The sequence below is a fragment of the Mesorhizobium sp. M0500 genome (assembly GCF_040321165.1).
In the GTDB taxonomy this organism is placed as follows: Bacteria; Pseudomonadota; Alphaproteobacteria; order Rhizobiales; family Rhizobiaceae; genus Mesorhizobium.
Genome location: NZ_JAMYRB010000004.1, coordinates 1 through 115343, shown reverse-complemented (window position 1 = coordinate 115343; position 115343 = coordinate 1). Strand labels below are relative to the sequence as shown.

Genomic DNA, 115343 nt, shown 5'->3' with positions numbered 1-115343 from the left:
CCGGCTCGACCGAGATCGGCAGGTTGATCGCCGCGCAAAGTGCGCCGACGATGAAGCGTCTGGTGATGGAGCTTGGCGGTCATGCGCCTCTGATCGTCTTCGCCGACGCCGATCTCGACAAGGCTGTGACCATCGCCGTCGACGCTAAATTCGCCACCTCCGGCCAGGACTGCCTCGCCGCCAACCGCATCTATGTCCAGCGTCCGATATACGATCGGTTCTGCGCTGCTTTCGCTAAACGCGTCGAGGCATTGCGGGCCGGCAATGGCCTCGCTGACGACACCGAAATCGGACCCTTGATGCACGAACGCGCGGTCAAGAAGGTCGAGGAGCAGGTGGCCGATGCGCTCGCCAAAGGCGCGCGTTGCCTGACCGGCGGCAAGCGCCATCCTGCCGGGCCGCTGTTCTACCAGCCGACCCTGCTGGCCGACGTTGGAGACGACGCTTTGATCATGCGCGAGGAGACCTTCGGTCCGGTTGCGGCAGTGACGCCTTTCGACAGCGAAGACGAAGTCGTCGCCCGCGCCAATGCGACAGAGTACGGCCTGGTCGCCTATGTCGTGACTGAAAACGGCGGTAGGCAATTGCGCATCGGCCGCGCGCTCGACTATGGCATGGTCGCCATCAACCGCGTCAAGATCACCGGCGCGCCGGTCCCGTTCGGCGGCGTCAAGCAGTCCGGCATCGGCCGCGAGGGCTCGCGTCACGGGCTCGAAGCCTTTACCGACTTCAAATATCTCTGCCTCGACGTGGCGTAACGCCCCGTCAGGCTTTTGCTTTCAAGGAGTAAAAAATGCTCGACCAGTCCAACGAACTCGCCGCCTGGGATCGCGATCATTTCTTCCATCCCTCGACCCATATGGGCACGCATGCGCGTGGCGAGAGCCCGACGCGTGTGATCGCCGGTGGCGAAGGCGTCACCATCTGGGACAATAACGGTCGCAAGAGCATCGATGCCTTCGCCGGGCTCTACTGCGTCAATGTCGGCTATGGCCGCCAGAAGATAGCCGACGCCATCGCCGCGCAGGCCAAGAACCTCGCCTATTACCACGCCTATGTCGGCCACGGCACCGAGGCATCGATCACGCTTTCCAAGATGATCATCGACCGCGCGCCGCAGGGCATGTCGAGGGTCTATTTCGGCCTCTCCGGTTCCGATGCCAACGAAACCAACATCAAGCTGATCTGGTACTACAACAACGTGCTCGGCCGGCCGGAGAAGAAAAAAATCATCTCGCGCTGGCGCGGCTATCACGGCTCCGGCATCATGACCGGATCGCTGACCGGCCTCGACCTGTTCCACAACGCCTTCGACCTGCCCCGCGCGCCGGTCCTGCACACCGAGGCGCCCTACTATTTCCGCCGCGCCGACCGCTCGCTGAGCGAGGAGCAGTTTTCGCAATACTGTGCCGACAAGCTCGAGGAGATGATCCTCGCCGAAGGGCCGGAAACAGTCGCTGCTTTCATCGGCGAGCCGATCCTCGGCACCGGCGGCATCGTGCCGCCGCCGGCCGGCTACTGGGTAAAGATCCAGGCGGTACTGAAGAAGTACGACGTGCTGCTGGTTGCTGACGAGGTCGTCACCGGCTTTGGCCGGCTGGGCACCATGTTCGGCTCCGACCATTACGGCATCAAGCCTGACCTGATCACCATCGCCAAGGGCCTGACCTCGGCCTATGCGCCGCTCTCCGGCGTCATAGTCTCAGACAAGGTCTGGCAGGTGCTCGTCCAAGGCTCCGACAAGCTCGGCTCGCTCGGCCATGGCTGGACCTATTCGGCGCACCCGATCTGCGTCGCCGCCGGCGTCGCCAACTTGGAACTGATCGACGAGATGGACCTAGTGCGGAACGCCGGCGAGACCGGCGCCTATCTCCGCGCCGAGCTGACGAAAGCCGTCGGCGGCCACAAAAACGTCGGCGAGGTGCGCGGCGACGGCATGCTGGCGGCGATCGAGTTCGTCGCCGACAAGAACGATCGCGTGTTCTTCGACGCCACGCAAAAAATCGGGCCGCAGGTCGCGACCACCCTTGCGGCAAGCGGCGTCATCGGCCGGGCCATGCCGCAGGGCGACATTCTCGGTTTCGCGCCGCCGCTCTGCCTCACCCGCGAAGAGGCCGACATCGTCGTGTCGAAAACAGCCGATGCGGTGAAAAGCGTGTTTGCCGACATCTGAAGAACCGACATGAATGCCATGACCAAGACCCTCCCCGCCACCATGGCCGCCGTGCAGCTGATCGGTCACGGCGGACCGGAAAAGCTCGTCTACCGCACCGATGTGAAAGTGCCCTCGCCCGCCCGGGGCGAAGTGCTGATCAAGGTCACCGCTTGCGGCATGAACAACACCGACGTCTGGGTGCGCCAGGGCGCCTATGGAACGGAGGAGGATGCCGCCGCTGTGTCGACCTGGCGTCGTCAGGGCAATACGCTGAGCTTCCCGCGCATCCAGGGCACCGACACGGTCGGCAACATCGTTGCCGTCGGCGACGGCGTGTCGCCGGCCCGCATCGGCGAGCGGGTGATGGTCGATTTCTCCATCTACAATCGCGACGACGATTCACTCGCCGACATCGACTATATGGGCCACGGTCGAGACGGCGGCTATGCCGAATACCAGGCGGTGCCTGCAGAGAATGCCCATGTCGTCGATACCGATCTGAGCGACGTCGAGCTTGCCACTTTCTGCTGCGCCTATCTCACCGGCGAGCAGATGCTGGAACGCGCCGCATTGAAGGCCGGCGAGCGTGTGCTGGTCACCGGCGCCTCGGGCGGCGTCGGCTCGGGCATCGTGCAGCTGGCGCGGGCGCGCGGCGCCATTCCCTATGCGGTTGCCGGCAAGGGCAAGGAACAGGCCGTGCGTGACATCGGCGCCGAGGCGGTGATCACCCGTGGCGTTGCCGATCTGCCGGCCGCCGTCAGCGCGGCGACCGGGGGCCAGCCGATCGACGTGGTGGCCGATCTGGTCGGCGGCGCGATCTTCAACGACCTCCTGCGCATCTTGAGGCCGGAAGGCCGCTATACCACGGCTGGTGCAATTGCCGGCCCGGTCGTGCAGCTGGATCTGCGCACCATGTATCTGAAACAGCTGCAACTGCATGGCTCGAGCCAGGGCACACGGGCGGATTTCCGCCGCATCGTGCGCTACATCGAGGAGAAGAAGATCCGGCCGCTGGTCGGCGGCGTCTACAAGCTGTCCGATTTCCATCGCGCCCAGGCGGATTTCATCGCCAAGGATTTCGTTGGCAAGCTGGTCGTCGTGCCGGATGCGATCGCCAAAATAGCGCGTCGACCAAAAACGCCTATGACAGGCTCGGGCCGTTCGCGGACGCGGTGAGGTCGAGCGCCACATCCAAGCAGCGTTTTCGTGATGGCTTTGTTTATCTGAATGAGCAAAACCCATTCTGATTTGGCTGCACGCCGGCAACAAGGATTCCTGACCCTCTCCTGCGGCGTTATAAGGTTTTCGCGATTTTCTTATAACTCCCGCTTGCGTCCCTTGAGGTCATGCCGCTATAAGAGAACCGCATTTTTCTTATAACCGGAGCCGCCTGACATGAAGACGGTCGACCTCGTTTACCGCACGATGTATGCGGAACTCGTCCAGCGATCCTTGGACGCAGCCTTCGAAACGGATTTCCCTACGACGGGCAATCTCGTCAAGGTGCCCGTCAAGGGCAAGGTATACTGGTATTTCGAGGAAACGCAGCCGACGAAGACGCGACGGTATGTCGGGCCTGACAGCGATCCCGAGATTGCAAAACGCGTCGAATCCTTCCGTCAGATCAAGGACGACCTCCGCGCCCGCAGGAAGCTGGTATCCACGCTCGTGCGCGAGGCAGGGCTGACAGAACCCGAAAGGTTCACCGGGGATGTCGTCGAGGCGCTGGGGAAGGCTGGCATCTTCCGCTTGCGCGGCGTCCTGGTCGGCACAGTCGCCTTTCAGTCCTACGCGGGCTATCTGGGCGTGAAGCTGCCCGGTGCAGCGTTGCAGACGGGCGATGCAGACTTCGCCCTATTCCATTCCGTGTCGGCCGCGGTCGAGGACAGCCTGCCGCCCATCCTCGAAATCTTGAGGGAGATCGACCCAACCTTCAGGGAAATCCCTTACAGATCAGATCCCGGACACGCGACGCAATTCGAGAACGCAGTCCGATACAAGGTCGAGTTCCTTACACCGAACACGGGCAGCGATGACTACGCCGATCATGCAACCTCGATGCCGTCTTTGGGCGGTGCATCCGCGCAGCCTCTTCGGTTTCTCGATTTCCTGATCCACGAACCAATCAGAACTGTGCTGCTGCATCGATCGGGAGTGCCTGTCGTGGTACCGTCGCCCGGACGATATGCGGTTCACAAGCTGATCGTTGCCTCGCGCCGACAGAACAACGCAAACGGCGTGGGCAAGCGGGAAAAGGATGTCCACCAGGCAGCACTTCTGGTCGAGGCACTGGAAGCTACCCGTCGCCAGGACGATCTCGCCATCGCGTTTTCGGAAGCGTGGGACAGGGGGAAACATTGGCGTGAAGCGATACAAAAAGGACTTGGCTTGATTCCCCAGAAACAGCGTGGCGACGTCGAGGCGACGATCGTCAACGCACTTTCAGGAATCGGCGAGGAACTGGAAGGATTCAGCGGCTCATCTGCGAAAACAAAGCACGGAGACTAAACGGCAGCAACGGGTGTGGAGGGTAACCTTCTGCCAGCCGTCGCCGAGGCGTTTTTGTTTTCAGGTTTCAAAATCGACTTTGCCTATTCAGCTCTGCGATCGGACCTGCTTGACGGCAGCCTCGAGCGACCGTTCAAACGCGTCGATCACCTGGTCGACCTGCGGCTCGGTGATGATCAGCGGCGGGCAGAAGGCCAGCGCGTCGCCCATATTGCGCGAGATGACGCCGTTCTGCTGCATGAAGCCGTTGACGAGCCCGCCCAGTTCACCGGTCTTCCCCCACGGCGTCTTGTTTGCCTTGTCGCCGACCAGCTCGACCGCCGCGACCAGGCCGATGCCGCGCACCTCGCCGACAAGCGGGTGCGAAGCGAGCGTGCGCAGCCGCTTCTGCAAATGCGCGCCGACCGCACGCGCATTGCCGACAAGGTCGCGCTCCTCGATCAGCTTCAGGTTCTCGAGCGCGACCGCTGCCGCAACAGGATGGCCGCCGCCGGTGAAACCGTGGCCGAAGGTGCCGATACGGTTGCTCTCGTCGGCGATCGGCTCGAATACCTTGTCATTGATCAGCAGGGCTGAGATCGGCAGGTAGGACGAAGAGATCTGTTTCGACAACACCATGATGTCGGGCCTGATGCCGAAGGTCTGCGAGCCGAACATCTCACCTGTTCGGCCAAAGCCGCAGATCACCTCGTCGGCGATGAGCAGGATGTCGTATCTCGATAGCACCGCCTGTATCTTCTCCCAGTAGCCGGCCGGCGGAACGATGACGCCGCCGGCGCCCATGATCGGTTCGCCGAAAAAGGCGGCGATGGTTTCCGGTCCTTCGGCGAGGATCAGCTTTTCCAGCTCGTCGGCGAGCCGCGTCGAAAACAGCTCTTCGCTTTCACCCGGCAGCGCCTCGCGCCAATGGTGCGGCGTCGAGGTGTGCAGCACATTGGCGATCGGCAGATCGAACGAAGTGTGGTTGTTGGGCAGTCCGGTCAGGCTTGCCGAGGCGATGGTGACGCCGTGATAGCCCTTCTTGCGGCTGATGATCTTCTTGCGCGCCGGCTGGCCGAGCGCATTCGACCGGTACCAGATCATCTTCATGGCCGTATCGTTGGCCTCGGAGCCGGAATTGGTGAAATACGCCTTGCTCATCGGCACCGGCGCCATCTGCACCAGTCTCTCGGCGAGATCGATCAGCGGCGAATGCGATTTGGAGCCGAAATCGTGATAGTAAGGCAGCTTCGACATTTGCCGTACTGCCGCATCGACCAGCCGCTTCTCCGAAAAACCGACCGCGACGCTCCAGAGCCCCGCCATCGCCTCGATATAGCGGTTGCCGGCAAGGTCCTCGACATAGATGCCGTCGCCCTTCTCGATGACGAGCGGCCCCGACTCCTGATGCTTGCGCGCATTCGTATAGCCATGCATGTGAAAGCTTATGTCGCGGGCTTCGGGTGAATTCGGTCTTGCGTCCATGACGGCTCCTGTGCTGCACGCGGAACAGTCCTGCCGCCGGTCCGGCTCAGCAGGTCCCCGTGCGTTATGCCGTTTGATGCATCTTTCTCGAACGGTATAGTGTCAAGCGCTTTCGACAGGGCCAGCGGATGGATGGACGCATGCAGAACTTCGGCTTGACCTGACCGTGGACCATGTCGACTGCATTGTCGCCGGCGCCGGCGTTGTTGGCCTGGCGATCGCGCGAGAGATGGCGCAGCGCGGCATCGATACGCTGGTCCTGGAAGCCGAGAGCGCTATCGGCACCGGAACAAGTTCGCGCAATTCCGAGGTCATCCATGCCGGCCTCCACTATCCGGTTGGATCGCTGAAAGCCCGGTTCTGCGTGGCCGGCCGGGAAAGACTCTATCGCTATTGCGAGGAGCGGGCGATCCCGCACGCGCGCTGCGGGAAGCTCATCGTTGCCACAAATGCCGAACAGGAGCCGGTGCTCGCCTCAATCCGGGCCAATGCACGCGCTTGCGGCGCCGGCGACCTGGTGCCGTTGCGCGAAGCCGAGGCGCATGCGCTGGAGCCCAGCCTTAAGTGCACGGCGGCGCTGCTGTCGCCCGCCACCGGCATCATCGACAGCCATGCCCTGATGCTCGCCCTGTTGGGCGACGCCGAGGAGCACGGGGCGGCACTTAGTCTCAACACGCGCATCGCCTCCGGCCGCATCGAAGCAGGCCGCGTCGTGCTCGAGACGGTGGACGCTGCCGGCGGCGAGCGCTTCGAGATCGCCACTCCGCGTTTCGTCAATGCCGCCGGGCTTGGCGCCGCAGCACTTGCCGGTTCGCTTGAAGGGCTCAATCAGCAATTCGTGCCAAAGCTCCATTATGCCAAGGGCAATTATTTTTCGGTGGCCGGCCGGGCGCCGTTCTCGCGATTGGTCTATCCGGTGCCCGAACCCGGCGGGCTCGGTGTTCATCTGACGCTCGACCTCAATGGCGTCGCCCGCTTCGGGCCGGACGTCGAATGGACCGATCAACTCGACTACCGCGTCGACCCGGCTCGTGGCGAGCGCTTCTACAGCGAGATCCGCAAATACTGGCCGGACCTGGCCGATGGCAGCCTGCAACCCGCTTACAGCGGCATCCGGCCAAAACTGTCCGGTCCCGGTGAGGCCAATGCCGACTTCGTCGTCCAGGACGTGGCGGTGCACGGCGTGGATAGCCTGGTCAACCTGTTCGGCATCGAAAGCCCCGGCCTGACCTCCTGCCTGACGATTGCCGACCATGTCGCGCAGTGCCTCGCGCCGAAGTTGTAGCGTGCGGCGCCCCGCGCCGCGATCTGCACTGTATCAAGGCGCATTGCGTGAACTTTCAGACGCAAGTCCCCTATGAGGCACATCGCGCACTTGCAGCCCGCTCCGCGCTCTGATTCCCTGCATTCTGGGGCTGTCCTGATTCGCACTGCCCGGTTCAGAGTTTTCGCAGTGCGCCCGGGACAAGCTTCCAGCGACCACTCGGCGTATCCAGGGAGAACGGCAATGAACACCGCGACGAGGCCGGTAATCTCGGAGATGAGGCCCAAGATCACCGTCGTCGGGGTCGGCGGCGGCGGCGGCAACGCCGTCAACAACATGATCGCCGAAGGCCTGCAGGGCGCGGAATTCATCGTCGCCAACACCGATGCCCAGGCCCTTGCCATGTCGAAGGCAACGAGGCTGATCCAGTTGGGCGCTCATATCACCGAAGGTCTCGGCGCCGGGTCCCTGCCCGAGGTCGGCCGTGCTGCGGCCGTGGAATCCATCGACGAGATCATGGATCACCTTGCTGGAACGCACATGTGCTTCGTGACCGCCGGCATGGGAGGCGGAACCGGCACTGGTGCCGCGCCTGTGATAGCGCAGGCAGCGCGGGCAGCCGGAATACTGACCGTTGCCGTCGTCACCAAGCCATTCGTCTTCGAAGGCAGGCGCCGCATGTACGCTGCCGATGAGGGCATCGAGCGCCTGCGCGAAAGCGCCGATACCGTCATCGTCATTCCCAACCAGAACCTGTTCAGGATCGCCGACGCCAGAACCACGTTCGCCGACGCCTTCGCCATGGCCGACCGGGTCCTCTATGCGGGTGTCGGCTGCATCACCGATCTGATCGTCAAGGAAGGCCTGATCAATCTCGACTTCGCCGATGTGAAGTCGGTGATGCGCGACATGGGCCGCGCCATGATGGGAACCGGCGAAGCCGCCGGAGAAGGCCGCGCCAAGAAGGCAGCGGAAGCGGCAATCGCCAACCCGCTGCTCGACGAAGCTTCGATGATGGGCGCCAAGGGCGTCCTTGTCTCGATATCGGGCGGCATGGACATGACGCTGTTCGAGGTCGACGAAGCCGCTACCCGCATCCGCGAGGAGGTCGACAACGATGCCGACATCATCGTCGGCGCCATCTTCGACAAGGCACTCGCCGGAAAATTCAGGGTGTCGGTCGTGGCGACCGGCTTGCGGCGTGGCCTGGAGATTCCACTGCTTGCCGAACCGGAAGTTCGCATGAACTGAACAGCGTTATCGCGTGCGGTTCGCTCAGCTGATTGCCAGCCTCGCGTCACCACGGCCGCGCGCCGTCGATGACTTCCATAGCGCGTGCAGCAAAACGGCCGGCCAGCGGTGCCACGTCGGCCGCATCGGCCGCAACCGCGCTGCCGGCCAGCACGCGGTCGGCGATGCCGACGAAGATCACGGCAAAGCGGAACATGGCAAACACCAGATGGAACCGCTGGAGCGGCGCCGTCGGCACGGCGTGGGCGAAGTAATGATCGAGGAATTCGCGCTGTGTCGGAATCCCGAGGGCTGCCTGATCAAGGCCGAGGATGCCGCCATATTCGTCCGATGAGGAATGCCAGGGCATCGAGCAGAAGCCGAGATCAGCAAGCGGATGGCCGAGGGTCGATAACTCCCAGTCGAGTATGCCGATCACCTCGGGCCGCTCGGGATGGAAGATGAGATTGCCGAGACGGAAATCGCCATGCGCGATCGAAACGTGGCCGTCATCTGGCGGAAGATGTCGCGGCAGCCATTCGGCGACGGCTTCGAGCGCGGCAATGCGCTCACTCGGCGATTCCCGCAACTGTCTGGTCCAGCGCGCGATCTGTCGCTCAAAATAGTTCCCGGGACGGCCATAGTCGCCGAGCCCAACCTCTTCCGGCCGGACGGCGTGCAGCTTTGCCAGCGCCTCGGCCATGCCGAAATAGATGCCGCGCCGCTCGTCCGGCGTCAGTCCCGGCAACGCGCCATCGTGGAACACCCGGCCGTCGAGCCGCTGCATCAGATAGAACGGCGTGCCGAGCGGCTCGTCGCCGTCGTGATAGAGCACCGGCCGCGGCACCGGCACCTTTGTCGATGCTAGCGCCTCGATCACACGGTACTCGCGATCGACCGCATGAGCGCCGCGCAGGATCGGTCCCGGAGGTTTCTTGCGCAGAACCATGCGGCGGCCGCCATAGTCGACGAAATAGGTCGGGTTGGATTGGCCGCCGACGATCCGCTCAAGCGACATCTGGCCATCGCCAAAATGCGCTCTCAGAAAATCCTCCAGGCGTACTGGATCGAAATCCATCCTCATTGCCGGCTCAGCGGTTCCCGCCGCGACCTGTTTCGTCTTGTCTGCCGGCTTCGACATGCCAGCGCCAGAAGCCCGCACCTTCCTCGTTGAGAAAGCGGTTGAGCACCATCTTGTGGACCTCGTCGGCGCCGTCCACCAGGCGAGCCTGGCGGGCGTAGCGGTAGATCCATTCGAGTACAGTGTCTTTCGAATAGCCGCGGGCGCCGTTGATCTGGATCGCCACGTCGGCGGCGTCATGCAGCATGTTGGCGACCTGGATCTTGGCCATGGAGATCTCCTTGCGGGCAAAGCCGCCGCGATCGAGCTCCCAAGCCGCCTTCATCACCAGCAGCCGCCCGATCTCGATGCGCATGGCAAGATCGCCGAGCATCAGCTGGATACTCTCACGGTCGGCCAAAAGCTGCCCGAAACCGCTACGCTCGGCGGCATAGGCGCGCGCGATCTCGATGCAGCGCTTGGCAAGCCCGAGCCAACGCATGCAATGGGTGAGCCGCGCCGGACCGAGCCGGACCTGGGTAACCCGGAGGCCGCTGCCTTCGCCGGCAAGCACGTCCTCGACCGGGACTTCCAGGCCGTCGAATTCCAACTCGCAATGGCCGCCATGTTCTTCCGGTCCCATGATCTCGATGCGCCGCACGATCCGCCAGCCCGGCTGGTCCTTGTGGAACAGCAAGGCCGAAAGGCCGTGACGCGGATCGTCCGAAGTGCGCGCAATGAGAATGAAGTGGCTCGCCTCTTGCGCGCCGGTGATGAACCATTTGCGGCCTTTGACGACATATCTGTCGCCACGCCGTTCGGCTCTGGTCATGATCATCGACGGGTCGGAGCCGCCGCCCGGATGCGGTTCCGTCATTGCGAAAGCCGAACGCACCTTGCCCTCGACGATCGGCTTCAGCCATCTTTGCTTCTGCTCCGGCGTTCCCAGTCGCTCCAGCACCATCATGTTGCCATCCTCGGGGGCCGCGGAATTGAACACGACCGGACCGAAGATCGAGCGGTTCATCTCTTCATAGCAGACGGCCATATCCACCTTGGAAAGGCCGGCCCCGCCGGTCTCGGGTTTGAGCTGCAGGCACCACAGGCCGGCTGCTTTCGCCTTGCCCCGCAGCGTTTCGAGCAGCGGCAGCGCGACATTGCCATGGCCGTCGTAGGAAGCCTTATCTGCCTCGAGCGGCAGGATTTCGCGCTCGACGAAATCGGCGATCCGGCTGCGGAAGGCCTCGGTTCGGACGGAAATGTCGAAATTCATGGCGCTCACAAGGATGAAACGAGATGCCGCCATCGGCTCCGATGGTCGCGCCGCTAGTGTAACTGCCGTCGTTGAATGCGAGCAACAGCAGTTCGCCGGCCGTTCCTTGCGCACGTTCAAAGCGCCGGTTCGATATGGATCGATGCCGGCGTGCTGCCGATGGCGGTCGAATTCCAGGAGTACTCAGGTTTCGTATGGCTAACGTCCGCGACAATGCTCAGATCAATTCGAGGACAGCGCAGCCATAGCCGTCCAGCGTCAACACTCCGGAGACAGGTCCTTCGCTATCGAGCAGGTTGCTGCCGAAGGGAACGCCGGTTACCGCAACGGGCGTGTCTTTGATGTTTTGCACGAACAACAGCCGGCGTTCGTCATTCTCGCGCATCGTGACCTCGACGCCGTCCGGCAGATCCGGAACCAGAGGCTCCACATTCGCATCCACGAAAGTGCGCGTAGCGAGTTGAGCTGTCAGCTCCGGGGTTAGATAAGTGCCGACATAGAGCACACGGCCCTTGCCGACGGCGCGGGAGGTAATTGCAGGCGTTCCTGCCGCGTAGCGGTTCGACCAAACCCCTACAATTTCGACTTCCGGTTCGACTGCGAGGTTCTCATAGAAATAACCGGCATCGAACTCGTGGTTTCCGACGGTGAAACGACGGATACGGCGGCTGGATTCGGCCGGTCTGTCGGGAGGAATGACGAGCCCGCCGGAGCGCGACATCGTATTGAACAGGCCATTGGCCCCAGGTGCCGCCAGCCGCCCGAAATCCTCGACGCGAACGCCGGTCAACTTCGACAGCGACCGGCCCGGCGCTGTCTCGCGGATGACGTGGTTGTTTTCGTCGCGGGTTCCCGTGCGCGCGCCGATGATGACGGTACCGCCATTTTCGGCAAAGACTTGCAGCCGCTCGGTCCAGCTGTCCTTCCAGATCACCCAATGCGGCACGTAGAACACCTTGAGCTTCGACAGATCGTCTTCCGGGTGGATGAAGCCGCAGGCGATGCCGCGGTCATAGCAATACTGATGCAGCAAGATTGCATCATCCTGCGGACTTGGCAGGCCGATGGGGAAGGTCTTGTGGGCTTCCTGATTGTCGAAGTCCGAGCCGGCGATGCCGACATCCATCCGCACATGGGTGCCCAGGATCTTGTCTTTAAGCGCCGTCATCTCGGTGGCGAACTGCCTGGCTTCGTCATAGCGGCGGCGAGCGACATCATCATGGTCTATGATGCCCATCCAGTATATCTCGGCGCCGAAATGTGCGGGACGCCAGCGGAAGAACATGATCCCATCGGCGCCACGCGCAACCGACGACATCGCCATGCGTCGCATTTCGCCCGGCTCCGGCGTCAGCGTGCAGAAGCCCGGCTGGGCGCCAAAACCCGACTGTTGTTCCGGCACTATGTAGTTGCCGGAAAATCCCCTGCAGATGTCGAGATGCAGCGCCTGGATCTTGGCGTGATTGCCGAGGCGAAAGAACTCGTCATAGAGGAACGGATAGATGTCGTAGCCGACGAAGTCGAGATCGGTGGAGAATTGGCCGCGAAAGTCGATGTCACGCAATCCGCCGAGATTGTGGAAGATGAACCAACTGGCATTCGCTTTTCTCAGGATCTCGACCTGGTCGTGCTGGAACCGTGCTGTCGAAAAGGCGAGAAAACGGTGGTAGTCCTGGAGGTGACCGGGACCGGGAAAGGACGGGGAAAAATCCAGCGGGAAGACAATTTCGCGGAAATCGCCGTAAGCCGTCGCCCAGAAATCGCCACCCCAGGCGAAGTTCAGCCTGTCTATCGTCTTGTAGGTTTCCTGGAGATAAGCCTGGAATTCCTTCAATGCCGACGGCGAATAGGATTCCGGCATGCTGGTGTTGAGTTCGTTGTCGGTCTGCCAGCCTATGACATTTGCATTGTCGCGGTAGTGGTCCGCCATCGCGTCGGTGATCTTGCGGCTATAGTCGCGAAACACCGGGCTGCTGGTGTCGGCATACTGGCGTGAGCCGTGGCTCATCGACCGGCCATTTCCATCAAGCCGCAGGATTTCCGGATGCTTTGCCGTCAGCCAGCGCGGCGGAGTGGCGGTCGGCGTGCACAAGATCGTGTTGACGCCGTGACGCGCCAGCCCCTCGATTGCCCGGTCGAACAGGCTGAAATCGAAGATGCCTTCACGCGGTTCGAAAATGTGCCAGGCGAATTCGCCGAGGCGGGCGACGTTGAAGCCGGCCTCGGCCATGCGCCTGGCGTCATTGTCCCAGTAACTCTCGTCCACATGCTCGGGGTAATGCGGCGCGCCGACCAGAAAGCGGTCGGTCTGGATCGTGCGCCAGACCGACAGGGCGCGGCCGTTTGAAGTCTTGTTCACGAAGGATACTCCTGCAGGTCAGTCGGTGATGGTGGATTTGCGGGCACTGATTGTCCGCTCATCGACAGAGGAAAAGAGATAGACGTCACGCGGCTCGACCTTGAAGCCGACGGTCGCATCGGCAGCGACGGCACTCGCATGGCCGATCTGGACGGTGACGTTGCCGCTGCCGCTTTCGGAACTGACGCATTGCAGCGGGCCGGCGTCGGCATAGAGGATGGTCTCGCGGCCGAGATGCTCGACCAGCCGTACCCGTCCGGCAAAACTCGCCGTCTCTTCCGCGGCCAAGCTGATGCTCTCCGGCCGAATCCCCATCGTCACCCTATCGCCGACCTGTACGGATGCCGCTTCCGTCAGTTCGACAGTCAAAGGAGAAAGGCCGGCGGTCGACAGCGTGGCGGCGCCGCCGGAGACAGCGGCGACGGTCACTTCGAAAAAATTCATTCGGGGTGCGCCGAGGAAGCCCGCGACGAAGAGATTGGCCGGATTGCGGTAGAGTTCGAGCGGAGCGCCCACCTGCTCGACCGAGCCGCGATTGAGCACGACGATACGGCTCGCCATTGTCATCGCCTCGGTCTGGTCGTGCGTGACATAGACCATGGTGGCGCCGAGCCTGGCGTGCAGATCGGAAAGCTCGACGCGCATCTGCGTGCGCAGCGCTGCGTCAAGGTTGGATAGCGGTTCGTCGAACAGGAACACGTCGGGCGAGCGGGTTATGGCACGGCCGATGGCCACACGCTGACGCTGGCCGCCGGAAAGCTGTTTCGGCCGCTTGTCGAGCTGGTCGGTAATGCGAAGGATCTTGGCGGCTCGCAGCACGGCGGCATCGATCTCGGCCTTGGGGCGATGCGCCATGCGCAGGCCGAAACCCATGTTCTCGGCGACCGTCATGTGCGGGTAAAGCGCATAGGACTGGAAGACCATGGCAATGCCGCGCTCACCCGGCTCGGTGGTGGTGACATCACGGCCGTTGATGAGAATTTCACCGGTCGAGACGGTTTCAAGCCCGGCGATGATCTTCAACAGCGTTGACTTGCCACAGCCGGACGGCCCGACGGTGACAATGAACTCGCCCTGTTCGACGCTGAGATCGATGCCGCGCAGCGCGTGGTAGCTGCCATAATTCTTTTGTATCTGCCGGAGTTCAAGACTGGTCATGGAGCCCTGCTTGCGAAATCAGTTTCGGATCGGGTGGGCGACGCCTTGAAGCCATGGCGCTCATCCCTTGACCGCTCCCATGGTGAGGCCGGTGATGAAGTGCTTCTGCATTAGGAAGAACATGGCAACCGGCGGCAAAGCCACGACGATGGTGCCAGCCGAGATCAGGTTCCAGGCCGAGACCCATTCGCCGCGCAGATTGGCGAGGCCGGCGGTGACCGGTTTGACGGTATCGCTGATGGTGAGCACGACCGCCCAAAAATAATCGTTCCAGATAAAGGTGAAGAGCAGGATGGCCAGCGCCGCGAGAGCCGGCCGCACCAATGGGACCACGACATGTACCAATGTCTGAAACGGCGTCGCGCCCTCGGCCCTGGCGGCCTGAAACAGTTCTCCCGGCAAGGCGGCGATGAAGTTGCGCATGAACAGTGTCGCAAACCCGGTCTGGAAGGCGATGTGGAAGATGATCAGGGCCGCCATCGTGTCGTAGAGGTTGAGCCGCACCATGAGATCGCGCACCGGGATCATCATGATCTGGTGCGGCAGGAAGTTTCCGCCGACGAACAGGGCGAAGACGAGCATGTTGCCGCGAAACCGGTAACGGGCGAGCACGAACCCAGCGAGCGTGCTCAAGATGAGAACGCCCATCACCGAGGGGATGGTGATCGTCAGGCTGTTGAGGAAGTAGCGGGCCATCGGCGTCTGGGTGAAGACCGCCGTGTAGTTGTCGACCAGGCCGAATTGGGTCGGCCAGCCCCACAGATTGCCGCCCATGACATCCTGCGTAGAGCGGAACGAGGTAAGAATGATGGCAAAGAGCGGCGCCAGCCAGACAATCAGGATGCCGACCACCAGCACGACATAGAGGCCACGCTGCCAAATAGCAGTCTCGGGAATCGGGCGGGGAAACATCAGCCGCCTCTTTCATCGGCGCGGATCATCCGCGTCAGGTACCAGGCGATGAAGACCGCCATGATCACGAACAGCACCGAGGCAATGGCCGCGCCATAGCCGAAGCGGTAGGAAAATATGGACTGCTCGAACATCTGATAGGCAAGCACCTCGGACGAACCGAAGGGGCCGCCGCTGGTCATCACCGAGACCATGTCGAAGGAACGCAGTGCGCCGACGACAGTGACGGCGATGGCGATAAAGGTGACCTGCGTCAGCTGCGGCAACACGATGTGGCGCAGCATGTTCCAGCCCCTGGCGCCGTCGACCCGCCCGGCGCCGATCAGGTCCTCGCTGAGATTGTTGAGGCCGGCGAGATAGAGCACCATGCAGAAGGCGATCTGCGGCCACAACGCTGCGATCACGACGGCGAAGGTGACGAAATTTTCATCCGACAGCACTGCCGGGGCGGTCGCGCCGAAGGTGCGGAAGATCAGGGCGAGAAGTCCGAATTCCGGCGTATAGACCCAGGTGAAGACCACGCCGACGGCAACCGAAGCCAGCACCAGCGGAATGAAGAACAGCGATTTGAGCAGGCGCATGCCGCGGATTTTCTGGTTGACGAGCAGCGCGATGGCGAGGCCGAGCGGCGGCGCCAGCATGAACATCACCAACCAGATCAGATTGTTCTTCAGCGAAACATAGAACTGCGGGTCGGCGAACAGTTCGCGGTAGTTGCCGAGGCCGATCCAGACCATCGGGCTGAAGCCGTCCCATTCGTGCAGGCTGATCCATAGGCTCTCGACCGCAGATGCCAGAATGACGACGGAAAACAGCACAGCGGCGGGCAGAATCAGAAGTGTCGGTGTCAGCCACCAGCGATGGCGGCGCCAAAGCTTCGTCATTTTGGGAGACCTCATTCACGGAAAGCATCGGGGAGCAGAGCACGAACCCCGCTCCCCTCCGCTGGGAGGCGCTAGATCTTGAAGATCCGGCGACGGGTTCCCTCGAGACGCTGAAGAATGGCGTCCCGGCGCTCCGGCTTGGCCATGAATTCCTGGAAGCCGACCAGGCCGGCCTGGGCCATGTCGGGATCGGTATCGCGGTCGTAATATTGCGATGTGCCGGCCACCGTCTTCAGGCTTTCCACGGCTGCGTTGACCAGCGGATCCTTGCTGGCCGGAAGGTCGTTGCGCGGCGGAACGTTGCCGCCAGGTTCCAGATAAGGGCCGAAATTTTCCGGCTGGTAGAAGAAGGCGAGGAACTCGCGGGCACCCGCCTTGTTCTTGGCGTTGGCCGGGATGTGGACCGAATTGACCGAGAATTCTTCGTAGCGGTCGAGGGCGCCGTCAATCTTCGGGAAAGGAGCGAATGTCAGCTGCTCGAGATCCTGCTCAGGGAAAGTAGCCTTCACGAAGGCACCGAGGTTCATCATGCCGGCCTTCTTCTGGGCGAGGAAGGCGCCGGCCTCCTGCCAGCCGAACGACGTCTGATCCGGTGTGAAGAAACCCTGCTTGATCAGCTCTTCCCAGTGGTCGAAAACAGGCGTCAGCGCCGGGTCGGTGTAAGCCATCTTGCCGTTCATCAAGGCAAAGTGCTTGTCGAGACCGTTGATCCGCAGGTTCATCTGGTCGAACCATCCGGCCGCCGGCCAGAGTTCCTTGGTGCCGATGCTGACGGGAATAAGGCCGGCAGCCTTGGACTTCTGGCCGTAAGCCAGGAATTCGTCCCAGGTCGCCGGCACCGTCAGTCCGTGCTCGGCAAAGACGTCCTTGCGATAGAACATGCCCCACATCGTGCCGCCAGTCGGCAGGCCATACTGCTTGCCGTCGACAGTGACGGCACCGGTCATGGCACCCAGCACGTCCTTGTACTTTTCCTTCTCGAACAGATCCGAAATGTCGTCGAACAGGCCGCGGGTGACGAAGGCGCGCATGCGGTTTCCGGAGAACCAGAAGCAGACATCCGGCGCCCCGGCGACAAGGTAGTTGCGGATCGCGGTCTTGTGGGCCTCGTGATCCATATTGTTGATCACAACCTTGGTGCCGGACTGCTTCTCGAAGTCGGCCGCAATGCGCCGCAAGATCCGCAGGGCATCGGCATTGTTTTCGTCTGAAATGATGGTGACTTCGCTCGACTGGCTGAGTGCCGGCATCGGGAAGCCCGCGAGGGCTCCAGCGGAAATGCCCCCAGCTCCCTTCAGGAAATTGCGCCGCGTCGACGGCTTTTCAATCCACTTGAACGTCATTGTTACTCCTCCCGTGTTGTCAATTTCTCTACTGGCACACCGGCCGGCGCGGTTGTTCTTCTCACCGGCACCGCTCACCTCCCGGGCAAGGGAATATGCTTGCCCGCTCCTTCAGAGCGCGGTGATATTGCTAACCGGATTAATTTCGCTGACCCCCGGTTCGGGTGTTGAACAGTCGGGCAAACTTATGCATACGTTTTCTCGAGAGGCAATAATTAATTTACAAAATTAAGAAAGCGGATCCGTGAAGCTCAAGGGTGACCCGAGCACGACTCGGGCGATGAACCGCAGACTGATCCTCAATCTCTTGCGGCAGGAAGGAGCGCGCAGCCGGGCCGACATAGCGTCAGTTACCGGCCTTAGTCCGGCAGCGGTCACCTTCGTCGTGGCCGACCTCATCGAGGATGGCCTGCTGATCGAAGGCAAGACAGTCGTGGGCTCGGCTGGGCGCCGCCCTATCCCGGTGGATATCAACTATGCCAACGGCCTTGCCATAGGTTTCAAGCTGATGGTCGGATCGGTCGAATGCGTGGTCACCGATCTTGCGACCAATCCGCTGGGCTCTCTGCGCGTCAAGCTCTCGGACAGCGATCCCGACCATATCATAGCGACCTTGGCCAAGGCGGTACCGGAGCTGATTTCCATTGTCGATCGGCCCGCTGCCAAGCTTGCCGGGATCGGCGTTTCAATGCCTGGCGTCATAGACAACCAGAAGGCTGTGTGTATCCGCAGCAATCGCTACAACTGGGACAACGTTCCCCTTGGCCCGATGCTGGCCGAACTGGTAGACGTCCCCGTGTGGCTTGAGGACGACACCAATGCCTATGCCATTGCCCAGCAACTCTTCGGCCTGGGACGCCAGCACCGCAATATGGCTGTGCTGGCGATCGGCGTCGGAATCGGCTGCGCGCTCGTCTTCGATGGCAAACTCTATCGCGGCGCGAACGGTGCCGCCGGCAAGTTCGGCCACAGCTCTTATGAGGAGAACGGCCGCCTTTGCGAGTGCGGAAAACGCGGCTGCCTGATGGCCTATTACGCCGAGCCGGCGATCCTGCGCACCTGGCGCGAAGCCACAGGCCACGACGAAGCGCATTGCAAAGCCACCCTTATGGCAGCTTTGGCAGACCGCGAACCGCGAGCCGTCGCCATTCTCGAAGAAGCCGGACATGGCATCGGCCGGCATCTCGCCAACCTTGTCAACATCACCGACCCGGAGGTCATTGTCGTCGGCGGTGAAGCCGTGTCGTTTGGCGATGCGCTGTTTGGCCCAATGCGGCTGACGCTTGGGAAAAATACCTTTCGCGCGGCACCACCAATGCTGCTGGACTGGGAGGACAATTCCTGGGCAAGGGGAGCGGCTGCTCTCGTAACGCAGAAGCTCTTTGATTTCGAAACATCTGCCGGCAACGCCGCTCCGCTTTCAAAGCCGGCCCTATGGTCGGCATAGGTGAGTGAAATAGACAGCCCTGCGCCTCAGGCCGCCCGAACGCTGCGCGCTCCACGCGCCCAGGCCGGCAGCCAATCGCCATGCGCAACCAGCAAATCATCGACCAGCGACCATATCTGGTCGAGGTCGAGCTCGGCCGCCGTGTGCGGGTCCATCATCGCCGCGTGATAGATGTGCTCGCGGTTCTCGGTCATCAGCGCCTGGACCGTCAGCTCCTGGACGTTGATATTGGTGCGGATCAGCGCGGTGAGCTGCACCGGCAGGTCGCCGATGAACGTGGGTTGAATGCCGGAGGCGTCGACGAGGCACGGCACCTCGGCCGCGCAATTATATGGCAATGACGTGATGCAGCCATTGTTGCGGACGTTGCCGTAGATCACCGACGGCTCGCCGGTCCAGACCGAGTTCATGATCGAGGACGCATATTCCTTCGACTGCTCCACTTCGATCTTGTCAGCCGAGCGATAGGCTTCCGCTTGCCCCTTCCAGCGTTCGATCTGCTCGATGCAGCGCTTCGGGTATTCGTCGAGCGGGATACCGAATTTCTCGATCAGATCCTCGCGCCCGTCCTTGATGAAATAGGGCGTGTATTCCGCGAAATGTTCGGAGCTCTCGGTGACGAAGTAACCGAGGCGCTTCAGCATCTCGTAGCGCACCTTGTTCGGGCAGCGCGGATTCCATCCAGGCTTCGGCGCCCGCCCTTCGCTGTAGGCGCGCAGCAGATCCGGATAGAGATTGCGGTAGGAGCCGTCCGGCTGGCGATGCTCGAACTTCAGGTAGAAGGCCATGTGATTGATGCCGGCCGAGCGGTAGCGAATCTCCTCGTAGGGAATGTCGAGATCATGCGCCAGTTCCATCGCCGTGCCTTGCACCGAATGGCAGAGGCCGACCTGCTTGATGTCGGGGTATTTCTCCGCGATCGCCCAGGTGTTGATCGCCATCGGGTTGACATATTGCAGCATGATCGCCTGCGGGCAGACCGCGAGCATATCCTCGCAGATCTTCCAGAGATGCGGCACGGTTCTCAACCCTCGCATGATGCCGCCGACACCGAGCGTATCGGCGATGGTCTGGCGCAGCCCGTATTTCTTCGGAACTTCGAAATCAGTTACCGTGCAGGGCTCGTAGCCGCCGATCTGGAAGGCGACGACGACGAAATCGGCGCCCGCCAGCGCCTTGCGCTGGTCCGAATAGGTTTCGGCTTTGGCCTTTACGCCAAGCGTCGAGATCAGCTTGCCGACGACGATTGCGCTTTCCTCGAGCCGTTGCGGATTGATGTCCATCAGCGCGATCGTCGCGCCGGATAAAGCCGGACGCTGCAATATGTCGCCGACGATGTTCCTCATGAACACCGTCGAGCCAGCTCCGATGAAAGCGACCTTGGGATTTCTTGCCACAACAACCTCCGGCATAAGCAATTAGGCTACCTCGAAGGCGGCTTTGACCAGCCGTTCGGTGTAAGCGGTCTTGGGATGGGACAGGACTTCGTCGACCGGCCCCTCTTCGACGATCTTGCCGTGCTGCATGACGATGACGCGGTGGCACAGCGCCCGCACGACCTTGAGGTCGTGCGAGATGAAGATGTAGCTCAGGCCCCGTTCGCGCTGCAGCTTGCGCAGCAATTCGATGATCTGCGCCTGGACCGAGAGATCCAGCGCCGATGTTGGCTCGTCGAGTACGATGAATTCCGGTTCGAGCGCGACGGCGCGGGCAATCGCAATACGCTGGCGCTGGCCGCCGGAAAACTCGTGCGGGAAGCGCGAGAGGATATCGCCGGGCATGCCGGCGCTGATCAGCGCCTCGCGCACCCGCTCGATCCGATCGTTCCTGGTGGCGCCCATGCGGTTGACGACCAGCCCTTCCTCGATGATCTGGCCGATCGTCATGCGCGGGTTGAGCGACGAGAACGGATCCTGGAAGACGACCTGCATGCGCGACCGCAACGGCCGCATCTGCGCGCGCGAACAGCCATGGATCGGCTGGCCATCGAAATAGATCTCGCCGCTGTCCGTGGTGTTGAGCCTGAGCAACGCCTCGCCGAAGGTGGTCTTGCCCGATCCGGATTCGCCAACGAGACCCAGCGTCTCGTGCCGCCGAAGGGTCAGGCTGAGGCTGTCGACGGCGACGAGTTCGCGCAGGTCCGGCCTCATGAACGTGCCATGCCGCAGCATGAAGGAGACGCGCACATTCCTAGCTTCAAGAATAACGTCGGCGCCTTCCGGCAACGGATTTGCCTGGCCGCGCGGCTCGGAGGCAAGCAGGTGACAGGTGTAGGGATGCTGCGGATTGGCGAACAGCTTCTCCGTCACATTGTGCTCGCGCATCTCCCCATGCTGCATGACGTAGACATAGTCGGAGAACTGCCGCACCACGGTCAGGTCGTGCGTGATCAGGATCACCGCCATGCGCAGTTTCTTCTGCAGGTTTCGGATGAGATTGAGGATCTGCGCCTGAACCGTGACGTCGAGCGCCGTCGTCGGCTCATCGGCGATCAGCACATCGGGATCGTTGGCCAGCGCCATGGCGATCATTACACGCTGGCGCTGACCGCCGGAAAGCTGGTGCGGGTATTGTTTCAGCCGCGCTTGGGGTTCAGGGATTTGCACCTGCTGCAGCAGCTCGAGCGCCCTTGCTTCGGCCTGCCTGCGGCTCATCTTGCGATGCACCCGTATCGCCTCGACGATCTGGCTGCCGATCGTGTAGATCGGGTTGAGCGAACTCATCGGCTCCTGAAAGATCATCGAGATGCCGTCGCCGCGCAGTTTGCGCCGCGCACGCTCGGAAAATTTCAGGATGTTCGCCCCGTTGTATTCGACAGTCGATTTCGGCGACACGACTGCGCGCTTCGACAACAGTCCCATGACGGTGCGCGCCGTCACCGACTTGCCCGATCCCGACTCGCCGACAATGGCGATCGTCTCGCCGCGATAGAGCTGGAACGAGATGTCCTTGACGGCTACGATCATGCCGTGTTCGACCTTGAAATCGACGGCGATGTTGCGGGCATCAATGACCGGGTTTTCCGAACGGCCGTCATGGTCGAGCCGGACAGGCGGTGCGAAGGATTTGACGAGCGCGTGTTGCATCATGTCATGCTCAATAAGGATCGACCGCATCGCGCAGTCCATCCCCAAGCGCGTTGAACGCGAAGACGGTGACAAGCACGAAGCCGACCGGCGAAAGGATCCAGGGATAAGTGCCGATGACCGAATAGGTCGCGGTGTCTTGCAGCATCAGGCCCCAGGAGATCAGCGGCGGCTTCACCGCGAAGCCGAGAAAACCGAGGAAGGATTCGAGCAGGACCACGCTGGGGATTGCCAACGTGACCGCAACGATCACGTGGCTCATCACGTTTGGAAAAATGTGTTGCATGATGATGCGGCCATCTGTGGCGCCGACCGCCATCGCCGCACGAACGTAGTCAATCCGCGCCAGTGCCAGGGTCTTGCCGCGCACTTCGCGCGACATCTGCGCCCAGCCGAGTGCCGACATGACAACGATCACGAAGGCCAGGAAGACATTCGTCGGCGCCGTCACCGGAACCAGCGAGGTCAGCGCCAGATAAAGCGGCAATTGCGGAAACGCGAGCACCAGTTCGACGAAGCGCTGGACCCAGACGTCGAATGTGCCGCCGAAATAGCCCGACACCATGCCGACCGTCGTGCCGATCACGGTGACGATGAAGACCACGGTCAATGCGATCATCAACGAGATGCGCGAACCATAGATCGCACGAGCCAGCACATCGCGACCGAATTTGTCGGTGCCAAGGAAGTGCACCGGCTGGCCGTCGGTCGAGCCGAAGAAGTGCCGGTTCGCGGGAAGCAGGCCGAGCAGTCTGTACTCCGCTCCCTTGACGAAGAAGCCGAGCAGCCGCGGATGGTCGTAGTCCGGCCCGACGACGGGTTGGAAGGTGACCGGGTCGAGGTCTTCCGAATCCGCCAGGGCATAGACGCGTGGCTGGAAGACGAAGTTGCCGTCCTTGTCATGGAAGCTCATCATCTGCGGCGGGGCGAAGCCGACATCGGTCACCTTGGGATCCATCGGTGCGAAGAAGTCGGCAAACACCGCCAGCAGCACCAGAAACGAGACCAGGATGAGCCCGGCCATGCCGGTCCAGGACCGTTTCAGGCGGCGCCAGACGAGTGCGATGTAACTCTCATTGCCGCGCGGCTTGATCTTGGCCGGCTCCTCGGCAAGTGGCGGCAGCGAGGGCTCGAAAGCAAGCATCTCAGGACCCTGCATATTGGCGCACACGCGGATCGAGCATGACGAGCAGCATGTCGGCGATGATGTTGCCGACGATCAGCGTCGCCGACAGCACCATCATGAATGTCGCCGTGACATAGACGTCGCCGACCGCCATCGAGCCAACGATCGCCGGGCCGACGGTCGGCAGGGCAAAGATGATCGCGGTCTCGATCTCGCCGGTCAGCATATAGGGCAGCACCACGCCCTGATACATGACCAGCGGATGCAGCGCATTGGGCACCGCATGGCGCATCACGACCGCACCGCCGCTAAGGCCCTTGGCGCGAGCGGTTTCGACATATTGCGCATTCAGCGTGTCGAGCAGATTGCCGCGCATCACCCGCATGTTGTAGGCGAGCCCGCCGAAGGTGGCGATGGCGACAACCGGCCAGACATGCCGGACGAGATCGACGAACTTCGCCCAGGACCACGGCGCCCCGCCAAATTGCGGCGAGAAGAAGCTGCCGATCTCGGAGACGTTGAATTGGAAGACCAGCAAATAAACGATGATCAGCGCCATCAGGAAGCGCGGCACCGTCATGCCGAGGAAGGAAATCGCTGACAGCGTACTGTCGATCCAGCTGTACTGCCTGGTCGCCGCCCAGATGCCGAAGGTGATACCGAGGACCGATGCCAGCAGATGGCACACCAGCGCCAGGAGCAGCGTGCGCGGCAGGCGCTCGCCCACCACATCGGCCACCGGCTTATTGTAATAGAGGCTGTAGCCGAAATCGCCGCGGGTGATGATGCCGCCGATCCAGTTGAGATACTGGACGGGCAGCGGCTTATCGAGACCGTGTTCTATCCGATAGGCCTTGGCCTGCGCGTCGGCCTCGGCGAATGAGGCCCCGCCCTGATTGATCAACTGCGAGCGGATGTAGTCGGCATAGTCGCCCGGCGGCGCCTGGATGATGGCGAAGGTGACCAGGCTCAGAATGGCGAGGACCGGGATCGCCGACGCTATGCGCGTGAGCAGGAATCGCAACATCGGTCGGTCCGCTTCCTTGTCTAGCCGGTCGCTCTCTTTGAGCGTACGGAGGTTTGCTTTGTCCGGCCGCGCCGACTGGCGCGGCCGGAGTTCTCAGTCAGGGGAGGTAAACCTAGTTCATCGGGCCCTTGTCTCCGGGCTTGCCGGGAAGCTCTTCGGGGAACAGCTCGTATTTGGCCTGCTTGTCGGCAGCGACAAAGACCCGCTCGCGGACAATCGAATCCTCGGCCCAGTTGAACATGAAGATCGGCGTGCCCTGCGGGATGTTGGAGAAGCGTTTGTTGATGATCAGCGCGCCGGGATATTCCGTCAGGCCGACATTGTAGACGTGCTCGGTCGAGATCTTCTGGAACTCTCTCATCAGGCTGGCGCGCTCGTCATTGTCCGCGGACGAGACAAATTTGTTGACGATGTCGACGAGGTCCTTCTCGAAAGGCATCATATCGACCTCGCCGTTTTCCGGCGCACGATGGTCCCAACTGGTTCGTGGACCGACCGGGGCCAGTTGATCGGTATTCTGGACGACGGAAGTCAGCTCCTGATCGTTGCGCCGTACCAGCCAGTCGAAGCGGCCGGAGTATTGCGAGGCATCGCGCTGGGTGCCGTTGAGTCCGTTGAGCACGATCCGAAGCCCTAGCTTTTCCATCTGGGCGACTACACCTTCGGCAAGGCTCTTGTCGGTAGTGTAGTCGTTGTTGACGAGCATCACGATCTCGACATTCTTGCCGCCGGCGGTACCTGCAGGAAAATTGACGAAGCCGTCGCCGTCCGTGTCTTTCAGGCCTGCCTTGGCGAGTTCCGCCTTGGCGCCTTCGAGATCGAAGGGGTAGTAGACCGTCGACTTCCGGTCGTAGAAGCTCGTGCCCGAGGATAAGCCGCCCGGATAGATGGCAGTGAACGGACCCTTGACCAGCGAGTCGCCGAGCGCCTTGCGGTTCAGCGCCATGGTGACGCCCTTGCGGAAATCCTCGTTGCGGTTCAGCTCGCGTATCGCCTGTCCGCGCTCGTCGGGGTTGCCCCAGCCATTGGCTGAGAAATTCATGCGCAGATTATAGCCGATCAGCCGCGCGCCGAACGCAAGCCGTGCCGGTGCGTCCTTTTGCGCCGCGCGCTTCAGCGAGGCAACGAAGTTCTCCGGCTGCTCCAGATTGGAGAAGTCGCCGGCTCCCGCGACGGCCTGAACGTCGCGGTCGGCCCAGGTCGACAATTTGTAGTGCAGTTCATTGAGATACGGCAGTTGGTTGCCCTTCTCGTCGACCTTCCAATAGTACGGATTGCGACGCATGACGATGATGTCGTCGGGGCGGTATGCCACCGGCACCCAGGCACCCATCACCGGCATGTTCATATATTCCGGCGGGAACGCGTTCTTGAACTGCTCGTAGGTGTTCTTCGAATATTTCGGATGCTGCGGCTTGAGGATATGCGACGGGCCCGGACAGAAGGTGCCGTAAGCCATGGCGTAAAGGTATTGTTTCGGAAAGGCGTCCTTGAACGTCCACTCGACGGTGTAGTCGTCGATTTTCTTCAACGTCGTGCCGACGCCGAAGGTCTCCTGCGTCGCGCCGTTCAGCGGCGACACATTGGGGTCGATCACCTCGTCGTCCCAATAGAACATCACATCGTCGGCGTTGAATGGAACGCCGTCCGACCATTTCGCGCCCTCGACCAGACGCATCGTCAGCGTGTGGCCGTCCTTGGACCAGTCCCAACTCCTGGCGAGGTTCGGCAGCGGCTCCGTGTCCTTGGCCTCGACCTGGAAAAGCGGCGCGGTGCGCGTCAGGCATTCGGAAAGGCCGATGTCGATGCCGCCCCAGCCTTGCGTCTGGCCGGCGCCATAATTCCAGCCTTCCGGCCGGCCGCCGATGACATGGCGCATCGTATCGCCGTAAACGCCGATGCCATCCGGCATGTTGCCGGTCTTGAAGACCAGCGGCTCCTTAGGCAAACGGTCCTTGACCGGCGGCAGCTTGCCCGCCTTGACGTATTTCTCGGTGACCCAATCCGGTTCGTGATATTCCGGCAGTGCCTTGAATTCCAGGATGGAGTCGCGCGCGACGTATTTGATCTTTCCCTCGGCGGGGAATTGCGCGGGCACCGGCGGCACGGTCGGCTCGGATGCATACGCGTTCAGCGCCGAGGCCGAGACGCTAAGCGCCAGCCCGGCGAGAATGCCAATGTTTCGAAAATTCCTCATCGTCTCTCCTCCCTGTTTGTTCAGGAGCGCGTTGACGCGCTCCATTTCTCCTCGAACGAATGTACAGACGGGTGCGGAAAATTCTCCCGAAAGCTCGCCGCGATCCACCCGGTGAAATTCACACGGCCTGCTTGAGAGCCGTTTTTTCCGCACGCAATTCCTCGATCGAACGGACGTCGCGCCTTGCCGCACCGGCCCATTCGCGGGTCTTGATCCTGGATTTCGAAAGCCGTTCCTTCGCGGCCGGCACCGCATCGGCATATTGCGGCAGCCAGCGAGCCTGGGCGACGACCATTTCGTCCACCATTTGCCAAACCTCTTCCGGCGTCGAAACCGCGCCGACCAGCGGGTCGTGCAGGACCGCGAGCTTCAGCAGGTCGATATCGCCGGAGATCGCCGCATGAACCGACATGCGCTGGACGTTGATGGAGGAAATGCAAGTGGCGGCGCAGGCCTCCGGCAGCGTGATGCCGGAGGCCATGTTGATACCGAAGCGGTCGACGAAGCCGGGCGACTCGACGATCGCGTCCTGCGGCAGGTTGGTGATGATGCCGTTGTTCTTGACGTTGAAATGGCCGCGATAAACGCGGTTCGTCTCCAGCGCCTCGAGAATGTGGCTGGCATGCTCGTTGGAGCGCTTGGCGGGGTCTATCGGCCTGGCGGCGGATTCCAGAAATTGCGGGAACTCCGTTTCGAACCAGTTGCGTGTTTCGGTCGAATAACGAAGGTAGCCGCCGGTCTCGCCGTGGATCCAGTCGGACATGTCGATCCAGCGGGTGATTTCGTCCGGCCGCTTGCGATACCAGGGCAGGTATTCGGAAAGATGGCCGTTGCTTTCGGTCGAATAGACGCCGAAGCGCTTCAGGACATCGATGCGCAGCTTTTCCTGCTGCGAATAGACCGGATGCGCCTCGAAGGCGGCAACCAGCTCGTCCTTACCGATCTTGCGGCCGTTGAGACGCAGGTCGATGAACCAGGTCTGGTGATTGATGCCGGAGCAGACGTAGTCGAGCTCGGTGCGCGACTTGGCGCCGAGCACTTCGGCGATCTGGTCGGCGCCATGCTGGACGCCGTGGCAGAGGCCGACGGTATCGACCCTGCCATATTCGATCGCCGCCCAGGTGTTCATAGCCATCGGATTGGCGTAGTTCAGGAATTTCGCCCCAGGCTCGGCGACTTCGAGGATATCCTTGCAGAAATCGAGGATTACCGGAATGTTGCGCTGGCCATAGAGGATGCCGCCGGCGCAGATCGTGTCGCCGACGCACTGGTCGATGCCATACTTCAAGGGAATGCGGATATCGTCCGCATAGGCTTCGAGACCGCCGACGCGAACGCAGCTGATAATGTAGCGGGCGCCCTCGAGGGCAGCACGGCGGTCTGTCGTTGCCGTAACCTTGGTCGGCAGCCTGTTGAATTCGACGACCCTGTCGAGGATCGACTTGATCATCTGGAGGTTGCGCTCGCTGAGATCGGTCAATGCGAATTCGACATCCCTGAATTCAGGAACGCACAAAATGTCGGTGAAGAGCTTCTTGGTGAACCCGACGCTTCCCGCACCGATGATAGCGATCTTGAAACTCATCAGCCTCACCTCGACCTGATCGAATGCTAGGGCAAAGGCGGAGAAAAGAGGCCTGGCCCGCCTGCCACGCTATGCAGGCTGGAATCCGGCACTTCCTCCCATCCGCTCTTTGACCGCGGTTTCTTTTGCTTTTCTCGAGGGATTATGCGCCTTATTCGGCACGCGACCAGAGAAGGATTATGCTTTTAGGGGTAATTTTGTGCTGCGGAACTTGATCGACATCGGGCCGGCGGGCAGGACGGTATCGCTGCCGCGCGGGCGCCAGCGCCTACACACCATGCCGACAAGCACCGGCTATGAAGTGCGCGAGAACGAGGTCTACGACTGGGATGGGCGCAAGCGCGGCCTGACGCCGTTTACCGTGCTCCAGCATACGATCAGCGGCACCGGCCGATTGCGCTACGAGAACCGGAACTACCGCCTGCAAAAGGGCGACACTTTGCTGGTTCTCGTGCCGCACAACCACCGTTACTGGCTGGCCAAGGGCGAACGCTGGGAGTTCTTCTGGATATCGATGAACGGCGAGGAGGCACTGCGCATCCACAAGTCGATCCTTGCCGCCGTCGGTCCGGTGCTGCGGCTGCAGCCCTCGACGATCGATCATCTGGCTGATTGCAGTGTGCGCCTGATCACGGGCGCGGTCTCGCCGGGAGCCGCCTCGGCCGTCGCCTATGAAGCAGCCATGGCGCTCTACGACGATGTCTTCGGCTCGCATGCCGTCACCGACGACAAGAGCGCCATGCAGCCGGTCATCGATCACATCAGGGCCAATCTCGACAGGCCGCTCCGCGTTGCCGATCTCGCTGAGATCAGCGGCCTGAGCCGCGCGCATTTCTCGCGCTGCTTCGCCGAGAGCGAGGGACTTCCGCCCGCCGAATTTGTGCTGCAGCAGCGACTGCAGCGCGCGGCGAAGTTGCTGACGAAGGCCGATTTCCTGCCGGTCAAGGAAGTCGCCATCATGTGCGGCTTTGAGGATGCCAATTACTTTTCGAAGGTCTTCCGCCGCCTCTACGGCATCAACCCGACGCAATTCCGCACCAACGGAATGTATGCCAGCCTGGGAACCGCCCGATAGATTGGCACCGCGCGTGGCGTCGGAAGCGGGAACGCTTTTGCTTCCCCTTGGTTTAGGACAAGAGAGCCTGCTCGCCGCTGCGGCAACCCGCTCTTGGCGGAGATCAGGTCACAGTTGTCAGGGGAGTGATCGATGAACAATCCCGATCCGAATAACCCGAATCCACTGCCGGACAATCCCAATCCGGAGCCGGCCCGGCCGCCTGCCCCGCCGGAGACTCCGCCGGGAGAACCTCCAGGCGTACCCCCGCCCTCGCCGGATCCAATTCCGACGCCGGACCAGGAGCCGATCGGAGTTCCTCCCGGCACGCCTTCCGAAATTCCTTCGGAACCGACCTTTCCCGGGCCGACCGCCTGAAGGGCGGTCGGGTGGAGGATGGCAAGGGTGATTTCGGCGAAGCGCTCGAAACGGGTCTTGCCATGGAACGTTTTGCGCTGGCGCTCATTCACCCTTCCATCATGGAAACCCGCGGCGGGCCCTGCAACCAACGGAGGTTAAAATGAAAGTTAGCAACTGCATGACAAAGGACGTCGAGATCGCCAGTCCGCAGCAAACCCTGCGCGATGCGGCAGAAATGATGGGTCGCCTCGACGCCGGCGCAATGCCGGTGGGCGAGAACGATCGGCTTGTCGGCATGGTAACCGATCGCGACATCGCAATCCGCGGCGTCGCCCAAGGCAAGACACCTGACGCCAAGGTACGGGAAGTGATGAGCACCGAGGTCAGGTATTGCTTCGAAGACGAAGACGCGGAGGATGTTCTGCGTAACATGGCTGACCTGAAAGTGCGCCGCTTGCCGGTGCTGAACCGCGACAAGCGCCTGGTCGGCATCGTTTCGCTGAGCGACCTCGCCATCAACAGCGAGACGGCGACAGCAGGTGAAGCGCTGAGCGGCATCTCGCAACCCGGCGGCGAGCATTCGCAAACGATACACTGACGGCGCACCACCGGCCGGCCTTTGCTACGACCGAACCGCCGGCTGGATAGACGCCGGCCTGCCGGCGAAACTGTTCAGAGCGAACTGGACTGCAACCCGACGAGGAGCAAGCCATGATTACGATGAAGGCCGTCCGAATCCACGATTTTGGTGGACCGGAGGTTCTTTCGCTGGACGCGGTTCCGTTGCCTCAGCCGCATGACGACGAGGTCACGCTCAAGGTCTACGCGGCAAGCGTCAATCCCGTCGACTACAAGGTTCGCGAGGGCTCTTCGGGCGCGGATCTGCCCGTCACGCTCGGCCGCGACGTATCCGGCGTGGTGGAACTGTGCGGCACGCGGGCCCATACGCTGAAGAAGGGCGATCCGCTATATGCCATGCTCGGCAACGACCGCGGCGGCAACGCCGAATATGTCGTCGTCAAGGCAACGGAGGCGGCGGCGAAGCCGCAACGCTTAAGCCACGCCGAAGCCGCCGCCGTGCCACTTGCGGGCCTTACCGCGTGGCAAGGCCTTTTCGATCACGGCGGCCTCAAATCCGGGCAGCGGGTCCTTATCCATGGCGGCGCCGGCGGCGTCGGTCATCTGGCGGTGCAATTCGCAAAGGCCGCGGGCGCGTTTGTCGCGACGACCGTGTCCGCGCAGGATTTCGATTTCGTCCGCGCGCTTGGCGCCGACCAGGCGGTCGATTACAAGAACCAGCGCTTCGAGGAGCTTGTCGAGGACGTCGACCTCGTCTTCGACCTGGTAGCGGGTGAAACACAGGACCGCTCGTGGGACGTGCTCAAGCCCGGCGGGACGCTCGTCTCAACGCTTTCCGAGCCGTCGGCGGAGAAGGCCCGCCTGCATCGGGCTCGCGGCGTTTCCTATTTGACCAAGCCGAACGCGGCGCAGCTTGCCGAGATCAGCCGCCTCATCGACGCCGGGAAGGTCAGGCCATTCGTGCAGGCAATCTATCCTCTTGAGGAAGTCGCCAGGGCCGAGGAACAACTCGAGAAGCAGCACACGCGCGGCAAGATTGTGCTTCAGGTAGCTGCCTGAGCACCCGCCGAACAACAGGCCGCAGGCCAGTTTGCGGAGTGCTCGGACACAGGCCGTTTTCTGCTGTCCAGAAGCCCGGCGGCCGAGAGTTTGACACAGGACGGCCCGCCGGGCCTGGCCGGCTTAGGCAGGTGCCGGCTGAAGCAGCATGCGCCGGGTTTGCCGGGATGCGCAAATCAAACAAATCAAGGAGATGCAACGGATCGTGAGGCACGTCGGGACGACACCGTCGCACGGCCGACGTCAGTTAACTGCGAAGCGAAGCACACAGCGTTTACCGACAGGCGAGCCAGGTTCCTACCGGCCGCAAGCCGCAAAAACCGCTTCAAACTATCGGAAACCGGCGATAGGTTCGAACCATGTCTCAATCCGCCAATCCGATCTCCATTGCCCGTCGCGATCAGATGTTTCCAGTGCTGGCTGAGGCGGACCTGGACCGCATGGGCCGTTTCGGCGAAGCCGTGTCCTATGCTGCAGGCGAACAGATCGTCAAAGCTGGCGAGCTGGCGCCCGGTCTGATCGTGGTCCTGTCCGGCAAGGTGGATATCATCCAGGGCGGCAGCTTCGGCCGGCGCGAAACCATCGTCACGCATCGTGCGGGCAATTTCGTCGGCGAGTTGGCGCAGCTTTCAGCCCGGCCCTCACTGGTGGATGTGGAGACGGTCGAGCCGGTCGAGGCGCTCGTCATCCCCTCGCAAAGGCTGCGGGATCTGATGGTGCAGGAAGCAAACCTCGGCGAGCGCATCATGCGGGCGCTGATCCTGCGCCGTGTCGGCCTGCTCGAGAGCGGCACAGCCGGACCGATCATTGTCGGACCGGTCGACAGCGGCGACGTTTTGAGGCTGCAAGGTTTTCTGGCTCGCAGCGGTCAGCCGCATCGCGTTCTCGATTCGGCTGCCGATCCCTGCGCCAGGACCCTGATCGAACGCTTCCATGTCGATATCCACCATTTGCCGATCGTGCTCTGTCCGAACGGCAAGCTGCTGCTCAATCCCGGAGAGAACGAGCTTGCCCGCTGCATCGGCCTGGTGAGGCCGATCGACGCCGGCAAGCTGTACGACGTGGCCATTGTCGGCGCCGGACCGGCCGGCCTCGCGGCGGCCGTCTACGCGGCTTCCGAAGGGTTGTCGACGATCGTGCTCGATTGCCGTGCCTTCGGCGGACAGGCGGGTGCCTCCTCGCGCATCGAGAACTACCTCGGTTTTCCGACCGGCATTTCGGGAATGGCGCTGATGGCGCGCGCTTACAACCAGGCGCAGAAATTCGGCGTCGAGATGGTGATACCGGACGAGGCGAAGCTGCTGGGCAGCGCAAGCGACACGTCCGGTGCCCACTACACGCTCGCCGTCGGCGGCGGGGAGACCGTGCGGGCACGGTCGGTGGTGATCGCCAGCGGAGCGCGCTATCGCCGCCTCGACATGGCAAACCTGGCGCAATTCGAGGGAACCTCCGTGCATTACTGGGCTTCGCCGATCGAAGCGCGGCTTTGCGCCGGGCAAGAGGTAGCCCTTGTCGGCGCCGGCAATTCGGCTGGTCAGGCTGCCGTCTACCTGGCGGCGCATGTGAAGAAGGTATGGCTGCTGGCGCGCGGCAGCAGCCTCGATGCGAGCATGTCGCGCTATCTGGTGGAGCGCGTCAGGGCACAGCCGAACATCGAAGTGCTGGCTGAGACGCAGATTGCGGCACTGGAAGGCGACGACGGCAATCTTGGCAAAGTGCGCTGGCGCAACCGCGACACCGAGACAGCACGTCCGATCCGCCACCTCTTCCTGTTCATCGGCGCCGATCCGAACACCGACTGGCTGGCGCAATGCGGCGTGGCGTTGGACGCGAAGGGCTTCGTTCGCACCGGGCCTGACATTGGCCAGGAACGTGGTGCACTGGAGACGAACCGCGGCGGGGTGTTCGCCATCGGCGACGTGCGCTCCGGCTCGATCAAGCGCGTCGCCGCTGCCGTCGGCGAAGGCGCCCAGGTGGTTGCAGCGCTGCATGCATATCTCGCGCGAAACGGCAGTCTCGCCGTGGCGCCACAACTGGTCAGGAGCGTATGATGGCAGACGAATGCAGGCACGCCGGGGACATTCGCGACGTGACACCGAGCGCGCTCGGCTGCGAGGAATGCCTGAAGAGCGGTTCGCAGTGGGTGCATCTGCGGCTCTGCCGCACATGCGGCCATGTCGGCTGCTGCGACGACTCGCCCAACCGTCATGCCACCAAGCATTTTCGGGCAACCGGCCATCCTGTCATCGAAGGCTACGATCCGCCGGAAGGTTGGGGATGGTGCTACATCGACGAAATCTTCCTCGACCTCGGCGACCGCACCACGCCGCAAAACGGTCCGATACCGCGCTTCATTTGAGCTTTTTGCGAGCGGGCCGCTACAGCAATTCCAGGAAAAGTGTGAACGGTTTTCATCCGGAATTGCGTCAAAACAAAAGATGGAGCTGTTCGGCGTTTCCGTGAAACGATGAACCGTTCTAGTCCAAGGCTGCTTCGGCTTGAGTGGGCGTATCGCGTCCCTCTGGTGGTGCCGATGAACGCTCGCGCATATGCCTGACGGTCTGGAGGACACGATCGGCAAGAGATGCAAGCGCACCCTGTGCCGTGCGCGTCCCGATGACCGATTCCAGCGTAACCGACTGCGTTGAGAATTTGTGTTTGAACGACTCTGCGCCACAGAGGAAATCGACCATGCTCAAGCCGTGATCGATCGACCACTGCACGTAATCCATCAACAGGATCACACCTGGCGACGCCCGGCCGAAATCCGGATCGAACGTCGTCACGAAGGCCATCATCATGTCGTGCTGGACGAAGTTGATCGACACCGCGACCATCACGCCATTGCATTCGAGGACGAAGATATGCAGCACGCCGGCGCGCGCCAACGCATCGACGAGCGCGGCGAGTACCGGCACGCCCTCTTCGAAGAGGTCTGATTCACGCATGCGCTCGGTCAGCCATTTCCGCTTCAAGGCCGCGAGGCGCTCCAGTACCGGTTGCAGCGGCTCGTCGGGCGCAAGCAGGCGAAATCTCACCTCTCCGGTTTCTTCCAGCGCCTTGATGCCGCGCCGATAGTTCTGGCGCGTCTTTTTCGACTGGTCCGCCAACCATGCCGCTCCGCTTTCCCATTGTCCAGCAACGCGATAGCTGACTTCCGTTCGGTGAAAGTGACGAAGCCTGATGCCGCCGGAGGCTCCCGGCGTGAAAATTTTGCGGGCCGCCGCATCCGGCGAGAGACGGCTGATCAAGGCAAGATCGAAGCCACCTGCATCGCAGAGTTGGGTCCATAGCTCCTGCAGCGCCGATAACGAGCATTCCGGAGCAACGAGAATATCCCCATAGTCGGTATAGCTGCCGGCCGCCCATTCGAGAAACCGCAGCCCCCTGCGCCTGCCGATCGCGAGCGGAACGACAGCAACGAGTCTCTCGCCCTTCCAGACCAGGCCGATCCGCAACGCGCGCTGGTCACGGCGTTGTACGGTACTCCACCATGCCGAAATCCAGGCATGGCTTTGAAAGATCAGCCCGTCGGTACGATGCCAAAGCTCCATCCAAGCGGCTTCGACCGCAGCCAGGCGATCCGCCGAACGGACGATTTCCAGGCGCTCCGCGCCTAGGACGTCGATGGAAACAGCGGTGTTCATGAAGGAGAACTGTCCTGTGGCTGCGCGACCACATTGGGCCGTCTGTGAAACAGTCGCATGACATGCCTTGCCATCTTCTTGAGCGGCAGGATGTAGAGCCCAAAGAGCGACTGGTAATCGCGCACATCGCGATCGACCAGGCCAAATTTCAGGTCTTCCTCCGGCTCCGGGACAAATTGCGTTCCGAATAGACGATCCCAGAATGAAAAAAGCAGGCCGAAATTCTTATCGTAGTGACGCGGGTCGATGCTGTGATGCACCTGGTGCCAGTGCGGACACAGGATGATGTTGTTCAACGGGCCGAACGATATCTTGAGATGGGTATGGCGAACAAAGTCCATCATCAGGATGTTGCGGATGACGTAGACGTTGATGCCGAAAATAGCGACCTCTACCGGATCGAGTGCGATCAGGCTCCAGACACCGAAGCAGATGCCCGGGATGACGCCATCCCACATACGGTTCATCAGATCGTCCAGCGGATGAACCCGGTCCTTGGTGATCCCCACCATCACCTCGGCCGAATGATGTACCTTGTGCAATTCCCACAGGAACGGGAAACGGTGCTGGGCGACGTGGTAGAGGTAGTATGAAATATCATAGGCGACCAGCATGGTTGCGGTGAAGATGACGATCGTCACCGGTCCCGCCGGGCCGCCGAGAAGCGGCGCGTGGATGTTAAGGAGCCAGCCAATTGCCTCGCGTGTACCATAGCCAACCGCGACGACGAAGGTGACGCCGGCAGGAATGAGCAGGAAAGGCATCATCGCCCGTTTCGTGATCCAGAACAGGGCGTCGGCTCGCGCCGACGGGTGCAGGATGACTTCCTGTGGGAAGGCGAAGTCGAAAAAGTCCCTGAGGGACTTATGTTCGGCAGTTCGCCAGTAGGCGATCACCGCGCTGCCCAGTGCGGTGAGGAGAAGCAGGCCGAGCGTGGTCAGATTGACGTTCGAAAGCTTTTCCACAATCGCTCTGGCAAATTCGGAAAACATTGATGCAGCGGCTCCTGGTCGTAAGAAGGCAGTCTGGGGTCGTAAGAAGGCGATCTGGCGAATAGCAAAGCACAAAATTCCCGCCAAACTCGCTACGCCGCCTGCAACCAGTGGCTGTTGCGGGGCGCAGCGGGCAAAGCAGGCTGGATGGTGCGAGACTAGCAGATCAACGGTAACGAAACCGCTAAATGTCCAAACGTAATTAATGTCGAATACGGCTGGAACTCGCCCGGCAACTCTACGTTGGCACCGATTTTTGCTGTTGCGGCGGGTGAATTGGGGCAAGATGGATATCGATCCCGGCTTCGCCCACTTCACCGTGCCAGGCGAGGCGTTCGGCTTGCTGCCTGGTGCCAAAACGCAGTGAAACCCAACCGCCTTGGCCCGGCATGTCACCGCCGGCGCCGATATCGAGCGCAGCATCAGGAAAGCGGATGGCCAACAGTACCTCGTCGCCGCGCAATACCGTGACCGTCTCTTCGTGCCGGTCGGCATGGAGGCCGGCGGCCAGTTGGAAGACGATCTCGGACTGGCGCCTGCCGCCGAGCAGTTGGTCGGTGATGAGGATGCCATCGGCCTGGCGCGCCAAAGTGCGCTGATGCACGACGCCGAAGCGGCTTCTATAGCCGTCATGCCGGGCGCTCAGCCTCCAGTGCGGTCCCGGCTCGCTCTCCACCAGCGCTGCGACTGCCTTGTGCGACCAGTTGAAATTTCCAGCGATGGTGCTTTGGCTCTCGCCCTCGATGTTGAGCGTGTTGTGCGCCGGTGTGGAGCGGAACCAGTCGCGCCATGCGCCTCCCGAACCGTAGAGCCAGGTGCCGGGATCGACCAGCACCGGCTCATCGTCGATGCACAGGGTGAGCGACAGCGCGTCGGCATGGCCGTGCGCCGCTATCGAGAGATAGCCGAGCGGTCCATGGTCGAACGTCAGTTCGACATTGCGGCCATTCATTGCTCCGCGCCAGACGGAGAGCCCGCCTTGCGTGAATGTCTGCAAGCCATGCACCGCGGGCGCCGGGCCTGACGGCGCACCAAAGAAAAGCGAACGAAAATCGTCAGGCTCCGGCGCGTTGCCCGGCGTCCCCAGTAAGCCGTGGATGGCGGCCGCGACGGATCGGATATAGTTCGGCTCGTCGCCCAGCTTCAGCACATGGCCCTCATCGTCGTCGCCGAAGCGGGCGGCTTTCTGTGGCAGCCAGCCGACGAAATTGGCGAAGGCGCCCAGACGCGCTTCGACGGCCGAGGGAAACGGCGTTCCCGCCTGGCGTGCCGCGGCGGCGCACAGCAAGATGAGTTCGGCGCTGAAGGCTGCATAGGTCGGCGTTTGCTCGGCACCGGCGCCGTCGGCAAGAATCTGCTTGTGCGTCTCATTTAAGAGGGCGCTGCGGGCAATTTCGGATTCGGCCCCGAGCGCCAGGCAAACCAGATATTCGCCAGCCAACTCTGCGACGAGATGGTTGTTGGCGGAGGAATATCGCGACGGAAACCGCGGCAGCCAATAGGCGCTTGCCGCGAGTATCTCACCAGCTTTCCGCAGCGTCGCCGGGTCAAGCCGGTCACCGATAAGGTCCAGGGTGACGATCAGGCTGATGGCTCGCAGCGCTACTTCGATGCCGGAAGCCCAGCCAATGCCTCGGAACGGCGGATTGGCGGAATGCCAACTGCCGATTGCCGCCTCAATGGCACTCCGGGATCGGTTGTCCTCGCTGAGGAGCAGGTGTGCAGCCAGTACTGGCAATTGCTGCAGCCGGTTGACCTCCCAGACATATTTTATATCGCCAAGGTCGCCGCCATCGCGAAAATCGATATCGAAAGTATGAGCCTCGGCGCCAGGCCAAAGCCTGCCGGTTACCGGATCAAGACGCCAAAGCTCAGCAGGAAACAAAAGATCGGGCTCACGCTTTGGCCATGTCCGCCCGAGTGCCGAAAACCGGCCATGAAGCATCTCTTGCGCGGCCGCCGCTATGGCCTGCCGTTGAGCGTCGGTCGCTGCCAGCGCAGCATGGCGAAATCCGGGCAGCACTGGGTGCAACTGCGGCGATGGATAGCGCTCCCACCCATCATCGCGGCGGCGCGACACGATCCTTCGACGTTGCTCGCCCAGCCGGTGCAACACCTCGGCCGGTCCCATGCTGCGCAATCGGTTGATGTACCAGCCGATTCTCATGCACGCCCCGTCAACGTTTCGGTCCTTGTATACCATGCCGTCGAAAAGCTGCGGGCCGGCAATCTTCTTTCCCGTTCGTTGCGGTTAATATCTCCCGCGAGCATGCGGAGGGAGCGATGCGAAAAGCGGTGTATGTTGTTGCCTGGGTGCTCGCCTTGCTTGTGGCGGCCGCGGCAGAGCCCATCCCTCTCAAGCGCGGCGTTGGCGTGCATCAGTGGCTCAACTGGTCGCCGGTGGAGAAAGACGGAACCTACGTTTGGCCGCCCTATCGCAGCGAAAAGGAGTGGCTTGCGGAAAGCAGGCCGCTCACCGACTGGCCGGCCGGGGAGGTGTTTGCCCACATCCGATCGATGGGCTTCGACTTCGTCCGGCTGAGCGTCGATCCCGGCCCGCTGCTTGCCAGCGGGGACGCCAAGCGGCAGCAGGCGCTGGACATACTTGCCGCCGCCGTTGAGCGGATCACGTCGACCGGCCTCAAGGTGGTTTTCGACCTGCATGGCGTCACTCAGATTCCCGACTACAGCATGGAGATGATCTATGGCGGCGCCGACAGCGAGGGCGTTGCCCGCTATCGTCAAATGGTTGTGGCGGTCGCCGCCATGCTGGTCAAGATAGGGACCGACAAAGTCGCCCTCGAACCTTACAACGAGCCCGCATACTACCCTTGCGATGCGAGCGGCAGCGATCACTGGCAGCGGATCATGGCAGGGACCGTCCACGACATTCGAGCGGTCAGCAGCGAACTTACCATCGTTGCAACCGGCGCCTGCGGCGGCAGCATTGCCGGATTGGTCAACCTCAGCCCCAGCTTTGATGACCCAAACCTCTATTACAGCTTCCATATGTATGAGCCGCACAGCTTCACCCACCAGCGGCCCGATGACACGATCAGCTTTGCTTCGGGACTTCCCTGGCCGGCCGACAGCAGTACACCCGAAGTGGTGACCGAAACCCTTAGAGCGCGGATGGAAGCTGCCGGCTTGAGCAGGGTCGAGCAGGTCATGAACATGGCCACCGCGCGCCAAGCAATCGCGAACTATTTCGAGCAGAACTGGGGCCAGAGCCAACTGGAGGCGAGCTTTCGCCAGGCTGTCGACTGGGCTGAAGGCCATGGCATTCCCAGCCGGCGGCTCTTCATGGGCGAATTCGGCGCTATCCTCATGTCCGCGGACGGCCGCATGGGCGCCTTTGAGGCCGACCGTTCGCGCTATCTCAAGGCAGTGCGCCGAGAGGCCGAACGCTTCGCGATCCCATGGTCTGTCTGGGAGTTCTCCAATCCCTATGGGATGAGCCTCATCCCGCCCGATGGCCCCCCGGTTCCCGACCCGGAGATGCTGCAGGCATTGGGCCTGCCATAGGTGCCGTCACTCCCTCTCACCGGTGAATAGCCGGCGGCGAACCTTGACCGCCGGGCCTGATCGAGGAACGGCCTGTGGCAGCTTTTCTCGCGGTTGGGTTGTGTTGGCACGAAGTGTTTAACACATTTGTTGTACTGAAGTGAGGAATGCGCGCGCCTAGGGGGAACGATGTGTGGAATTGCCGGATGGATCGGTCGAAGGGCTAAAAATCCACAAGAGCGGGCCGCCAGAATGTCAAACGCATTGCGGCATCGCGGTCCCGATGCCGAAGGCACCGAGATATTGGACCTGAATACCGGCGAGCAACAATTGGCATTGGTCCATCGCCGCCTGGCGATCATTGACCTGGCGCCCGAGTCAAATCAGCCGATGCAGATTGAGGACGGTCGTCTCAAAATAATTTTCAACGGAGAGATATATAACTACATCGAGTTGCGCCAGGAACTGATCGGCCTTGGCCATCATTTTCGAACGCGCTCCGATACCGAGGTGCTGCTCCGAGCCTACGATCAGTGGCGCTTGTCAATGTTCGACCGGCTGAGCGGCATGTTTGCCTTTGCACTCTGGGATGCTCAGAGGCAGGAATTGATCCTCGGCCGGGATCCCTTCGGGGAAAAGCCGCTTTACCTCATGCAAAGCGAAAGATTGCTGCTGTTTGCCTCGGAGATCAACGCATTGTTGTCGGCGCAGCAAGATGCGCAGCAACTCGATCTGGATGCCGTGGACGAGTATCTGAACTGGCGTTATGTGCCGGGACCACGCACGCTTTTTAAACAGATTCGCAAGCTCAATCCCGGAAGCTATGCTGTCTGGTCGCAGGGGGTAGTCAAGGAAACGCGTTACTATACGCCTCCGGACCAGGCGGCCCTGACCGAACGGATCGACCGAAAAACCGCCAAGCGGCGATTTCTGGAACTGCTCGACCATTCCGTCGAGATCAGGATGCGCAGCGATGCACCTTTTGGAGCCTTTCTCTCCGGAGGACTCGACTCCTCGGCTATCGTCGCCCTGATGGCCAGGCATAGCGCCACGCCCATTCGCACGTTTTCCGTCGGGTTCGACGACGCAGCCTATAGCGAACTTGGATTCGCCCGGCGCGTTGCCGATCATTTCAAGACCGATCATTGCGAACTTGTCATCCAGCCAGGCGATCTGATGGATCACCTGCCCGCGATGGTTCGCCAACGCGGGGGACCTGTTTCGCAAAGCAGCGATATTCCAATTTACCTGATGTCGGAGCGCGCCTCGCAGGACATCAAGATGGTGCTCACCGGAGAAGGAGCCGACGAGCTTCTCGGCGGCTATCCCAAGCATCGCGCGGAATCACTGGCCGGGATCTACCAGTCGCTTGTTCCAGCCTCGCTGCACGATAACGTCCTTTCCCCTTTGGTACGCGCCATGCCGGGCGCGTCGGCCAAGGTCGATACGTTTGCCCGCACCGCGGGCGAAAGGGACTTTGCCGCCCGGATGGTCTCCTGGTTTGGAGCCGTTTCGGCGCAGCAGCGCGCTTGCCTGATCGGCGCGTCCGCAAATCGACGTTATGAGCGCAACGACTTTCCGTTCTCGTCAAGCGCTGCGGCCTCCCATCTTCGCCGCGTGCTGTTTTTCGATCAGACATCGTGGCTGCCTGACAATCTCCTGGAACGAGGCGACCACATGATGATGGCCGGTTCAATCGAAGGAAGAATGCCGTTCCTCGATCGCGACCTGGTTTCATTCGTCAGCAAATTGCCCGATCGCTACAGGCTGGGTTGGTTGCACAGCAAGCAGATCCTGCGCGACAGCATGGCCAATATCCTCCCGGAGGAAATTCTCAGCCGCCGCAAGGTCGGGTTCAAGGTACCGGTCGCCGAATGGTTTCGCGGATCGATGAGGAACTACGTGCATGACCATCTTTGCTCGCCTCACTCCGTCATTCGCAGCTATCTGAGTCCGAAACAGCTAGATCAAATCGTCTCGGAACACACCACGCGTGCTGCAGACCACGAAAAGCTGATATGGGCGCTGTTGAATTTGGAGATATTCCACCGCGAATTCAGGCTCGACGCGCCGCCGCGATCGTCGGCCTCAGCGCTTGACCGGTTGACGGCTTGACACGGCCGACCGCCAGACATCGCAGATTGCGCCAACAAACGGGGCGAGCTCAAGCCGTTCCCGATGCACGGCCATGGCACCGGCACCAAGCTTTGCCCGCAGTGCCGGGTTCTCCACGAGGCGGCTCAGCGCCTCGGTCAACGCTGTAACATCGCCTGGCGGCACCAGCAGCCCGGATTGCCCGTCGGTGATTATGTCTTCGACGGCGCCAACCGGGGTCGCCACCACCGCCAAACCGGCTGCCATGCCTTCGATCACCGACATCGGCAAATTTTCGGCGAAGGATGGAAGAACCAGAATATCGGCCGAAGAAATCAGCGATGCGACATCGTCCGGTCCCACCCAACCCGGAAAGGCGATCCGGTCTGCAATCCGCAGCGCGGCTGACTTTGCCCGTGCCGCCTCGACTTCGCCATCGCCGGCAATCGTGGCGCGCCAATTCTTGACAGGGCTCATGCGGTGCAGTGCCTCGAGCAATTGCGGTACGCCCTTGCGGTCGCCGATGCGGCCCAGGAACAGGATATGCACATGGTCGCCGCCGCCGACATGCGCCAGCGACGGGACTTCGGTCGCATTGGGCACGATCACGATATTGCCGGCTGCGCCCGGCGCCCGGCTGGCGACGAAATCGCGCCAAAGTCTGCCCAAAACGATCACCCGATCGGCATGCTCGAACAGAGCTTTGATACGGCGGCTTATGAAACCGCGGTCGGCTTTCCAGAATGTCTGATACTGCGCCCCGTGCAAATGCAGGACATAGGGTATCGACAGCAGCCGTGCGCAGGCGGCGATCACCATCTTGCGGTAGGTGCTGCCGGAAACTGAGATGTTGATATGAATGACATCGGCGCGTCCAGCCAGACGCGCTTTAAGCATCCGTAAGCAAAAACCGAGCATATAGAAGATCGAAAGTCCGACATGCCCCGGGCCACGACTGGCAAGAAAGCGCACATCGATGTCGGTGATTTCTTGCCGTTCGAACTCCTGCTTCAGCGCCCCCATGATGCGGTCGATGCCGCCCTGCCCCGAAACGCCCGAGGGCGTCGCGACCAGGACATGTATTTTTCGATCGGATATGAGGCGCTGCAACATGATGGTACTCTAAATAACACAGACCGGGTAACTGCAAAGCAAACGTTCCCGATAAGGTTTACGGCAAATCTTTTAGTTCAAACTGAATCTGTTCACCCTTCGGCATCATCGGGCTGGATTTTCCGCCAGTCGGCGGCTAGTCGAAGGTGAGTTTTCCAGGGACACGCCCTTGCTGCTCCGTTCCACGCTCATTTATGCTCCGGCGATCCTGCTGACGCGAATTTCGGCGCTGCTCCTGCTGGTCGTCGTGACGCGTTTGATCGACCAGACCGAGTATGGCCTGCTCACCCTGGTGGTGACCGTCGGGGAAATGACCGACATTGCCGTCACCAACTGGCTGCGCATCGCCTTGCTCAGGCTTGGCGGCAAGGGCGAAGTCAGCCGCGGCAGCCTGATGCTGGCCGGGCAGGTGTTGCTTGCCACCACGGCACTGGCGCTGGTCATATCGGTAGGCGCGTCGGCGGTGATCGTGCCTGAACGCTGGGTCGAGTTCGCGATCGCAGTCTGCGGCTATCTGGTCGCCGGGTCCATCAGCCGCTTCGCGTTGACGGTGCTGCAGATGCAGCAGCGCCATTCGGTCTATTCGATGCTAGAAGCCCTGCGTGCCCTGCTGCAACTCGCGTTACCGATCGGCGCTATCCTCGTCTTTCAGGATAGCTTTCTGACGGTGTCGCTCGGCTCGAGCCTCGGCGCCTTGATTGCCGGCATCGTGGCGGGCATCATGGCATCGCGACGGCTCGTTGCCGGTCCGCCGCGCTTCACCCACAGGGACTTCTTTGCGCTCGGTGTGCCGCTGATCATCATGGCGCTGGTAGGCTTCGGGCTCAACAGCGCGGAGCGTCTGTTCCTCAAGATCTATTACGATGCCAGCGCTGTGGCGATCTTCGCCGCAGCCTATGCGCTGGCCCGCCAGCCGATCGACATGGTCGCCAACGCCATCAACATGGGCGCCTTTCCCGAGGTGGTCAGCCGGTTCGACGAGGATGGGCCCGCGGCGTCGGGCCGGCTGCTGTCGCAACTGATGGCGCTGATGATGCGGCTTTGCCTGCCTATTGCAGCGATGCTGGTCGCGCTCAGCAGCGATATCACCGAGCTCATGCTGCCCTCGCAATATCACGGCCGCTTCGGCCTGCTGTTTCCGATCATTGCCTTCAGCGTGCTGTGCGCCAACCTCACCAGCTTCGTCTATGGCGTCGTAGTGCACGCGCACAAGCGGCCGTGGCTGCTGATCATCGCCAATCTCTTCGGCTCGGTGGCAACAATCGCATTGTCCCTGCTGTTGATCCCCCCGATGGCGGAGATCGGCGCCGCTTTGGCGCTGGCGGGCGGCTCGGTGGTGGGCTCCATAACCTGCATCATCATCAGCGAGCGGCTCACACCGGTGCCGGTGCCATGGCGCGACATCGGTGTCTCGGTGGTCATCTCGCTCAGCACGGGGGTGGCCGCCAAGCTTGCCAGCATGGTGCCCGGCGACGTGCCGGCAATCTTCTCGCTTGTCGCCGGCGGCACTGCCGGTGCTGCGGTTTTCTTCGGGCTGACCTCGTTGTTCCACCCTGTGGCAGCGACGCAATTCGTCGCCCAGCTGCGAGCGCGGCTACGGATCGCGTAAAGCGAAGTCCAGGGTCAACGCCTGTTTTGTGGGGGAACGCGAAACTATAAACCGGCGTTTCGGCGCCAGCGACGCTCCCAGAACTCTCGGCACAGCAGCCCTGCATAGGCAGTGTTGGTATCGTAGTAGCGGCGCCACAAGCGTCGCGGCTCCTGGACGACGCGGAACAGCCACTCCAGGCCGGCCGCTTGTATCAGCTTCGGCGCACGGGCAACCTTGCCCCCATAGACGTCGAAACTGCCGCCCACGCCCATCACGAAGCTTGAGGCGAGTTCATCGCGGTAGCGTTTGAGAAAGCGTTCCTTGCGCGGTGTCGGCATGGCCACCAGCAGGCAGTCGGCGCCCGAGGCGTTGATCGCCGCGACGATCCCGGCCTCGTCCTCCGGCTTGAAATAGCCGTTGCGCATTCCCGCTATGACGAGGCTCGGATGGTCCTTGGCAAGTCTCACTACAACCGCGTCGAGAACGTGCTGTTCGGCCCCCAGCAGATACGGCCTGAATCCACGCTTCGCGCAGAGGCTCAGCAGATTGATCATGATGTCGACGCCCGCCACCCGCTCGGGCAGCGCGACGCCGCACAGACGTGCACCCCAAAGCACGCCGATGCCGTCGACATTGACCACGTCCGCCCCAGCCACGTCCTCGCGCAGCTCGGCATTCTGGCGCATGGTCACCAGCTTGGCGACGTTCACGACCACATGATGCAGCGGCCGCCCCAGGGTCATCGCCTCGTCGGCGATGGCCAGTGTCTCGGCCATGGTCAGCGCATGGATCGGTGCGCCAAGGAACTCCCGGCGCCGTGATGCCAACAGGGAATGCTGCGCCCATGCCGGGGCGTGCGCGTTCATGCGGCCTGCTCCCTTGCAAGCGTCACTTGTGCGACCTCTGGTTTCTTGCCTTCGATGCGGGCGTCGGGCTTGCGTGCCTTGCGCCACGTCCACAGACCCCTCGTATCGACGAGCTTCTTGTCCTTGAGCGCTTCGGGGTCGACCAGATTGAACTGCCGATGGTCGACCAGGAGGACGACGATATCGGACTTGTCGATGGCCGAAAGTGCGTCGGTGAACACGATGCCCCTGCCCTCGAGCTCATGCGGCAGCGCATTTGTGTTGGGTTCAGCCGCAATGATCTTCACATTGGGGATATCGGACAGAAGTTTCACCACCTCGACGGCCGGGCTCTCGCGCAAATCGTCGATGTTGGCTTTGAAGCTGAGGCCAAGACAGGCGATCGTCTGTTTGCGGGAGGGGTCGAGCAAGGCCTCAATATCCCTGACCACCGACATGGGCCGTTCGGAATTGATCCGGCGTGCCGAAGCCATAAGCCGCGTGCTGTTGGGTGCGGCGTCGATGATAAAATATGGATCGACCGCAATGCAGTGACCGCCAACGCCCGGGCTCGGCTGGAGGATGTTCACGCGAGGGTGTCGATTGGCGAGATCGATCACTTCCCATACATTGAGCGACAGATCCTGACACACGGCGGCAAGCTCGTTGGCAAAGGCGATGTTGACGTCGCGGAACGCGTTCTCCGTCAGTTTCACCAGCTCAGCACTTTCGGCCGTTGTCATGAACAGGTCGCCGGTGACGAAGGTCGAATAGAGTGCCGCGGTCCGCTCCGACGATTTGCGGGACAATCCGCCGATCGAGCGATCGTTGTTGATCAGCTCGGTCAGCACCTTTCCCGGCAGCACACGCTCGGGCGAATAGGCGACCAGCACATCGGCGTCTTCGCCATGCTGGACAGGAAATTTGAGATCAGGCCGCAACTCGGCAAGCAGCCCGGTCATGATACGCGTGGTTCCAACCGGCGATGTCGATTCCAATACCACAAGGTCTCCCCGCTTCAGCACGGGGGCGATGCTTCGTGCCGCCGCGAGCACGTAGGTCACGTCCGGCTTATGATCGTGGGTCATCGGGGTCGGCACGGCGATGATATAGGCGTCCGCCGGCTGCGGCGTGCTGTAGGCCATGAGCTTGCCGTTCGCCACGACCTTCTGGATCAGACCGTCAAGGTCCGGCTCGACGATGTGGATTTCGCCGCGGTTGACCTTCTCGACCACCGCTCGGTTGACATCGACGCCAATGACGTTGAGCCCGCGGCTGGCGAAAATGGCGCAGGTCGGCAGGCCGATATAGCCCATGCCGATTACGGAAACGGTTTTGATTTCAGCCATGATGCAGCAGTTCCTCAACAATCCGGTTGCTGGCCCGGCCATCGCCATATGGGTTGTGTCGTTCCGCCATGCCGCAATAGGCAGCCTGATCGTCGAGCAGGCGATTGGCGTTGAACAGGATTTTCTCGACGTCGGTGCCGACAAGACGGGCGGTGCCGGCCACGATCCCCTCGGGTCGCTCGGTATTTTCGCGCATTACCAGCACCGGCTTGCCGAGTGAAGGCGCTTCTTCCTGCACGCCACCGCTATCGGTAAGCACCAGATAGCTCTGCTTCTGCAGGTACAGGAACGGCAGATAGTCCTGCGGCTCGACCAGGTGGATGTTCGGCACGCCTTCCAGCTCTGCGTTGACCACTGAGCGCACATTGGGGTTTGGATGGACAGGGTAGACGATCTGCACATCTCCGCGCGCCGCCAATCCCTTCAATGCCGTACAGATGCGCTGGATGCCGCCGTCGAAATTCTCGCGGCGATGACCGGTGACGAGGATCATCTTCTTGGAAGGGTCGAGGAAAGGGAAGCGGGCAGCGAGCTTCGCGTTCATCAGCCTGTCAGCATCGATCGCGCTTGAAAAATGCAACAGCGTGTCGATCACCGTGTTGCCGGTCACGAAGATGGTGCTTTCGGCCTTTCCTTCGGCGATGAGATTGTCGCGCGCTTGAACGGTCGGCGCAAAATGCCAGGTAGCGATGTCGCCGGCAATCTTGCGGTTCAGTTCTTCAGGAAACGGCGAGTTGATGTTGTGGCTGCGCAATCCTGCTTCGACATGAGCGACGGGGACACGCTTGTAGAAGGCAGCCAGCGCCGCGGCCATTGCCGTGGTGGTGTCGCCCTGTACCATGACGATATCGGGCTGCGACTTTTCCAGCACCTCGGCCATGCCCAGGAGCACGCGCGAGGTCACGTCGAACAGCGACTGGCCGGGTTGCATGATGTTGAGATCGTGATGCACCGGCAGGCCGGTCAGCTCGACAACCTGGTCGACCATTTCACGATGCTGGGCGGTGATGCATATTTCGGTGATGAAGCCTGGATGAGCAAGGGCGGCACGCGCCACTGGAAAGCATTTGAGTGCCTCCGGCCTAGTGCCGAACACGATCAGCAGTTTCTGCCTGGATGGCAGTTTTGGACGTGAAAGGACGTTCATCGCTGATCCTGGTCGCCTGCAGCCTTCGGGACATGCCGACTATTGCCCGCAAGAGCCATAATAGCGCCGGAAAGCGCCTTCGTGATCTCAATTCTTAATATATGATTAACAACCAAGGCCGCGTTCTCCCGGTTTAACTCTTGTGAAAGGTTGGGCTGACAAGTAGTCTATGACAGTAGTCTTGAAAAAGAATATATTGGATTGACTAATATTTTAATCATCGGCCACGCCGACACATCCCGGCGCTGGGAAAATGAGCTTCTGGCGCGGTTGAGTGCAGCTGGACATGCGGTTTCGAGTTGCCGCGCGCCGACGCCTGAACCCAATGCGCGCACGATGGATAACGTGCTGGCGCTCGAGGGCCGGCGCTTCGGCCCCTCACTGGCAAGCCGTTCCCGGCCGTTGCCGTCCGGCGACACCGGCCCAGTCGATCTTATGGTCGATCTCACCGCTACCGCCGCACGACGGGGCACGCCTGTCCTGACGCTCGAATTTTGCGGCCAAAGCAGCTTTGCCGCGGGCATGACCGAGATGCTGGCGAGCGGGCGGCTGCCCGAACTCACCGCTCGGCTCGACGGCGTTGCCGTCGCCAGAGCGCGGCCGATGATCAGCGACCGGTTGTGGCTGTCTCGAACCAGCAACGACCTGCTCGCCGGCGCCATCTCCCTGATTGCCCAATGTGTCGCCCGCTTTTCCGCGGGCAAACTTGCGCCGATTGCCGAGAGCCCGGCGCCGCCCCTGCAGAAAGGCGGATTTATCGGGCACTATCTGCCCTTTTTCGGCAGGGGGTTGGTCGACCGCGCCGTGCAAAAACTGCGACGTGGTCGGCGCCCCTTCTATTGGCAGGTTGCTTATCGGCTGATCGACGGTCCAGGCGTCGCCGAAACCGGACAGCTGGATGGTAAGCCGTTCACCGTGCTTGCCGATGACGGGCAGCGCTTCTACGCCGATCCGTTCGTTCTCGAGCGCGACGGCCGTCATTTTCTGTTTGTCGAGGAGTTTCCCTACTCCACCGGCCGCGGGGTGATTTCTGTCGCTGAACTTGGCACCGACGGCACTTTCGGCGTGCCGAAAGTGGTGCTGGAGGAAGCGCATCACCTGTCATATCCGCAGGTGTTTGCTCACTCCGGCGAGATTTTCATGATCCCTGAAAGCGCTACGGCGCGAGAACTGGTGCTCTACCGTGCCGAGCAGTTTCCGGATCGCTGGGTACGCGATACGGTGCTGATGACGGACAGGGATTTCAACGACGCCACGCTGCTCGAATCCGACGGTCGCTTCTGGCTGTTGGGGACTGAGCGGTTCGGTCACGGCAGCGCGTCCGACACGATGGCCGTCTATTCCGCCCCGGCGCTGCGTGGGCCGTGGGCTGCGCACGCGCTCAATCCCGTCGCAGTCGACCACTCCGCCACTCGGCCGGGCGGCGCCTTTATCCGCCAGGGCGACGCTTTGCTGCTGCCGGTGCAAAACGGGTCTAGAGCCTATGGCGGCGGCCTGGGATTGATGCGGCTGGATCGGCTTGATGATTTCGACGTCCGTTTTGAACTGCCCCGCTCAATCGATCCCGGGCCGGCATGGGCTCGGTCCGGCATTCACACGCTCAATCGCGCGGGCGGTGTCGAGGTCGTGGACAGCGCCGGCTGACCGGATCCGAGGTCCGTGCTTAACGAGATCCAGCCGGGTTTGGGCTGGATGCAGCAGCCGAAGGCATGCTCTCGAGCGAGCCTCCATGGGGCTGCTTCCTGTAGGCAAGCAGCAACACCACGATGATCGTCATGTCCGGCGTTTTTGACGAAAGCGCGTTGTTTGACAGCGCGGCAAGCAAGAACGTTATGGTGCCGATCCATGCCGGCAGCGGCGCCCCGCGCAGCAGCCGGAAGACGAACCAGAATATCAGCGCTGTAAACAGCAGGGCTATGGGCAGGCCGAAGAGCAAGATAATTACCACCGGCGCGCTTTCGATGTAGGGCAGATGCAGCTTCTGCCGGACGATCGCCAGCAGGTCGTCAACGTTCATGCCGAACAGGATGTCGTTCCAGCTGACCAGTCCGAACACCTGATAAATGGTCACCCGGGCCATGAAGTTTTCGTCGAAGATGGTGTTGCTGAACCGATTCAGCAGACCGCCCGCAAACAGTACCGCTACGAGCACCGCGCCACCCGTCACGGTGAACATCAGCACGACAAATTTGGCCTGCCGCTCATATTTGAGCGACAGGCCCGGCCAAGGCACGAACAGCAGCAGAATGAGGATTTCGCCGGTGGCGAGCATCAGCGCGGCGCGAGCGCCCGATGCAGCGCAACCGATGAACAACAGGAAGATCGCCATCACCCGCGCCCATATGCGCCAGTGCGTCAGCGGCACGAATCCGATGGTTGTGGCGCAGAGCGCGCCCAGTGCCAGCGGATGGGCCGACAGGCCAGTTGGCCTGAATTGCAGTTCGTTCAACCCATAGGGCAACAGCCGATGTTGAGTCACCGCCTCGATGGTGCCGATGACAGCGCTCAGGATCGCCATTCCAAGCACGACGTCCCCCAGCGCCCGCCGCACCTCTGCATTCAATGCCAGCATCAACAGGCCTGTGGCGCCGGCCACCAGATAGGTATCGATGATGAACCCGGAGGAGCCCGCACGGCCGGTAACGAACAGATAGGGCACCAGCGCGAACATCAGCACCGAATAGCGGATCAACGCCTTGAATATTCCAATTTCGTCGCCGTGCAGCAGAAACGGCCGGCTGAAAAGAACGATAGGAAGCAGCAGGATGATCGCATAGGTGCCGAAATGCAGCTTCTCGTAGAACGAGCCTCCCTGGGCCGTATAGTCGACGACCATGTTCATCACCTGCGGTGATACCGTAAAGCGAAGCAGGAGCGCGAACGCTGCGCATAGGAAAAACAGCAGCGACAGCGCGTTCTGACGGCGCGCTCGGCTGGACGATAATCGTTCCGAAGCGGCAGCGGGATAGCTCATGGCCCATCCAAATGGCGATATTCGAACGGCATTCTGGGCAACGAAATCCCTTCAACGTCCGCCGGACGGACAGCGTGAGCGGTAAAATGGGCCAACTTGGAAAATAAGATGTTAACGATGTTTCTGTAGAGCAGGCCAAGCGTAATGATTTAACAAGGGTTGTCACCATGTCTGCCGGTTCCGGCACACCCCCCATCTCCGCGACGGCTTCCAATAACAGTGCATTCGAGCGTATCGCCAATGCACGGCGCAGGGCATTGCTGCAACAGCATGGCCCAGTCGCGGCGCTAAGCTCCGCGCCGGTGACGCCGCAACCTCCAGAGCCTGTCGCAACGGTGACCCTGGACAAGATCGGCGATTTCCTCGAGCTCGATTTTCGACGCCTGTTCGTCTGGCTGCGGGCCGGCCTCGCCCTGGCCTTCATGCTGGCGGTAATCGGCGGCATTGTCGGCGGCGCCTATGCATTGCTGAGCAAGCAGCGTTACACCGTCACGACCGAGGTCCTCATCAACCCATCCAATTTGCAGGTTGTGGAAAACGACCTCTACTCGCAACCGGGCCAGATCGATAGCCAACTGCTCAGCACGCGCAGCAAGCAGCGCATCCTGACCTCGGGCAACGTGCTTTCCCGTGTGGTGGACGAACTGAATCTGACTCACGATCCGGAGTTTTTCGATCCGGACCGGAGCACATCCTCGTCCGGCGCTGTGGCGAAGCCCGACCCGAGGCTCATCGCCTTGAAGAACCTGGCGGACCGGGTAGACGCCATCGCGGATCCGACCTCGTTTGTCACAACCCTCTCGGTATCTGCGGAAACCACCGCCAAGGCGATCCTGATCTCGCAGGCCATAGTCAAAAACTTCCAGGAAGAACTGGCTAAGGCGGAAGCTGCCGGCGCCAGCCGTGCCGCGGCTGCCCTTGACAGCCGGCTTGGCCAACTCAAGAGCGACGTGCAGGCAGCCGAAGAGAAGGTCGAGAGCTACAGGCGCAGCCACAACCTGTCGTCCAGCAATGGCCAGCTCGTCAGTTCGCAGACGCTGACGCAGCTCAATGGCGAAATCGTCGATGCGCAATCGCGTGTTATCGCCGCGCAGGCAAGCTACGACGCCCTGGTTGCCTCCGGTATCAACGGGGCCAATCCCGACCCCACGGTTTCGGAAGCGCTCGCGGCGCTGCGCGACAGGTCAAACAGCCTGCGGCAGCAGATCGATTCACAGTCGATGACCTTCGGTCCGCGCCACCCGACGATTGTCAGGCTCAGGACGGAACTCGAGACCGTCAACTCGCAACTCCGGGCCGAGTTCTCCCGCACCATCGGCACGGCAAAGGCCAGCCTGGACAAGGCCGGGGCCTCGTTGGCTTCTCTCAACGCCAGGATGAACGATCTGAAGAGCAATGTATTCACCGACAGCGAATCCGAAGTCGCCCTGCGTGAACTTGAACGCGATGCCGCCTCGAAGAGAGCGGTCTATGAGAGCTTCCTGTCACGTGCGCGCCAAATCAGCGAGCGCGAGCAGATCGACACCACAAACGTACAGGTGATTTCGACCGCGGTGCCCCCGCCAGCGCGCTCATGGCCCCCGCGCACTGCCCTGGTGGCAGGCGCAGGAGCGTTCGCAGGCTTTGCCCTGGGCATGCTGCTGGCCATCGGCATGGGCATCATCCGCGACATGCGCCGGCCGCCGAACCGATCAGGCCTTGCCGCCAGCCGAGCCTGAAGCAAGGCATGGTGAAGCGCATCGTTTTCCACATCGCCAGCCTGAGGGGCGGCGGCGCCGAACGTGTTTTCGTCCTGATGGCAAATGAACTGGCGTCGCGTGGCCACGAGGTCACGCTTTTTACCTGGAACGCGGAAGGCCCTAACGCCGCGCTGCGTTCAGCTGCCGTGCATCTGGTCGACTTCGGCCTTCTCTTGCGCGGCGAGGGTTACGCCAAGTCGGCGACGCTGAAAGGCATCGTGCGAAGCGCAAATTTGTTCCGCCGCCTTGATCCTGATGCGGTCTATAGCGCCCCGGAATTCGCCAATCTGGTGATGGCGCTGTCACTCATGTTGGCCAGAAGCCGGGCAAAATTCTTTCCAAGCTTCCATGCCGCCGCCTCGCTGCCTGCCAGCGGCCTCGGCGCGAGGCTGGCGATCTGGCTTTCCGCGCTGGTTGCAGCGCGCGCAACCAAAGCCATCGCCGTTTCAGCGGGTGTCGGCCGTGACATCATCGCCCGCGGCTTCCCCGAATCCAAGGTCGTCGTCATCAATAACCCGCTGCCGCCGGCTGAAGCACCGCCGGGGACTTCCTATGCCTGGCAGGCAGCGTTGGCGGCGATGGGCGATGCGCCGGTCATTGCCACCGCCGGGCGCCTGGTGCCGGTCAAGGACCACCGGACTTTGCTGCGGGCCTTCGCTGCCCTGCGCGCCGGCCGCCCCGCCCGGCTTGTTATCTTCGGCGAAGGTCCGCTGGCTGCCGAATTGCACGCCTATGCCGAAGAGACAGGCATAGGCGGGGACGTGCTCTTTGCCGGCTATGTCAACGATCCCGCGGCTTGCTATGCCGCGGCCGATCTGTTCGTTCTGTCATCGACCAGCGAAGGCTTTGGCAACGTCTTGGTCGAGGCCATGGCCGCCGGTGTCCCCGTAATCTCCACCGATGCTCCGCATGGCCCGCGCGAAATACTCGCTGACGGCCGTTTCGGCACCTTGGTGCCGGTCGGTGACGCCGCGGCCCTGGCGAAGGCGATGGCCGAGATGCTGGACCACCCCACCCCTGCTGCCGTGCTGAAAAACAGGGCGGCGGATTTCACAGTCGACAAGATTGGCGATCAATACGAAGCGTTGCTCTAGTCGTTACGCACTGCCAGCAGATCGCGGTTGGATGCGGTCGACGTGGTCGGGCTTTGATTGCGATAATCTCTTCACGGGCTGGGGCGCAACGAATTTATCGTGAGGCATTCCCTCGTTCCTTGAGTTGTTGGGCGAGGAAATCCTTGACCGAATCGAGAACCGCATCCCGTTCATGAGATACGCCTGGCAGCAAATCGAAGCGCACGCGCGCCCCCGCCTCCTCGAACGATCGACACAATGCCATGAGGCGTTCCGGCCGTGTTCGCCCCGCATCGTTGGCGCCCGGCATCCAATGGGTGCTGCCTTGGACATGAGTGATCTCCCAAGTCTCCAGGTCAGCGTCGCCGACGATCATCTGGAAAGGCACTTTTGCCAGCGCTGCGGCATCGAAGGTGATGCCGAACTTCTCCGGCAGATCGCGAATGCCCACCCACCAGTCACGCGTCGGATCGAGCAAGGTCACCGAGCCTGGCGCGCCGATTGAGGCCGCCCAGAGCCTGTCGGGATGCAGGATAGCAAAACGATGCGTGAAATGCCCGCCGCCGGAAAATCCGAACATGGCAAAGCGGCTCCAATCCTGACTGTATTTGGCGCTGACCTCCTCAACCATGGCGAGCAGCACCTGATCGTAGCGTATGTTGCCCTCGAGCAAATATTTGTATCCGCTGCGGGCATCATCCCCGAGAACGCCGATTGGAAACAGCGGACACAAAACGGCGCAGCCGTTCCAGCGTCCGAACTCGGAAAACGCATCGCGGAATCCAAGAAAAGAGGTGCGGCCGGTGCCATGGACAGCGACCATCAGATCGACTTTGGCCCCTTCCCCAACCGCGGGAGGCACATACAGGCAATAGTGAAAGCGCGGGTCTGATTTGGAAGCAAAGATGGCGGTCGCGCCAAGGTCATAGGTAGCGCGACCGCGATCCGCGACAGGCCCCTTGGCAACGCTTGTCAAATCGATAACTCCTTAATAGGCCCGGCATTCCGGCAACAATATACCGGTCGGCCGACCTCGTGAACTGGAGGCGCCTCCAGGCAGCCGCGAGGAGGACCTCGTCGTGCATCGGAAGCAGGGCGCCGGCGGGGCGATCAGGGGCAAAAAGAATGCCTCCGCCAACGCCTCGGGAAGCCGCCATTAACTTTTCGTTAACCATGCCGGGCTAGCCTTAACCAATCAGTAAGGACTCGCCTCTGTGACCTGCGTCTCTCCCATCCAAAACAAGTCCATACGCTTTCGAGCGCGCTCGTTTGTAGCCTTCACCCTCACCCCTGAGGCCCCGCTAGGGGAATGGCTGCAAAGCCTCGATCACTGGACCGAAAACTCTCCCGGCTTCTTTGCCGGCCGCCCGGTCGTGCTCGATCTGAATATACTCAAGCCCGAGGTGGGCGAGATGCGGGATCTGGTCTTACAACTCGCGGAGCGCGGGATTCGCATCTACGCGATCGAGGCCGATGGCAATGTAGCTCTCGATGCCGATCTGCCGCCGCTCCTCGTTGGCGCCAAGGAGGCCACCGCCGACGCGCTTTACGTGCAGCCGCACCCGAAGGCCGCAGCTGAGGCCAAGACGGAAGAGCCGCAGGCGCCGAACTCATTGATGATCAAGGCACCGATCCGCTCCGGCCAGTCGATCTTTCATCCCGATGGCGATGTGGTCATTGTCGGCTCCGTCAGTTCCGGTTCCGAGATCATCGCCGGAGGATCGATCCACGTCTACGGCACGCTGCGTGGACGTGCGTTCGCCGGCGCCACGGGAAATTCCGCGGCTCGCATCTTTTGCCGGAAAAACGAAGCCGAACTTCTGGCGGTGGACGGCTGGTACCGCACTGCCGAGGAGATGGACGCCTCCTCGCGAGGAAGGCCGGTACAGGCCTTTCTCGAGGACGGCGCACTTTGCGTCGCACCGCTCAACTAACAACATTGGAGGCACAAATATGGGCAAGGTAGTGGTTGTCACATCCGGCAAAGGGGGTGTCGGCAAGACGACCTCGACGGCCGCTCTCGGCGCCGCGGTCGCGAAAACCGGCAAGCGGGTGGCTCTCGTCGATTTCGACGTCGGCCTGCGGAACCTCGATCTGATCATGGGTGCCGAGCGGCGCGTTGTTTTCGATATCGTCAACGTCATTCAGGGAACCGCCAAGCTTTCGCAGGCGCTGATCCGTGACAAGCGACTCGAAACGCTGTTCCTGCTGCCGGCCTCGCAAACGCGCGACAAGGATGCTCTCACCGAGGAAGGCGTCGCCGATGTCATCGACAAGCTGCGATCGGTTTTCGACTACGTCTTCTGCGACAGCCCAGCCGGCATAGAGCGGGGCGCGCAACTTGCCATGCGCTTTGCCGACGAGGCGGTAATCGTCACCAACCCGGAAGTGAGCTCGGTCCGCGATTCCGATCGCATCATCGGCCTGCTCGACTCCAGAACGATGAAAGCCGAGCAAGGTGAATCGATTGTCAAACACGTCCTCGTCACGCGCTACGATGCTGCGCGCGCTGCCCGCGGCGAGATGCTGAGCATCGATGACGTGCTCGAGATCCTGTCGACGCCCTTGCTGGGAATAATTCCCGAGAGCCAGGACGTGCTGCGCGCATCCAATGTGGGCGCGCCGGTTACGCTCAGCGAAAACACCAACCCCGCCGCACGCGCCTATATCGACGCGGCAAGAAGACTCGAGGGCGAGGACCTGCCGGTCATTCTGCCTTTCGAGCGGAGGGGCCTCCTCGACCGGCTGTTGGGAAGGAGGGCAGCATGAACCTGCTCGATATCTTCAAGCGCCGCGGCAGCGCGCCGGTGGCGCGCGAACGCTTGCAACTGCTGTTGGCTTACGAGCGTCGAAGCCGCAACCAGCCCGATCTCGTCTCGGTGTTGCGCGAGGAGATCATGGCGGTGATCGCCCGGCATGTTCAGGTCGACCAGGATTTCCTGCAGGTGAGCATGGATCACGGCGAAACGACGTCGAGATTGGAGATCGACATCCAGATCCCCAACAAGGTCGCAATGCCCATGGCCGCGGCGTTCTAACGGAATCCTCCGGCCAGGGCTTGCGTCGGCTGCTGCCGAGGTTGCGGCGCCGTGGTTGGCGTGTTTGACCCGGTCGCCACCGGCAAGTTCTCGCAATTCGAGGACAATAACCACTCCCTCACCAAAACCCCGCGGCCGTTTCCAGCCGCGGGGGCCTTGGGAGGGCCTTTCGAAACCGTGGTCAGATGTTGGCGAGCAATTCGTTGACGCGGCTTTCCATGTCGGCAAGGGCGGTGTCGACGTCCTTCTGGCCACTGATTGCTGCACTCATCTCTTCGCCGATAATGTCCTGGATCGCAAACTGACGCTGTACGGCGGACGGCAGCGGCTTGCCGAGATCAGCGACCGCAGAGATCGTGTTGCGATGCGGCAGGGCCTTGAACGCGTCCGAGGTGATGACGGCCTTATAGGCCGGCAGGTGACCGGTGCGTGACCATTCGAAGTCGTTGTCGGCGAAGAACTTCAGGAATTTACCGATGGCCGCGATCTGTTCAGGCGTGCGGTCTTTCTGCGAAACGGCCCAGGTGTGGCCGTCGGCATATTGCGCGTGGGCGCCGCCAAACAGCTGCGGATACGGATAGACCGCATAGCCGCCCTTGTTGAGCGCCGTACCCTTGGTCTCGGACTGGGCGTTGTAATCGCCGACCACCCAGGTGCCGTTAAGGTGGACGCCACCCTCGCCGGCAAGGAAGGCGTTGATCGAGCCGCCATAATCGAGGTCCTTGGTGGTGTAGCCCTTCTCGAAGATCGCCTTGTACATCTCGACGACCTTCTTGGCTTCCGGCGTATTCAACTTCACATGCTTCGGATCGGCGAAGAAATCGGAATCCTGCTGGAAAAGATAGGTGTAGAGGTTGCGTGTGTAGAGTGCAGTCTCATTGGTCAGGTTCTGGACGAAATAAGGCTTGCCCGTCTTCTGCTTGAACTGTTCGGCCTGGGCGAGCAGTTCCTCGGGCGACTTTGGAAAAATCGGCGTGCCGTCGGCATTGACCAGGCCGGCTTGTTTGAAAAGATCCATGTTGACGTGATAGAGCATCGTCCAGCTGTCGATCGGCAGGCCATAGACCTTGCCGTCTTTGGTGGCGCCATTGCGTGCCGCGTCGGTGAAGGCGTCGGGTGTCACGCCGACCGACTTCAAGAGATCGTCGAGCGGCATCAACAGGCCCTTCGACTGATAATCCGACAGTACGGATTCATGGATCGTGACGATGTCCGGAGCGTCGCCTGAAGCGAACTGCGCGGTCAGCTGATCATAGCCGGGCCATTCCACGGTGGTGACGTTGACATGGACATCGGGATTGTCGGCGTTGAACTTGTTGATTAGCGAGGTGATGATGCCGCATTCGCCAACGGCCTTGGTGGCATCGGTGTTGGTGCCGAAATCGGCATCGCAGGCGCCGAAAAAGCGCTGCACGCTCAGCTCCGTGGCCGCGAAGCTTGGACTTGCGAGCATCATTGCGCCCGCAGAGACTGCTGCAAACAGTATTTTCTTCAGTTTCATATCAGTTCCTCCTACTGAGTTTCCGCCGCTCCACCCTGGATTGGCTTTCGTGCTTCAATCGCTGCGCATTCCCCCGGCCGTCAGGCAATCTTCGTTATCTCACCGCAGCGCCGGAGACCGCCGTGACGATGTATTTCTGGAAGAACAGGTAGACGATCAGGATCGGTGCACCGGCGAACACCGCCTGCGCCATCAGGAAGCCGATGCCTTCGGACTGGGCGAAGTTGGTCTGGGTCGAGGCCATGCCGACCGTCAGCGTGAACATGTCCTTCTTCGTCGCCGAAATCAGCGGCCAGAAGTAGTCGTTCCAGGCGCCGAGAAAGGTGAAGATGCCGAGCGTCGCCTGCGCAGGCAGCGTGAGCGGCAGAAGCACCTTCCAGAAAATTCTGAGCCGGCTGGCGTTATCGAGCATGGCGGCTTCGTCCAGCTCCTTCGGGATGGCCTTGAAATACTGGGTCATCAGGAAGACACCGAACGGAGCCGAAAGGCCCGGCAGAATGAGCCCTTGATAGGTGTTGTGGAACTTCAGCATGCTGAAGATCTGGTGACGGGCGACAAGCACGGCCTGTTCCGGGACCGCCAGACCGAACAGCACGATCACGAACAGCACGTCTCGGCCGGGGAAATTCAGCCGTGCAAAACCGTAGCCGGCGAGCGACGACAGGATCAACGTGCCGAGCGTCAATCCGCCCGAGACGATGATGCTGTTGCGCACCCAGATGAACACCGACGAGGTGCCGACGGTGTTGATGTAGTTCTTCAGCGTATAGGGCGCGTGAAACACCGAATTCGGATCGGCCATCAGCTCCGTATTGTCCTTGAGTGACAGGCCGATGACCCACAGAACCGGCGCGATCATGACGATCGAAAGCAGGATGACCAGGGCCAATAACAAATGGTCGCCAAATGCCCGGCCCTTGATGGAAGCTGCTGTGGCGCTCATGCCTGGTCTCCCCTGCTGCGTGTCACCAGGTACTGGGCCATGGCCGCGACCAGGATGAGGATGAACAGGATTTCCGATGCAGCGGCGCCCAGGCCGAGATCCCAGCGACGGAATGCGGTATCGTAGATGTAGAGCACGATCGGCTTGGTCAGGTTGTTCGGACCGCCGCGCGTCATCAGCCAGGCCTGGCCGAACAGCTGGAATTGCAGCACGATCTGGATGATGATCACCAGGATGAAGGTCCGCTTGATCGACGGCAGCGTGATCGAGCGTAGCGTCTGCCAGCGATTGGCATTGTCCAGCGCTGCCGCCTCGTAAATATCCTGTGGAATCTGCTGGAGCGCCGAGAGAAAGAGCATCATCGGCAGGCCGATACACCACCAGATGGTGGCAATGGCGATGCCGACCATCGCCAGGCTGGGATCGGAAATGAAGGCCGGAGCCGTTGCGCCGAACCATCCGTAGATCGTCGACAACAGGCCGACATTCGGAATGAAGACGATGCGCCAGATCAGCGTGACGATGGTGACCGATAGCACCGACGAGGAAAAGAACAGCGTCCGCAAAACCGCGGCAGTGCGCGTGCGGCGGTTGAGGCAAAGCGCCAGGAAAAGGCCGATCAGCGCCAGCGTCGGCACCGTCAGAAGCACGAAATAGAAGGTGTTCCAGATCGATTGCAGGAAGACCTTGTCGTGATACAGCCTGGCGTAATTGCCGAGACCGACAAAATTTCCGGACGAAAACGTGTCGGCCTTGTGGAAACTCAGCCACATCCCCCAGAGCAGCGGGAAGAGCAGCAGCGTGGTGAAGAAGAACAAGAATGGCGCAACGAAAATGACGTTTCGCCATTGCGGCGCATAGATGTCGGCGGTAGGGGCTCTGACGCCGACAGCAAGCGTCGCGGTCGGGGACATCGCCAGCCGGTCAGCCATCTCAGGCCTCCCTCGCATGCCAGGCGCGGCCGGTCTCGTTGAACAGATGCGATTTCTGGCCATCAAAGGCGAGCCCGATTCTGTCGCCGACGGCGACGCGGCTGTTGCCGGCATCCGAGCCGACGATCTGCTGGCCATCGCCCAGCCGCGCGTAGATCAGGGTGCGTTCGCCGAGCCGCTCGAGCACATCGACCACGCCGCCGGCATTGCCCTGTCCGGCGGCAACGATGCGCACGTCTTCAGAACGGATGCCGAAAGTGTACTTGCCATCGGTCAGTTGGCTGGAGGCGATCTCGGTCTGCACCGAGACGCCGTCCGCAAACCTGGCCGTGGCGTTCTTGCCGTATCTGTCAAGCGTCGCATCGACGAAGTTCATCGCCGGCGCGCCGACGAAACCCGCGACGAATTTGGTCGCCGGGCGCTCGTAGATCTCCATCGGGGTACCTATCTGGTCGATCTTGCGATTGTTCATGACGACGATGCGGTCGGCCAGCGTCATTGCCTCGACCTGATCATGGGTGACGAAGATCATCGTCGATTGCAGCCGCTGGTGAAGCTGGGCAAGCTCGATGCGGGTGCGGGTGCGCAACGCGGCATCGAGATTGGAGAGCGGCTCGTCGAACAGAAAGGCCTTCGGCTCCTTGACGATCGCACGGCCGATGGCGACGCGCTGGCGCTGACCGCCGGAGAGCTGGCCCGGCTTGCGATCGAGCAGATGCGGCATTTCCAGCATGCGGGCGGCTTCATTGATGCGCGCCTCGATGACCTTGCCTGGTACGCCGATATTCGCAAGGCCGAAGGCCATGTTGTCGCGCACCGTCATATGCGGATAAAGCGCATAGGACTGGAACACCATGGCAATGCCGCGCTTGCCCGGTGGCAGATGATCGATGCGCTCGTTGTTGATGGCAATCTCGCCGCTGTCGACAGCTTCGAGCCCGGCAATCATTCGAAGAAGCGTCGATTTTCCGCAGCCGGACGGGCCCAGGAACACGATGAATTCGCGTGCCCTTATGGAGAGCGACAGATGATCCAGCACCGTCATGGCACCGAACTGCTTGCTCACGTTCCTGATCTCGATATCGGCCGTCACGTCGACGCTCCTCCTCAGCGTTTGCGCTTTCTCGATGATCCGCCTGAACTCAGAGCCTCAGGCGTATGACCTGGTAGGAATAGGCCGGCAGTGACAGGCTCAGCTTGCCGCCGGCGAGCGAGGCGCCCTCACCCTTCCTGGGGCCGACATTGCCAGGGTTTTCGGCCGAATTGACGGCTTTCAGATCGGCGTGTGCCATCACCTGGTGATCGACGATCTCCGCCGCGCCGAAGCCGGTGAGGTCGACCACTGTTTCGATTGCCTCGCTCGAATGGCGGTTGACGGCGAAGAAGGTGACGTGGCCGGTTTGCCTGTCGTGCACGCCGGCAACATCGACATAGGCGACGTCGCCCGCAACGCTGGATTTGTAGGTCGGGCTTTCCACCTTGAGATCCAGCGCATTGCCGCGACCATAGTTAGAAGCAAACAGATAGGGATAAAAAATCGTCTGCCGCCATGCCGGGCCATTCGGAACGGTCATGATCGGCGCGATGACATTGACCAGTTGTGCCAGGCAGGCGATCTTGACGACATCGGAACGGCGGATGAAGGTGTTGAGGATCAGGCCGACCTGCAGCACATCCTCGAAATTATAGATGTCTTCGAGCAACGGCGGGGCGAACGGCCAGCCGTTGCTGCCGCCGAGTATCTTCCTGTCCTGCTCCTTGGAATGGTACCAGACGTTCCATTCGTCGAACGAGATGTAGACCTGCTTGTTGGAGCGCTTCTTGGCCTTGATATACTCGATGACGCCGGCGACCGAGACAATGTAGTCGTCGAGCTTTTCGCTCATGGCGAGATAGTTCGGAGCGTCGTTGGCGTCGTTGTCGAAATACATGTGCAGTGAGATGTAGTCGACCTCGTTGTAGGTATGGTCGAGAACCGTCGCTTCCCATTCAGGGTAGGTCGGCATCTTGGCATTCGAAGAGCCGCAGACCACCAGCTCGAGTGACTTGGAGAAGGCGCGCATGGCCTTGGCCGTCTCATGCGCCAGCCGGCCATACTCGTCCGCGGTCTTGTGACCGATCTGCCAGGGGCCATCCATTTCATTGCCGAGGCACCAGAGCTTGACGTCGAAGGGCTCCTTGCGGCCGTTGGCGATGCGCCTGTCGCTCCATTTGCTGCCGCCGGGATGGTTGGCGTACTCCAGCAGATTGCGGGCTTCGTCGAGGCCGCGCGAGCCGAGATTGACGGCAAGCATCATCTCGGTGTTGGCGCAGGTGCACCAATCGGCAAATTCATGCAGGCCGACTTCGTTGCTTTCCGATGTGTGCCAGGCGAGGTCGAGGCGCACTGGGCGCTGTTCCTTGGGACCAATGCCGTCTTCCCAATTGTAGGCCGAGACGAAATTGCCGCCGGGATAGCGGACGATCGGAACATTGAGTTCCCTGACGAGATCGATGACGTCCTGACGCATGCCGTTGGCATCCGCTGTCGGATGGCCGGGCTCATAGATGCCGGTGTAAACTGCCCGCCCCAGATGCTCGATGAAGGATCCGTAGAGCCTCGGATCGATTTCCGAGACGACATAATGCGGATGAGCCGTAACGGCTGCCTTCATGCATTCCTCCCATCGATATCACAAACGATGATTTAAATCATCTTGCCCGATATCAAAGAGGAATTAGCAGCCCTTCGTCAAGCCAAAATACCCAAATGTAGGACAATTAGACGAACGCTTTGGCACAGCAGAAAGCCAGATAGTTGAAATTGCTGCGTTATCTTCAGAACCCGGTTTCATGATATCAACCAGTTTTGATCCTGAGCAGGATGTCCTGATCGTAATTTCCAAAGCCCTTGCCGAAAATATTGATCCCGCCAGGGCGCTTGGCGTCGTCCTTGACGCCGATACGGACGCGGATTGAATGATGGCTCTTCAGATCGAGTGCGGCGACGCCGGTTTCGGAAATCCTGAGGCCGTCGACATAGGTGCCGTCATTGGCAATTCGCCAGTTCTTCAGCTTACCGTATTGCGAGCCCTTGAGCTTCCACCAGGAGGGCGTGAAGACGCCGCGCTTGTCGCCGAAATCCCCCGGCGACGTCCAGGTGCCGACATCGACGCCATTGATCGTCAGCGTGATGTCCGAGGGCCAATCGGCGCTGGTGCCCGGCACTTCCGAAGACAGCTCTATCGCAACTTCGAGTCCGGTGATCTCGGCATTGGCGAGCTTGGCATTGTTGGGGAACTGGTATTCGACAAAACCGCGCGTGAACCATAGCAGACCGGCTTTCATGCGGTCCGGATCGAGGAAAGTGTTCGGCACATCGAGCAGACCGATGATGCCGTCCGGCGAACAAAGGCCGCAGGGCGCGGTAACCTCGAAGCCGGTATAAAGCCCGATCGGCATCGACACTTCGATCGCGTCGTTCTTGACCGCACGATATTCGCTCTTGAACACGACGAGCACTTCTTCGGCCGTCGGATAACAGATTTTCTGACTGCCTTTCTTCGCTTTCAGGTTCTCGGTGCGGATCAGCCCCGCATCCTCCAGCACCTGGATGTTGGTCGAGACGGTCGACTGCGGAAGCGACAGCACGGCGGCGATTTCGTTGACATTCATCGGCCCCTTCTCATGCAGCAGTTTCAGCATCGAGATCCGCGCCGAGGAGGCAAGCCCCTTGAGCACGGCAATGCCTTCCTCAGGTTCAATCACCAGAAAATTGCGACTCATGAAATTGCCCGGCCCATGTAAAATCTATATCCGAAATTACCCTGTATATCGGGATATCTGATTTAATCAATGTGCAGGCGGAACGCCGGGCAATTTGTTGAATCCGGCAGGGCGAGGGTCGCGCGGTGGCCCTGCACAGAATTTGTGCAGGAGCCATATGCAGAGTGGACACCTGAACGCCGATCGCCCAATCTAGTCCGGAGCCGAGCCCGGTGATGGCGGCTTGCACATAGAGTGGTTGGACGGGTCGTGACCAAAGGGTGGAAATTATACGATCAGCGACTGGCCTGGGTCCTCGTCGCGCCTGTGCTTTTACTGCTTACCCTGCTTCTGCTGCTGCCGATCGCGATGATGACGGTCTACACGTTTTTCACCTTCGTCACCGCGGGGGTGGAATCGGCGGTGCTGACCTTCGACAACTGGAAGGAATTCCTCACCGACAGCTACTATCACGGTTTTCTTTGGAAGACCGTTCGCGTCGGCGCCATCACCGCTGTGATCTGCGCGATCCTTGGCTATTTCCCCGCCTATTTCATCTGGGCCACGACCTTCAGGCACAAATGGCTGCTGTTGCTGCTGCTCATCGTGCCGTTCTGGATCAGCTTCACCATCCGGACATTCTCGTGGATCCATATTCTCGGCGAACAGGGGCTGATCAACGTCGTGCTCATCAGGCTGGGGGTTATCAACGAGCCGTTGCCGATGCTCTACACCGAGGGCGCCGTCATCATGGGGCTGCTGCATTTTCTGCTGCCCTATATGATCCTGAACGTCTATGTCAGCCTGGAAAGCATCGACCGCACGCTGATCGCCGCCGCCCGCTCGATGGGCTGTACCAGCGCGCAGGCGTTTCGCGAAGTGACCCTGCCGCTATCGATGCCGGGGCTGGGCGCCGGGCTGCTGCTCTGCTTCGTGCTGGCGGCCGGCTCCTATGTGACGCCGCAGCTGCTCGGCGGCAGCCGCGATGCGCTGTTCGGCAACTTGATCTACGACACCATCATGGGGCAGCTCAATTGGCCGATGGGCGCCACGCTTTCCATCGTCCTGTTCGTCCTGCTCGGCGCGGCCGCGGCCGCCTACAGCCGCTATATGGGCCTATCGCAGATCATGAAGGGCCTCAGTGCATGAGAGCGGATCATCCCAATCGCGAAGGCAGATGGGCGTGGCGGCTGACCGGCGCGATCACGGTGTGCGTCTACATCTTCATGTTTGCGCCGATCCTCGCCACGGTCGTGCTTTCCTTCAACGCCTCGATGTTCGGCGGCTTTCCCCTCACCGGCTTCAGCCTGCGATGGTACGAAAAGCTGCTCACCAACGAGCCGGTTCTCGACGCCTTCCGGACATCGATGTGGATTGCCCTGGTGACGGCAACGGTGACGACGCTGCTCGGCATCATGGCGGCATTGGCGCTGGTGCGCTTCGAGTTCCGTGGCAAGCAGGCGATCAACACGCTTGTCATTCTTCCCGCGCTGGTCCCCGAAACGATACTCGGCGTCGGCCTGCTGGTCATGATCAAAGCCGTCGACCAGCCGCGCAGCATGACGCTGCTGGTGCTCGGCCACATTCTGCTCACGCTCCCCTACGTGGTGCTGATCGTCCAGGCGCGCATGGTCGGCATAAAACGTTCCTATGAGGAGGCGGCGCTTTCGCTCGGGGCGCCGCGTGTGTCGACATTCCGCGAAATCACGCTGCCGCTGCTCATTCCCGCAGTGCTTGCCAGTGTTCTGCTCGCTTTCACCATTTCGTTCGACAACACCTCGGCCAGCCTGTTCTGGCGGCCGGCGGGCGTCGAGACCATGCCGACGCAAATCCTTTCGATGCTGAAGATCTCGATCAGCCCCGAGGTGAACGCGCTCGGAACCGTCATGATCCTTTTGACGGTCGGCATTCCCTTGGCTGGCGGGCTCGTCCTGCAAAGCCTCACCTGGTTCAAGGCAGGCAAGTGAAGATGAAAATGGGAGAATGGAAATGAAACTGACAACCACCAAACGACTGGAACGGCTCAACGAACGCTATGCCAATGGCGACATCAGCCGCCGATCGTTCCTGACGCTGACGGCCGCCGCTGCCGCCGCCACCGGGCTTTCCATGCCCTGGATGGGACGGGCGCTCGCCGCGGTTTCGGAAGTGCGCTTCGACGGATGGGGCGGCGTGGTGCAGGAGGCGATCGATAAGTACGCGTTCCAGCCTTACACCGCCAAGTCCAAGGTCAAGGTCGTCCAGGGCACCTTTGGCGACGAGAACGAGATCATCACCAAGATCAAGACGTCGAAACCAGGCGACTTCCAGATCGTCCATTCTTCCGGCGTCAACTACTATATCAAATACGTCAATGGCGGTTTCAATTCCGAGATCAACGAGGCGAACATTCCGAACATGGCGAATGTGCTGACCGCCATGATCGAGCCGTTCCGTAAGATCACGCCGAAGCTGTCGGCGGTGCCATATGATTACGGCACCACCGGCATCGCCTACAACAACAAGGTCATCTCGCCGGAAGAAGCCAAGGAAAAGGGCGCCAACCTGCTTACCGACACGAAATATGCCGGCAAGATCGGCGGCTACGCCGATATGACGACGCGCGTCTGGTATGCGGCACTGCAGACGAAACAGGACCCCAACAACATCCAGGACATGGATGCGGTCTGGGCCAAGGTTCGCGAGACCCGCGACCTGGCCAAGAAGTTCTGGAGTTCCGGCGCGGAACTCATGGACCTCCTGTCGCGAAACGAGATCGTCGTCACTGACGCCTGGTCAGGACGTGTCGCCGCCCTGCAGCAGCAGGGCCAGCCGATCGGCTATCTCGACCCTGCCGGCTCATACGCATGGATGGAGGACATGCTGGTGCTCAAGGGATCGCCGATGGCCGAATGCGAGGAGCTGATCAATTTCATGCTGGATCCGGCCACGTCGATCGCCGTCGCCGAGGGCCAGAACTATCCGCCATCGCTTGACCCGACCAAGGTGAAGCTGACCGACAAGATCGCGGCGCTTCCGGCCTTCGACCCGACTGGATCGATGAAATCGCTGACCTTCGCCGATCCGCTCTACTGGGCGAAGAACGAAGACGCCTGGACCAAGCAATGGGACAGGGTGTCGAAAGGTGCATGACGACAACAGCCACGACCAGCAGCCCCGGCCGGCTTCGGCCGGGGCTGATGGCGACCCGCTCGCCCAGAGCGAGCGGCAGCCGATAGGAAAGCCTGCGGTCGAGTTTCGCGACATCGATATTTTCTACGGCAAGTTCGCCGCTGTGCGCGATTTTTCACTGGCGATCCGCAAGGGTAGTTTCGTCACCTTGCTGGGGCCGTCCGGGTGCGGCAAGACGACGATCCTGCGCTCGATCGCGGGCCTGGTCGACATCTCCGGTGGCCAGATCTCGATCGGCGGAAAGCGGGTCGACGACATCCCGATCTACAAGCGCAACATTGGTCTGGTGTTCCAGAACTACGCGCTCTTTCCGCACAAGAACGTCTTCGACAACGTCGCATTCGGCCTGAAATACCGGAACGTGCCGAAACCGGAAATCGTGCGCCGGGTCAAGAAGGCGCTGGATATGGTGCGGCTGCCCGGCAGCGAGACAAAGCTGCCGTCGCAGCTCTCGGGCGGCCAGCAGCAACGCATCGCACTGGCCCGCGCCATCGTCTTCGAGCCGGAAGTGCTGCTGCTGGACGAGCCCTTGTCGGCGCTCGACGCCAATATGCGCGAGGACATGCGCGTCGAGATCAAGAAAATCCAGAGGGAGACGGGCATCACCGCTATCTTCGTGACGCACGACCAGGAAGAAGCCTTGTCGATGTCCGACCACATCGTCGTGATGAACGCCGGCCTGATCGAGCAGATCGGCTCCCCCGCGCAGGTCTATGACCAGCCGGCCACCGCATTCGTCGCCAATTTCCTGGGCAAGGCCAACATGCTGCCCGGCAGCGTGACAGCGATGGACGGCAAGATGGCGACGATCGCGCTGGCCACCGGCCATGTCGTAAAGGCGGCCGCGCCGAAGGCGCTCGCGACCGGCAGCGCGGTCACCGTTGTCGTTCGCCCGCAGAAGCTTACCGTCGGTACCGCCGGTGCTGCCAACAGGCTGGCGGGACGGATCGTCTCGACCTCCTATCTCGGCGGCAATGCGGTCTACGAGATCGACATCGGCGCCGGCACGCTGGTGCGCGCCAACACGTTGATCGACGGCCAGCCGCTGCGTGAAGGCGAAGCGGTCGATGTCTGCTTCGACCCGCTGGGCTGCGTGCTTCTCGACGCGCAAGGCTTACGCATCGCCTAGCGAGGCGGAACTGAGCCGTTCAGTCTTTCGCGTCACCCTTTGGCCCGAGAAACCGCGCATAGACCTCACCGACAATACCGCGCCGGAAAACCAGCACGCAGACCATGAAGGTCAGGGCGGTGGCGATGGTCACCGGAAAGTTCGAGGTGGCGAGCGTGTTTTCCAGGCCGACGACCAAACTGGCGCCGATGATCGGCCCGACCATGGTGCCGATGCCGCCGAGGAGCGTCATCAGGATCACCTCGCCCGACATCTGCCAGGTGACGTCGGTGAGCGTGGCAAACTGAAAAACGATCGCCTTGAGCGCCGAAGCGCAACATAGCGTCGGATCGTGCGGCGTCCAGATCGGCCTCTATTCTCGCCGAAGCGACGATTGCGGCTGAACGGTCCTGATCCGATATCGTTGAACGAGAATTCCCCTAGTCAACCGTCGGCGGGATGATGGCACGCGACCAGGCGGCCCTCGCCAATGCTTTGGAGAAGCGGGCGCTCGCTGCGGCAGATCGGGGTGGCAGCTGGGCAACGGGTGTGGAACCGGCACCCCGAGGGTGGGTTCATCGGGCTGGGCAGATCACCCTTGAGCACCAGCCGGCCGCGCCGCGCCCGGTCGATGCTGGGTATCGGCACGGCGGAACGCAGCGCCGCGGTGTAATGGTGTCTGGGCGCCGCAAAGACCTCGTCGGTCGGCCCGCTCTCCACGATCGATCCCAGATACATCACCGCCACACGGCTCGAGATCTGACGCACCACGGAAAGATCGTGGGCGATGAACACATAGGTCAGGTTGTACTCCTCGCGCAGGTCGGCGAGCAGATTGACGATCTGCGCCTGGATCGACACGTCGAGCGCCGAGACCGGCTCGTCGGCCACGATCAGCCGTGGCCGCAGCGCCAGCGCGCGGGCGATGCCGATACGCTGGCGCTGGCCGCCGGAGAATTCGTGCGGGTAGCGCGATGCGTGCTGGGGCGACAAGTCGACCCGGCGCAGGAGCTCGGCCACGCGGTCCGCCATTTCCGATGCCGAGAGGCGTTCATGCATGCGGAACGGATCGGCCAGCAGATCGCCGACCCGCCGGCGCGGATTGAGCGAAGCGCTGGGATCCTGAAAGACCATCTGCATCTGCCGCCGCAACGGACGAAGCTGGCGCTGGGAGGCGTCGCTGATGTCGCGGCCCTCGAATTCCAGCGACCCCGAGCTGATTTCGGTCAGACGCACCAGACACCGGCCAAGCGTGGATTTGCCGCAACCGGACTCGCCGACGATGCCGAGGGTCTCCCCGGGCCAGATGTCGAGCGACACCGTATCAACCGCATGCACGGTCCGGCGCTGCGCCGGGAAGATCGAGCGGCCGACGCTATAGCGCTTCGACAGGTCGCCGGCACGAAGCAGCGGACGTTCGCGTGGCCTGGCATTCATCGTTGCATCTCCACCACGCCGCCAGGCCTCTGGGCAGCGAATTGTCTGCGCGTAGGCTCCGGCAACAGGCACGCGGCGCGATGGCTCTCGCCTTGCATGATCGGCAGTTGAACCAGACAGGCGTCGTGGCGAAAGGCGCAGCGGGGGCTGAAGGCGCAGCCTTTCGGCAGGTTGGAGAGCGATGGCGGAATTCCCGGAATGGCAGCGAGCCGGGCTGGACGTGGTCCCTCCATCGGCGGGATCGAGCCGAACAAGCCCCATGTGTAGGGATGCAGCGGCGCCCGGAACACGCTGCTCTTGCCGCCCTCCTCGACAAAGCGTCCGCCATACATCACCAGTACCCGGTCCGCGACTTCGGCGACGACGCCAAGATCGTGCGTGACCAGGATCACAGCGGAACCGAACTGGTCGCGCAATCGTCCGATCAGTTCGAGGATCTGCGCCTGCACGGTAACATCGAGGGCTGTAGTCGGTTCATCCGCGACGAGCAGCGCCGGGTTGCACGAGAGCGCCATGGCAATCACCGCGCGCTGGCGCATACCGCCGGAAAGCTGGTGCGGGTAGCTGTCGATGACCCGATCCGGATTTGCGATGCCGACCGCATCCAGCAATTGCACGGCCCTCGCCCGTACCGCTTTCGCCGACACTTTTTCATGCGCGCGGACCTGCTCGCCGATCTGGTTGCCGATCGTATGCACCGGGGTGAGCGCAGACATCGGATCCTGGAAGATCATCGCGATCTGGCGGCCGCGAATGGCATCGAGCGCACGCCGCTTGAGCCCGATCAGCTCCCGTCCCATGAAACGGATGGAACCGGAGACGATAGCGTTGGGGCTGTCGATCAACCCCATAATGGCGAGCAAGGTCTGGCTTTTGCCCGAACCGGATTCGCCGACCACACCGACGATCTCGCGCTGCTCGACGGAGAACGAAACACCTCCCACCGCGCGCACCAGGCCCTCGTCGCTGCGGAAGGAGACGGTGAGGTCCTTGACCACCAGAAGAGGAGCATCAGCCGACATCGCGAGCCCTCGGGTCGATTATGACGAAGACCACGTCGACGACGAAGTTTGCCATCACCACGAAGAAGGCGGCGTAGATCACCGTGGCAAGGATCATCGGCAGATCGAGCGTCTGCAGCGCCTCGTAGGTCAGTTTTCCGACGCCCTGCAGTCCGAAGACCACTTCGGTCAGCAGCGCGCCGCCACCGACCAGGGCACCGAAGTCGAGGCCGAACATGGTAACAAATGCGACCAGCGAGGTCCTGAGGCCATGATGCAGCACCACCCGCCGCTCGCCGATCCCCTTGGCTCGGGCGGTGCGGATGAAATCCTCCTGCATCATCTCGATCAGGCTTGCCCGCAGCACCCGGCCGTAGAGGCCGACATAAAGGGTTGCCAGCGTGAACCACGGAATGACGAGCGCCTTGAACCAGCCCCAGGGATTCTCGGTCAGGGGGATGTAGCCGAGCGGAGGAACCCAGGAAAACAGCCAGCTGTCGTGCCAGCGGCTTTGCGTCAGCAGGTTGGCGACCTCGCCCAGCCAGAAGACCGGGATCGACACGCCTACCAGGCTCAGGATCATCAGCGCGCGATCAATGAATGTACCGCGCGTTGCGCCTGCGATCACACCGACGATCAATCCGCCGAGCACCCACAGCACTGCCGCGCCGCCGACCAGCGACAGCGTCACGGGAATGGCGCTTATCACGGTCGGAATGACGCGCTGCCCGCGATTGACGAAGGAGGTGAGATCGCGGCTGACGAAAAGCCGGTTCATCATCAGCCCATATTGCACCGGCAATGGCCGGTCGAGACCGAAATCGTGGCGCACCTGGATCAGCGTCTCTTGCGAAGCATTGCGGCCGGCAATGCGCGCCGATGGATCAGCGCCAGGCGTCGCAAAGAAGATCAGGAAAGCGACGACGCTGATACCGAACATAACCAGCATCATCTGGCCAAGCCGGAAGCCGAGCGCGGCAACCACTAGACGCCCCTCGGCGAGGATTTCGGATCGAGCGCGTCGCGCACGCCGTCGCCCAGAATGTTTAGGGCCAGCACCGTGATCACAATGGCTAGCCCCGGCGCCAGTGCCACGACCGGCCGCGAATAGAGCAGGCCCTGGCCGTCCTGGATGATCGTGCCCCAGCTGGCATCCGGCGGCTGCACGCCGATCGACAGGAACGACAGCGAGGATTCCGTCATCATGTTGAGCGCCAGGATCAACGGCACGAAAACGATGATGCGGGTCACCACATTGGGCATGATGTCGCGCAAAAGGATGCGCCAGGGCGATGCGCCAAGGCCGATCGCAGCGGTGACGAATTCGGCATGCATTAAGGTCAGGACATGGCCGCGGATCGGCCGCGCCACATAGGGCACATAGACGATGCCGATGATGAAGACCGGTAGCCACAGGCTGCCGGAGCGGATTTCGAACGGACCGATCTGGATACTCTGCGCAATCAGCACGATCGACAACGAAATCGCCAACAGGAAAATCGGAAAAGCCCAGAGCACGTCGAGAATGCGCGACAGGCCGATGTCGACGATGCCGCCGAAGAAGCCGGAAACGACCCCCAGGAATGTCGCGAGGACAAGGCACAGCACGGCTGCAGCACCCGAGATCAACAGCGAATCCCGTCCGCCGTAAAGCAGCCGCGCCGCGACGTCACGGCCCTGGTTGTCGGCACCGAGCATATAGGGGCCGATGCGCCAGGTCGGCCCGACCGGCGTCATGCCGAGGCCAAGGCCTTCGGTGGAGGGCTGCAGCACCGGCTGGGTCACCCCATCGACGACGATCTCGCCATTGAGATTGGTCGCAAATGGATCGGTGCCGGAGACGTATCGCGCATAAAGCGGCGCCGCGAGCGAGGCGATCACAATGACGACGAGCACGGCGAAGGCAGATATTGCCGAACGATCGCCTTTCAGCTTGCGCCAAGCGGTGCGCCACGGGCCATCGGTGGCCCGGCGAACCGGGATGGCAGGCTGGTCCGCAATGACATTGACCATGAACAGGATTGCCTGGGAAAAATCGCGGCCTGGAAGATGCGCTGATCCGCCGGAAAAGGAAATGCGACGGAGAGCCAGCGGCACTCCGTCGCATTGGCTCCGGTCGGCTATTCCACCCAGGACTGGCTGACAATCCAGTAGAATTGCGGGCTGAAGGTGAAGTTCTTCAGCCTGGAAGAGATCACATCGACGCGCTTTGGCGTGAACAGGACAGCGACCGGAGCCTTGTCCGTCACAGCCTTGTCGATGGCGGTCCAGAGTGTCGCGCCCTTGGCCGGATCGGCGATGGTGGCTGCCTCTGCCTCGTCCATCGATGCGTCGATCGACTTGTCGCAGAACCCCGAAATATTGACCGAGGCGTCGGAGCCCGGCGTAAACGAGGCACAGCTGAACAAGACCTGCAGGAAATTCGATGGCGCCGGGTAATCCTGGAACCATTGCGAGATCGAAATCTGCACCTTGTTATTGGTGTTCTGGATGTAGGTGAACTGTATGTTCTGCGAGATCGGCTTGACCGACGTCTTGTAGCCAAGCTGGTTGAGCACATCCTGCAGGTAGACGCCGATCGCCTTGGAGACCGTGGTGTCCTCGGTGATGATCGTCACCTCCTGACCTGCGGTTCCCGATTCCGCGACCAATTGCTTGGCCTTGTCCATATCCGGCGCCGACCACTTCTCACCTGGATTGGCAGTGAACGAGCAATAGGCTGCGAATGACGGGAAGCCCGGCGGCAGGATCTGACAGGCCGGCTGCGCCAGATTGCTGCCGCCGAACAGCTTGACGATCGCGGCGCGGTCGATCGCGAAGTTCACGGCTTGGCGAACGCGGATGTCGTTGAACGGCGCCAGATTGGTGTTCATCGGCGCATACCACATTGCCGTCAGCGGGTGAACCGTGACCTGCGCGGCATATTTGGTGCCGAGTTCGGCGAGACGGTCGGACGGCGGTGGGTCGAACATCCAGTCCGCCTGGCCATTCTCGACCGCCGTCACCGCCGCCTCGTCGGTAAGGCCGAATTCATAGTCGATCTCGTCCGGATATCCGGCCGGCTGCGCTTCCTTGCTCCATTCCTTGAAGTGAGGATTGCGCACAATCTTCATTAGCTTGTTGGGGTCGTAGCTGGCGATCATGTACGGTCCGGTACCCGGGATCGGATCGGTGCCGGCGTCCTTCAGCGGCGCGCTCGCCGGCAGGATCGACGCGTGTGGAACGGCCAGCTTCTGCAGGAACTCGGCATCCGGCTGGACCAGGTTGAAGGTAATGCTTCCGGCCGCATCGTCGACCGACAGGCCACCTTCGAGGGTGCATGCAGCGGGGGCCTTCAAGCACGCATCCGCGCCGACGATGCCTTTGTAGAAGGTCCCGGCCGTCGGCCCGCTGATCTTGAAGATGCGTTGGAACGAAGCCACCACGTCCTTCGTGGTGACATCCGAGCCATCCGCGAATTTGATGCCCTTGCGCAGCTTGAAGACGTAGGTCTTGCCGCCGTTCTCGACCTGCGGGAGGCTTTCCGCCAGGTCCGCGACGACTTCGAAGCCAGTCTTGTCCCCGGCCTTCTTGTAGGTCACCAGGCCATCGTAGAGGACATAATTGATCTGGAAATACTGCAGCGTGTAGTTGATGTGCGGATCGGCGGTGCCTGCCGCGGCATTGGCCAGCAGTCGGAGTGTGCCGCCTGGCTTGCCCTCGGTGGCCAAGGCACTGCTTGCCGGCGACATCATGATCACGCCGAGCAGAGCCAGGCAGGGTATCAACGCTGCAAATGCTTTTTGGGGTCGCATATTTATTCCCTCATGGAGGCGTGTCGGCTTTTGCCGCGCTGAACCCGATCGATCGACCATTGCGCGGCTGAAACAGTCTGGGTTTGCGAACGGTGTCCGCTACTTGGCCCAATCACAAAAGACTACGGCGAGCGAAGCCGGACGGGATAGCTATTAAGATAGATAGGGTCGGACAGGCTTATCCCCGCCTATTTGTTGAGCAGCCGGCCGACATGGCTATTTGACAAGCAATCATCAGCGGGTAAGCTTGCCCGATGCAAAGCCTTCCAGGCGATCTAGAGAGCCGGTTCCAAACCGGAATGAGCATCGACGCTGCCATGGCGGTGGCAACGGAGGTGCTGGAGCCCATCGGTTTCACCGCGTTCATCTACGACTATACGCCCGTGCCGGTCAGTCACAAGGGCGAGCTTATCACGCCCTCGTTGATGGCTCTGCGCAACGTGCCGCGCGACATGCAGGATCTCTGGTGCAAGGGCGGATATTATCAGCTTGACCCGGTGCAGGAGGCCGCGCTCACCGTATCGAGACCGTTTCTCTGGTCGCACAGCGGCGTTCAGAGCACCGTCATGCAGCGCGTGCTCCAGTCCAAGCACGATCCTGTGGTCAGCTATTTGCTTGACACCAGGATGACCTGCGGCGTCACCGTACCCATTCGCCTTGCCGGCGGCGATCTCGCCACCTTCACCGCGATCCGTGCCGATCCGGAGGCCGGGTTCGAGCTCGAAGCCAGACCCTTGATCGCCGAGATCGGAGATCTGGGTCATCTGCTGCATGACTCCGCCTACGCCGGTTTCGACGCCGGAATCCGCACCTGCCAACATGTCCATCTGACGTCGCGCGAACGTCAGTGCCTGCGCCTGGCCGCTGCCGGACTGACGGCCAAGCAGGTCGCGCGTGAGATTGGCCGCGCGGTGCCTACCGCAACGCTGCACCTCAACGCGGCGACGCGAAAGCTTGGCGCGCGCAACCGCTTCCATGCCATCGCGCTCGCCGCCCATTACCGGCTGCTCGAACCGGAGCATTGAGGCTCGCGACCTGCGGGGGATCGGCCTTGCCTCGGGCAAACCCATAACCGGCGAACCTATAAAAAGTGCTAGCTGTAAATGCGCTGGGCCGCTTAGTACCGTCGGCCGCAAACAAGGCTTGGGAGGGGTGCACCAAAGTGGCTCCTGCCGCGCCATGATGCGGAGCTTGGACTGTGACGGCACATGCGATCACCGAAGGATTTAGCGACTACAAGGGCTATCGCACCTGGTACCGTGTGACCGGGGACCTCGGGTCGGGCAAGCTGCCCCTGGTCGTCGCTCATGGTGGACCGGGCTGCACCCACGACTATGTGGACTCATTCAAGGAGCTTGCCGGAACCGGGCGAGCCGTCATCCACTACGATCAGATCGGCAACGGCAAATCGACCCATCTGCCGGACAAGGGCGGCGACTTCTGGACCGTCGATTTCTTCCTGGGCGAACTCGATGCGTTGCTCGCCCATCTCAGCATTGCCGGCCATTATGCCCTGCTCGGCCAGTCCTGGGGCGGCATACTCTCGGCCGAGCACGCCGTGCGCCGCCCTGAGGGGCTCAAGGCATTGATCCTGGCCAATTCGCTGGCCTCGATGGCGCTGTGGGTGGAAGGAGCCCGGCAATTGCGCACCGAGTTGCCAGCCGATGTGCAAAGTGCGCTCGACCGGCACGAAGCGGCGGGAACCACCGATCACCCCGAATATGTTGCGGCGACGAAGGCTTTCTACGACCGTCATGTCTGTCGCGTCGTTCCGATGCCGCCAGAGGTCGCCCGGACATTTGCGGCAATCGAGGAAGATCCGACCGTCTATCACACCATGAACGGTCCCAATGAGTTCCACGTCATCGGCACGATGCGGAATTGGACCATCGTCGACCGCCTGCATCGGATCGAGGCGCCGACCCTGGTTTTCCGCGGCTTCTACGACGAAGCGACCGAGGCCTGCGTCCAGCCCTTTCTGGATCTTATCCCGTACGTTGAAGGCCTGGTCTTCCCGAATTCCAGCCACATGCCGCATGTGGAGGAAAAGTACGACTGCCTCAGCGCCGTCGGGCGCTTCCTGGCCAAATACGATTGACGTTCCAGCGCCAGGTCTTCTGTTCCAACGGATCGTCGACACGACGCAGTCGTCGTGAGGCAGGTTCAGAAAACCTCGAACCGTCCCATTTCTCTGCCGACGCACATTGCTATGCCTCGGTGATGGCGACGCCACGCTATGTGGATGTCCCGCAAAGGCCTGCAGGGTCGTCCGATGAGGCCAAATCACGGGCAGAATGCCAGATCACGGACAGCATAAAGGAGCCCATTCGAGCGCCTTTTCCATTGCCCGCGGAGGCAGGGGCCTAACGTTGCGGCGCAGATTGGCATGTCGCCGGCATGGCCGCAATCAGCCTGCCCTCCCCTGAACTGGCATCCCGTCGCTGAAAAACCTGACGGATACGGAGGACCAAGTTGCCGGTGGGTACGGAAAGTATCGGACCCAAAGTTTCGCCAAGCAGTTGCAACCGAATTCATTAGCCGGCGTTAAAGTGCGGGTGATCTAGCGGGGCATGGGGAGGCTTTCATGCAGACGTATCTCGTCGAGCGTATGGACGGCGACGATGTTATCTCGGTGCGCGTTGTCAACGCGCCGAGTCCGTTCAGAGCCGCAGCTATGATGACGGGCGGGCGTATTACCTTCCGAACGTGGGAAAAGGATTGGATCCGCGTGACCGACGAAAATCGGGGACAGATCTATGCCTATTGTTTCGTCCCCGGCAGCTATTCCGACACCGAAGCATCGCCGGTGTCGTCCGGAAGAACCACCGAATAGGCAATATGCCTGAATAGCGGCAATTCCATCTTCGACCCCACCTTGGTCTTCGAGCCCGCCTTGGCATGTGTCCGTGTCATGCGCACCACAACAGCCAGCGAGCCCGGCATGATTGGCTCGGCCGGCGGCTTGCGAAACAGGCGAAGTGACTAACCAAGCGCCCTTGAGGGAAGATCAGGGCATCATCAGAATGATCGATGAAAAGATTGGGGCGGGGGGCGATAAGTGACCCTAATCTTAGCGTAGGCAACTCATGTCTTCGGCATATTTGGGATCAGAAGTCGCGGATCAGGATCTAGCGGTGGATTGTCAGACAACGACCTCCGATAATTGGTCCAGTGTCCCACAATACGCACTGGATCAGGGTGGTCCCGTACTGCGCCCATTTCAAAGATTGGGCGTCGATTTTACCAACATTGCGGCCTTCGATCACCTGAGAAATGTCGTCCGCCAGTACCCCGACAAGCTTGCAATCAGCGACGGCGCCAATCGTCTGACCTATTCCCAGCTCCTCCGGTCAGTCGAGACGCTGTCCCACCAGATCGCGGCGACCGTCCCAGACGGACAGGCGATAGGGATTCTTCAGGCCAACTCGGCCTGGTATCCCATTGCCATGCTGGCAAGCATGACGGCTGGGCGGCCTTCGGTGCCACTCAACGCGCGAGATCCTAGCTCGCGTATCCTTGAAATCGTGGCCGGGGCGCGGCTCTCAGCTGTCCTGGGCGAGGGCAATGTCCGACCCGATGGATTGCCCCACCTGGTCAGTTGGATCGATGTGTCGACCAGTGCGGCCTCGCAGGCTGGGCAAGTGCCTCGTTCTTATTCCGTCTCGGTCGATGCGCCCGCCATCGTGCTTTATACGTCAGGGAGTACGGGCCGGCCCAAAGGCATCGTTAACAGCCAGCGCAGCTTGCTGTGCCGGGTCCAGCAATATGTCGATGCGTGCCACATCAACTCGGATGATGTTTTCCTGCCATTGACCGGACCCGCCACAATCGCCGGGTGCCGGGAGATTCTTGCTGCTCTTCTCACCGGCGCCACCTTGCATCTGGTCGAAGTCGAAGCGGTCGGCCTGCGCGCCGTTCAACGCCTGGTGCGATCCGAAGACGTGACAATCACCTATCTGGTGCCGGCACTGCTTCGCGCGCTTATGGCAGACGGACCTGCAGAAGCGTTCCATTCACTCAGAGTCGCCCGGATCGGTGGCGAGAAGGTGCCCTGGACCGACATCGCCCTGCTGCGCAAGGCCGTCTCCGATACGTGCCTTATCCAGATCGGTTACTCGTCAACCGAGACCACCGGCTCGCAATGGTTCCTGCCGCGAGACTGGCCAGAGCATGGAGATTCGGTTCCAGTTGGCTGGCTGCTGCCTGGAATCACCTTCGCAATTGTCGACGAAGCGGGCCGCCGCGTTCAACCGGGCCGCAGCGGAGAGCTTCTGATCAGGAGCCCGTATGTCTTGCTTGGCCATTGGGAGGACGGGGCGGTTGTGCCGGCAACATCAGACCCGCACGATCCAGGCCTTCGGATTTTCGCGACAGGTGACCTCGTTCGACTTGATGATCAAGGCCTACTGCACATCGTCGGTCGCAAGGGGCGCCAGGTAAAAATCAACGGTCGACGCGTCGAGCCAGCCGAACTCGAACGGGTGCTGCGTTGTCCACCCTCTGTCGCGGATGCCGTGGCAATCGTGACGGCCGCGAATGAGCTTGTCGCCTTTGCTGTTCCTCGGCGCTCGGCCGAAGCGACCTTTTCGGACGAGCTTCGCCAGCTTGTCAGGACCAATCTGCCGCCGCCGCTGCGTCCCTTGCGGTTGCACACGATCGCCGAGATTCCGCGTCTGCCGAGCGGCAAAGTCGACATCACGACACTTGCAGAGATGGATCTTTCAGCCAGAGAGACAGCGGCGACCGCGCGTCCGCTCGAGCCGCGAGGCAAGCTGACCGCGCAGCAGGTTGTCCAGCGGGCATGGACCAGCATTCTCAATACGCGCGTGGCGGCAGGACGCTGGGATGACGCCGGAGGAGATTCGCTGAAGCTGCTGCACTGCGTCATGGAAATCGAAAGCGCCATCGGGCAGGAACTCGGCCTTGAGGCCTTCACCGTCGGGATGAGCCTGGAGCAAATGGTCAAGGCGGTCGTGTCCGCCCAGGCAGGCGATCAAAGCGCGCGCGCCCAGAAGCACGACCCTCCCATTCTTTTTCTGTTCCCGGGGTCCGTCGGCTATGGCCCGAGCCTTGCAGCCTTTGCAGCAGCGATGGGCAAGGTGACCCGCGTTGCCCCGATCAGGTATCCGGCCCTGGCTATGATACTGCGCGGACAAGACAGCCTCGCCGATATGGCCGACGCCGCCGTCGACCAGATCCGCCGCGCCCAACCCTCGGGCCATGTACGACTTCTCGGCCATTCGCTCGGCGGCGCTGTTGCCTTCGAAGTTGCGGCGCGGCTGCTGGCAGCGGGGCGAACCGTAAAGTTCCTCGGCATCCTCGACACCAGCCTCGTCGGGGAGCGAAGCGCCCGCTGGGAGACGTTTACGCGCACATTCAATCGAATCCGAACCAACCGCGTGTCCGCTTACCGGATGGCATGCCGCGCCCTCGCGAAAGTCGCCGTGGCAATGAAGCGCGAGGCACAACTGGTCCAGTTTCTCGACCGCTTCGCTCAAGGACAGTTCAACGCGACGAGCTTTAGAACCAAACTGGAACTGCAAGAGGTTTTGCGCGCGCAAGCCTTCTTCCAGTGGGTGGCCGAGCCAAAGCCGGCTCTGCCGATCACAGGCACCCTGTTCCGCTGTGCTCGACCCGGAATGCCTCTGGCAATCGGCTGGGATAGCGTCTTCGCCCATCTGGACGTGATTCCGATCGTCGGCAGCCACATCGATCTGGTTGTAGAGCCTCACCTTACCACCAATCGTCCCCTTATCGAGAAAGCGGTGGCGAAAACCTATTCGCCAATCGAGTCTCGCAAACTGGAGTACAAGCCATCGACCTGATCTCAACATTCGGCAAAGACGCCCTGGTGCTCGACGCTGGCGCGGAAGTCGATCGCATCGTCCAGATCTTGGGCCAGCAGGTCCTCGGCACGCTGCGACGTCGAGGGGTGGTTGTCGGCCTCTCAGGCGGCATCGACAGCTCCGTCGTTGCGGCGTTGTGTGTTCGCGCCTTTGGGAAAGGCAAGGTCCTCGGGATATTCATGCCGGAGCGCCATTCCTCCGGCGACTCACTGAGGCTCGGCCGCATTGTCGCCGCACACCTTGGTATCGAAACGATCCTGGAGGATATAACGCCGGCCCTGGAAGCGATCGGCGCCTATAGACGGCAGACCGAAGCAATCCAGACCGTCGTTCCCGAATATGGGGACGGCTGGAAATGCAAGCTGGTGCTCGCCTCGGTTCTCGAGAGCAACGGTCTCAACATCACGCGCCTCACGGTTCAGGACCCCGAGGGCAGGACCGACACGGTGCGCCTGCCGTCGGCAGCCTATCTGCAGATCGTCGCTGCAACCAACTACAAGCAGCGCCTGCGCAAGATGACCGAATACTACCATGCCGACCGCCTCAACTACGCGGTAGCGGGCACGCCGAACCGCCTGGAGTACGACCAGGGCTTCTTCGTCAAGCAGGGCGACGGAATTGCCGACCTGATGCCAATCGTCCACCTCTACAAGACCCAGGTCTACCAGTTGGCCGAATATCTTGGGGTGGAGGAAGAGGTCCGGCGCAGACCGCCCACCACAGACACCTTCTCGATGGCGCAGAGTCAGGAGGAGTTCTACTTCGCGCTTCCTTATTATCTGATGGATCTGTGCCTCTACGGCTTGAACCATGGGATCGCCGACGAAGACGTCGCCGAGGCAACCGGCCTCACCGTGATGCAGGTCCAGAAGGTTTTCAAGGATATCGACAGCAAGCGGCGCGCCGCACGTTATCTTCACGCGCGGCCGTTGGTGTCCTCTTCAATGGGCGAGGGCTAGGCGATGTGCGGCATCGCCGGAATTGTGTCGCTGAGCGCCGCAGCGGCGCCCCCTTCCCGCGATGCGCTGATACGCATGGCGGGCGCGCTGGCGCATCGCGGCCCGGACGAACGCGGCCTTTACCGGGACAGACGTGCGGGATTGGCGCATGCCCGCCTGTCCGTCATCGATCTCGCAAGCGGCCAGCAGCCACTCGCCGGCGCGGGCGACACAATGTGGATCGTCTTCAACGGCGAAATCTTCAATTACGTCGAGCTGCGACAAGACCTGGTCGCGCTCGGTTATCGCTTTCGCACACGCAGCGACACCGAGGTCATCGTCCATGCCTATCATGCCTGGGGCGAGGCCGCCTTCGAGCGAATGAATGGGCAGTGGGCAGTCGCCATCTGGGACTCCGTGGCAGGTCGTCTCGTCTTGTCGCGGGATCGGTTCGGCATCTGCCCGCTGCACTTTTGCGAGCATGGCGGACGGCTTTACTTCGCCAGCGAGGTGAAGGCCATTTTCGCGGCCGATGCGGATATACCCCGCGCCTTCGATCCAGCCGGCATCGATCAGACTTTCACACTCTGGACTGTCGCGCCGCCACAAGGCGTGTTTGGAGGAGTAAGCGAACTCACGCCGGGGCATGTCCGCATTTATGACAGCGGCGTCGTCCGGGAGCGGGCTTTTTGGAAGCCTGACTATCCAGAGGTTGACGGACCCGGCGATGATGAATTCACCGGCTCGCTTGATGACGCGGTGGAGGAAGTGCGCAGCGCCCTGGAAGCCGCGACGGCGCTCAGGATAGTACGCGCCGACGTGCCGGTCGGCTGCTATTTGTCCGGCGGGCTCGACAGCTCGCTGGTCGCCACGCTGGGGAGACGCTTCGCGGGCGAGCGCTTCCAGACTTTCTCGCTGCGTTTTGCCGACGCCGAGTATGATGAGACGCATTTCCAGCGCCTGGTTGCCGGCGTGGCCGGCAGTGACCATCATGAGGTGGTTGTTTCGCGCAGCGATATCGCTGGCATCTTCCCTGAGGTGATCTACCACACCGAGCGGCCAATCCTCAGGACCGCGCCGGCGCCGCTGTTCCTGCTCTCGAGACTGGTGCGCCAGCACGGCATCAAGGTCGTGCTGACCGGCGAAGGGGCCGACGAAATGTTCGCCGGCTACGATTTGTTCCGCGAGGGCAAGGTCCGCCGCTTCTGGGGACGCCAGCCCGCCTCGACGCGACGCTCGCGGCTGCTGGAGCGCCTCTATCCCTATCTCAGCCGCTCGCCGGTGCAGCAGCAGGCGATGGCACGCCAGTTCTTCGGGCGCGACATCCACGCCTGTGACGCGCCTGGTTTTGCGCATGGCACGCGCTGGCGTACCACAAGCGCCATCAAGCGGCTGTTTTCGGCAGACATGCGCGCCCAAACGGAGCGCCGCAACGCCGTGTCCGAGCTGCTTGCCCGCCTGCCGCCGGAGTTTTCGCGATGGGGCTCTCTTGCGCAGGACCAGTACATAGAGATTCAGACGCTGATGTCGGGATACCTGCTTTCCTCACAAGGGGACAGAATGCTGATGGCTCATTCCGTCGAGGGGCGCTTCCCGTTCCTCGATCATGAACTCGTGAGACTCGCGAATTCGCTTCCTGCCGCCTACAAGCTGCGCGTGCTCGATGAAAAGCATGTGCTGAAGCGCGTAGCGCAACCGATCGTGCCGTCGGAAATCGTCACCCGCAAGAAGCAGCCTTACCGGGCCCCCAACGCGCTCTGCTTTGTCGCAGATGGCGCTCCGGCCTACATTCGCGAAGCACTTTCGGAGGCGGCGCTGCGCGAAGCGAACGTCTTCGATCCCAAGTCGGTTACCCGGCTCCTGAACAAGTGCCAGGCCAGCGCCGGCGACGGCGACCTGTCCAACTCCGACAATATGGCGCTTGTCGGGGTGCTGTCGACGCAGCTTCTTCATCGGCAATTTATCGCGAGCCTTCCAAGTGGGGCTCGCACGCTCAAGCTCAGCATCGATATCGACCGCGAACACCGCGAAGAGGTGCTCGCATGATGCATGGCGCCGTACCGCTCCTGCATGACTATCTCACCCACTCTGCCAGCCGGCTCGGCGAGAAGGTGGCCCTGGTGTGCGGCAATCAACGTGTCACTTATGGCGATCTCGATATGCGTTCGAACGCCATAGCGCACCATTTGACCGATGCCGGAATTGCGCGTGGCGATCGCGTGGTGGTCTTCGCCGACAACACTGTCGAGGCCGTCATTGCGTTCTGGGCGGTGCTCAAGGCCAACGCCGTGGTGTGCATCGTCAATCCGCTCACCAAAAGCGACAAGCTTGATTATCTGCTCAACGATTGCCGCCCGACGGCACTGATCACCGACAAACACCTGCACTCGATTTTCAGGGAGCCGGCGCGGAATTGCCCATCGTTGCGCCGCATGATCGTCTCCGGGCCGATCGAACACAGCGACCTGCAAGAATTGCCGCATGCTGTGCGCTGGGACGCCGCGGTCGCGGCAGCCCGCAGCACGCCGCCCTCGCGCCGCTGCATCGACATCGATCTCGCTGCGATCATTTATACGTCCGGCTCGACGGGCGAGCCCAAGGGCGTGATGCTGACGCATCGAAACATGATCGCCGCGTGCGCCTCGATTTCCTCATACCTGGCGCTTGCCGAAGACGAGGTGATCCTCAATGTCCTGCCGCTCGCCTTCGACTACGGTCTTTACCAGATGATCATGGCATTCGGTGCGGGCGCCCGGCTGGTGCTTGAGCGCTCGTTCGCCTTCCCGGCGCAGATCCTTGGGCTGATCAAGCAAGAAAGGGTGACGGGTTTTCCCGGCGTACCGACCATCTTCGCCGCACTCGGGGAGCTCAGGTCTCTCAGGGATCAGGATTTTTCGAGTATTCGCTACGTCACGAATACTGCGGCCGCCCTGCCGCTCAAGCACATTCTCCTGCTGCAGGAGCTGTTTTCTGGCGCCCGCATCTATTCGATGTACGGCCTTACCGAATGCAAGCGCTGCACCTACCTGCCGCCGGAGGATCTGGAGCGAAAGCTGTCGAGCGTCGGGATCGCCATCCCCAATACGGAAATGTGGATTGTCGACGAGCATGACAGGCGGGTCGGCCCCGGCATCGTTGGTCAGCTCGTCATCCGCGGAGCGACGGTGATGAAGGGCTATTGGGGCAAGCCGGAGGCGACAGCCAGGAAGCTCAAGCCCGGCCCGCTGCCGGGCGAGCAGGTCCTATACACCGGCGACTACTGCCGGATGGACGCCGAGGGCTACCTCTACTTCGTCGGTCGCGGCGACGAGATCATAAAATCGCGCGGAGAGAAGATAGCGCCGAAGGAGGTGGAAAACGTGTTGATGAACATTGCGGGCGTACGGGAAGCCGCGGTCATCGGCGTTCCGGACGAGCTGCTCGGGCAAGCAGTGAAGGCATTTGTCGTGATGGAGCAGGGAAGCATGATCGGTGAAAAGCAGTTGCAGAAAGAGTGCCAGAGACGGCTGGAAAACTTCATGGTTCCGAAGTCCATCGTCATCGTACCCAGTCTGCCGATGACCGACACGGGTAAGCTAAAAAAAACGGCCCTGTCATGAGTCGGTACCAGGGCGAAGTTGATCAGCATTCATCTTTTGTACCGGAGGCGAAATCAATGTTATCTACCAAGGATAGAACCGATACCTGCAGCGAACAAATTCGCGCTTTCCTGGCTTCGAATTTCTATATAGCCGATCCCGAGAGCCTGGAGAGCGACACCTCGCTCCTCGACCAGGGCATCGTGGACTCGACGGGTGTGCTCGAGGTTATCGGCTTCATCGAGGAGACCTTCGGCATCACGGTTGAAGACAGCGAGCTGCTGCCGGAGAATCTCGATTCCATCGAGGGAATTGCGCAATACGTCATGCGCAAGAGAAACTGACGCAAGAGAAACTGATCGCCGAAATCTCGCGCAACTCTGTTTCAACTTCCCGGCCGTTTCTAGCCGCGACAGCGCGTCTACCTGCCGCGGCTGCGATGCTTACGCCTGCGCCCTCGTATGTCCCACAACCACCCTGCCCTCATCGGCCTGGTTGGTGACTGCCCGGATACTCTCATAGGCCTTGGAACGCTCGAGCAAACTCATGACCTGCCGGTCCTGGCCAAGCCCCACCTCGAAAAGCAGGATGCCTCCGCGCCGCAAATAGCGCGGCGCCTCCTTGAGCACCCGCATGTGGATGCTCAGGCCGTAGGGGCCGGCTGCGAATGCTTCACGCGGCTCGAGCTCGACCAGATGCGAACGGTCGCCCTCGAGCCGTTTTTCCGAAATGTAGGGCGGGTTGCAAACGATCACGTCGATCGTGCCGTCGAGCTCCAACCCTGAGAAGGCGCTGAACAAGTCGCCCTGAAGCACCGTTACCCGGTCCTCGATTTCAAGATGGGTGACGTTGCGGCGCGCGACCTCCACGCATCCGTCGGTAAGATCGCTTGCCCACACGCGCGCGGTGGGAGCGTGGTGCGCGATGGCGCACGCCAGATTGCCCGCCCCACAGCACATGTCGACAACGCGAGGCACCGGCAGGTTCAGTTGGCTCAGGACATCGAGAGTGGCCTTGCCGAGCAGTTCCGTTTCCGGCCGAGGAACAAGCGCACCGGGCGAGACCAGCAACTGCAATCCCATGAAGGTGCTGCGCCCCCTGCCGTAGGCATCGGCAACGTTGATCTCTTCGCTCACGACACTCGCCTCCCGATTTAGCCGGCGTTGGTGGCCGACAATTGCGTACCGATGAAGTGTATCTCAAAACCGTTTAACTCTCGATCGACAAAATCAAAACCGATCCCTCCCCAGACGCTTTGAAGCCTTGATGCTACAAAGATGACCATAAGCTTCTGCGCCGTGTCATGATTAGGAATATCTCCTTACCCGACCCGGTTATCCCCAGCCTGGCGAGCCAGTTGCCGAATTCTCAGCCTGGCGTCACGATTTTGCTACATTTTAATCAAAGAAGGCACGTATGTAAGCAATTCGTAATGTTCAGCAGCGGGGCGGGGCTGCTGCTTCCCGGAAGGTTAAAGTTTGTCCCTCATCGAAAGAATCGACGAGATTGCGCGGCAATTTCGCGTCAACGAGCGCACATCATGAAGTCGACCAAAGGGCGCTCGCTCGATCTCCGCTCCGCAATGTTCGGCTGTGTGCACGGCCTCGTCGGCGTAGGCATTTTCTCGGCATTGATAAATATCCTCGCCTTGACCGGCTCCGTCTACATGCTCCAGGTCTATGACCGCGTGCTGCCTTCGCAGAGCGTGCCGACTCTTGTCGGATTTACAGTCGGGATGCTGGGACTTTACGCGGCCTATGGGCTCCTCGATTTCGTGAGGCTTCGCCTGTTGGTCCGCATCGGCAGCCGCCTGCATAGAAATCTGCAGCAAAAAGCGTTCGCAGCCTCGCTTTCCCTGCCCCTCGTCGCCGGGCCGGATGCGAACCGGGTACACCCGCTTCGTGATCTGGACCAGCTACGTGGCTTTCTTTCCGGGCTTGGGCCGACAGTCTTATTCGACGCTCCCTGGATACCATTTTATATGGTGGTCATCTATCTGCTGCACCCCGCGCTTGGCGTGCTGGCAACGCTCGGGGCATGTGCCGTTGTGTTTTTGACGGTGGTTGCCGAGATCATCGGCCGCAAACCTGCGGCTCGTGCATCTGAGACACTCGTAGCGCAGCGGCTTCTGGCCGACTCCGGCCGCCGCAACGCAGAGGTTGTTCAGGCGATGGGCCTTTCCGCCCCGCTTAGCCGGCGCTGGAACGAGGTCAGTCATCTTTATCTGAAGAACCAGGAACGGCTCTCCGACGTCGTCGGCGCAGCAAGCTCACTGTCGAAGACGCTCCGAATGGCCCTGCAATCATGTGTGCTAGGGCTTGGTGCCTACCTTGTGATCGGCGGCGAGGCCTCGCCTGGCGTGATCATTGCATCGTCCATATTGCTGGGCCGCTCGCTGGCGCCGGTCGATGTGGCGATCGCAAACTGGAGAGGGTTTCTGGCAACCCGCAAAAGCTATACCGAGCTGTCGGCAGCCCTGGATGCTTTTGATAGCCAGCAAGAGCCAATGGAACTGCCCGGCCCGAAGGCTGAGCTTGCGGTCGAGGATTTGACCGTCGCGCCACCAAGCCTGCAGAAGCCCACCATCTTCAATGTAAGCTTCCGCTTGGCGAGAGGCGCAGGGTTGGCGGTCGTCGGCCCGAGCGGCTCCGGCAAGACCACGCTCGTGCGCGCTTTGGTCGGGGCATGGAAGCCGCTTCGTGGCACGGTAAGATTGGACGGCGCCTCGCTCGATCAGTGGAATTCAGAACTGCTCGGCATTCATATTGGCTACCTTCCGCAGGACGTTGAGCTGTTCGACGGGACGATCGCCGATAACATTTCGAGGTTCGGCGGCAAGCGCGACGCAAAAGGCGTGCTGGCAGCTGCCAAGGCTGCGGGCGTGGACAAGATGATCATGCGTCTTCCGCAGGGTTTTCAAACACGCATCGGAGAAGGCGGCGCGGCCCTTTCGGCTGGGCAGAGGCAGCTCGTCGGGCTTGCCAGGGCACTTTACGGCGATCCATTCCTCGTCGTTCTTGACGAACCAAATTCCAATCTGGATGCAGACGGTGATGCTGCTTTGGCCGGCGCAATCCTGGCAGTGCGTCAGCGCGGCGGTATCGTGATCGTCGTTGCGCATCGCCCCTCCGCTCTCGTCAACATCGATCAGGTACTCGTCCTGTCGAACGGGATGCTCCATTCGTTCGGCTCGCGCGAAGACGTTCTGGCAAATGTGATCCGGCCCTTCCCGCGCCCGGACAAGCCAAACATTGTCGTTCCGCTGCAGCACGGTGCAAGCGGGCATGCGTGAGGTATTGCTTAGTGTCTAACGTGACCATGTCGTCATATGCTGCGGTTGGCGGCGAAGGCCAGCCGACCGGGGAGAAGCCGGAGCCGGATGGGATTCGAGCCAATCTACCCTGGGGTACTCTGGTCCGGAGCCTAGCAGCACATTGTCGTTCCGCCGCACAAAGGTGCAGCCGGACATATGCGAGGTATCGCTCTGCTGTTGCCGTGTCGTCATACGTCGCAGCCGGTGGCGAAAGCCGTTCGTTGGAGACGAAGCCAGAGCCGGATGGCATCCGGGCCAATCTGCTCTTGGGCCTGGCAACCAGCTTGCTGTTGATCTTTGGCGGAGGGCTCTGGTTGGGATTGACCAAGATTGCCGGCGCGGTGATTGCGCCCGCAACCGTGGTGGTCGAAAGCAACATTAAAAAAGTCCAGCATCAAACCGGCGGCACCATCGGCGGAATCTTCGCGCAGGACGGCGATCATGTGAAGGCCGGCGATGTGTTGGTCAGGCTGGACAACACATTGACCCGAGCAAACCTGCAGATAATCACCGAGGACCTCAATCGCGCCACCATTCGTCTGGCCCGACTGGAGGCCGAGCGCCAGGGTCTGCCGGAAATGCAGATCCCGCCCGACCTTCGCGCTCAAATGGGCGACCCGCAAGTGGCGGCACTTGTCAGTGGCGAGCGTGCCTTATTTGAAAGCCGTGCTGCGGCGCTGGCTGGCCAGAAGGCACAATTACAAAGCCGCGCGAAGCAGCTGGAACGTCAGATCGATGGCCTCAAATCGCAGCAGTCCGCAACGGACGAGTCTCTGGATCTGCTGACCAAGAACCTTGCGGATGTCGAATCTCTCTACGCAAAGAAGTTGGTGTCCAAGGAGAGGTTGAGCAATGTCAGCCTGGACAAGACCCGGGCTCGCGGCGAATCGGGACGCCTTGTCGCAGCGATAGCAGAGGTACAAGCTCACATCAGTGAAACGGACCTGCAGGTGCTTCAGCTCGACGAACAAATGCGGAGCGACGTGACCAACGAACTTCGCGAAACCGAAGCCAAGCAGACCGAGCTCAGCGAGCGCCAGGTGGTGGCCGAAGACGAACTCAGCAGGACAGACATTCGTGCCCCGCAATCGGGCACAGTACAAGAATCCTCGGTCCATACCGTAGGAGGCGTGATTGGCGCAGGAGAGGTGCTCATGATGATTGTGCCCGATTCCGACAACCTTGTCGTCGACGCTTCCATTCCTCCGTCGCGTATCGATGAGATTCATCCCGGACAGCAGGTGTCGATCCGCTTTCCAGCGTTCGACGCCGGCACCACACCTGCTTGCGAAGGCTCGGTCAAGCGCGTCTCAGCGGATCTGATCAAGGATCAGCAACGCCAGCTTTCCTTTTTTTCGGCGCGCATCGACGTCGAGAATGAAGCGACGTGCCTGACAGGAGAGAAAATACTCAAACCGGGCATGCCCGCCGAAGTCCACATAAGAACCGACGAGCGCAGTGTCTGGTCCTACTTGATGAAGCCCCTTACCGACCAGTTTTCCAGGGCCTTCAGGCAGTAAAGCGGTTGCGAAACGCGGCCCGATCTATCGGGTCGCCGCATTTTCGAGAGCGCTGCTGAATCTGACCTCGATCGTGTCTCCCGGCATGACCTCGGTGTCTTCTTGGGCAAGCTGTTTTCGCCATTCTTCGCCGACCTTGCGAATGATCGTGACCTCGGCCTGGACCTTCTCGCCGGCAACCGGCAACGGCAGTGCGGCAGCTCCCGTGGGCTGCAACTTTTGGCTGGCGGCGCGAAGCCTTGCGCTGACGTCGGCAAGGCGCACGTTGGTATCCTTCAACTCGATCAGCAGACCCATCCTTCTTTGGTTGTCATTGCGTTCGTGCTGTCTGGCAAAATCGTCCTGCTGACGTCGTGCTCTCATAAGCTCAACCGACGTTTCGAGTGCCCGGCTGGAAGAGAGAACCAAAGCGCGCCGAACGTCGGCGAGCCGGTTGTTGGTGAGATTTCCGGACTCAAACGCTTTCCTTACGCGCGCCAGATCGTCTTCGTCCGCCTTCACCCCATCCGCTTCGGCCTGCTCGCGTTTGAGCAAGGTCTCGGTTTGTGCGGCGGCATCCTTGCCGCTTTTATCCAGAAAGCCCTGCTCTTGCTGGAAGTTGTCCAACGAGAGCTTCAGCCCTTCCGCTTCAGCCTGCGCGATCGCCGACGCAAAACTTGCCGGCAAGGGAGATCCTTGTGGTGGCCGCATGTCGAAAGTCGGTTTGTCCTGAAGTTCGGCGCGGATGCGGGCGCTATGAAAATAATCTCTCGTATATTCCCCCCAAAGCGACTCGTAATCGCGCCGCAGATCCACCGGATCTGGGCCAACCTGGTTTGCCCGGGACCTCAAAAGGCTGAAACCGCCTGACACGGCAATCGCCTGCCGCACGGTCATCAGCGGGCGGTAGGCCTGCTGTCCGGGAGTGAGCACGTCGCCGGTCACATAGATCGGCCTGTACTCCGCAACCACGGCGGTCACGTCTGTCGGCTTGATGACGATCATTTGCTCCCGCCCATCAGGCAGACGCTGGTGGAATATCTTGGTCGGCAAGATCGTCTGCATGCGCGTTTGCAGTTCAGCCGGAGTTAAGCCGCCCACCGAAACCATACCGACTTCGGGAAGCGCGATCGTGCCGTCCATCTGGACCACCGCACGTTGCGTTCGCTCCGGGATGGAAGCAATTCCAATCTCGACGGTGTCGCCGGCAGAAAGTCGATAGGCGACCCGCGGTTCCGCTGCAGCAGCCGTATCCATGGCAGCCAGCATGCCGAGCACGACAATAAGGATTCGATCAACGAGGACCATGGGCGACAATCTCCTTCTGGCTCGAATCCGGCGATACCGCGGCCGCAATCAACAGCGGAGCCAATCCTCCCGGGCGAAAGCTCATGTCATGTAACCCATTTCGTGTCGCACCCGGCCTTCGCTGAGGCGCCCTTGCCACCATCCGATGGTCCGCTCCAAGCCTTCGCGCAGGCTGGTCTGGGCACGCCATCCAGTCTTGCTTTCGAGGAGCGAAGAATCGGCCAGCAAGGCACGCACCTCGGAATTCTGCGGCCGCAGGCGGCGCTCGTCCCGGTGGATTGGTTTCTTGCAGCCACTCAACTCGATCACCAGATCCAATATGTCCGAGATCGTCACAGCGCGCTGGCTTCCGGCATTGTAGGCATGGCCAAATTCGAGCTCGGCGGAACCTGCGGTCAAAAACGCCGCCGCGGTGTCTTCCACGAAAGTAAGATCGCGGATCGGGCTTGTGTCTCCCACCATGATCGCCGGGCATTTTTTGTCGAGAGCCTGGCGTATAATGGTCGGTACGATGGCCCGCTCACTCTGGCGCGGGCCGTACGTATTGAAGGGCCGCATGATGACCACGGGGATGTCGAACGATCTGGCGTAGGACTCCGCCATCATGTCCGCGCCGATCTTGGATGCCGAATATGGTGACTGTCCCTGCAACGGGTGGGATTCGCTGATAGGCATTGTCAGCGCGGTGCCGTAAACCTCGCTTGTCGAAGTGTGCACTACACGCTCCGTCTCCCATTGGCGCGCCGCTTCGAGAACGTTGACCGTGCCCAGGATGTTGGTCTCCACATAGGACTGGGCAGCGGCATACGAATACGGGATAGCTATCAGTGCGGCGAGATGAAACACGACCGCCTGGCCACGCACGATCCGGTTAAGGAACGCGCTGTCGCGAACATCGCCGCGGACGAGATTCAACTGGCGTCGTATGGTGTCGGGCAAATCGTCCAGCCAGCCGTGGCTGTCGAAGGAATTGTAGAGTGCCAGCGCGGTGACGTCGGCGCCGCTGCGGACGAGTGCTTCGGTGAGATGAGAACCGATGAACCCGTCGGCACCCGTAACCAGAACTTTCCTGCCCTTGTATGCCATGACCCAAGCGTTCCCCCTATGACGTGAGGCACTGACTTTGCAAATCCACGAGAGCGCGGATGTCCCACCTGCTCTCAAGGTCCAATCGGCGGCGGCGAAACCACGCCAAGCACCGCCAGCAAGCCGCGCACCATCCACACAACATCGGAGCCGATCGTGCGCTGCGGATAATAGGAAAGGTCGAGCCTGGCTTTGGCAGGAAACAGAACCTGGCGATAGAACAGTAGCGGGTCCACCGATCGCGGATAGAAACGGGCTTCATGCCGGAAGAGAACCTGGGCTGGACCCAGCAAGCCTGGCTTGTATTGTAAAACGTCTTCGAAGCCCCCGCGAAAACAATCGGCGAAGGCAAGGCTCTCCGGGCGTGGTCCGATGATTGCCATCTCGCCTCTGAAGACGTTCCAAAGCTGTGGCAGTTCGTCGAACTTGGTGACGGCGAGGAACCGTCCTATCGGCGTCATGCGGCTGTCATCGGCCATGGTCAGAGCCAAGCCACCGGGGTCGCATTGAACGCTGAACTTGCGGAACTTGTACATGCGGAATGGGCGAGCACCGGCCCCGACGCGGGTCTGTGTGAAGAAGATGGGCCGCCCGCCTTCCAGCAGCAGCGCCACGGCAATCAGCAGCATCAGCGGGGCGAAGACGATCGCCGCGGCTGCCGCAATGACAAGATCGATTGCTCGTCTCGCAGACCCATGGGCGGCGCTCGAGACGTTAGACCGGTGAATGGCTAGATCCAGGGCATTCATGCGGCTGTTCCTGTCTGGGCGCAATTATTGACCGCCGCGGCAAGAGCGACGACTACCGATTCGACCAATGGCGCGGTGATCTGCGGATGCAGCGGTACAGTCAGTTCGCGCTGCGCGAAATCTTCAGTGCGCGGTAAGTGAGTACCGGGAATGAGCTCACGATAGAGCGTCATCTGGTGCACCGGCGGGTAGTGGATAGTGGTTTGTATCCCTTGCCCGCGCAGTGCGTCGATGACGTCTTGCCTGTCGGCGTAACGTGGCAAAAGGATAGGCATGATGTGGTAGGCCGACGTCCGCGGCTCGTGGAATGGGATGGTCACGGCCGGGCAATGCTTCGCTATGAGACGGCGATACAGCATGACCAGGATACGCCTGATCTCATTCCACTCCTGCAGATTTTGCAGCTGGACCAGTCCGATCGCAGCCCGCAATTCATCCATGCGATAGTTGAATCCGAGCATGGTGACATCATACTGAGGGGTGCGGCTGTTCAGCCTTTGACGCGTCCCGGTGGTCATCCCATGTCCACGCGCCTGGCGGATTGTCTCGAGCAGACCGGCATCCCTGGCGATCACAGCCCCGCCTTCCGCCGTGGTCATGTTCTTGTTGCCGTAGAAGCTGAAGGCGGCTGCGGCACCAAATGTCCCCACCTCCTTCAAGCCCGGCGCATGCGCCGCGTCCTCGACGATGTGCAGCCCCCGGGCACGGGCGAGCCTCTGCCATTGTTCCCGATCGGCGAGGTAGCCGGCGAAATGAACGAGAATGATTGCCTTGGTGCGGGCCGTGCATTTCGCTTCGGCTTCCACGATCGACATCAGCGGCACGTCGGCTGACTCGATGTCGACGAAAACCGGCGTCGCACCGACATAGAGGACCGCATTTGCGGTCGCCACGAACGTCAAGGATGGCACCAGCACCTCGTCGCCCGGTCCGATGCCAAGTGCGTGCAAAATGAGATGAAGCGCTGCGGTGCAAGAACTGACCGCGACGCAATCCTCCGCATCATGAACGTCGGCAAAAGCTTGTTCGAAGGCTCGTACCTGCTCCCCCATGGTCAGCCAGCCGCTGTCGATGACCTTGGTCAAAGCAGTCTTCTCCGGCACACCCAAGATCGGGGCACTGACCAAGAGCATCACAACCTCCTAGACTGATAACTGTGGGAACCGGGCTCGTGACTTCATCATGCAGCCGTCGCAGTGACCTCGATCGAGGCCGACTGGTCTTCCCAGGAAATGGCCTGTGCGTTCTGAAAATCGTCGACGCGCCCGATATCGAGCCAGAGACCCTCATGTTTGTACACGTGCACGGTTGTGCCGTTCTGCATCATCTGCAGCATCAGGTCGTCGAACCCAAAGGGTATGCCGGATGGGATAAACTGCAGAACATCCGGGTTCATGCAGTAAATTCCCATGCTGACCAGATGCGAAAGCGTCGGCTTCTCGCGAAAGACCTGCACGGTATTGTCGACTTCGTCGATGACGCCGAAATCCATCTTGATCAGGCGACAGGCTGTTGCGATCGTCACTGGATCGGTGTGCTTACGGTGCGCTGCTACAAATCGACTGAGGCTTAGATCCGTGAGGACATCGCCATTGAGAACGATGAATGGCTCCGTCAGTTCATCCCTGATCAAAGACAGTGGCCCGATGGTGCCAAGCGGCTCCATCTCCTGCGTATATCGAATTTTCAGGTTCCACTGCGAGCCATCTCCACACACGGTGCGGATCAAGTGGCCGAGATACCCGGTTGTAATATAAACTTCCTGAATGCCGTTGCGTCGCAACCATTTCAGAAGCATCTCGAGAACCGGCCGTGCGCCGATCGGCATGAGCGGCTTCGGCAAGACCGAAGTGAAGGGGCGGAGGCGTGTTCCCATTCCTCCACATTGAATAACCGCTTTCATCCTGGTCCTCCCTTGTTCATTCGGCCTGAACGCTATCGTCACGGGCCGGCTATCCTGCCCTGGTCAGCACCCGGGAAACGCGTTCTTGTCCCCTCAGAAGAACCGGTGAGATTTCCCGTAGAAGACCGGTGAGATTTCTCCACTGTCCCCTGATCCGGACATTGCATCTGGATGGTATGTGGCCGTCAGGGTGGATGTCGTCGTGCATTCGAATGGTAACAATTCAGCCGTTTTGCTGTTCTATATCTTTAGACCTATAGCACTGCTGAACGACCGGCCGGTCTGTCAGCTGTCCAAAAGGTCAGAACGTATATTCGACGACGTTCGGCGGGTTTCGCTCACAAGGGGCAAAAAAAGAGGAGCGTTTCCCGTCATTTAAGATTATATTAGAAATCTGGCGTTTGCGGTGTTGGGGGTGCTGCAGCGTCGGCTGGATGAATCGACGAGTGGATGGCCACGACTTTCAGGCCATTACCGTTCAATCCATTCAGATAGGCGTTGGGGTAGTTCAATGTATCGAATCGTCATCGCCGACGATCACGGCTTGTATCGTCGCGGCTTGCGATTGGCACTGACCGCAGGCATTCCAGGTGTGGAGATCTTTGAAGCGTCCTGTTTCGACGCGGTGCTCAGTTTGCTGGCAGAGCAGTCGTTCGTGGATCTTGCGATCCTGGATCTGAATATGCCGGGCCTGTTCAATCAAGAAGTGCTCGGCGGGATCCTGTCTGCCTATCCGGACACGCGATTTGCGATCGTTTCCGGAAACGATTCACGCTCGGAAATACTCACGGCTCTGTCGATCGGACTTCACGGCTACATCGTAAAATCGCAGACGGACGAAGAGGTTGTTTTGGCCGTCAATGAAATCCTCTCCGGCCGCATCTATGTTCCTGCACTTCTGTCACGCCCGGGAGCGACGCAAACAACCCACGCGCATACCCATTCCGACGACAAAGGCCCACAGAGGCGTACCGCTGGCGTCAACCTTGGCAGGCTGACTTCGAGGCAAAAGGAAGTCCTCAAGCTGATGGCGGAAGGCTATTCAAACAAGGAAATTGCGCGCGATCTGGAAATCGCAGAGGCGACCACGAAAATCCACGCTGCTGCGGTTCTGCGTGAATTGGGGGTACGCAATCGGACCGAGGCTGCCGTTATGCTGAAGACTTGGCTTTCGAGACATGCCAGCTAGAGCGCCGCGCGTCCTTTTGGACGTGCAAACGGCGTCCCAAGACTCCTCATGCATTTTACTGCATATCCCAAAGCCGAGGCGCAGCTTTGAGCCGACGACATTCTTGGAAGGAACCCTGCGCATCTCAAAGGCCGCTCAGCGCGACTTGCCTTTAGATATCTGCTTTCCGATTGGAGCACTGCACTACAATCCGATTTCCTTGCGTGACAGCCGCAGCGAATACCGCAACCCTTGGTCCGACATTTCCAGCCTGGGAGAGTGACCGACAAGCGGCGCTCCATCCACTCCGATTATCATGGAACCGAAGCCATGACGGACTACGCTTGAGGTCCTACGCCGCCCCGATTCCACCCACTCGAACACGATATCACTGCCTGTTTCTTCAGGTGCGAACGTCCAGCTTACGTCGATCCGGCCTTTTGGATCGGCAAGCGCTCCATATTTCATGGAATTGGTGGCAAGCTCGTGAACGATCATTGCAAAACTCTCGGCGGCGCCTCCCGACATCGCCACGGAAGGACCGCTGACCGATATCGCACGTGTTCCAATATATGGGTGCAATTCTTGCGCAACGAGATCGTTTATCGCCCCCGATACGCTGCCGTTGCGTGAAAGAAGCAGATGGGTTGCCTCGAGCGCGCGTATCCGGTCGATCAGCATTTCCTTGTATTTGGCGACGTTGTTTCCGGGAACATCGACCATTTTCACGAGCGCCGTGATCACCGCGAAAACGTTGCCGAATCTGTGACGTTGTTCGAGCATGATGCGCTCCCGCTTCTTTGCCGCGGCGCGCAGCAGCGTGGTTTGTCGTCTCTCGCTCAGGTCGGCAGCCACTCCAAGCCGCTGTCCACCATCATCATGTCTTTCCTCCCTTCCGCGCAGCGCAACCCAGCGGATATGTCCGTCCGGTCGGCGGACGCGTATCTCAACATCGTAATTCGTGACCGATGGTGCGGCCTTTCTCGATGCCGCCAGCTTTGGCCAGTCCGCCGGATGAACGACAGCTGACAGCTCCTCCAAACTGCGGCTATTGGCCTGGGCCAGGCCGAGAATGTCCCAGAACGTGTCCGAGCCCGTGACTATCCCGCCTTTAAGGTCTATGCGCCACGTGGCCAAGCGTCCAGCAGACAGAGCGAGGTCCAGCCATTCCTTCTGGGCCCGAAGCGCTTCGTGAACAGCGCGTCGTTCCGAAATATCGTCGACCACCACGAAGATGCTCTCCGAGAGGCCACCCTCGGGCACGGACGAAGAAAGCGTTAGCCTGGCCCAGAATGCCGTACCGTCCTTTCGTGACAGACGCACCTCCGAAACGAACGAAGAAATGTCATTGCCCAGCCTCGCCAGCAATTGCGCCAAGGTATCCCGGTCGTTCGGATGGGCGAGCGTATCGAGCTGCAGTTGGGCAAGCTCCTCCTCCTTGTACCCGGTCATCTCACAAAGGCGTCTGTTGGACTGCAGCAACTCACCTTTCTTGTTGGTGTTCGCGAATCCCATGGCAGCACGTTCGAAGGCCCAACGATAGCGGCTTTCGGTCGCCTCGACGGCAGCGAGCCTGGCCTCCGCGACTTCCAGCAACTCACGCAAGTCCTGCCGCAGACGATGGAAGGTCATGGCAATCACGCCTCCCGAAACCAGAAGCAGGATTGCGCGTGCCCAATCTCCACTTGAAATCTGATCGTGTCCTCGTGCCCACAGCCCGACAGCCACCATCAGAATGGTCGCAGCGAGCGCCGGTACGCGGTCTTCGAGATAGGCGATAATAATAATAGCCGGAATAAATTCCAGAAAACTGGCGCCTTGCCCAATATAGGCTGACGATTTTATTTCAAATATCAGTGTGGCAGCTAACACCGATGCAGAGGCAATATGAGTTAGCAATCTGCCCGACGGGTTCGAATTCGACCTGCGCGACTGCGAGCTCATGGACACAGACTACAACCTTCTGACTAGCCCGTCGAGACTAGAGCAAAAAACGTACAGCTTAGTACCACTGCCGGATTGCCATACCGCTATCATAGCGCGCATTTTATCGGACGCAGCGGGGCCTAAGAGCTGCCTTAGAACTGTCGGATCATATTAAGTTTTCAAGGTGGTGATGAACGTATTATCCGTCAGCGCATAGAAGACTAGAATCCAGCTACACATAGAAGACTACATGAATCCCGAATACTTATTTCGGGCGTGTGAAACTTTGGGTTAGGGGTAGAAAATGAATCTGATCGATAGACAGGTCGATGCTTCTTCGAGCAATCGGTACATTGTTACGAGGACCAAGTATGATTTTGAAGCGCGGAATACGCGGCCCTCTTCTGGTCACCTTCCCGATCGCGCATCGGATCCATTGGACGCAAGGTTCGCCGAACCAAAAGGCCGCAGTCTGGAATCCATAACCGGCGTGCTTGATCGCATTGGCTGTGGCTATCTCGTGCTGAATCGCGAAAGAAAAGTAGTCGAGTGGAACGCAGCCGCCCAAACCACGCTTGAGCGCCAGGGCGAAGCGGCCGACACGGCGAGCGGACTTACGGCCGCCCTAAGGCGGCTGATCGCGAATGTTCCGGGCCAATTCCTGCCGGGCTCGTTGTCTTGGGTGGTGATCCGCAGCAGGGGCGACCGACCGGTGATACTGAACGAGAACGGCGTTATCGCTCCCGACGGAACGAGCATTGTGGCGCTGCTGGATCGCGACAACAGGTCGGGGCCAAATCCTCGGACGCTGCAAAGAATGTTTGGCTTGACGAGCGCAGAAACGCACCTCGCCTTGCGCTTGGCCCAGGGCGACGCACCTTTGGAGATCGCTCGCAGCTGGCGTCTCAGCCGCACCACGATCCGTTCCCAGCTTGCCTCGCTGTTCGCCAAGACCGAAACAAAACGCCAGGCGGAACTGGTGGCCCTTCTTGGGCGTATTTCGGTCCTGCCGTAAGGCCGGCCACTTAGATCCAATCGCCGGACGTCGGCATCCGCCCGGGATTCAAACTACGCAAGTTGGCGTGTCATGACTTGGCAGGTCGTGCACCGCATTGCGCACTCCACTAGGTTCGATGCGCCAGCGTAAATATCGGAAGCCGCAATCCCGGACCGGCTATTCGGTACTGTCGAACGGATTTCGAAAGGCGACAAGTGGACAACGATCTATGCAGCGATTCTGTCCTTGCCGCAGCGGAGAAGATGGAAATCGCTCGATCCCGTTCGGACCGCGCGGTGAAGAAACTTGCACGGACAGGACCGATCGTCGTCACCGGCGCCGCAGGCTTCATTGGTTTTCACGTGGCCTCACGGCTTTTGCGTCTTGGTGTCAAAGTCGTGGGCGTCGACAATTTCACGCCCTATTACGATCTGCGGCTCAAGGAAGCGCGGTTTGCACGCCTCTGTAGCGAGGCGAAGTTCACGCCGGTACGAATGGATCTGGCGGATGCCGCGCGCGTTCAGTTGCTGTTTTCAAACGTTCGCCCCTCACACCTCGTCCATCTCGCGGCTCAGGCCGGCGTGCGTCATTCACTTGTTGACCCGCACGCCTATGTGCAATCGAATATAGTGGCGTTTCTCAACGTCCTTGAGGGCTGCCGGCATCATGGCGTCGGTCATCTCGTCTACGCCTCTTCGAGCTCCGTCTACGGCTTGAATCGAACCATACCGTTTTCCGAAAATCACGGCGCCGATCATCCCGTCAGCTTCTACGCCGCCACCAAGCGTTCGAATGAATTCATGGCGCATTCATACAGCCATTTGTTCGGCCTGCCCGTGACCGGACTGCGCTTCTTCACCGTTTATGGCCCTTGGGGCAGGCCCGACATGGCCGTCTACTTGTTCACGCGCGCGATCGTCGAGAGCAAACCAATTGAAGTAGCCAATGCCGGCCGCGTGTGGCGAGATTTCACCTATATCGACGATATCGCTGAGGGCGTGGTTCGAGCACTTGCTACACCGCCGCAGCCGGATCCGAATTGGGACCCTTGCACCGCCGACCCTGCCACAAGTTCCGCGCCGTATCGCGTCTACAATATCGGCAACGACCGGCCCGAGGAGATCAACCGGCTGATTTCGATCATCGAGACCGCTCTTGGCAGCCGGGCAGTTCGCGTGGATGTGCCGTTGCCGCCTGGCGACGTTCTGGAGACGCGCGCCGACGTCAGCGATCTTCGCCAGGCCGTCGGCTTCGCCCCGGCAACACCGCTAGAGGACGGAGTGCGACGCTTTGTCGAATGGTACCGGGACTTTCATGGAACGGATGCCGCGGCCAGCGTACGGCAACAGACGTTGGTGAATGAGGCCACCGTGTAGGCCGCGGGCCCTGTCGGGCGATGATCTGCCACTCGGCGTGTAACGCGTCGGCCACAAAGCCGCACTCGCCAGCCTCTATCCCACACAACCCTGGACTCGAAATTCCTGAACGCTGATGCCGTCGCGTATCGGGGCGCGACGGTCTCAAATCAGCGCAGGAACCAATGTCGCCGCTGGCCTTCGACTGCGTGCGTTCTGAACGATGTTAGCGCAAAGATCAGCCCAGGGATAATTTTCAGCCGTTTGCTGATGTAGATCGACATCGCCACATTCCAAATCGCCAACGCAAGCGCGAGGCCCACTGCGGCGCCCGGCGCGCCGTAGAGCGCAATTCCTGTGGCACAGCCTATGATACTGGCCGCAGCGCCGACGATCATGGTTGCGGCTGCCGCCCATTCGTTTCCGGTCATCATCAAGAGGAGCATCTGGGGTCCGCACAGCGCGACAAAGACATATCCGAGAATGAGTATCCGCGCGACGGGTGCCGCGGTACTGAAATCCCCGCCGAACCAGCTCAACAGAGGTTCAATAATCGCAAGCATCGGGATGGCCATCGTTAGAGCCCCACCAGAGGAAAGTAGGGCGGCCCGTGAAAACAGCTGCTGCAGAGCCATCCGATCGCCTCGGGCATGAAGGGCAGCCGCTGTCGGCGCAAACATCGTAGAGACGGCAACCAGGGAAAGGCTCACAAGCAAGGCGACGTTCAATCCCAATGCGAAAATGCCTGCTTCGCGAATGTGATGCGTCCAGCCCAGCACCATGACTCCGGCCCGGCTGATGAAAACATCGAGCCCAGCCATGAGCATCATTGGCGGAACCGCGGACCACCATTCCCGCGACTCGTCGCCTGGCTGAACCTGCCGCAAGCCAGGCGGCTGAAATTTTGTCGCCATGACGAACACCAGGCCGACCGTGATGGCTGAACTTGCCAGCACCGCCTGCATCACCAAGGGTGCGTTGGGGGTCCATGATCCGGATAAGCCCGCCATTCCCAGCAACGTCAACAAGAGGCCGTCGCGCACTATGCGTTCCGGCAGGAGGGCCGAGACACCGCCGCCGAAAGCACGAACAAGTGTTGCGCCCAAAGCGTAGGCGGTGACCAAAGGCACTGCTGCCATGCCTAGCAGCTGGCTGATTTGAAGCTCCTTGTGAGAAGGATCTGAAAAGAAAAAGATCAAGGCGGCGCCAACGATGCCGAATAGTGTCGCCGCCGCCAGCGACCTCTGCAGAGCAAACCTGATTACGCCGTGTACCAGGTCAAGCCGCCCTTTGGCACTGTAGGCGGAGACGAAACGCAACAAGGATACATGGAAACCAAGCGTTGCAAGATAGGCAAGCACCGAGGTCCAGGCCAGAACATAGGAGTAAATGCCATAGCTGGTGGAGCCAACGATGCGCGCAATCAATAACTGCGCCAAGCTGGTCAAGCCCGCACCCCCGATATAGACCAAAAGAGCGAAGATGCTGGCATAGCCGAGACCCCGGCCCGTGTCCTCCTTGTGCGGCAAAACCATATTCGTTGGAGCAACGGAGGCCGCAGGGAAGCGGGCGAGCTTCGGATCGCTGAAATCGTCGATGTCTTTTGCGCCGGCGTCGCGCATTTCTTCGCCTTGATCGCCTTTGGCCGCGGACCCTGCTCCGGACTGCGAGATCGTCGATATTATCTTCCGCTCGACAGGTCGAATGCCGTGGCGGTCGTTACGCGGAATCCCGCATGTGACATTCATGATGTTCTCTCGAGCAAGAGATCCGCGCTGTCCCCAAACCGGTAGCCGGCGTGTTTCCTAAGATTGACCTGCGTGAGAACGCTGCCTACGGGGACCTGAGCCGTCTCGTCCTCCGTCAGCAACTGCAGAACACCACGCGCGATGCTGCGACGCGTCCTGGCCCAGCGAACAGCGAAAAGAACTGCGTCAGCCCAGCCCGTCAGTAGCCTGGCCTCAGGTCCTCCAAGTCCCAGCGGTCCATTTATGATGACGATGCTGTACATCGAGCGCAGCTCATCTGTGACCAGGGACCCGTCGATCATGGACAGTTGCGGCAGCAGATCCTCTGATGGTGCGAGTGCCATGAAGTCGATTCCAATTTCAGGCATTCCCGTGACCGCATCGTGCAGCGGACAACGGTCGCTCATATAGTCTCCAAAGGATTTATGCGGCTTGAACGCACCGAATTCGTTCAGAAACTCGTTCGTGAGGCGGGCGCCCGTGCCATCAAGATCGAGAAAAAGCACTCGTCCCCCAAGTCGGGTAGCTGCCAAGGCGAGGCTCCATGCGAGCTCGGTCTTGCCATCATGCCGGACGCTGGACGTGACGAGGATGACGTGCGACGCACGGCCTCTCGCTTTGTTGAGAGCCACGGTGACAAGGAGAGAAGTGACGGCTCGGCTGTAGCTGCAGTTTTGCTGGCCGAGAACCAGCTGCTGTAGTCGTTTCGCGTGAATTGTGGGCGCTTCCGGTATCAGCCCCAGGCACGGAACCCTGAGCGCGGCTTCAGCTTCGGCCCCGCCGCGCAAGGTCTGATTGAGACGGCTGCGGACCAAGACGAAGACCCCGCCAATGAGGCCAAACACGATCATGCCGGGCGGAATAAGAAAGATGGGCGGCAGGGTTTTTGGATTCGTTGGCGGCCATGCCGCTGAAAGGATCGAGACCCCGGGCAAGGGAGTTGCGATGCGCTGCACCAGATCCTGTTGTTGGGTGAGAAGCTGGTTGTATCGCTGCGTCAGGATGCTGACCTGCGGCTCGAGCGCACTCAAGCCGGAAAGCCGGCCGGCTGTGTCGGCCACCACCGCATCGAGCACATTCTTACGGCCCTCCAGAGCAGCGATCTGGGCACGGTAGATGTTCCCCTCCGCCGCAATGCGAGCAGTGCCTTGTTCGATCTCGCCGTTGATCGCAGTGCTAAGGCCCGCATCCGCATTGTCGTTGGCTTGGCGGGCCGCCATGTCGGCCAATACCGGAGACCCGATCGCTTCGGCGAACGCCGCCACCGATGCTCCTTCCTCTCGCAAAGCCTCGATGTGCTGAAGGCGAGATTCCGTCGCTGAGAGATCCGCTTTCGACAAGGATATCTGCTGACTAAGTTCGGCTGTCTCCTTGGCAGCGTTATCCGCCGCACCTTGATCGACCGCGCCATGGCTCAGTCGATACTTTTCCAGGCGGTCGGTCGCTTTCGCCAGGTCGCTTTGTACGACCGGCAGGCTGGCGACGATCGAGGCGAGTTCCAGCCTGTCTGACGCCCTGCGCTTCTGTGCGAGATCGTCGATGTATACTTGGACGAACGTATTGGCCACCAGGGCGGCTCGCGCCGGATCGTCGTCGGTGAAGCCGACGGTGATCACCCTTGATCTCAGTTCCTGTCCAACCCTCATGCCCTTCCGCAATGCCTTGAGTTCGGCTGCATCGGCCGCCTCCGGCCTGCCCTGCGGCCAAATCCTTTCTAGCAGACCAGCTGCGAAGGTGCGTATGTTCTGCAGGTTGCCGCCTACCGGGGCGGCGCGGGAATTTCCGACATCATCACCTTGCTCAGCAATGTTGCCGATCTTTGTCTCGCGTAGGGCTGCCACCAGGCGACGCAGATGCCCCTGCGAAGAGAGCATGGTTAAGTGGTCATCAATGCTCGCATCCAGCATCTCCTGAGCAGAATCCGCACCTCCGGGAGCCGCGTTCCTGCCCGGAGCATCGACAATCACCTGTGCGGTCGCCTCGAACAGGACAGGACGCACAAAACCCGCAAGCCCAGCCAACACTCCGCCCAAAATCACCATTGCAAGCAGGAACCATTTTCTCCTCGCGATGGTAATGAGGAGTTGATGGAAGGGGCTCTGCGCGTCGACCTGTTCGCGCAGGAATGGCCTCATGCGCGGATTGATCTCGCGCGTCGGCACGTGCATTTCAGTGGCGCGCGGAAGGTGAATTCGGCTGACTATGGAACCTTCCATCTCATACTCCTGTCAGTTCGAGCGCTGTGGACATGCCCGTTGCCGGCCCGGCGGACCGCCCGGCCTCGTTGCGCCAGGCCTGGAACATCAACGCGGGCCACAAATCGCGAGAATGATCCTGTCTTCCGTCAAGATGGTCGCGCCAGCAGGTTTCGACCTTCGCAAAGTCGAAGATCCCATCTCCGGAGAGGCGTATATCGGCGACTAGATCGCTGGCCCAGATGCGCAACGGGCCGCTCAGCCAGACTGCTATGGGAACATCGAAACCCTGCTTCGGCCGGTCGATCAGCCGTTGCGGAACATAGCGGCTAAGCAGCTGACGAAGAAGCCACTTGCCTTTGCCATTGCGGACCTTCGCATGTGCCGGCAGCCGCCAGGCGAATTCGACAACCCGATGGTCGAGAAGCGGGCACCGGCCTTCGAGGCTATTGGCCATGCTGGCGCGGTCCAACTTCACCAATATATCGTCGGGCAGGTAACCGGCCATGTCGTCGTACAAGAGACGGGACAGCAGGCCATCAAGCCGGGGGGACCCTTGAATTGATGTGGGCGGCGTGTGGAGTGCGAGGCTCCCGGTCGATGCTCCGGTCAGCCGTCGATGCAATTCGTCCTCATCTGGCGCAGCGAGCAGCCGAGCGAGGCGATGCAGCCGGTCGCTCCGCAGCGCGTGCCGTCCACTCGCCGAAAGCGGCAGCTTGCCGACGAAATCGTGACGCGCTGCACGGGCCAGCAATCCGACCCCTGCAGCAAGCGCGTGACGCAGCGGCGACGGCAGCGCATGCTGTCGTTTCAACCGCGCAGCCATGAAATGACGAGCGTAACCGGCGAAGCATTCATCGCCACCGTCGCCTGATAGCGCCACCGTAACGTGCTGGCGAGCGAGCCGCGCCACGAGCAAAGTCGGTATCTGCGATTCATCGGCGAACGGCTCATCCCAGATCCGCGGCAGTTCCGGAATGACTTCACGCGCAGCGGCTGCTGAAAGGTGGAGTTCAGTATGATCGGTGCCCAGGTGCCGCGCGACCTCCGCCGCGTGGGGAGCCTCATCAAACCCGCCTTCTCCGAAAGCGATCGTGAATGTGCGCACCGGTTTTGGCGATTGGGCCTGCATCAGCGCCACAACCGTGGAGCTGTCGAGGCCACCAGACAGAAAGGCACCCAGCGGCACATCGGCTATCATGCGTTCCCGGACGGCAAGTCGAAGCAGATCGTCGAGTCCATCGGTCAGTTCTTCGTCGGTACCGGCGATTGGATTCTGTCGACCGTTCGCGGCGATTTCAGACAGCGACCACCAGTGTCGGGCGCGTTGCGAAAGGGATGCGGCGCTGCGCGCCTCGGCAAAATCCGCCGCCGTCACAGACAGGACCGAGCCCGGAGGTAGCTTGAACACGCCTCGCCAGATGCAACAGTTTCCCGGTACCCATCCTTTCGAAAGCATTGTCGCGGCCGCGTCGAGATCGAGCTCCTGACAGAAACCTGGAAAACGATGGATTGCCTTCAACTCGGAGGCAAAAACGAGCGCATCGCGCGTTGCAGCAACATAGAGCGGCTTCTTGCCCATTCGGTCGCGGGCGAGATGGAGGGTCCTGGTCTTTAGATCCCACAATCCAAATGCGAACATGCCAGCGAAGCGCGTGAGTGCGGTGTCGAGACCCCAGCTCTCGATTGCGCACAGCATCACTTCGGTATCGCTGGCGCCACGGAACCGATGGCCAGCGTCTTCAAGCTCGCGGCGCAGATCGCGGAAATTGTAGATCTCGCCGTTGAAGGTAATGGCATATCGGCCACTTGCCGAATGCATCGGCTGGCGTCCTGCTTCCGATAGGTCGACTATAGCCAAACGTCGGTGGCCGAAGGCAATGCCGGCTTCGCGATTGATCCAGAAGCCTTCGCCATCAGGCCCACGATGACGAAGGGCCGTCGTCATCTGGCCAATTGCCCTGAGCGGTTTGATGTTGGCGGCATCGGGTGCAAGGAGAATTCCGGTAATCCCACACATGCCATCACCTCAGGTCGCTAGAGGTTGCCGAAATCGTTCGCGGCGTTCCGGCAACAAGGCAAATGGTAAGCGCAAACCACACGATTGGATGGCGGATGATCAGATGTGGCATTCCGAAGATGACGATCGACACCACCAGCACGAACAGGGCATCGAGCTTCGCACGCCATGCGCATAAAGCCGCCGCGCCGACAATCCAGGCCAGGGCCAGGACCGCAACCAAACCACCTTGAGTGTACAGATCGAGAATCGTGTTGTGAGCCTCGAAAGGCCGGGGCAGAAATTGGCTGTAGGAAATGGGCGGGCGCTCCAGATGCGGGCCAGGACCAAGGCCCAGGGATCCTGACGTTAGGCCCTTGCCCAATGCATCTCCCCAGAGATGGATTCGAAGTGCAGCGGTTTCGGCGGTCGCTTCGCCGCCCTTGTCCTTGGTAAGACTCAAGGCGAACTGTTCGACGCTGCCCACCTCCGTGACGATGTAAGGCGTCATCGACATGGCCAACGGAAGGAAGCCAATCATCAGCAGGAGGGTAACTTGCCGGGACAGGCTGACCTTGCCGTCACCGGCTGCGAGCCATGTCCGAACCCGCAGCCCAAGAAATATCAGGCCGACCAGGACCGTCGTGTAAAGATAGGTATCACTCTTCGTCAGCCTTCCGACATAGATGATCAGGATAAGGCTGCTGAGCCCGGCCAACCTCGCCCACGGCTTGCTTGTAGTCGTCGCAAGATGCAAGGCGAGCGGACCAAGGAGTGCGCAATAGAGCGCGAGCTGGTTGGGGTTCTCGGACCAGCCTCGGAAGCGATCCCAGTACCAGGGATCGACGCCGGATTGGTGGATCCAACCCCATCCAAGTGCCAGCTGAACAATAAAGCATGCATTCGCAATCGCGACCACCCACCAGGCAGCACTGCGCAGACGGCGATCCGCGTCGGGCTCCGCGGCGGCCAGGCAGGTGACGCAGATCAGCAGCAGGTAGGCTACCCCATCGTGCATCACCACCGACAGATACAGTACCGTGGTCAGGTAGCCAACGATGGTGCCAATACCCAGAGCGAGCGTGATGATCAGCCAGAAGCCCGCAACACGGATCAGGGCGGGCCTGACTACCAAGTGACCGCCGGCGAGCACCCGCCCGATCGACAGCATGATCCAAAGCGCGAGAAACAATTCGCCATAGCCGAAGGGCAAGCCCGGAACTGAGAGCTGCGCCGCATACGACATGGCCACGCCGCAGGCCAGGATCGCGTCCCGGATCATCGGCGCGCTCCACCCGATCCGCGGTTTGCAGCAGGCTCTTCAAGCAACACCGGCGATGCCGGTCGAGCGAAGCCGCCCTGGGATTTGGCACTAAGGACATTGTCGTAGAGATCGCAATATTGCTCGACCACCCAGGGCAGCGAGAACTGCGTCCGGACGAGCTCGACAGAGCGAGCGCCCATGGTCCGTCCTTTCCGGCGGTCGGACAGGACCTCTATAATTCGAGAGGCAAGGCCGTTCGCATCGTGCGGGGGGACGAGATGGCCGTTCCATCCGTCCTCGACCACCTCATTGCAACCAGGCATCATCGAGGCGACGATAGGCAATCCCGCGAGCCCTGCCTCCAGCAGGACGCGCGGAATCCCTTCTCGGTATTGTGTTGGAAAGGCGAACAGATCGGCCATGCCAAGAAGGGCAGGAACGTCGCGTCGTGGACCCAAGGCGATGACATGCGGCACATGTCGATCGATCTCAGCCTTGTCCACTGCAAATGGGCCCTCGGATTCCAATGGGCCGACAAGCACGAAACGGGCATTGGGCCTTTCCGACAGGATGCGAGGGACTGCCTTGAGGAGTGTCGGGATGCCTTTCTGGCGCGTTAGCCGGCCGACAAAAATTACGATCTCGGCGGATTGGAGCCCAAGCTCTTCGCGCATTTTCATCGCCGACGGGGCAAGATGCCTTGCCATGGCGAACGCATCGACGTCGATTCCAGAACTGCGGATCACTCGTCCGCTGCCGCGTCCGATCAGTCGGTAGCGTTCAAAGAATGCCTGATCGTCCCGATTCTGGAACACCGTAGCCGCCGTCCATAACGACGAAAGCCATTGCAGTACGCAAAAGATTGGGCGCAGGGCAAGGGCGCGCGGTTCCAGGGACGAGAACGTCCAGCCCAGACCGTTGATAGTGCGCACGACTGGAACGCTTCCGCGCACCGCAAGTGGCGTCACCAGGTTGGGCTTGGTGTCGAAGCTTTGGATAATGTCCGGCCGGAGTTCCGCCATCAGCTTTCGAATGGTTCTGATGGCGGCCCATTCTCCGCTGCTGCTGGAAAATCGGTCGAAACCGTAGCTGCGATGCGGAATGCCATGCCGCAGGAATGCGGCTTCACCGCCGCTCGACACCGCAGTAACACGGAATCCCTTCTCTCGCAGCGACATCAAGAACGGAATTCGCAGGGCATGATCCTCGCCTCCGACACACACCAGATGCGGATTCATCCTGCGTCTCCTGACCGTTCGCTGTAGCCCGATCGCGCGAAGTGGCCGGCCCTTGAATTTGCTTTCATGGTGTTGGTTTCGCTACCCATCTCGCCCAGGTCACGGTAGGGGCAGGTCTTGCCACTGTCCTCGTCTGTTTAAATGACGCAAACCCTGTCCCGGCAGCGGGCCGCCGTACCCAGCCGGTTCAGGTCGCCGCGCGTTGCATCAAAGAGGTCGGCACTGCCCGGGTGCCGAGCGCAGAGTGGTCCGCAGACAAACGGCTCGCGCTCCGCGGCACACTTTCCTGTCATTGCTGGCTGTCGTCGGAAAGCCGCCTACTTTAGCGCGGCTCCCATCATCGTCTGGATGCGCGAAGTTTGACCACGCGGGAGGTGATCGTCCGTGCCTCCGAGGCTAGCAGGATTGGAATGCCGTCGCGAACCGGATAGGCAAGTCCTGCGCTCTTCGAAACGAGTTCATCGCGATCCGAATCCCAGGCAAGTGAGCCCTTGGTCATTGGGCATACCAACCATTCTAACAACTCAGGGTTGAAAGAGGCATTCTCTTCGGCTCGCTTATCCGTATCCATCTGCTATTCCTTTCTCGGCCGTGACATCAACAGTGAGCTCCGGCGCGAGCGCCCTTGGCGATACAAGCCGTCACCCGACGTCATCGCTGTAATTCGTAGGATTCCGGCAAGTGTCATAAGCCTTGCAAACTGCACAATCACGCTAGGTGCAGGCTTGGCCACTGTCGTCGTCCGTTTGAATGAATCGACATCGAACGGAGCCGTATGGCGGCGAAGTTGAACGTGAGGCGTTAAAAGCGTGAATGGAGCAAGCACGATCGGCCATATCGCCATAGGCGACCGGAAGGTTTTGTTATTGAAGACCGCTCGCGGCTAATGCTCTCGAGCCAGTGTCTGATCCTTCCGGCCAGTCAATACGGGCGACGAAATCGTAAACCGGGCCGCCGGGTACTCCCCAATTGCTTGACCAGATCACCTGTGAACCGTCCGGGGACGGCGAGGCGTGGGTCTCACTCCAGTAGTCGAATGGAACGTTCTTCGTCTGCACAATGCGCCGGACCTCTCCGCTGCCGTCGATGCGCAACGCGATGACTTCCCGCGCATACGGCGCCCAAGCCGGATATTTCGATACTTCGTCCGGATTGCCCGAATAGGTAAGGAACACCCAACCGGGCCTGTCCAGCGACCTGAGCGAGGCATGCTGTGCTTCACCATATCTCATGAGCGAGGTGACTTTCCCATCTGACAGCCTTCGCTTGATCACCTGGAATATGTCTGGATCGGACTTACTGATCCCCACATAGATTTCGCTGCCGTCGGCATCGACGGTCATGTCGCCATGGCCAGGCCGATGATGCTCAGTCCATTTCTGGCGCAGAACGCCGTCAACAGAAAAGATGAACGTCTGTTCAGTGTCGTCTTTCAGGTTCTGAATGCATAAGACGTTGACGCCCAGCGGCGAGATTGAGCAGGCGCCGTTGGCCCCGACAAGCTGTGCGAGATCGATTTCCGGAAATTTCCGCCGCTGTCTGAGATCGTAGGCAAAGACGACCGCTTTGCCGTCCCGGCGAACCGCGCGTACGGCAATACGGCTGCCATCACGGCTTGGATTACCTTTGTATGGCCCGAACTGGAGATTGCTACTGTCAGCCGAAACAAACAGGACCTCCTCATGATTGGTGCGTGGCGCCCAGGTCGAGATTTTCCGACCACCGACGCAGATCATCAGGTCGGGATCGTGAGGATGCCATTCGCATTCGGTCGATCGATCACGGCGAAAAAGCGGGGCGTAGGTGCGCCCATCCAGGAAGCATAAGCCGCCGCAGCCGTTGCTGATGACAAGAAGGCTCTGATCCGAATTCCAGGCCTGGGCGCTCGAATAGCGGTGGCTGCAATATTTGCTCCCGCATGCGATGCCGGCGCCGAGGATTCCGGGTTTGGTTATTCGGGTGAAAGTTGTGCCAAATGCCGCATCCTTCGCGGCGTGCAGGTAATCCGGCAGGTCCATGGCTACCGGCGCGACGAACTTTGTCGATGCGACGTCCTCTCCACTCACCGCCCCGTGGATAACTATGGATATCGCGCTGACAGCAGCTAACGTCAACGCCAAGGCAGTCTGGTAGCGAGAAAAGCGCATGTCATGTCAACTCGCGCGGTTTCTTTTCAATAATTCGATTTTCCATATTATTGGATATCTTCTTGTCGACGCTTCAAAACCGCATCTCTCTAAGCTTCAACTCTTTTAAATTTCGCCCGCGCCGCGCCGAACTTGTCGATTACTCCACGCGCTATCATTTCTGTGGCAGCTGTGAGCCCGTTCGAATCTAAACTTTCGACGCAAGTTGTTGGCACGGGAAACGATCCAAGTTGTTCCCCAATGAGATTAACGTGGTCAATATGATCAAGACTGCTCTGCAGATCGACTTCGAGGAACTTCTGAATGATACCGAGGTTACGCCGGCGTTCCTTCAGACGGACCTCTAGAATTTCCCTTGGCGCCTGCAATCGGACAAGCAGATCCGGTTTGGGTAGAAGCTCGAGCGCGCGCGACACCCTTTCACGATCCGTTACGCCGCTGAACAAAACCAGTGAACATACGAATTGCACCATACCCTGGTCAAAAATTGAGATCGTGTCATTGGACGCTATTGCCGCGCGCCAAGCTTGAAGAAGAGCTTCAAGATGCCAGTTCAGGCGAGCCGCCCACAGCTCATTCTTGGGTGGAAGAATCTTAAGCACTTCTGCACCGAGAGAACGCTGTCCGATCCACTTTGAATGCAAGCCGGAGACCAGTTTGAAGGCGGCCCTTCTAACCGGATGTCGGCGGTCACCGGTCTGCAAAACAACACAGTAGCCCTGAGCTCGCAAAACGTGCACCAGCTCGGACGCTAACGTCGTCTTACCAGCACCGGACGGCCCAAATAGCTCCAAGATCATCTTTCAATCCAGACTGAGGGAAGCCTACTGGCAGTGACGTCATGTCCATTTGCTGAAGCGAACGCCCATCTCTTCCTGGGATGTCTAGCCGACGAGCCAGGAATCCGCGCCATCCGTATGAATGACGGTGTGGTCACGTTAGGATATCGACGGACGCCAAAATCGTGAACGGAAGGAGTGCGTTTCGGTGACTATCCTTCCGGATTGCCTACCGTCCGTTTACCGTTCCGTCTCCGAAAGGGATGTGCAGTAGCCCTATTCCCCAGCACACTTCCGCGAGGGCGCGGCAGTCATGAGTTCGGCATGTCTCATCCGTTCGAGGGATGCGAGACACCCAGCCTTCTGGAAACCTTCTCTGTGATGGACGCAGCCAACTGGCCGTTTATCCCCTCTATCGCCAATAGGGCAGCTTGGTCGGCTATCCAATGAACGTGTCGGACAAAAATCTTCGATCTCATCTGCAGGAGAAATCGTATGAAAGCAGGCATATGAGCGAGAACCTCGAGCCACATCAGACGGCAGCGGCAAATACGGCTATACCTGCCAATTACAACGCCAAGGTCGCGGCAGTCGCGGCCTATGAGCTCCCGACAAAACAGAGATATCAAGATCCGAGTTTTGCGAGCTGGTACCTGAACGGCTATGCAGGCCGGTTGAAGCTGTCCACCGTTGCGTCATACGTCATTGCGCGACGGGAGCAACGCTGCATCGCCAAGGCGCTGGAGAGGTGCAGCCCGCCTCCATCTCAGGTGCTCGATATCCCATGCGGAACCGGGAAGCTGGCCGGCGTGCTGGGCCAGCATAATTGTCGGGTGCTGGCTGCAGACATTTCAATGGAAATGATGGCCTTGGCTAAATCAGCATATGAAGGTCAATCAGGATTTCGGGGATTCATCCGATGTGACGTGACGCAGCTGCCGTTCGCCGACGAAAGCTTTGATACGGTGGTCTGCCTTCGCCTCATTCACCTTATCCCGCCACATCTCAGGCGCGACATTATCATTGAGCTCGCGCGCGTTGCCAGCCGTCGCCTGATCGTATCCTACGGCCTTGGCACCCGCCTCCAGAGAATACGGCTAAGGCTGCGGAAGATGATCACCGGAAGGATGTCGGCGCCTCATCCCGTCAATCTCACCGTTGCACGACAGGATTTCGCGGCGGCGGGGCTCAAGCTGGTACGCTCTTTTAGCGTCCTGCGGTTCCTGTCCTGCGAGCAGCTGTTCGTACTTGAGAAGGTAAAGGCTTGACCTGCCGCCGGTTTGCAGTCTTCGCGTTAGCACTGGTATTGCGGATCAGGCCGCTGATGGTTGTCAAAAGCTGAAACGGCTGCGGGAGGTAGCTGTGGAACCGGCAGGCAAGGCCATTCCGGCGCGCATGCCATCACTCGACCTGCTGCGCCTAGCTGCAGCCCTCGCGGTCGTGCTCTTTCACTATCTTTTTGGCGGCGCGATCGCGGGCAATCTCGACGTGGAATATCCTGCCGCAGCACCTTACGCCATCTACGGCTATCTCGGCGTCAATCTGTTTTTCCTGATCAGCGGTTTCGTCATCGCGTGGTCGGCCGAAGGTCGAACCTGGCAGGAATTCGCGGTCGCCCGCTTCGCCCGGCTTTATCCCGGATTCCTCGTCTGCATGACCGCGACGTTTGTTGTTCTCGTCGTCGCCAAAGATCAGCGTTTTCCGACCGATGTTCCAACCTATGTAGCCAATCTTTCCATGTTCGCCCGCCTCTTCGGCAGGCCGTCCATGGATGGCGTCTACTGGTCGATCATGCTCGAGATCCTGTTTTACGGCTGGGTTGCAGTGCTGATCTTTGCCGGCGCCTTTCAGCGCTGGAAAATACCCATCGCGGCCATCTGGCTCGCAATTTCGGCAACCAACGAGTTCTTCTTTGGGAACCCGGTGATACGCATTCTCTTCATTACAAACTATGCGCCTTTGTTTGCCGCCGGCATCCTCGCGGAAGACATCGTTGCAAGGGGCCGTTCACCGGCTGCGTTCCTGTTTCTTGCCGTCGCGTTCCTGGTGTCTTGCCAGACCGCAATGTTCTCTCATAACTGGATGCAGGAGCACTTTGGCGCAGCCATTTCGTATCCGGCCCTCCTCGCTGCCAATATAGTGGTCTACGGAGTCTTCGCTGGCGCGATATTGCTCCGCTCCGTGATTGCTCCATCCAAGGCTATCATGATGCTCGGAGGGTTGACTTATCCACTGTATCTTTTGCACCAGTATATCGGCTACATTTCGCTTAACGCGCTGGCGCCTCATGTCGGCAAGAACGCCGCATTCTTCGTCGTGTTGGCCGGGGTCCTCCTTGCCTCTTTTATCGTCTGGCGCTTCATCGAGACGCCGGTACGCAAGCCGCTCGTCCGCGCCCTGGTGTCTGGGATATATCGCCTTGCACCAGCCTCGCGGCCAATCCGGCCAACCTCTTCCGCGCGAACGTCATGATCAGGAGCTTTCGGCGGATGCCGCAGAAGATGTTTGAGTCCAACCGTCGCCTCGCGGAAAAGGCAACTGGGTAGCCCCACGACGCCTGCGCAAGCGAATACATGATCTGTGGGTCAATCCGCAGGCGAGCAGCAGGCCGGCGATCAGGCGAGACAGCACCGGGGTTCCTTCCAAGCCGCCGATGTTGCACGGCACCGCTGTTGCGGCAATGCCGGCTGCGAGGCGCATTCGCATTTCGGAGAAGCGCCGTCTAGATCGGCAGCTTCGTCGATTGTGTCACATTTTGTTCTTGCTTTGTGCCGGCAGCTATGCTAGTAATTTGGGTACGGTGCAGATTCGCACTGACGACCCGCCGCTAGGCGGGTTTTGTTTTTGGTCTGGTTTTCAGATTTCCCGGCCGTCCTGCGTCGGACGGCTTCTCGACCTCGCCATTCGAGCCAAGCTCCACACGGTCGGATCAAGTCAGCCGAGTCTTATCCCGAATAGAACCATCCTTGGCTGGTCGTCGATACCGTTGCGGAAACGAGTTCGAAGGGAGCGCCCCTCCAACGCTCAATCCTACTTCAAACCTCAATATTTCTGTCAGAGGGTGTCGGTATGTGATTTGGCGCTAATATACGCCGTCTGTAAGTAGGCACGGTCGAAACAGAAAAAGGAATATTGGATGACAACTCTGCATTACACGTCAGGTGGATCGGGCACGGAAATTGCGCAAGCCGGATTCAATCTGGCCGACGTTTCATCTGTTGACCAACTCAATGCGCTGCCGGACGGTATGAAGGGCTTGGTCTACCTCAACGAAACTGACGGAGCGACGTCGTCCTTTATCGACAAGATCACGCCTTTCATCGGCAATCCGAAGCTGTTCGGATTCTTCCTTGTCGACGAGCCGGATCCCACCGGCCAATGGGGCACCTACGCCTCCGCCGCGAATCTGAAGGCAGAATCCGACTGGATTCACGCCAATGTGCCGGACGCCAAGACCTACATCACGATGATGAGCTTGGGGACGTCGGCGAATCCGGATTTTTCGGGCACGTACAATCCCGCCAATACCGGTATCGATTACTACGGCGTGGATGTCTATCCTGTCCGCACGGATGGCGCGGTCGACTACAACATGATCGACAAATTCGTCGCTGCCGCTCAGGCATCGGGCATCCCGACGAGCAAGATCATTCCAGGCTACCAGACGTTTGGCGGTGGCGACTATAACACCGACATGGGTGGCAAATATGTGGTGCCCACCGCCGCCCAGATGGAAACCATGATGGACCACTGGGCCAAGCTGGTTCCGTCACCCGCCTTCGAGTACGCGTACGCCTGGGGTTCACAGCGAGGCGACACCGCGCTTGAGAGCTCCCCGGAACTGCAGGCCGTTTTCCGGCAACACAATCTCAGCACCGCCGGGACTGCTCCTTCCGAAGCTGCGGCCACCGATCCCATTTCTACGGCGACGGTCCCTTCCGAGGCCACCACCGGCGATAGCACCGCGACTGTCACCGCTCCTTCCGAAGCCACCACCGGCGGCAGCACCTCGACCGCCACCGCCCCTTCCGAAGCCACCTCCAGCGGCGGCACCTCGACCGCCACCGCCCCTTCCGAAGCCACCTCCAGCGGCGGCACCTCGACCGCCACAGCCCCGGCCGAGACCATCACCGGCGGCAGCACCTCGACTGCCACCGCCCCTTCCGAAGCCACCACCGGCGATAGCAATCATGGCAAGACCACGCTTTCGCATCTCCTCGCCGGCAACGGCGGTTCGATTACTACCGCCGCCTCCGGCGCTACCGCCAGCGATGGCAGTCATGGCAAGACCGCGCTGTCGCCCCTCCTCGCCAGCGACGGCAGTTCGACTACTACCGCCGCCTCCGGCGCTACCACCAGCGATGGCAGTCATGGCAAGACCGCGCTGTCGCCCCTCCTCGCCAGCGACGGCAGTTCGACTACTACCGCCGCCTCCGGCGC

At 60.8% G+C, this 115343-nt stretch carries 89 protein-coding genes and 2 pseudogenes (1 of these 91 running past the window's edge); 41 read left to right on the top strand and 50 right to left on the bottom strand.

Annotation, left to right across the window (positions count from 1 at the left end):
- From NKI70_RS09965 to NKI70_RS09950, 4 genes are all read left to right on the top strand, one after another.
- Positions 1-758, top strand: partial view of an NAD-dependent succinate-semialdehyde dehydrogenase gene (locus tag NKI70_RS09965; protein WP_352569062.1) — the 3' portion only. It extends 736 nt beyond the left edge of the window; only the last 758 of its 1494 coding nucleotides appear in the window; its start codon lies beyond the left edge, outside the window; the stop codon is at positions 756-758.
- 35 nt (positions 759-793) lie between these two features.
- Complete coding sequence (locus tag NKI70_RS09960; protein ID WP_352569061.1) at positions 794-2173, top strand: aspartate aminotransferase family protein; 1380 nt, start codon at positions 794-796, stop codon at positions 2171-2173.
- A gap of 9 nt (positions 2174-2182) precedes the next feature.
- Entirely contained in the window at positions 2183-3331 is a 1149-nt protein-coding gene (locus NKI70_RS09955) for an alcohol dehydrogenase family protein (RefSeq protein WP_352569060.1), read from the top strand.
- 219 nt (positions 3332-3550) lie between these two features.
- Complete coding sequence (locus NKI70_RS09950; protein ID WP_352569059.1) at positions 3551-4663, top strand: nucleotidyltransferase family protein; 1113 nt, start codon at positions 3551-3553, stop codon at positions 4661-4663.
- 87 nt (positions 4664-4750) lie between these two features.
- Here the strand turns inward: NKI70_RS09950 and NKI70_RS09945 are convergent, their stop codons facing one another.
- Positions 4751-6127 carry an aspartate aminotransferase family protein gene (locus NKI70_RS09945; RefSeq protein ID WP_352455373.1) on the bottom strand — a complete coding sequence of 459 codons (1377 nt, stop codon included), beginning with the start codon at positions 6125-6127 and terminating at the stop codon, positions 4751-4753.
- 166 nt (positions 6128-6293) lie between these two features.
- Between NKI70_RS09945 and NKI70_RS09940 the strand changes: the two genes are divergently transcribed.
- Together NKI70_RS09940 and ftsZ are read left to right on the top strand one after the other, a co-directional pair.
- Complete coding sequence (locus NKI70_RS09940; RefSeq protein WP_352699427.1) at positions 6294-7412, top strand: NAD(P)/FAD-dependent oxidoreductase; 1119 nt, start codon at positions 6294-6296, stop codon at positions 7410-7412.
- 222 nt (positions 7413-7634) lie between these two features.
- On the top strand, positions 7635-8642 hold the full coding sequence (ftsZ, locus tag NKI70_RS09935; RefSeq protein WP_023677189.1) for a cell division protein FtsZ: 1008 nt from the start codon (positions 7635-7637) through the stop codon (positions 8640-8642).
- 46 nt (positions 8643-8688) lie between these two features.
- On the opposite strand, the gene NKI70_RS09930 is transcribed toward ftsZ, so the two are convergent.
- The 7 genes from NKI70_RS09930 to NKI70_RS09900 form a co-directional block, all read right to left on the bottom strand.
- Positions 8689-9705, bottom strand: a complete 1017-nt coding sequence (locus NKI70_RS09930) for a phosphotransferase family protein (protein WP_352699498.1) — start codon at positions 9703-9705, stop codon at positions 8689-8691.
- Between the two features lie 7 nt (positions 9706-9712).
- A complete protein-coding gene (locus NKI70_RS09925; protein WP_352699496.1) occupies positions 9713-10954 on the bottom strand; it encodes an acyl-CoA dehydrogenase family protein in 1242 nt (413 codons plus the stop codon).
- A 217-nt stretch (positions 10955-11171) separates the two neighbouring features.
- On the bottom strand, positions 11172-13313 hold the full coding sequence (locus NKI70_RS09920; RefSeq protein WP_352699425.1) for a beta-galactosidase: 2142 nt from the start codon (positions 13311-13313) through the stop codon (positions 11172-11174).
- 18 nt (positions 13314-13331) lie between these two features.
- Positions 13332-14471 (bottom strand): ABC transporter ATP-binding protein, encoded by a 1140-nt coding sequence (locus NKI70_RS09915; protein WP_352699423.1) that lies wholly within the window; start codon positions 14469-14471, stop codon positions 13332-13334.
- A gap of 60 nt (positions 14472-14531) precedes the next feature.
- Entirely contained in the window at positions 14532-15383 is an 852-nt protein-coding gene (locus tag NKI70_RS09910; protein ID WP_352452362.1) for a carbohydrate ABC transporter permease, read from the bottom strand.
- Positions 15383-16267 carry a carbohydrate ABC transporter permease gene (locus tag NKI70_RS09905; RefSeq protein WP_023677182.1) on the bottom strand — a complete coding sequence of 295 codons (885 nt, stop codon included), beginning with the start codon at positions 16265-16267 and terminating at the stop codon, positions 15383-15385. The genes NKI70_RS09910 and NKI70_RS09905 overlap by 1 nt, the downstream gene beginning before the upstream one ends.
- A gap of 71 nt (positions 16268-16338) precedes the next feature.
- Positions 16339-17610, bottom strand: coding sequence for an ABC transporter substrate-binding protein (locus NKI70_RS09900; protein WP_352576428.1), 1272 nt, complete (start codon positions 17608-17610; stop codon positions 16339-16341).
- Positions 17611-17854: 244 nt separating this feature from the next.
- Between NKI70_RS09900 and NKI70_RS09895 the strand changes: the two genes are divergently transcribed.
- A complete protein-coding gene (locus NKI70_RS09895) occupies positions 17855-19057 on the top strand; it encodes an ROK family transcriptional regulator (RefSeq protein ID WP_352724535.1) in 1203 nt (400 codons plus the stop codon).
- 26 nt (positions 19058-19083) lie between these two features.
- Here NKI70_RS09895 and NKI70_RS09890 read toward each other — a convergent pair whose 3' ends face one another.
- From NKI70_RS09890 to NKI70_RS09865, 6 genes are all read right to left on the bottom strand, one after another.
- Complete coding sequence (locus NKI70_RS09890) at positions 19084-20454, bottom strand: alpha-glucosidase/alpha-galactosidase (protein WP_352639423.1); 1371 nt, start codon at positions 20452-20454, stop codon at positions 19084-19086.
- A 21-nt stretch (positions 20455-20475) separates the two neighbouring features.
- The gene (locus tag NKI70_RS09885; protein WP_352724603.1) at positions 20476-22143 is read right to left on the bottom strand and encodes an ABC transporter ATP-binding protein; all 1668 of its coding nucleotides are present in this window, start codon (positions 22141-22143) and stop codon (positions 20476-20478) included.
- A gap of 10 nt (positions 22144-22153) precedes the next feature.
- Positions 22154-23287 (bottom strand): ABC transporter permease, encoded by a 1134-nt coding sequence (locus NKI70_RS09880; protein WP_352724534.1) that lies wholly within the window; start codon positions 23285-23287, stop codon positions 22154-22156.
- Position 23288: 1 nt separating this feature from the next.
- On the bottom strand, positions 23289-24296 hold the full coding sequence (locus NKI70_RS09875) for an ABC transporter permease (protein ID WP_031211897.1): 1008 nt from the start codon (positions 24294-24296) through the stop codon (positions 23289-23291).
- Positions 24297-24408: 112 nt separating this feature from the next.
- Positions 24409-26493 carry an ABC transporter substrate-binding protein gene (locus tag NKI70_RS09870; RefSeq protein ID WP_352587338.1) on the bottom strand — a complete coding sequence of 695 codons (2085 nt, stop codon included), beginning with the start codon at positions 26491-26493 and terminating at the stop codon, positions 24409-24411.
- A 118-nt stretch (positions 26494-26611) separates the two neighbouring features.
- On the bottom strand, positions 26612-28078 hold the full coding sequence (locus NKI70_RS09865; RefSeq protein ID WP_352449637.1) for an alpha-glucosidase/alpha-galactosidase: 1467 nt from the start codon (positions 28076-28078) through the stop codon (positions 26612-26614).
- A gap of 71 nt (positions 28079-28149) precedes the next feature.
- On the opposite strand from NKI70_RS09865, the pseudogene NKI70_RS09860 reads away from it, so the two are divergent.
- From NKI70_RS09860 to NKI70_RS09840, 5 genes and pseudogenes are all read left to right on the top strand, one after another.
- Positions 28150-29153, top strand: a pseudogene (locus NKI70_RS09860) (AraC family ligand binding domain-containing protein).
- Positions 29154-29652: 499 nt separating this feature from the next.
- A complete protein-coding gene (locus NKI70_RS09855; RefSeq protein ID WP_352724532.1) occupies positions 29653-30090 on the top strand; it encodes a CBS domain-containing protein in 438 nt (145 codons plus the stop codon).
- Between the two features lie 113 nt (positions 30091-30203).
- Positions 30204-31130 carry an NADP-dependent oxidoreductase gene (locus NKI70_RS09850; RefSeq protein ID WP_352449638.1) on the top strand — a complete coding sequence of 309 codons (927 nt, stop codon included), beginning with the start codon at positions 30204-30206 and terminating at the stop codon, positions 31128-31130.
- A gap of 359 nt (positions 31131-31489) precedes the next feature.
- Positions 31490-33181, top strand: coding sequence for an FAD-dependent oxidoreductase (locus NKI70_RS09845; RefSeq protein ID WP_352724531.1), 1692 nt, complete (start codon positions 31490-31492; stop codon positions 33179-33181).
- Positions 33178-33489, top strand: a complete 312-nt coding sequence (locus tag NKI70_RS09840) for a UBP-type zinc finger domain-containing protein (protein WP_036238601.1) — start codon at positions 33178-33180, stop codon at positions 33487-33489. The genes NKI70_RS09845 and NKI70_RS09840 overlap by 4 nt, the downstream gene beginning before the upstream one ends.
- Positions 33490-33607: 118 nt before the next feature.
- Here the strand turns inward: NKI70_RS09840 and NKI70_RS09835 are convergent, their stop codons facing one another.
- The 3 genes from NKI70_RS09835 to NKI70_RS09825 form a co-directional block, all read right to left on the bottom strand.
- Positions 33608-34588: a GNAT family N-acetyltransferase gene (locus NKI70_RS09835; RefSeq protein WP_352724530.1), complete on the bottom strand. Its 981-nt coding sequence runs from the start codon at positions 34586-34588 to the stop codon at positions 33608-33610.
- Positions 34589-34773: 185 nt separating this feature from the next.
- Positions 34774-35769, bottom strand: coding sequence for a sterol desaturase family protein (locus tag NKI70_RS09830; RefSeq protein WP_352679376.1), 996 nt, complete (start codon positions 35767-35769; stop codon positions 34774-34776).
- Positions 35770-36007: 238 nt separating this feature from the next.
- Positions 36008-37936, bottom strand: coding sequence for a heparinase II/III family protein (locus NKI70_RS09825; RefSeq protein WP_352699410.1), 1929 nt, complete (start codon positions 37934-37936; stop codon positions 36008-36010).
- A gap of 116 nt (positions 37937-38052) precedes the next feature.
- Between NKI70_RS09825 and NKI70_RS09820 the strand changes: the two genes are divergently transcribed.
- A complete protein-coding gene (locus tag NKI70_RS09820) occupies positions 38053-39294 on the top strand; it encodes a glycoside hydrolase family 5 protein (RefSeq protein WP_352699408.1) in 1242 nt (413 codons plus the stop codon).
- Positions 39295-39462: 168 nt separating this feature from the next.
- A complete protein-coding gene (gene asnB / locus NKI70_RS09815) occupies positions 39463-41388 on the top strand; it encodes an asparagine synthase (glutamine-hydrolyzing) (RefSeq protein WP_352699406.1) in 1926 nt (641 codons plus the stop codon).
- Here asnB (NKI70_RS09815) and NKI70_RS09810 read toward each other — a convergent pair.
- Positions 41362-42480: a glycosyltransferase family 4 protein gene (locus NKI70_RS09810; RefSeq protein WP_023677163.1), complete on the bottom strand. Its 1119-nt coding sequence runs from the start codon at positions 42478-42480 to the stop codon at positions 41362-41364. The genes asnB (NKI70_RS09815) and NKI70_RS09810 overlap by 27 nt on opposite strands.
- Positions 42481-42649: 169 nt before the next feature.
- Between NKI70_RS09810 and NKI70_RS09805 the strand changes: the two genes are divergently transcribed.
- Positions 42650-44089, top strand: coding sequence for a lipopolysaccharide biosynthesis protein (locus NKI70_RS09805; protein WP_352576415.1), 1440 nt, complete (start codon positions 42650-42652; stop codon positions 44087-44089).
- Positions 44090-44133: 44 nt separating this feature from the next.
- On the opposite strand, the gene NKI70_RS09800 is transcribed toward NKI70_RS09805, so the two are convergent.
- Genes NKI70_RS09800 through wecB form a run of 3 tightly spaced genes read right to left on the bottom strand, consistent with a single transcriptional unit; the run spans position 44134 to position 47412 of the window.
- A complete protein-coding gene (locus tag NKI70_RS09800; RefSeq protein ID WP_031211886.1) occupies positions 44134-44937 on the bottom strand; it encodes a WecB/TagA/CpsF family glycosyltransferase in 804 nt (267 codons plus the stop codon).
- A complete protein-coding gene (gene wecC, locus NKI70_RS09795) occupies positions 44934-46265 on the bottom strand; it encodes a UDP-N-acetyl-D-mannosamine dehydrogenase (protein WP_023677160.1) in 1332 nt (443 codons plus the stop codon). The genes NKI70_RS09800 and wecC overlap by 4 nt, the downstream gene beginning before the upstream one ends.
- A complete protein-coding gene (gene wecB / locus NKI70_RS09790; protein WP_023677159.1) occupies positions 46258-47412 on the bottom strand; it encodes a non-hydrolyzing UDP-N-acetylglucosamine 2-epimerase in 1155 nt (384 codons plus the stop codon). Before wecB ends, wecC begins: the two co-directional genes overlap by 8 nt.
- A 201-nt stretch (positions 47413-47613) precedes the next feature.
- Between wecB and NKI70_RS09785 the strand changes: the two genes are divergently transcribed.
- The gene (locus NKI70_RS09785; RefSeq protein ID WP_245274719.1) at positions 47614-49056 is read left to right on the top strand and encodes a glucosamine inositolphosphorylceramide transferase family protein; all 1443 of its coding nucleotides are present in this window, start codon (positions 47614-47616) and stop codon (positions 49054-49056) included.
- 19 nt (positions 49057-49075) lie between these two features.
- On the opposite strand, the gene NKI70_RS09780 is transcribed toward NKI70_RS09785, so the two are convergent.
- Positions 49076-50386 carry a VpsF family polysaccharide biosynthesis protein gene (locus NKI70_RS09780; RefSeq protein ID WP_352455347.1) on the bottom strand — a complete coding sequence of 437 codons (1311 nt, stop codon included), beginning with the start codon at positions 50384-50386 and terminating at the stop codon, positions 49076-49078.
- A 167-nt stretch (positions 50387-50553) separates the two neighbouring features.
- On the opposite strand from NKI70_RS09780, the gene NKI70_RS09775 reads away from it, so the two are divergent.
- Complete coding sequence (locus NKI70_RS09775; protein WP_031211881.1) at positions 50554-52104, top strand: GumC family protein; 1551 nt, start codon at positions 50554-50556, stop codon at positions 52102-52104.
- An 8-nt stretch (positions 52105-52112) separates the two neighbouring features.
- On the top strand, positions 52113-53219 hold the full coding sequence (locus NKI70_RS09770) for a glycosyltransferase (protein WP_352455346.1): 1107 nt from the start codon (positions 52113-52115) through the stop codon (positions 53217-53219).
- Between the two features lie 94 nt (positions 53220-53313).
- Here the strand turns inward: NKI70_RS09770 and NKI70_RS09765 are convergent, their stop codons facing one another.
- Positions 53314-54174, bottom strand: coding sequence for a hydrolase (locus NKI70_RS09765; RefSeq protein ID WP_023677154.1), 861 nt, complete (start codon positions 54172-54174; stop codon positions 53314-53316).
- 238 nt (positions 54175-54412) lie between these two features.
- On the opposite strand from NKI70_RS09765, the gene minC reads away from it, so the two are divergent.
- The 3 genes from minC to minE are packed head-to-tail and all read left to right on the top strand — an operon-like array spanning position 54413 to position 56236.
- Positions 54413-55132: a septum site-determining protein MinC gene (gene minC, locus NKI70_RS09760; RefSeq protein ID WP_352587357.1), complete on the top strand. Its 720-nt coding sequence runs from the start codon at positions 54413-54415 to the stop codon at positions 55130-55132.
- Between the two features lie 19 nt (positions 55133-55151).
- Positions 55152-55967 (top strand): septum site-determining protein MinD, encoded by an 816-nt coding sequence (minD, locus tag NKI70_RS09755; protein ID WP_023677152.1) that lies wholly within the window; start codon positions 55152-55154, stop codon positions 55965-55967.
- The gene (gene minE, locus NKI70_RS09750) at positions 55964-56236 is read left to right on the top strand and encodes a cell division topological specificity factor MinE (RefSeq protein ID WP_023677151.1); all 273 of its coding nucleotides are present in this window, start codon (positions 55964-55966) and stop codon (positions 56234-56236) included. The genes minD and minE overlap by 4 nt, the downstream gene beginning before the upstream one ends.
- Before the next feature lie 181 nt (positions 56237-56417).
- Here minE and NKI70_RS09745 read toward each other — a convergent pair whose 3' ends face one another.
- The 6 genes from NKI70_RS09745 to NKI70_RS09720 form a co-directional block, all read right to left on the bottom strand.
- Positions 56418-57737 (bottom strand): ABC transporter substrate-binding protein, encoded by a 1320-nt coding sequence (locus NKI70_RS09745; protein WP_352449655.1) that lies wholly within the window; start codon positions 57735-57737, stop codon positions 56418-56420.
- Between the two features lie 94 nt (positions 57738-57831).
- Positions 57832-58680: a carbohydrate ABC transporter permease gene (locus tag NKI70_RS09740; protein WP_031211878.1), complete on the bottom strand. Its 849-nt coding sequence runs from the start codon at positions 58678-58680 to the stop codon at positions 57832-57834.
- The gene (locus NKI70_RS09735) at positions 58677-59594 is read right to left on the bottom strand and encodes a carbohydrate ABC transporter permease (protein ID WP_051406145.1); all 918 of its coding nucleotides are present in this window, start codon (positions 59592-59594) and stop codon (positions 58677-58679) included. Before NKI70_RS09735 ends, NKI70_RS09740 begins: the two co-directional genes overlap by 4 nt.
- A 19-nt stretch (positions 59595-59613) precedes the next feature.
- A complete protein-coding gene (locus NKI70_RS09730; protein WP_023677147.1) occupies positions 59614-60705 on the bottom strand; it encodes an ABC transporter ATP-binding protein in 1092 nt (363 codons plus the stop codon).
- A gap of 49 nt (positions 60706-60754) precedes the next feature.
- Complete coding sequence (arfA, locus tag NKI70_RS09725) at positions 60755-62266, bottom strand: arabinosylfuranosidase ArfA (RefSeq protein ID WP_023677146.1); 1512 nt, start codon at positions 62264-62266, stop codon at positions 60755-60757.
- A gap of 184 nt (positions 62267-62450) precedes the next feature.
- A complete protein-coding gene (locus NKI70_RS09720) occupies positions 62451-63377 on the bottom strand; it encodes an ArsR/SmtB family transcription factor (protein ID WP_352576412.1) in 927 nt (308 codons plus the stop codon).
- A gap of 249 nt (positions 63378-63626) precedes the next feature.
- Between NKI70_RS09720 and NKI70_RS09715 the strand changes: the two genes are divergently transcribed.
- Genes NKI70_RS09715 through NKI70_RS09700 form a run of 4 tightly spaced genes read left to right on the top strand, consistent with a single transcriptional unit; the run spans position 63627 to position 67656 of the window.
- On the top strand, positions 63627-64505 hold the full coding sequence (locus tag NKI70_RS09715) for an ABC transporter permease (RefSeq protein ID WP_023675645.1): 879 nt from the start codon (positions 63627-63629) through the stop codon (positions 64503-64505).
- Complete coding sequence (locus NKI70_RS09710) at positions 64502-65323, top strand: ABC transporter permease (RefSeq protein WP_023675644.1); 822 nt, start codon at positions 64502-64504, stop codon at positions 65321-65323. The genes NKI70_RS09715 and NKI70_RS09710 overlap by 4 nt, the downstream gene beginning before the upstream one ends.
- A 22-nt stretch (positions 65324-65345) precedes the next feature.
- Positions 65346-66488, top strand: coding sequence for an extracellular solute-binding protein (locus tag NKI70_RS09705; RefSeq protein ID WP_023675643.1), 1143 nt, complete (start codon positions 65346-65348; stop codon positions 66486-66488).
- Positions 66481-67656, top strand: coding sequence for an ABC transporter ATP-binding protein (locus tag NKI70_RS09700; protein WP_023675642.1), 1176 nt, complete (start codon positions 66481-66483; stop codon positions 67654-67656). The genes NKI70_RS09705 and NKI70_RS09700 overlap by 8 nt, the downstream gene beginning before the upstream one ends.
- 19 nt (positions 67657-67675) lie before the next feature.
- Here NKI70_RS09700 and NKI70_RS09695 read toward each other — a convergent pair.
- The 6 genes and pseudogenes from NKI70_RS09695 to NKI70_RS09670 form a co-directional block, all read right to left on the bottom strand.
- Positions 67676-67969, bottom strand: a pseudogene (locus NKI70_RS09695) (branched-chain amino acid ABC transporter permease); the annotation flags it as partial.
- 110 nt (positions 67970-68079) lie between these two features.
- On the bottom strand, positions 68080-69072 hold the full coding sequence (locus NKI70_RS09690; protein ID WP_352576410.1) for an ABC transporter ATP-binding protein: 993 nt from the start codon (positions 69070-69072) through the stop codon (positions 68080-68082).
- Positions 69069-70094: an ABC transporter ATP-binding protein gene (locus NKI70_RS09685; protein ID WP_352576408.1), complete on the bottom strand. Its 1026-nt coding sequence runs from the start codon at positions 70092-70094 to the stop codon at positions 69069-69071. Before NKI70_RS09685 ends, NKI70_RS09690 begins: the two co-directional genes overlap by 4 nt.
- Complete coding sequence (locus NKI70_RS09680; RefSeq protein ID WP_352699403.1) at positions 70084-71058, bottom strand: ABC transporter permease; 975 nt, start codon at positions 71056-71058, stop codon at positions 70084-70086. The genes NKI70_RS09685 and NKI70_RS09680 overlap by 11 nt, the downstream gene beginning before the upstream one ends.
- The gene (locus tag NKI70_RS09675; protein WP_352576404.1) at positions 71058-72086 is read right to left on the bottom strand and encodes an ABC transporter permease; all 1029 of its coding nucleotides are present in this window, start codon (positions 72084-72086) and stop codon (positions 71058-71060) included. Before NKI70_RS09675 ends, NKI70_RS09680 begins: the two co-directional genes overlap by 1 nt.
- 107 nt (positions 72087-72193) lie before the next feature.
- Positions 72194-73867 carry an ABC transporter substrate-binding protein gene (locus tag NKI70_RS09670; RefSeq protein WP_023675636.1) on the bottom strand — a complete coding sequence of 558 codons (1674 nt, stop codon included), beginning with the start codon at positions 73865-73867 and terminating at the stop codon, positions 72194-72196.
- Positions 73868-74166: 299 nt separating this feature from the next.
- Between NKI70_RS09670 and NKI70_RS09665 the strand changes: the two genes are divergently transcribed.
- The 8 genes from NKI70_RS09665 to NKI70_RS09630 all read left to right on the top strand — a co-directional run bounded on the left by NKI70_RS09665 (position 74167) and on the right by NKI70_RS09630 (position 84573).
- On the top strand, positions 74167-74892 hold the full coding sequence (locus NKI70_RS09665) for a LuxR family transcriptional regulator (protein ID WP_245274646.1): 726 nt from the start codon (positions 74167-74169) through the stop codon (positions 74890-74892).
- Positions 74893-75065: 173 nt separating this feature from the next.
- The gene (locus NKI70_RS09660) at positions 75066-75965 is read left to right on the top strand and encodes a proline iminopeptidase-family hydrolase (protein ID WP_023675634.1); all 900 of its coding nucleotides are present in this window, start codon (positions 75066-75068) and stop codon (positions 75963-75965) included.
- A 486-nt stretch (positions 75966-76451) separates the two neighbouring features.
- Positions 76452-76700: a hypothetical protein gene (locus NKI70_RS09655; RefSeq protein WP_156937305.1), complete on the top strand. Its 249-nt coding sequence runs from the start codon at positions 76452-76454 to the stop codon at positions 76698-76700.
- Positions 76701-76953: 253 nt separating this feature from the next.
- Positions 76954-79692, top strand: a complete 2739-nt coding sequence (locus NKI70_RS09650; RefSeq protein WP_502897781.1) for an AMP-binding protein — start codon at positions 76954-76956, stop codon at positions 79690-79692.
- On the top strand, positions 79689-80672 hold the full coding sequence (gene nadE / locus NKI70_RS09645) for an NAD(+) synthase (RefSeq protein WP_352699493.1): 984 nt from the start codon (positions 79689-79691) through the stop codon (positions 80670-80672). Before NKI70_RS09650 ends, nadE begins: the two co-directional genes overlap by 4 nt.
- Before the next feature lie 3 nt (positions 80673-80675).
- Complete coding sequence (gene asnB / locus NKI70_RS09640) at positions 80676-82697, top strand: asparagine synthase (glutamine-hydrolyzing) (RefSeq protein WP_023675630.1); 2022 nt, start codon at positions 80676-80678, stop codon at positions 82695-82697.
- Positions 82694-84250: a class I adenylate-forming enzyme family protein gene (locus NKI70_RS09635; protein WP_352724528.1), complete on the top strand. Its 1557-nt coding sequence runs from the start codon at positions 82694-82696 to the stop codon at positions 84248-84250. The genes asnB (NKI70_RS09640) and NKI70_RS09635 overlap by 4 nt, the downstream gene beginning before the upstream one ends.
- 56 nt (positions 84251-84306) lie before the next feature.
- Positions 84307-84573, top strand: a complete 267-nt coding sequence (locus NKI70_RS09630) for an acyl carrier protein (protein ID WP_023675628.1) — start codon at positions 84307-84309, stop codon at positions 84571-84573.
- A 99-nt stretch (positions 84574-84672) separates the two neighbouring features.
- Here NKI70_RS09630 and NKI70_RS09625 read toward each other — a convergent pair whose 3' ends face one another.
- A complete protein-coding gene (locus NKI70_RS09625) occupies positions 84673-85365 on the bottom strand; it encodes a N5-glutamine methyltransferase family protein (protein ID WP_352679306.1) in 693 nt (230 codons plus the stop codon).
- A 404-nt stretch (positions 85366-85769) separates the two neighbouring features.
- On the opposite strand from NKI70_RS09625, the gene NKI70_RS09620 reads away from it, so the two are divergent.
- On the top strand, positions 85770-87521 hold the full coding sequence (locus tag NKI70_RS09620) for a type I secretion system permease/ATPase (protein WP_352699399.1): 1752 nt from the start codon (positions 85770-85772) through the stop codon (positions 87519-87521).
- Between the two features lie 242 nt (positions 87522-87763).
- Positions 87764-89062 (top strand): HlyD family type I secretion periplasmic adaptor subunit, encoded by a 1299-nt coding sequence (locus NKI70_RS09615; protein WP_352699397.1) that lies wholly within the window; start codon positions 87764-87766, stop codon positions 89060-89062.
- A gap of 24 nt (positions 89063-89086) precedes the next feature.
- On the opposite strand, the gene NKI70_RS09610 is transcribed toward NKI70_RS09615, so the two are convergent.
- The 5 genes from NKI70_RS09610 to NKI70_RS09590 all read right to left on the bottom strand — a co-directional run bounded on the left by NKI70_RS09610 (position 89087) and on the right by NKI70_RS09590 (position 94087).
- Positions 89087-90349, bottom strand: a complete 1263-nt coding sequence (locus NKI70_RS09610; protein ID WP_352699395.1) for a polysaccharide biosynthesis/export family protein — start codon at positions 90347-90349, stop codon at positions 89087-89089.
- Between the two features lie 81 nt (positions 90350-90430).
- On the bottom strand, positions 90431-91435 hold the full coding sequence (locus tag NKI70_RS09605; protein ID WP_023675622.1) for an SDR family NAD(P)-dependent oxidoreductase: 1005 nt from the start codon (positions 91433-91435) through the stop codon (positions 90431-90433).
- Between the two features lie 74 nt (positions 91436-91509).
- Positions 91510-92184 carry a sugar transferase gene (locus NKI70_RS09600; RefSeq protein ID WP_023675621.1) on the bottom strand — a complete coding sequence of 225 codons (675 nt, stop codon included), beginning with the start codon at positions 92182-92184 and terminating at the stop codon, positions 91510-91512.
- The gene (locus NKI70_RS09595; RefSeq protein ID WP_023675620.1) at positions 92181-93317 is read right to left on the bottom strand and encodes a DegT/DnrJ/EryC1/StrS family aminotransferase; all 1137 of its coding nucleotides are present in this window, start codon (positions 93315-93317) and stop codon (positions 92181-92183) included. Before NKI70_RS09595 ends, NKI70_RS09600 begins: the two co-directional genes overlap by 4 nt.
- A 47-nt stretch (positions 93318-93364) precedes the next feature.
- Positions 93365-94087, bottom strand: coding sequence for a nucleotidyltransferase family protein (locus tag NKI70_RS09590; RefSeq protein WP_352679313.1), 723 nt, complete (start codon positions 94085-94087; stop codon positions 93365-93367).
- Positions 94088-94598: 511 nt separating this feature from the next.
- Between NKI70_RS09590 and NKI70_RS09585 the strand changes: the two genes are divergently transcribed.
- Complete coding sequence (locus tag NKI70_RS09585; RefSeq protein ID WP_023675618.1) at positions 94599-95276, top strand: LuxR C-terminal-related transcriptional regulator; 678 nt, start codon at positions 94599-94601, stop codon at positions 95274-95276.
- A 183-nt stretch (positions 95277-95459) separates the two neighbouring features.
- Here NKI70_RS09585 and NKI70_RS09580 read toward each other — a convergent pair whose 3' ends face one another.
- Positions 95460-97199 carry a PAS domain S-box protein gene (locus NKI70_RS09580; RefSeq protein ID WP_352724527.1) on the bottom strand — a complete coding sequence of 580 codons (1740 nt, stop codon included), beginning with the start codon at positions 97197-97199 and terminating at the stop codon, positions 95460-95462.
- Between the two features lie 286 nt (positions 97200-97485).
- Between NKI70_RS09580 and NKI70_RS09575 the strand changes: the two genes are divergently transcribed.
- Positions 97486-98196 (top strand): helix-turn-helix transcriptional regulator, encoded by a 711-nt coding sequence (locus NKI70_RS09575; protein ID WP_023675616.1) that lies wholly within the window; start codon positions 97486-97488, stop codon positions 98194-98196.
- Positions 98197-98441: 245 nt separating this feature from the next.
- Positions 98442-99554 carry an NAD-dependent epimerase gene (locus tag NKI70_RS09570; protein WP_352576395.1) on the top strand — a complete coding sequence of 371 codons (1113 nt, stop codon included), beginning with the start codon at positions 98442-98444 and terminating at the stop codon, positions 99552-99554.
- Positions 99555-99703: 149 nt separating this feature from the next.
- Here the strand turns inward: NKI70_RS09570 and NKI70_RS09565 are convergent, their stop codons facing one another.
- The 8 genes from NKI70_RS09565 to NKI70_RS09530 all read right to left on the bottom strand — a co-directional run bounded on the left by NKI70_RS09565 (position 99704) and on the right by NKI70_RS09530 (position 110924).
- Positions 99704-101281, bottom strand: a complete 1578-nt coding sequence (locus NKI70_RS09565; protein WP_352576394.1) for a lipopolysaccharide biosynthesis protein — start codon at positions 101279-101281, stop codon at positions 99704-99706.
- A complete protein-coding gene (locus NKI70_RS09560; protein WP_352724526.1) occupies positions 101278-103497 on the bottom strand; it encodes a GumC family protein in 2220 nt (739 codons plus the stop codon). Before NKI70_RS09560 ends, NKI70_RS09565 begins: the two co-directional genes overlap by 4 nt.
- Position 103498: 1 nt before the next feature.
- The gene (gene asnB / locus NKI70_RS09555; RefSeq protein ID WP_023675612.1) at positions 103499-105496 is read right to left on the bottom strand and encodes an asparagine synthase (glutamine-hydrolyzing); all 1998 of its coding nucleotides are present in this window, start codon (positions 105494-105496) and stop codon (positions 103499-103501) included.
- A gap of 4 nt (positions 105497-105500) precedes the next feature.
- On the bottom strand, positions 105501-106757 hold the full coding sequence (locus tag NKI70_RS09550) for an O-antigen ligase family protein (protein ID WP_023675611.1): 1257 nt from the start codon (positions 106755-106757) through the stop codon (positions 105501-105503).
- Positions 106754-107977, bottom strand: coding sequence for a glycosyltransferase family 4 protein (locus NKI70_RS09545; RefSeq protein ID WP_352569011.1), 1224 nt, complete (start codon positions 107975-107977; stop codon positions 106754-106756). The genes NKI70_RS09550 and NKI70_RS09545 overlap by 4 nt, the downstream gene beginning before the upstream one ends.
- 337 nt (positions 107978-108314) lie before the next feature.
- Complete coding sequence (locus NKI70_RS09540; RefSeq protein WP_023675609.1) at positions 108315-108548, bottom strand: Trm112 family protein; 234 nt, start codon at positions 108546-108548, stop codon at positions 108315-108317.
- Positions 108549-108840: 292 nt separating this feature from the next.
- Positions 108841-110124, bottom strand: coding sequence for a hypothetical protein (locus NKI70_RS09535; RefSeq protein WP_352724524.1), 1284 nt, complete (start codon positions 110122-110124; stop codon positions 108841-108843).
- Between the two features lie 89 nt (positions 110125-110213).
- The gene (locus NKI70_RS09530; protein WP_023675607.1) at positions 110214-110924 is read right to left on the bottom strand and encodes an AAA family ATPase; all 711 of its coding nucleotides are present in this window, start codon (positions 110922-110924) and stop codon (positions 110214-110216) included.
- A 425-nt stretch (positions 110925-111349) separates the two neighbouring features.
- Between NKI70_RS09530 and NKI70_RS09525 the strand changes: the two genes are divergently transcribed.
- The 3 genes from NKI70_RS09525 to NKI70_RS09515 all read left to right on the top strand — a co-directional run.
- A complete protein-coding gene (locus NKI70_RS09525) occupies positions 111350-112171 on the top strand; it encodes a class I SAM-dependent methyltransferase (RefSeq protein WP_352699390.1) in 822 nt (273 codons plus the stop codon).
- Between the two features lie 94 nt (positions 112172-112265).
- Entirely contained in the window at positions 112266-113375 is a 1110-nt protein-coding gene (locus NKI70_RS09520; RefSeq protein ID WP_023675605.1) for an acyltransferase family protein, read from the top strand.
- Positions 113376-114039: 664 nt separating this feature from the next.
- Positions 114040-115343, top strand: a 1304-nt coding sequence (locus NKI70_RS09515; protein WP_352724523.1) for a calcium-binding protein, incomplete at its 3' end; no start/stop codon positions are given.

What these genes read in the sequence shown, in the direction of transcription:
- NKI70_RS09900 (WP_352576428.1), bottom strand. Translation starts at nt 17,610, where the DNA reads ATGACGTTCAAGTGGATTGAAAAGCCGTCGACGCGGCGCAATTTCCTG.
- NKI70_RS09845 (WP_352724531.1), top strand. Translation starts at nt 31,490, where the DNA reads ATGTCTCAATCCGCCAATCCGATCTCCATTGCCCGTCGCGATCAGATG.
- NKI70_RS09635 (WP_352724528.1), top strand. Translation starts at nt 82,694, where the DNA reads ATGATGCATGGCGCCGTACCGCTCCTGCATGACTATCTCACCCACTCT.
- NKI70_RS09780 (WP_352455347.1), bottom strand. Translation starts at nt 50,386, where the DNA reads ATGAGCTATCCCGCTGCCGCTTCGGAACGATTATCGTCCAGCCGAGCG.
- NKI70_RS09955 (WP_352569060.1), top strand. Translation starts at nt 2,183, where the DNA reads ATGAATGCCATGACCAAGACCCTCCCCGCCACCATGGCCGCCGTGCAG.
- NKI70_RS09720 (WP_352576412.1), bottom strand. Translation starts at nt 63,377, where the DNA reads ATGAGTCGCAATTTTCTGGTGATTGAACCTGAGGAAGGCATTGCCGTG.
- NKI70_RS09910 (WP_352452362.1), bottom strand. Translation starts at nt 15,383, where the DNA reads ATGTTTCCCCGCCCGATTCCCGAGACTGCTATTTGGCAGCGTGGCCTC.
- wecB (WP_023677159.1), bottom strand. Translation starts at nt 47,412, where the DNA reads ATGAACGTCCTTTCACGTCCAAAACTGCCATCCAGGCAGAAACTGCTG.
- NKI70_RS09630 (WP_023675628.1), top strand. Translation starts at nt 84,307, where the DNA reads ATGTTATCTACCAAGGATAGAACCGATACCTGCAGCGAACAAATTCGC.
- NKI70_RS09690 (WP_352576410.1), bottom strand. Translation starts at nt 69,072, where the DNA reads ATGAATGCCAGGCCACGCGAACGTCCGCTGCTTCGTGCCGGCGACCTG.
- NKI70_RS09870 (WP_352587338.1), bottom strand. Translation starts at nt 26,493, where the DNA reads ATGAGGAATTTTCGAAACATTGGCATTCTCGCCGGGCTGGCGCTTAGC.
- NKI70_RS09685 (WP_352576408.1), bottom strand. Translation starts at nt 70,094, where the DNA reads ATGTCGGCTGATGCTCCTCTTCTGGTGGTCAAGGACCTCACCGTCTCC.
- NKI70_RS09620 (WP_352699399.1), top strand. Translation starts at nt 85,770, where the DNA reads ATGAAGTCGACCAAAGGGCGCTCGCTCGATCTCCGCTCCGCAATGTTC.
- NKI70_RS09710 (WP_023675644.1), top strand. Translation starts at nt 64,502, where the DNA reads ATGAGAGCGGATCATCCCAATCGCGAAGGCAGATGGGCGTGGCGGCTG.
- arfA (WP_023677146.1), bottom strand. Translation starts at nt 62,266, where the DNA reads ATGAAGGCAGCCGTTACGGCTCATCCGCATTATGTCGTCTCGGAAATC.
- asnB (WP_023675612.1), bottom strand. Translation starts at nt 105,496, where the DNA reads ATGTGTGGGATTACCGGAATTCTCCTTGCACCCGATGCCGCCAACATC.
- NKI70_RS09735 (WP_051406145.1), bottom strand. Translation starts at nt 59,594, where the DNA reads ATGTCCCCGACCGCGACGCTTGCTGTCGGCGTCAGAGCCCCTACCGCC.
- NKI70_RS09525 (WP_352699390.1), top strand. Translation starts at nt 111,350, where the DNA reads ATGAACGTGTCGGACAAAAATCTTCGATCTCATCTGCAGGAGAAATCG.
- NKI70_RS09825 (WP_352699410.1), bottom strand. Translation starts at nt 37,936, where the DNA reads ATGAGAATCGGCTGGTACATCAACCGATTGCGCAGCATGGGACCGGCC.
- NKI70_RS09810 (WP_023677163.1), bottom strand. Translation starts at nt 42,480, where the DNA reads ATGTTGCAGCGCCTCATATCCGATCGAAAAATACATGTCCTGGTCGCG.
- NKI70_RS09950 (WP_352569059.1), top strand. Translation starts at nt 3,551, where the DNA reads ATGAAGACGGTCGACCTCGTTTACCGCACGATGTATGCGGAACTCGTC.
- NKI70_RS09575 (WP_023675616.1), top strand. Translation starts at nt 97,486, where the DNA reads ATGAATCTGATCGATAGACAGGTCGATGCTTCTTCGAGCAATCGGTAC.
- asnB (WP_352699406.1), top strand. Translation starts at nt 39,463, where the DNA reads ATGTGTGGAATTGCCGGATGGATCGGTCGAAGGGCTAAAAATCCACAA.
- NKI70_RS09915 (WP_352699423.1), bottom strand. Translation starts at nt 14,471, where the DNA reads ATGACCAGTCTTGAACTCCGGCAGATACAAAAGAATTATGGCAGCTAC.
- NKI70_RS09535 (WP_352724524.1), bottom strand. Translation starts at nt 110,124, where the DNA reads ATGCGCTTTTCTCGCTACCAGACTGCCTTGGCGTTGACGTTAGCTGCT.
- NKI70_RS09670 (WP_023675636.1), bottom strand. Translation starts at nt 73,867, where the DNA reads ATGCGACCCCAAAAAGCATTTGCAGCGTTGATACCCTGCCTGGCTCTG.
- NKI70_RS09560 (WP_352724526.1), bottom strand. Translation starts at nt 103,497, where the DNA reads ATGGAAGGTTCCATAGTCAGCCGAATTCACCTTCCGCGCGCCACTGAA.
- NKI70_RS09840 (WP_036238601.1), top strand. Translation starts at nt 33,178, where the DNA reads ATGATGGCAGACGAATGCAGGCACGCCGGGGACATTCGCGACGTGACA.
- minD (WP_023677152.1), top strand. Translation starts at nt 55,152, where the DNA reads ATGGGCAAGGTAGTGGTTGTCACATCCGGCAAAGGGGGTGTCGGCAAG.
- NKI70_RS09550 (WP_023675611.1), bottom strand. Translation starts at nt 106,757, where the DNA reads ATGATCCGGGACGCGATCCTGGCCTGCGGCGTGGCCATGTCGTATGCG.
- NKI70_RS09830 (WP_352679376.1), bottom strand. Translation starts at nt 35,769, where the DNA reads ATGTTTTCCGAATTTGCCAGAGCGATTGTGGAAAAGCTTTCGAACGTC.
- asnB (WP_023675630.1), top strand. Translation starts at nt 80,676, where the DNA reads ATGTGCGGCATCGCCGGAATTGTGTCGCTGAGCGCCGCAGCGGCGCCC.
- NKI70_RS09945 (WP_352455373.1), bottom strand. Translation starts at nt 6,127, where the DNA reads ATGGACGCAAGACCGAATTCACCCGAAGCCCGCGACATAAGCTTTCAC.
- NKI70_RS09745 (WP_352449655.1), bottom strand. Translation starts at nt 57,737, where the DNA reads ATGAAACTGAAGAAAATACTGTTTGCAGCAGTCTCTGCGGGCGCAATG.
- NKI70_RS09930 (WP_352699498.1), bottom strand. Translation starts at nt 9,705, where the DNA reads ATGAGGATGGATTTCGATCCAGTACGCCTGGAGGATTTTCTGAGAGCG.
- NKI70_RS09530 (WP_023675607.1), bottom strand. Translation starts at nt 110,924, where the DNA reads ATGATCTTGGAGCTATTTGGGCCGTCCGGTGCTGGTAAGACGACGTTA.
- NKI70_RS09850 (WP_352449638.1), top strand. Translation starts at nt 30,204, where the DNA reads ATGATTACGATGAAGGCCGTCCGAATCCACGATTTTGGTGGACCGGAG.
- NKI70_RS09580 (WP_352724527.1), bottom strand. Translation starts at nt 97,199, where the DNA reads ATGAGCTCGCAGTCGCGCAGGTCGAATTCGAACCCGTCGGGCAGATTG.
- NKI70_RS09885 (WP_352724603.1), bottom strand. Translation starts at nt 22,143, where the DNA reads ATGCAACACGCGCTCGTCAAATCCTTCGCACCGCCTGTCCGGCTCGAC.
- NKI70_RS09655 (WP_156937305.1), top strand. Translation starts at nt 76,452, where the DNA reads ATGCAGACGTATCTCGTCGAGCGTATGGACGGCGACGATGTTATCTCG.
- NKI70_RS09855 (WP_352724532.1), top strand. Translation starts at nt 29,653, where the DNA reads ATGAAAGTTAGCAACTGCATGACAAAGGACGTCGAGATCGCCAGTCCG.
- NKI70_RS09675 (WP_352576404.1), bottom strand. Translation starts at nt 72,086, where the DNA reads ATGGTCAATGTCATTGCGGACCAGCCTGCCATCCCGGTTCGCCGGGCC.
- NKI70_RS09800 (WP_031211886.1), bottom strand. Translation starts at nt 44,937, where the DNA reads ATGAACGCGCACGCCCCGGCATGGGCGCAGCATTCCCTGTTGGCATCA.
- NKI70_RS09540 (WP_023675609.1), bottom strand. Translation starts at nt 108,548, where the DNA reads ATGGATACGGATAAGCGAGCCGAAGAGAATGCCTCTTTCAACCCTGAG.
- NKI70_RS09925 (WP_352699496.1), bottom strand. Translation starts at nt 10,954, where the DNA reads ATGAATTTCGACATTTCCGTCCGAACCGAGGCCTTCCGCAGCCGGATC.
- NKI70_RS09610 (WP_352699395.1), bottom strand. Translation starts at nt 90,349, where the DNA reads ATGGTCCTCGTTGATCGAATCCTTATTGTCGTGCTCGGCATGCTGGCT.
- NKI70_RS09545 (WP_352569011.1), bottom strand. Translation starts at nt 107,977, where the DNA reads ATGAATCCGCATCTGGTGTGTGTCGGAGGCGAGGATCATGCCCTGCGA.
- NKI70_RS09775 (WP_031211881.1), top strand. Translation starts at nt 50,554, where the DNA reads ATGTCTGCCGGTTCCGGCACACCCCCCATCTCCGCGACGGCTTCCAAT.
- NKI70_RS09570 (WP_352576395.1), top strand. Translation starts at nt 98,442, where the DNA reads ATGGAAATCGCTCGATCCCGTTCGGACCGCGCGGTGAAGAAACTTGCA.
- NKI70_RS09585 (WP_023675618.1), top strand. Translation starts at nt 94,599, where the DNA reads ATGTATCGAATCGTCATCGCCGACGATCACGGCTTGTATCGTCGCGGC.
- NKI70_RS09705 (WP_023675643.1), top strand. Translation starts at nt 65,346, where the DNA reads ATGAAACTGACAACCACCAAACGACTGGAACGGCTCAACGAACGCTAT.
- NKI70_RS09650 (WP_502897781.1), top strand. Translation starts at nt 76,954, where the DNA reads ATGTCTTCGGCATATTTGGGATCAGAAGTCGCGGATCAGGATCTAGCG.
- NKI70_RS09665 (WP_245274646.1), top strand. Translation starts at nt 74,167, where the DNA reads ATGAGCATCGACGCTGCCATGGCGGTGGCAACGGAGGTGCTGGAGCCC.
- NKI70_RS09865 (WP_352449637.1), bottom strand. Translation starts at nt 28,078, where the DNA reads ATGAGTTTCAAGATCGCTATCATCGGTGCGGGAAGCGTCGGGTTCACC.
- NKI70_RS09595 (WP_023675620.1), bottom strand. Translation starts at nt 93,317, where the DNA reads ATGCTCTTGGTCAGTGCCCCGATCTTGGGTGTGCCGGAGAAGACTGCT.
- minE (WP_023677151.1), top strand. Translation starts at nt 55,964, where the DNA reads ATGAACCTGCTCGATATCTTCAAGCGCCGCGGCAGCGCGCCGGTGGCG.
- ftsZ (WP_023677189.1), top strand. Translation starts at nt 7,635, where the DNA reads ATGAACACCGCGACGAGGCCGGTAATCTCGGAGATGAGGCCCAAGATC.
- NKI70_RS09770 (WP_352455346.1), top strand. Translation starts at nt 52,113, where the DNA reads ATGGTGAAGCGCATCGTTTTCCACATCGCCAGCCTGAGGGGCGGCGGC.
- NKI70_RS09605 (WP_023675622.1), bottom strand. Translation starts at nt 91,435, where the DNA reads ATGGCATACAAGGGCAGGAAAGTTCTGGTTACGGGTGCCGACGGGTTC.
- NKI70_RS09590 (WP_352679313.1), bottom strand. Translation starts at nt 94,087, where the DNA reads ATGAAAGCGGTTATTCAATGTGGAGGAATGGGAACACGCCTCCGCCCC.
- NKI70_RS09880 (WP_352724534.1), bottom strand. Translation starts at nt 23,287, where the DNA reads ATGCTTGCTTTCGAGCCCTCGCTGCCGCCACTTGCCGAGGAGCCGGCC.
- wecC (WP_023677160.1), bottom strand. Translation starts at nt 46,265, where the DNA reads ATGGCTGAAATCAAAACCGTTTCCGTAATCGGCATGGGCTATATCGGC.
- NKI70_RS09960 (WP_352569061.1), top strand. Translation starts at nt 794, where the DNA reads ATGCTCGACCAGTCCAACGAACTCGCCGCCTGGGATCGCGATCATTTC.
- NKI70_RS09905 (WP_023677182.1), bottom strand. Translation starts at nt 16,267, where the DNA reads ATGACGAAGCTTTGGCGCCGCCATCGCTGGTGGCTGACACCGACACTT.
- NKI70_RS09740 (WP_031211878.1), bottom strand. Translation starts at nt 58,680, where the DNA reads ATGAGCGCCACAGCAGCTTCCATCAAGGGCCGGGCATTTGGCGACCAT.
- NKI70_RS09565 (WP_352576394.1), bottom strand. Translation starts at nt 101,281, where the DNA reads ATGAATGTCACATGCGGGATTCCGCGTAACGACCGCCACGGCATTCGA.
- NKI70_RS09875 (WP_031211897.1), bottom strand. Translation starts at nt 24,296, where the DNA reads ATGTTGCGATTCCTGCTCACGCGCATAGCGTCGGCGATCCCGGTCCTC.
- NKI70_RS09600 (WP_023675621.1), bottom strand. Translation starts at nt 92,184, where the DNA reads ATGAATGCCCTGGATCTAGCCATTCACCGGTCTAACGTCTCGAGCGCC.
- NKI70_RS09820 (WP_352699408.1), top strand. Translation starts at nt 38,053, where the DNA reads ATGCGAAAAGCGGTGTATGTTGTTGCCTGGGTGCTCGCCTTGCTTGTG.